This window comes from Streptomyces sp. NPDC033229 (genome assembly GCF_055576875.1).
The window spans coordinates 115,343-220,421 of record NZ_JBVIQR010000001.1 but is presented as its reverse complement, the minus strand read 5'-3'; the positions used below and the strand labels follow the sequence as shown (position 1 = coordinate 220,421).

The window sequence follows — 105,079 nt, the reverse complement described above, 5'->3', positions numbered from 1 at the left end:
CACCACGCGCTGCGTTTTTGCTTTCCCTCACCCCCAACCTCCCCCTCTTCCTATTTTGGAGAACGCGCCCGCAGGGCGCCCGCCGCCGCAGGCGGCAAGACGGCCCGCAGGCGGCAAGACAGCCCGCCGTCGGCAGGACACACCGCAGCCGAAGACCGGCCGGAGGGGCCCTACGCCCGGCCGGCCGTCTTCTGGGTCTTGCGGGAGACCGAGTCGATCACGACGGCGGCCAGCAGCACCGCGCCGGTGATCATGTACTGGACGGCGGAGGCGATGCCCAGCAGTGCCATGCCGGAGGCGATCGACTGGATCACCAGCACACCGAGCAGCGCCGACCAGGTCTTGCCCCGGCCGCCGAAGAGGCTGGTGCCACCGATGACGGCCGCCGCGATGGCGTTCATCAGCAGGCTGCCGGCGCCGGAGGACTGGTTCGCCGCGTTGATCTGGGAGGCGAGGAACATCCCGCCCAGCGCCGCCATCGTGCCCGAGAGCGCGAAGACCGAGATCCGGATCGCGGAGACGTTGATGCCCGCGCGACGGGCCGCCTCCACGCTGCCACCCAGGGCGAAGACCTTCCGCCCGTACGGGGTGCGGCGCAGCACGAAGTCGAGCGCGACGACGACCCCGAGGAAGATCACCACGGCCAGCGGCAGGCCCTTGTACTCGTTGAACAGCCAGGCCACCACGTAGGCGGGCACCGCGATGGCGGCGGTCCGCAGCACGATCTCACTGAGCGGACGGCTGGGGACGCCCGCCGCCTCGCGTCGCCGCGCGTCCAGGAAGGACAGCGTGAAGAACGCGACCACGCTCAGCGTCGCCAGCCCGTAGCCGGCGGCGACGTCGCTGAAGTAGTGGTTGGTCAGCCCCGCGACCAGCCCGGAGTCGTCCAGGTTGATGGTGCCGTTGGAGCCGAGCACCTCGAGCATCAGCCCGTTCCAGCCGAGCAGACCGGCCAGTGTCACCACGAACGCGGGCACGCCGATCCGGGCGAAGAAGAACCCGTGCAGCGCCCCGACGAGGGTGCCCGAGAGGAGCGCGAGGACCAGTGCGAGCCACTCGGGCATGCCGTTGTTGACGTTGAGGACGGCGAAGACCGCGGCGGCCAGTCCGCTCACCGAACCCACCGACAGGTCGATCTCGCCCAGGATCAGCACGAAGACGATGCCGACCGCGATCAGGCCGGTGCCGGCGGCGGTGACGAAGAGGTTGGAGAGGTTCTCCGCGCCGAGGAAGGCCGAGTCCTGGAGCTGGAAGACGAGGCCGATGATGATCAGGCCGACCACCACGGGCAGCGAGCCCAGCTCGCCGCTGCGCATCTTGCGGCGGAACTCGCTCCAGTAGCCCGCGAAGCCCTCCTCGCGGACCAGCAGTCGCGGGTCCACGGCGGTCACGGCGCCCTCGGCGGCCGGCGGCGCGTCCTGGGGACGCGTGTCCTCGGGAGTGTTCCCCGCGCCGTCGGACTTGGACAGGTTCGTACTCACTTCTCGCCCTCCGCGGTGCGCGCCTTGCGGCGGGTCACGGCGTTGTCCGTGGCGCCGGTGATGGCGGAGATGATCTCTTCCTGCGAGGTGGCCCGCACATCGAAGGTGCCGTTGTTGCGGCCGAGGCGGAGTACCGCGACCCGGTCGGCCACGGCCTTGACGTCGGCCATGTTGTGGCTGATGAGGATGACCCCGAGGCCGCGCTCGCGCAGCCGCTCGACCAGGTCGAGGACCTGCGCGGTCTGCTCGACGCCCAGCGCGGCCGTGGGCTCGTCGAGGATGACGACCTTGGGCTCGCCGAGCAGCGAGCGGGCGATGGCGACGGTCTGCCGCTGCCCGCCGGAGAGCGAGGCGATGGGGATCCGGACACTGGGGATCCGGATGGAGAGGGTGGAGAGCAGCTCACGGGCGCGGCGCTCCATCTCGACCTCGTCCAGCACCCCGGCGCGCACGATCTCGCGGCCGAGGAAGAGATTGCCGACGACATCGAGGTTGTCGCAGAGCGCGAGGTCCTGGTAGACGGTCGCGATGCCCAGCTCCTGGGCGGCGTGCGGCCGGTCGACGGTGACGGGCCTGCCCTCCCATTCGATGACGCCTTCGTCGGCGGGGCCGACTCCGGCGATCGTCTTGACGAGGGTGGACTTGCCGGCGCCGTTGTCGCCGACCAGGGCGACCACCTCACCGGGATGGATCTCGAGCTCTACGTCGGTGAGCGCCTGGACGGCACCGAACCGCTTGGAGATCCCGCGCAACGCCAGCACGGGCGTAGCGGACACGTGCATCATCTCCTTCGCCGTGGCCGGCGGGAGTGGGGACAAGGGGAGAGAAAGAGCGGAAAGGGGGCTGTGCTTACTTCAGTCCGGCCGCGTCGCACTGCGCCTTGTACTTGGCGGTGCAGATCTCGTCCAGGTTGAAGAAGCCCTCCTTGCCGACGTACTTCCCGATGTCGCCCTTGGTCAGTGCGAAGGGGGTGACGATGATCGAGGGGATCTTCTTCTCGGTGCCGCTGTCGACGGTGGACTTGGCGATCGAGTCGAGCTTCTTGCCCTGCGCCAGGGCGACGGCCATTTCGGCGGCGGCGTCGGCCTCGGGCTTGTACGGCTTGTAGACGCTCATGAACTGCTCGTCGGCGAGAATCCGCTGAATGGCGGAAAGCTCGGCGTCCTGGCCGGTGACGGGCGGGAGCTTGTCGAATCCGGCGCTCTTCAGTGCGGTGATGATGCCGCCGGCCATGCCGTCGTTGGCGGAGTAAACACCGACGATCTTGTCCTTGCCGAGCGAGGAGATGGCGCCCTTCATGTTCTCGTTGGCGTTCTCCGGCTTCCACTCCTTGGTGTCGTACTCCTTGCCGACCTTGACCTTGCCGTCGAGGACGGAGTGGGCGCCGTCCTTGTACATCTTGGCGTTCGGGTCGGTGACGGAGCCGTTCATCATGACGATCTCGCCCTTGTCGGCGTCGTCGCCCAGCTCCTTGAGCAGGGACTCACCCTGGATCTTGCCGACGCGCTCGTTGTCGACGGAGGTGTACGCCTTGATCGGGCCCTCGGCCAGGCGGTCGTACGCGACGACGGGGATGCCCTTGTCGTTCGCCTTCTTCACCGAAACCGCTATCGACTTCGCGTCCACCGCGTCGACGATCAGCGCGTCGACCTTCTTGGTGATCATCGTGTCGACCTGCTGCTGCTGGACGGAGGCGTCTTGCTTGGCGTTCTCGTAGAGAACCTTGGTGTCCGGGCCCGCCAATTCCTTGATCTTCTTCTCGATCAGCGGGTGGTCGAACCGCTCGTAGCGCGCGGTCTGGTTCTCCGGCAGCAGGAGGCCGATGGTGAGCGGCCCCTTCTTGTCCTTCTTCTCACCGCTGCCATTGCCCGATTCCTTGGCGCTGCCACAGGCGGCGAGTCCGGCGGCCATGGAAACAGCGGCCACGGTGACGGCGGCACGACGCAGATGCGTGTTCACTGAAGAAACCTCCCTGACGAGGCCGCTTCGTTGCGGCCGAGGTGGCTGGAAGTCAACTCGGCCACCAAGGCACCGTCAAGAAGTAAATCCTTAACGAGATGGCAACGATGCCATTCGTTATCTGCGTGAACTCAAGAACCGTCCCGGGGAAACGGTGACGACCGTCAGGCGGGCGCGGGCGCGTCCGTCGGGACGCTCTCGTCCAACAGCGTCGAATCGCCCATTTCGTTCAGCACGAGCGCGATGGCGCCCAGCACCTCGGCCCGGCCGCCCAGCGCACCCGGCACGACCTCCAACTGCCGTGCGGCGCTGGGGATCGCGTACCGGGAGACAGATTCGCGGATCGGCCCGAGGATCAGCTCACCCGACTCCGCGAGGTCGCCGCCGAGCACCACTCGGCGGGGATTGAGCAGATTGCACAGGTTCGCCACACCGCTGCCGATATGCCGGCCGACGTCCGCGATCACCCGTCGGCAGCCCGGGTCGCCCTCCCGCGCGAGCTGCACCATCCGCGCAACAGTCAGATCGGTGCCGTGGGCCGAATGGAGCAACGGCAGGACATAGCGGGCGGCGGTGAACGTTTCCAGACAGCCGCGGTTGCCGCACCGGCAGACCGGCCCGGACTCGTCCAGGGTGATGTGTCCGATTTCGCCCGCCGTGCCCCCGGGGCCCCGGTAGATCTGCCCATTGATCACCAGGCCCGCGCCGACACCGCTGGCGACCTTGATGTACGCGAGGTCCGCCGCCCCGCGGCCGGAGCCCCAGACCAGCTCGCCGAGCGCACCGAGGTTGGCGTCGTTGTCGACGTACACGGGCACCCCGAGCCGGGCGGCGAGGTCGTCGCGCGGGTTGGTGCCCGCCCAGCCCGGCAGGATCGCCGTCGAGCCCAGCACCCCGGACTCCACATCGATCGGGCCCGGCACCCCGAGACCCACTCCGACGATCTTCTCCGGGCTGATTCCCGCCGCCGCGATCAGCCTCTTGACCAGCGCTTCCGCCCGGTCGAGGCCCTGGGCGGCGGAGGCGTCCACGTCCAGCGGCTCGGCCTCCTCGGCCAGTACCCGATGGGCGAGGTTCCCGATGGCGACATGCAGATGGGTGTGCCCGAAGTCGACGCCGACGACAATGCCGGCGTCCCCGGACAGCGACACGCTGCGGGCCCGGCGCCCGCCGGAGGACGTGGGGGTGACATCGACGGTCCCGCCGTCCTTCAGCTCCCGGACGATATTGGAGACCGTGGCGGCCGACAGCCCTGTGGACCGGGCGATCTCCGCCTGGGTGAGCGAGCCCGCCATGCGCACCGCGCGCACGACCCGCTCCAGGTTGGCCCGGTGCAGTGACGACTGCGACCCCGGAGTCTCCACGCCCATTCACTCCCGCCTCGCGGGCCCGGCACGACCGCCGCGCCCTCGGCCGGACCACAGCAGTGGAGCCCGGCTCTTCGTACAACATGTGAACCCTAAGCTGAGCCGCCTGGGTGAGATCCCGTCAAGGCCTTGACTCCACTTGAGCCCACATCGAGCCCACATCGTACGGATCCGCGGGGGCGGCGGGGCCCCGCGGGCCCGGCCCATCGGGCCCGCGACACGGCGCCCGGACCCCTCCCGCCGCGGCGGTGCCCGCTGCCCGGCCCCCGTCTTCGATCACCCGGAGCGATCGTGTGAAGCCCGTCACGGACGGTCTGTGCGACGGCGCCCGGGGCCCCGCCGCCCCTCAGGGCCGGGAGCGGGCCCGCCCCGGCCGGAGCGACCGGCACCCCGCCGACCTCCACATAGTCACCCCATAGGCTTTGAGTAGCCCGGGTAGCCCGAATGGGCGAATCCGGTTCCCTCGGGGTCCAATCCGACTGATCTTGGCTTGTCCGCACTCAAGCGCTTCTGCGGCATGTTCGCCCGACATAACCTCCGCTCGCCTGTCTTGGCGCAGCTCCGCGACGGGGTTCAACTGTCGGATAGTTGGGGCCTTCTGCGGCATTGGCGACGCACGCCAACCGATGCGATGCACGCGCAGCCACCGTCCAAGCCATAGAACGAACGGAGCCCAGCACATGTGCGAGGACCCCCAACTGGCCACCGCCGACTGGTGGTACACACTCCGGATCCCGGCGCAGCCCTGGATGATCAGCCTCATCCGCAGCTCGCTCCAGCTCGCACTGCAACGGCACGGGCGGCTCGACCTCGCCGACACCGCCTGCCTGCTGGCGACGGAGCTGGTCACCAACGGCGTGGTGCACGCCAACTCCCCGGTGACCGTCGACCTCAGCTGCCGCTCCCGGACCCTGCGGGTCGATGTGCACGACAGCAGCCCCGAGGCGCCCGCCCGGCGCAGCGCCGGCTGCGACGACGAGTCGGGGCGGGGCTTGACCCTCATCGACGCCTGCGCCACGGCCTGGGGCGTCTACCCGGCGGCCCATGGCCGGGGCAAGGCGGTCTGGTTCACCCTGTGCTGAACAAAGACCGGAGACGACCTGGTGGGGCCGCCTCCGGCGTGCGTGCGGCTGCCGCCGTCGCCCCGGCGGCCACGACCGCTACTTGAGCGCGCCCGCCGTCAGTCCGGCCTGGACCTGGCGCTGGAAGACGATGTACGCGGCGAGGACCGGGAGCATGGCGATCACCAGGCCCGCGAAGAGCCCCGACCAGTCGCCCTTGTAGCCCTGGCTGACGGCGAGGGCGACCAGCCCCTGGGGAAGGAGCTTCTTGTCCTCGTCGCCGACGTTCAGCACGGTGGGCAGCAGGTACTGGTTCCACTGGCCGAGGAAGTTGAAGATGCCGACGCTGATCAGGCCCGGCTTGGCCATGGGAAGCATCACCTGGAAGAAGGTCCGGGTGTGCGAGGCCCCGTCGATCATCGCCGCCTCGGCCACCGAACTGGGCAGCGTTTTGAAGAACCCGCTGAGGAAAAAGATCGTGAACGGCAGCGAGTAGGCGATGTAGACGAGGATCAGCCCGGGGTAGGTGTTGAGCAGCTGCATGTTCTTCATGACGAAGAACAGCGGCACCAGCGCCAGGATGATGGGGAAGCTCATCCCGCCCACGAACAGGAAGTAGACGAAGCGGTTGCCGGGGAATGCGAAGCGGGCCAGCACATAGGCCGCCATGGAGCCCAGCAGCATCGTGCCGAAGAGCGAACCGGCCACGACGATCACCGAGTTGAGGAAGTACTGACTCATGTGCGCCTGGGACCAGGCGCGGCCCCAGGCGTCGAAGTGCAGGCTCGTCGGCAGCGCCCACGGCGAGGTGAAGATCTCCTTGTCGGTCTTGAAGGCGCTCATCACCGCCCACAGCAGCGGCAGGGTGACCATCAGGGCCCACAGGGCCAGGACGCCGTGCGAGAAGACGTTGAGGACCCTGCCCTCGCTGCCGAGCCGCCCGCCCGGCGAGTCGATCGCCGGCCCGCCGCGCTGCGCCGGCAGGCCGGGCGCGGGGTCCGCCGTGGTGACTTCCGGGACGTCGGGGAGGTCCGAGGGCTCGGCTTGCGCGGTCACGGTGCTACTCCCGGTTCGGCGGTGGGGCGGGGGGTCGGCTTCGGCCGCGTGGCCGTCGAGAGGGCCATCAGTACTCCAGCCGCTCGCGCCGGCCGAGCTTCATGACGATGCCCGCGAAGATCATGGTGACGATGAGCAGCGCCACGCCGAGCGTGGTGGCGTATCCCGCCTGTCCGTCGCGGAACGCCTTCGTATAGAGGTAGTAGGCCAGGACCTCGGTGGAATAGTCCGGGCCGCCCGGCCCGACGGTCATGATCTGGATGACCGCGAAGGCGTCGAGCGCCATGATGCCCATGTAGACCCAGCCGGTCTGGACCGTGTCCCACAACAGCGGCAGGGTGATCCGGAAGAACGTCTGGACGCGGTTGGCGCCGTCCAGCAGCGCCGCCTCGTAGAAGTCCTTCGGGATGGAGCTCATGCCCGCCGAGAACAGGACGACGTAGAAGCCGACGTTGCACCAGACCATGACCGCCATGACGCACCACAGCGCGAGCTGTGGGTCGCCGAGCCAGTCCGGCTGTACGGAGTCCAGGCCGATGGCCTGGAGGAAGGAATTGAGCGCGCCGCTGTTGGGGTTGTACGCGAACTGGAACAACAGTGCGACGATCGCGATCGAGAGCACCTGCGGGAAGAAGTAGACGACCTTGTAGACGCTCGAACCGCGGACCCCGGCGATCGCCGCGTTCTTCCTGCGCCGGCCGCCGACATTGAGCATGAACGCGAAGAACAGCCCGAGCCCGAGCGTCACCAGCGGGAGCACCAGCAGCAGCAGGACGTTGTGCCCCACGGATTTCCAGAAGACCTCGTCGTCCCAGAGGCGCTGGTAGTTCTGGAAGCCGACCATCTTGAAGTCGGGACTGAGTCCCGTCCAGTCCGTGAAGGAGTAGTAGATGGCCTGGACGAACGGCGAGATGACGAAGACACCGTAGATCGCCAGCGGCAGGGCCAGGAATCCGGCGATGAAGCGGTACTTACCGTGCTGCATGACTTTCGACCCCGATCTCTTCGCGCGGGTGCCGCCGCTGGTGACGCGAGCTCACTTGTGCCGGTACTTCTTGACGGAGGCGTCCTTGGCGGTGTCGTCGGCGAACCGCTGGATCTTGGCGATCGCCTCGTCGGGGGTGGCCCGGCCGGCCATCAGTTCGCCGATCGCCGCCACGCCGATCTTCTCCTTCTGGAGGGCGACGTACCAGTCCTGGATACGCGGGTTGACGACGTTCTGGCCGGCCTTGGTGAGCGCCTCCTGCGAGGACGCCAGACCGGACGGCAGGGCCAGACCCTCGGTGCCGCCGTTGAGGGAGGTGAGCGAGGAGACCTGCTTGATGAAGTTCTGCGAGGACTTCTTGCTCAGCATGATGCGGAGCAGTTCCATGCCGCCGCGCGGGTTCTTCGCGTTCTTCGGCACGATGAAGGGCTCGCCGCCGGAGGCCCAGATGGTCCCGAAGGGCAGCTTGTCGCTCTTGTCGAGGCTGGAGGGGGCGCCGACGGCCATCCGGAAGTCCTTCGGGGTGGTCTTCTTCGACTCGTTCTCCACCCAGGAGCCGTTCGGGAGGAACAGCGCCTTGCCCTCGTTCCAGGCGGTCTGCGACTCGATATGGGTCAGACCCGGGGTGCCCTTGAGGATGTAGCCCTTCTTGTACAGCTCGTAGTACGCCTCGAAGGCGGACTTGACGGCCGGGTCCTTCCAGGCGTTCGGCTCCAGGTTGTCGATCTTGTCGAGCACCTCCTTGCCGCCGATCTTGGCGATGAAGGGGTAGAGGCTGAACGGCAGGTAGTACGGGTGCTTGCCCGCGTACGTCCAGCCGGCGATGCCCTTCTTCTTCGCCTTCTCGCAGACCGCGAGCATCTCGTCCCAGGTCTCGGGGTACTGCGCGTCGAGCTTGCCCAGATTGGTCTTCGAATACCAGACGCCGTAGACCGTGTAGGCGTAATAGAGGATCCAGGTCTCCTGGCCGTCGAACTGGCCCATCTCCACGACGCCCGGGCGCAGCGTGTCGCGGACCTTCTTCTTGGGGTCGTCGACGGAGGGTGCGTCGAGGAGGGCATTGAGGTCGGTGAGCTGCTTCTTTCCGACGAGGGTGCCCATGTCCATCTGCTCGGCGCCGGAATTGTCGATGAGGTCCGGCGGGGTGCCGCCGTTGAAGCGCGGCTGGAGCGTGGACTGGATCTTCTGGGTGGCGGAGTGGCTCACCTTGCTGCCCGGGAATGCCTTGCCGTATTCGGCCTCGGCGTCCTTCGCGTACTGCTGGCCGAAGCCGCCGTCGAAGATGACGACGTCGAGCGGCGCGCCCTCATTGATGGCGAGCGGGTTCGTGGCGCTCTTCTCGCCCTTGTCGACCTGGTTGGAGTCGCCGCTGTCGCCGCCGCTCGCGCAGGCGCTCAGCACGCTCATCGACGGCACCGCGATCAGACCGATGGCCGCCGCTCGTTTGATCAGATCGCGACGGCCGAATTCCGAGGTGGATCCCATGCTCAAGTCCTCGCCTTCTCCAGGACTCAGGCGGTGTACCGGTCTTCCCCTTGCGAACTCGCCATCGACGAAGGGCCCGACACCGCGGGTCAGTTGAAGCTTGGTGTGTGCTGGGTGTGCGTCCGGGATCGGTGATGTTCCCACGGCTTGGTCGTCCGCCGCTGCCTCCCGGGTCCGCCGCGGCGCCGAACCGTCGCCTCGGACGCCGACAGGTATAGTCCACTCCCCATCAACTGGGCAAGATCGAAAGCAGCTTTGACGACCAGTCTTTCCCGAGTTGAGACCTCGCCGACATACGCCGACACCAACCTCAAAAGCCTTGACACCACTGGTGTCTCACGCCCTACTTAACTCTGCGCGACTCGAGCGACAACGTTGTCAGTTTCGTCGAGAGGCATGAGATGCGACAGAGATTCAGACACCGATGGCGTAGCTGTGCCCGTCCCACCGCCCTCCTCGTGGCCACCGTACTGCTGACGACCGCTCAGGGCACCCAAGGGTGGGCCGAAAGCGCTTCCGCCGTTCGGGGCAAGGCTCCTGACGACGAGTTCGCTTCCTCCTTCGAAAAGGGTGAACCGCAGCCCGATTGGCGCAATACCGTCGAGACCGGCCCGGGTGGCCGGAAGAGGTCCGCCGGGGTGGACGGCAACGACACCACCGGGATCCCCGGCAATGCCACCGACAAGGTGACCGGCGTCCGGGCCAGCGGCGAGAACGCCGAGGCGGGAGAGGTCAAGGAGAACGTCGTCGACGGCGAGAGCGCCACCAAATGGCTCACCTTCGACAGGGCCGCCTGGCTGGAATTCACGCTGTCCGAACCGGTCAAGGCCGTCCGCTACGCGCTGACCTCCGCCAATGACGCGCCCGGCCGGGACCCCCGGGACTGGACGCTCAAGGGCTCCGACGACGGATCGCACTGGACCGTCCTGGACGCCCGCGAGGGCCAGAGTTTCGAAAAGCGCTTCCAGACCCGGGAGTTCTCCCTCAACGGCACCGTCTCCTACCGGCACTACCGGCTGGACATAGCCCACAACAACGGAGACGCGGTCACCCAACTGGCCGAGGTGCAGCTCGCGACGGCGGACACCGGCCCTCCGCCCGCCTCCGACATGCGCAGCCACACCGACCGCGGCCCGACGGGCTCTCCCACGGCGAAGGCCAACGTCGGCTTCACGGGCACCCAGGCCCTGCGCTACGGCGGCACCCACCAGGCGACCGGCCGCGGATATTCGTACAACAAGGTCTTCGACGTCCACACCAGGGTGACGCCGAGGACCCGCTTGGCGTACAAGGTCTTCCCCTCGATGCCCGAGGCGGATGCCCGCTATCCCGCCACCCATGTCTCGCTCGACCTCGCCTTCACCGACGGCACCTATCTCAGCGACCTCGGCGCCGTCGACCAGCACGGCGCGCGGCTGACGCCACGGGGGCAGGCCGATTCCAAGACGCTGTACGTCAACCAGTGGAACAACAAGACAGCGCTGATCGGCGCGGTCGCCGCGGGCAAGACCGTCGACCGGGTGCTCGTCGCCTACGACTCGCCGGTGGGGCCCGCCAAATTCCGCGGCTGGGTGGACGACATCTCGATCGCGCCCGCCCCGGCCGAGAAACCACAGGCCCATCTGGCGGACTACGCCGTCACCACGCGCGGCACCCATTCCAGCTCGAATTTCTCGCGGGGCAACACCTTTCCCGCCACCGCCGTACCCCATGGCTTCAATTTCTGGACCCCCGTGACCAACGCGGGCTCCATGACCTGGCTCTACCAGTACGCCGCCACCAACAACGCCGACAACCGCCCCACCATCCAGGCCTTCAGCGCCAGTCACGAGCCGAGCCCCTGGATGGGTGACCGGCAGACCTTCCAGGTGATGCCCTCCACCGCCGCCGGGATCCCCGACGCCTCCCGCACGGCCCGCGCCCTGCCCTTTCGGCACACCAACGAGACGGCCAGGCCGCACTACTACGGCGTCACCTTCGACAACGGCCTCAAGGCCGAGATCGCCCCCAGCGACCACGCGGCGATGATGCGGTTCACCTTTCCGGGGGAGAACGCCGGCGTCATCCTTGACAACGTCACCAACCAGGGCGGTCTGACGCTCGATCCCGAGCACGGAGTCATCACCGGCTATTCCGACGTCAGGAGCGGGCTGTCCACCGGCGCCGGACGGCTCTTCGTCTACGGCGTCTTCGACGCGCCCGTGACCGCGAGCGGCCGCCCTCGTGGCGGCGCGGGCGGCGACGTCACCGGATATCTGCGCTTCCGGCCGGGCAAGGACAAGGCCGTGACGCTGCGCCTGGCGACCTCCCTGATCGGCGTCGACCAGGCGAAGGCCAACCTCGAACAGGAGATCCCGGCCGGCTCCTCCTTCACCGGGGTCCGCGACCGCGCCCGCGCCGCATGGGAGGCGATCCTCGGCCGCGTGGAGGTCGAGGGCGCGAGCCACGACCAGCTCACCACGCTCTACTCCAATCTCTACCGGCTCTACCTGTATCCCAACTCCGGCTTCGAGAACACCGGTACCAGGGCCCGGCCGCGGCCCCGCTACGCCAGCCCCTTCTCCCCCGCGGCCGGCGAGAACACCCCGACCCGCACCGGCGCGAAGATCGTCGACGGCGAGGTGTACGTCAACAACGGCTTCTGGGACACCTACCGCACTACCTGGCCCGCCTACTCCCTGCTGACGCCCAAGAGCGCCGCGAAGCTGGCCGACGGGTTCGTCCAGCAGTACAAGGACGGCGGCTGGATCTCCCGCTGGTCCTCCCCCGGCTACGCCGACCTGATGACCGGCACCAGCTCGGACGTCGCCTTCGCCGACGCGTACGTCAAGGGCATCGGTCTCGACGCCGAGGCGGCGTACGAGGCCGCGCTCAAGAACGCGACCGTGGCGCCGCCCCACTCCGGTGTCGGCCGCAAGGGCATGAACACCTCCGTCTTCCTCGGCTACACGAGCACGAAGACCCACGAGGGTGTGTCCTGGGCACTGGAGGGCTACCTCAACGACTTCGGGCTCGCGAAGATGGGCGAGGCGCTCTATGCCAGGACCCACCGGGCCCGCTACAAGGAGGAGGCCGTCTACTTCCTGGGGCGCGCCCAGAACTACGTGAAGCTCTTCGATCCCGACGTCGGCTTCTTCCAGGGCAAGGACGACGGCGGGGCCTGGCGGCTGTCGCCCGACGCCTACGACCCGCGCGTCTGGGGCCACGACTACACCGAGACCAACGGCTGGAACTTCGCCTTCACCGCCCCGCAGGACACCAGGGGGCTGGCCGCCCTCTACGGCGGCCGGAGCGGCCTGGCGAAGAAGCTGGACGCCTACTTCACCACGCCCGAGACGGGGACAGCGGATTTCGCCGGCTCGTACGGCGGCATCATCCACGAGATGACCGAGGCCCGGGACGTCCGCATGGGCATGTACGGCCACAGCAACCAGGTCTCGCACCACATCGCCTACACCTACGACGCGGCGGGGCAGCCGTGGAAGACCCAGGCCAAGGTCCGCGAGGCCATGTCCCGGCTCTACCTCGGCAGTGAGATCGGCCAGGGGTATCCGGGCGACGAGGACAACGGCGAGATGTCGGCCTGGTACGTCTTCAGCGCGCTCGGCTTCTACCCCTTGGTGATGGGCGCCGGTGAGTACGCGGTCGGCTCACCGCTCTTCACCAAGGCCACGGTCCATCTGGAGAACGGCCGCGACCTGGTGGTGAAGGCCCCGGGCAACAGCGCCCGCGCCGTGTACGTCCAGGGCCTGCGGGTCGACGGCAAGGCGTGGAACTCCACCGCGCTCCCGCACTCCGTGCTCGCGGGCGGGGCGACGCTGGAATTCACGATGGGGCCGAAGCCCTCCGCATGGGGCAGCGGCAAGGACGCGGGACCGTCCTCCATCAGCCGTGACGACAAGGTGCCCACTCCCCCCGCCGATCTGACCACGTCGAGCGGTTCGGCGCTGACGGACGACACCTCCGCCACGGAGACGTCCTTCACCACCGCGCCCCTGCGGGTGCCCGAAGGGTCCCGGGTGACCTCCTACACGCTGACCTCGGCCGACCGGGCGAAGGCCCCGGACGGCTGGGTGCTCAAGGGGTCGGCGGACGGCGGAACGTGGACTGAGGTCGACCGGCGCACGGGCGAGTCCTTCGCCTGGGACCGGCAGACCCGGGTCTTCTCCGTCCGGGCCCCCGGACGGTACGGCCACTACCGCCTGGAGAGCGCGAACGGCGAGGTCAGGCTGGCCGAGGTGGAGCTGTTGGGGGTGCCGACAAAGTGATTGACAGGTAAAGAAAGTGTGAAACGATCGGTTTCGTCTGGTGGCGTGTCAAAAACAGACACGCCACCTTCTTTGTCTGATTGAGTCTGATTTCTTCTGGAGACCTACGTGGCCCACCTTCCCGGCCGTCACCGCGGGCGCGCCCTGAGCCGTCTCGCGACCGCGGCGATAGCCGCCGCTCTGGTCGGCACCACCGCCGGAACCGCCCTGGCCGACAGCTCCTCGGCCGCCGCGCCCGCGCAGCGCGCGGCGCGGCACGCTGCCGAGGACAGCGCCCAGCGCTGGGCCGAGGCCCGGAGCGCCGCCGAGGGCGCCCCCCAGGCGAACGCCAAGGCCGGCACCCCGGGCCTGGCGGCGCCGCGCGCGCTCCGCCCGAGCAGCCCCACCGCCGCCGCCCCCTTCATGGGGGTCTCCGCCGTCAACGACTCCGGGGAGGTCTACGCCTACTGGCCTGACGGCAAGGGCGGGCTGACCGCCCGCAAGCGCATGGCCGGCGACTGGCGGGGCATCGACACGGCCGCCCGTGTCGACCACGACGGTGACGGCATGCCCGACGGCGTGTACCTGCGCGGGGCCGACAGCAACATCTACTACGGCAGCGCCGGCGGCGGCGGCCGTCGCGTCGCGACCGACTGGGCACAGTACGACCAGCTGTTCACCCCCGGCAACCTCGGCGGGTCGAAGCAGTCGGACATCCTCGTCCGCGACCGCTCCGGCGTGCTGTGGCTCTACCTCGCCTCCGCCGACGGCTCGCTGTCGGGCCGCAAGAAGGTCGGTCCCGGCTGGGGCCAGTTCTCCCAGATCGCGGGCCGGGGCGACCTGACCGGTGACGGCAAGGCCGATGTCGTCGCCCGTGACAAGGATGGCGTGCTGTGGCTCTACAAGGGCACCGGCGACTACACCAAGCCGTTCGCCGCCCGCACGAAGATCGGTGCCGGCTGGAGCCAGTTCAGCAAGCTGCTCGGCACCGGTGACGTGGACCTCGACGGCCGCAGCGACCTGGTCGCCCGTGACGGCGACGGCGCCCTGTGGCTCTACAAGGGCACGGGCAACGCGTCCTCGCCCTTCAAGGCCCGTGTGAAGATCGGCAACTCGGGCTGGAACCAGTACCGCCTGATGTTCTGATCCGAAGGTGAGGGCCGCACTCCCGGACGGGGGTGCGGCCCTTCGCGTTTACTCAGATGCCCTTCGCGTTTGCTCACGCGGGAGCGCGGCGGCTCACCCGGCGCCGGATGACACGGCCGAGGGACCGTACCGGTCGCCCGAGCACCAGGGCCAGCCCGACGACGGGCAGCGTGAGCAACAGGACCTGGATACAGGCCGCGACCATGCCGAGGACCTGATTACCGGACGTACCGGCGTTCTCCACCAGGGAATTGACGACCCGCCAGTCGGACTGGAGCAGGCGGGGCATATTCATGAGCACGACGCCCAGCTGAAGAACGAGGGCCGGCACCAGGAACACGACCCATACCGCGACGACGATCTGCGGCCATCGCTTGAGGGCGCGGAGCCGGTCGTCCTGCGGTCGGCGGAGCACGACCCGCTTGAGAATGGGCGCGATGTACTTGAAGAGGTCGGGAATTCCGGTCAGGTCCGCGACGATGTAATAGCCGTCGAACCGCAGTGTGGGAATGAGCTGCTGAAACATTTCCAGGTGGACGGAGAGGATCGCCACCAGGAGAAGCGGAGAGCCCGTCGACGCGTACAGGGCGAGCAGGCCCAGGACGAAGAGGGCATTGAAGTAGACACCACCCAGGTCGGCCCGGATTCGGCCCGCGCGGCCCAGCCGATAGGAGTTGGTGATGTCGGTGTAGAAGGCGGGCCACACGACGTAGATGCCGCACCCCATGGCGCCGGGCCGCACACCCCCGTAACGGCACGCCGCGCCATGGCCCATTTCATGGAACACGCACGAGGCGATGGCCAGGAGGACGACGAGCAGCACACCGGCCGGGGAGGAGAGCACCGTCCGCAGCGCGGCACCGGTGTCCTGCGTCGACCACAGCCATACCTCGCCGGCCACGAACGCGGCGAGGGCGCCGACCACCAGCAGCGGGCGGAACAGCCAGGCGAAGAGGCCGGAGAGAAGCCAGGTGACACGCTCCGGCAGCACCGCCACCCGGAACCGGAACGAGAGGAACGGGTCGCTCTTGGGGGTGGGGGGAGGCGGTGAACCGTCGCTGTAGGTGGTGATACCGAGTGGAGCGAGCTTCTTGTCGATGAGGAAGGCGACGTGGTCCGCGGTGAACTGCCGCCCCGTCTGCCGGCTGAGTTCCTCGGCCACCGCCGCCGTCCGCTGCCGCGGCGGCAGGGCGCTCAACGCCCGGACGACCTGGTAGAGCAGAGTGGGGAGACGGACGACCTGTCCGTCGGGCCGGCAGACGAGGTGGGGCGGCTCGCGGTAGCCGGAGTCCTCGAACTCGCCGACCAGCTCCATGCCGGCCAGCAGCGCGGGTTCCGACAGTGCCATGGGCGCTCTCCGTGAAGTGACTGACGGCGAAGTGACTGACGGCGGACGGCCTGCGAAAGGGACGGGGAAGAGCCGGACGGCTCCGGCTCCTCCCCGAAGAAGTGCCCGACCGGCTAGCCGGTCAGTGGCTCGAGATCGCCGCGGGCATACAGGTCATGCTGGTCGTCGGGTTCGTGGACGGCAGGCCGAGCGAGCCGAGCAGGCCCGGCGTTCCCTGTCGGTCCACGGCCTGGCAGGACGACAGGGCCGTGGTGCCGTGGTCGCTCGGGGCGTGGGAGACCACACCGCCGCCCGACGACGTCGCGGAGCTGCTGCTGGAGGCGCCGGCACCGGCGCCCCCGCCGTCGCCCGGGTCCCCGAAGTTCAGAGGTGTGGCCACGATGCCCATCACGGTCCGCTCGGGCAGCACCTCGCCCGTGACGTTGTCGAGTTCCTCGAAGCTGATGGCGTTTTCCATTTCCGTACCCCTTCTCGTAAAGCGGCGGTCAGCGGCTGGTAATAGCCGCAGGAATACACGTGGTGCTGTAACCGGGGTTGCTGGAAGCCAGTCCCAGCGCGACGAGCAAGGGTGGGCTGTCGGCGTTCTGCCGGTACTGGCAGGCGTAGGCCACTGTGGTCCCGTGGTCCGTTTCCACCCGCGTCTGGAACACGGGCGGGTCGGCGCCCGAGGCGCCCGCCGGCAGCACAGTCGAAAGCGCGATCCGCCGGGGAAGCTCCTCACCGCAAAGCCGGTCGAGCTCCCCGTAGGTAACGGCGGATCCCATTGCTTTCCCTCCCTCTGGAACGACGGCTTCGCGTCGTTACGGCAGGGAGCCTAACCCGCATAGGAATGCGGTACACATCATCAATCCCCGGATCACCCGGACGTGTTGGGGTATGCCCCGTGCGAGTGGAGAGACGCCTTTTGGCACACGCGAAGGGCCGCACCCCGTACGAACGGGGTGCGGCCCTGTGAACGCCCTGTCGATACCGCTTACTTGCGGATCAGGGAGCGCAGCACGTACTGCATGATGCCGCCGTTGCGGTAGTAGTCCGCCTCGCCGGGGGTGTCGATGCGGACGACCGCGTCGAACTCGACACCGGTGTCGGTGGTGACCTTGACCGTGCGCGGCGTGGTGCCGTTGTTCAGCTCGGTCACACCGGTGAAGGTGAAGGTCTCCTCGCCCGTCAGGCCCAGGGACTCGGCCGAGGCGCCCTCGGGGAACTGCAGGGGCAGGACGCCCATGCCGATGAGGTTCGAGCGGTGGATGCGCTCGTAGGACTCGGCGATGACGGCCTTGACGCCGAGCAGCGCGGTGCCCTTGGCGGCCCAGTCGCGGGACGAGCCGGAGCCGTACTCCTTGCCGGCCAGGACGACCAGCGGGATGCCCTGGTCGATGTAGTTGCGCGAGGCATCGTAGATGAAGGAGACGGGGGCGTCTTCCTTCGTGAAGTCGCGGGTGAAGCCGCCCTCGGTGCCCGGCGCGATCTGGTTGCGCAGGCGGATGTTGGCGAACGTACCGCGGATCATGACCTCGTGGTTGCCGCGGCGCGAGCCGTAGCTGTTGAAGTCACGACGCTCGACACCGTGCTCGGTGAGGTACTTGCCGGCCGGGGTGTCGGCCTTGATGGCACCGGCCGGGGAGATGTGGTCGGTGGTGACCGAGTCGCCCAGCTTCGCCAGGACGCGGGCGCCGGCGATGTCGGAGACCGGGGTGGTCTCCATCGTCATGCCCTCGAAGTAGGGGGGCTTACGGACGTAGGTGGACTCGGTGTCCCACTCGAAGGTGTTGCCGGTCGGGATCGGCAGCGCCTGCCACTGGGCGTCGCCCGCGAAGACGTCCTGGTAGGACTTGTTGAACATGTCCTCGCCGATGGCGTTGGCCACGACGTCGTTGACCTCGGCCTCGGACGGCCAGATGTCCTTGAGGAAGACCGGGTTGCCGTCGGTGTCGGTGCCCAGGGCGTCCTTGGTGATGTCCACCTTCATGGAGCCGGCGAGGGCGTAGGCGACGACCAGCGGCGGGGACGCCAGGTAGTTCATCTTGACGTCGGGGTTGATCCGGCCCTCGAAGTTGCGGTTGCCGGAGAGCACCGAGGTGACGGCCAGGTCGTGCTCGTTGACGGCCTTGGAGACCTCCTCCGGCAGCGGGCCGGAGTTGCCGATGCAGGTGGTGCAGCCGTAGCCGACGAGGTTGAAGCCGACCTTGTCGAGGTAGGGGGTCAGGCCCGCCTTGTCGAAGTAGTCGGTGACGACCTTCGAGCCCGGGGCGAGGGTGGTCTTGACCCACGGCTTGCGGGTCAGGCCCTTCTCGACCGCCTTCTTGGCCACGAGCGCCGCGGCGACCATGACGTAGGGGTTCGAGGTGTTGGTGCAGGAGGTGATCGCGGCGACGGTGACGGCGCCGTGGTCGATCTCGTAGGTCGAGCCGTCGGCGGCGGTGACCTGGACCGGCTTCGACGGGGCGCCGTTCGGCGTGTTGGCCGGGGCGTCGGAGGCCGGGAAGGACTCCTTGCCCGCCTCGTCGACGTCGTCGACGTAGTTACGGACGTCCTGCGCGAACTGCGCGGCGGCGTTCGCCAGGACGATGCGGTCCTGCGGGCGCTTCGGGCCGGCAATGGAGGGGACGACCGTGGAGAGGTCCAGCTCGAGCTTCTCGGAGAAGTCCGGCTCGGCGGCCGGGTCCAGCCAGAGGCCCTGCTCCTTGGCGTACGCCTCGACGAGCGCGACCTGCTGCTCCGAGCGGCCGGTGAGCTTGAGGTACTTCAGCGTCTCGCCGTCGATCGGGAACATCGCGGCGGTGGAGCCGAACTCCGGCGACATGTTGCCGATGGTGGCGCGGTTGGCGAGGCTCGTCGCCGCCACACCCTCGCCGTAGAACTCGACGAACTTGCCGACGACGCCGTGCTTGCGCAGCATCTCGGTGATCGTGAGGACGAGGTCGGTGGCGGTGGTGCCGGCGGGGAGCTCACCGGTCAGCTTGAAGCCGACGACGCGCGGGATGAGCATGGAGACCGGCTGGCCCAGCATCGCGGCCTCGGCCTCGATGCCGCCGACGCCCCAGCCCAGCACGCCGAGGCCGTTGACCATGGTGGTGTGCGAGTCGGTGCCGACGAGGGTGTCGGGGTACGCCTGGCCGTTGCGGACCATGACGGTACGGGCCAGGTGCTCGATGTTCACCTGGTGGACGATGCCGGTGCCCGGGGGGACGACCTTGAAGTCGTCGAACGCGGTCTGGCCCCAGCGCAGGAACTGGTAGCGCTCCTTGTTGCGGCCGTACTCCAGCTCGACGTTCTGGCCGAAGGCGTCCTTCGTGCCGAACTTGTCGGCGATGACCGAGTGGTCGATGACCAGCTCGGCCGGGGAGAGCGGGTTGACCTTCGCCGGGTCGCCGCCGAGCTCCTTGACGGCCTCACGCATGGTGGCGAGGTCGACGACGCAGGGCACGCCGGTGAAGTCCTGCATGATCACGCGGGCCGGCGTGAACTGGATCTCCTGGCTGGGCTGGGCCTGCGAGTCCCAGTTGCCCAGCGCCCGGATGTGGTCGGCGGTGATGTTCGCGCCGTCCTCCGTGCGGAGCAGGTTCTCCAGCAGGACCTTCAGGCTGTAGGGCAGACGGGCGGAGCCCTCGACCTTGTCCAGCTTGAAGATCTCGTACGACTCGTCGCCCACCTGCAGCGTGCTGCGGGCGTCGAAGCTGTTCGCCGACACGACAGTCTCCTTCATGCATGAATTCGCGCGTACCACGGCCATCCTGCCGTCACAGCTCCACGCCGATCCGTTAAGGTGAACCTAAGTTAGGTATGCCTTACTGGCGCGGCAGCGGTACGCCTCTCGGCAGATATCTCGATGTCGAGATAACTCTAGTACATCGCTGCGGCACGGTCATGCCCTGATAGGCCGTGCGTGGCTGCCACGGGCAGTGATCTCACGAACATCAGAGGTCGTTCCCCTGTTCGAGTGAACGGCGTGCGGGCAGGTCCGCGACCCCTTCGACCTGGAGCTGGACACCTCGGAGCTCTGATCGCGGTCAGCGCCCCGCGAGCCCCGTCCTGACCAAGGACAGGACCTCCTCGTCGGAGAGCCCGAGGGTGCGGGCCTCGGCGATCAGGTGGCGGACGCCCTCGACGAGGCGGGCGCGGCCCGGGGAGGTGTCGCCGCCGGTGACCACCGCGCCGCGGCCGCGGCGCAGCTCGATGAGGTCCTCCTCGCGCAGGCGCTGGTAGCCCCGGAGCACGGTGTGGACGTTGACGCCGAGGGAGTCGGCGAGCGCGCGGGCGGCGGGGAGGCGTTCGCCGGGACGGACGGCGCCGTCGGCGATGGCTCCGCGCACGGCGGCGGCGATCTGGTCGCCGAGCGGCAGCGGGGAGGCGGGGTCGAGTCGGATCAGCACGTCAGCCCCCGTGGTGCGCGCGGTCGCGGGCGACCAGCGCGTTGAGCAGTGCGGCGGCCGTGGCCGCGTCGTCGACGGTGATCACGAACTCGCTTCCGGTGGTCAGCCGGGCCACGATCGCGTCGCCGGAGCGCAGCACGAGCCCGCTGCGGCCCGGGTGGACGCGGTAGCCCCAACCCCCCATGTCCTTCCAGGCGTTGATGTCCCGGCTGCTCGCCTCCTCGATACGGGCGAGCGGGACCCGCAGCCGGGGCCACGACAGCCAGGGCGCGGTGGCGGTCAGCCCGTGCCGGTCGACCGTGACGCGCGCGCCGGCCATGACAGACAGCAGAGCGCCGGGGATGAGCAGGGTGAGGGCCGAACCCCAGTCCGCGATGAGCGCGATCAGCACGCCCAGTGCGAGGAGTGCTGGTCCGCAGGCGAAGAGGGCGCGGGAACCGACGGTCCGCGTCCATGTCACGCTCTCCCCCTCACGGAGGTCGAGCCGGGGCGCGGCACCCGGGCCGTCGGCCGCATCGGACGCGACCGGAGCACTGCGGCCCGCCAGGAGCAGGCCGAGACCGGCGGCGACGGCGGCGACGGCCAGGGCCGCGCCGAGCTGCCAAGGGCCGAGCCGGGCATCCTCGGCGGAGCCGGCCCGCGCGTTCGCGACAACGAGATCGGTGAGCAAAAAGCCGCTGAACCCCGCGACCCCGTAGGCGATGGCGACGAGCACCCTCCCGTCCACCCGTCTGCCGCCCTCCGCCCAGGTCAACAGGACGAAGACGACGGCCGGCAGGAGCAGCAGGCCGAGGGCCGCGTAGGGAAAGACGTCGAGCGCGGTGAAGCCGTCGGCACGGCCCGCGCCGGCGAAGTGGGTGGCCATGGGATCGGGCAGATGGTCCCGTCGGCTGAGGAAGACCGTGAGGAACGTGGTGGCGCCGAGCAGATAGGGCGACGCCACGACGAACGGGCGGCGCCGGATCGCCGCAGGACGTACGGGCGCGTTCAGGGTCATGCGCACGCCCCCCTTTCAGTTGTTTGCATAGTAATAGAACAATGATCAATGGGGAAGGGATCTCATATCTGAGATACCGTCTGTCTCATGACAGACGCCTACCTCGCCCGCATCGGCAAGCTCATCCGTGACGCCCGTCAGCACCGGGGCTGGACGCAGTCGCAGCTCGCCGATGCCCTCGGGACCAGCCAGAGCGCGGTGAACCGCATCGAGCGGGGAAATCAGAACATCAGCCTTGATATGATCGCCCGCATCGGTGAGGCGCTGGACAGCGAGATCGTCTCCCTCGGCTACGCCGGTCCCATGCATCTGCGGGTCGTCGGCGGACGCCGGCTCTCCGGTGCCATCGACGTCAAGACCAGCAAGAACGCCTGTGTGGCCCTGCTGTGCGCGACCCTCCTCAACGCCGGCCGTACGACGCTGCGCCGCGTCGCCCGCATCGAGGAGGTCTACCGGATCCTCGAGGTGCTCGGCAGCATCGGCGTCAAGGCCCGCTGGATCAACGACGGCAACGACCTCGAGATCGTGCCGCCCGCCGAGCTGGACCTGGCCACGATGGACACCGAGGCCGCCCGCCGCACCCGTAGCGTGATCATGTTCCTCGGTCCGCTGCTGCACCGCATGGACCACTTCAAGATCCCCTACGCCGGCGGCTGTGACCTCGGCACCCGTACCGTCCAGCCGCACATGACGGCTCTGCGCCACTTCGGCCTGGAGATCACGGCCACGGACGGCACGTACCACGCGCAGGTCGACCGTTCGGTCGCACCCACCCGGGCGATCGTGCTGACCGAGCGGGGCGACACCGTCACCGAGAACGCCCTGCTGGCCGCCGCCCGCCACGAGGGCGTCACCGTCATCCGCAACGCCAGCTCCAACTACATGGTCCAGGACCTCTGCTTCTTCCTGGAGGAGCTCGGCGTGCGCGTCGAGGGCATCGGCACCACGACCCTCACCGTCCACGGCGTGGCCACCATCGACCGCGACGTCGACTACGCCCCCTCCGAGGACCCGGTCGAGGCGATGAGCCTGCTCGCCGCCGCCGTCGTGACGGAGTCGGAGCTCACGATCCGCCGCGTGCCGATCGAGTTCCTCGAGATCGAACTGGCCGTCCTGGAGGAGATGGGCCTCGACCACGAGCGCAGCCCGGAGTACCCGGCGGACAACGGCCGCACCCGGCTACTGGACCTGACGGTGCGCCCCTCCAAGCTGCGGGCACCGATCGACAAGATCCACCCGATGCCGTTCCCGGGCCTGAACATCGACAACGTCCCCTTCTTCGCGGCCATCGCCGCCACCGCCCAGGGCCAGAGCCTCATCCACGACTGGGTCTACGACAACCGCGCCATCTACCTCACCGACCTCAACCGCCTCGGCGCCGACGTCAAGCTCCTCGACCCGCACCGCGTCCTCGTCGAGGGCCCGACCCGCTGGCGCTCGGCCGAGATGATGTGCCCGCCGGCCCTGCGGCCCGCCGTGGTCGTCCTGCTGGCCATGATGGCCGCGGAAGGCACGTCGGTGCTGCGCAACGTCTATGTGATCAACCGGGGTTACGAGGACCTGGCGGAGCGGCTCAACTCGATCGGCGCGCAGATCGAGATCTTCCGCGACATCTGATCCCGCGGGTCACACTGATCCCACGGACCCAAATGTCGGTGGAGAGGTGGCCCTCGTGGCGGTGAACAAGGCCGAGCTGGTGGTGGCGCTCAAGGAAGGGCGGCTGGCGTACGAGCTGGGCGAGCAGGTGGCCGACTGTCCGTATCCGCCGGGCGATCCGCGGCGGGCGGCATGGCTGCGCGGCTGGGCCGCCGCCCGCGACGACCAGGAGGGTGGCGCGGGCGCGGGCTGAGCGCGCAGCGGTCCGGCGCGGGTCACGGCAGGACCGCGACCCCGTCCAGTTCGACCAGGGCCTCCTCGTCCCAGAGCCGGGTCGTGCCGATCACAGCCATGGCCGGATAGTCACGACTGGCCAGTCGGCGCCAGATCGCGCCCAGGTCGCGGGCGTGCGCGCGGTAGTCGCCGACGTCCGTGGCGTAGACGGTGACGCGCGCCAGGTGGTGCGGCTCGCCTCCGGCAGCGCGCAGGGCGGCGAGGAGGTTGGCCAGGGCCCGCTCGAATTGTTCCGGCAGGCCCTGACCGACGACCCTGCCGGCGCCGTCGAGGGCGGTCTGTCCGGCGAGGAAGACCAGTCGGCCGCCGGTGGCGGTGACGGCGTGGGAGAAGCCGGAGGGCGGGGAGAGTTCGGCGGGGTTGACACGTTCGAGGTCGCTCATCGGCCCGGCTCCCGGGTGCCCGTGGGTACGGTGGCGCCCTCCGCGGCCGCCCGGTACAGCTCCTTCGCGATGATCGTGCGCTGCACCTCCGTCGCGCCCTCGTAGATGCGCGGCGCCCGGACCTCGCGGTAGAGGTGTTCGAGGAGGTGGCCGCGTTCCAGGGCGCGGGCGCCGTGGATCTGCACGGCGGCGTCCACGACGTACTGCGCGGTCTCGGTGGCGAACAACTTGGCCATCGCCGAGCGGCCCGCCGTGCCGGGTTCCCCCGCGTCGTACGCCGCCGCGGCCGCGTGGACGAGCAGGGCGGCGGCCTCGGTGCGGGTCGCCATCTCGGCGAGCTGGTGGGAGACGGCCTGGAGGTTCTTCAACGGTCCACCGAACGCGTGGCGTCCGGCCGCGTGGGCCAGGGCGGCGCGGAGCGCGGACCTCGCCATGCCGACGGCGAAGGCGCCGACGCTCGGGCGGAAGAGGTCCAGGGTGCGCATGGCGACCCGGAAGCCGCCGCCGACCTCACCGATGACGTCGTCGGGACCGACGGGGACGGCGTCGAAGGTGAGGGTGCCGATGGGGTGCGGGCTGACCATGGCGAGCGGGCGGCCGCCGAGGCCGGGGCGGTCAGCGGGCACGAGGAAAGCGGTGACGCCACGGGCGCCGGGGGCCGGGCCGGTGCGGGCGAAGACGGTGTAGAGGTCGGCCTCGGGGGCGTTGGAGATCCAGCACTTCTCCCCCGTGAGCCGCCAGGCGGGCCCCGCGCGCTCCGCGCGCAGTTCGAGCGCCGCCGCGTCGGAACCCGCGCCGGGCTCACTGAGCGCGAACGCGGCGATCGCGTGCCCCGCCACCACCTCCGGCAGCCAGCGCGCCCGCTGCTCGGCCGTCCCCGCGTCCACGATCGGGTACGTGCCGAGGCCCTGGAGGGCGAGGGCCGTCTCGGCCTCCGTGGACTCCAGGGCGAGGGACTCGCGCAGCAGGCACAGGTCCATGGCCCGTACGGATCCGTCGGCGGGCAACAGCCGGGCCAGCAGGCCCAGTTCGCCGAGGGCCGCGACGAGGGGCCGGTTGACGCGGCCGGGCTCGCCCTTGTCCGCCAGGGGGCGCAGCCGTCCCGCGGCGAGCGCGCGCAGTTCGGCGCACCAATCACGCTGCCCCTCATCCAGTGCGAACGGTGTCGACACCGGGCACCCTCCTCTGTCGGTGATTATCGCGCTCTGTTGACTGCCGTCACCAAGTCGCTACGCTGGCAGCGGATCCGCATGGCTGGCAAGTCCCCCGTTCACCTCCATTTTTCCTCGGCGCTAGGGGGCGCAACCCGCGATGGAGCTCATGCCGTCGGCCCATGTCGACACCTTCCCGCGCGACCACTTACCACCCCGCGGACAGTGGCCGGACCTCCGCTTCGATCTGGCGGGGGCGCGTGGGCCGCGCTACCCCGACCGCCTCAACTGCGGTGTCGAGCTGCTGGACGCGACGGTGGCGCGGCTGGGCGCGGACCGGCCCGCCGTGCGGGACGGCGAGGGCGGCGTCTGGTCGTACGGCGAGCTGAACGCCCGGGTGAACCGGATCGCCCGCACGCTCACCGAGGACCTCGGGGTGGTCCCCGGCAACCGGGTCCTGTTACGGGGACCCACCACGCCCTGGCTGGCGGCCTGCTGGCTCGCGGTGATGAAGGCGGGGGCGGTGGCGGTGACGGTGCTGGCCGCGCAGCGCCCGCACGAACTCGCGACGATCTGCGAACTCGCGCGGGTGCGGCACGCGCTGTGCGACGCCCGGTCGCTCGACGACCTGGTCGCGGCCGGGGCCCCGGCCCTGGCGATCACACCCTTCGGCGGGGGCGACGGGGACGACCTGCTGCGGCTCGCGGCCAAAAAATCCATAGCGTACGCACCTGTCGAGACCTCCGCGGACGACGTCGCGCTCATCGCCTTCACCTCCGGTACGACCGGACGCCCCAAGGGCTGCATCCATTTCCACCGTGACGTGCTGGTCATGGCCGACACCTTCTCCGCGCAGGTCCTGCGGCCACGACCCGACGACGTCTTCGCGGGCAGCCCGCCGCTGGGCTTCACCTTCGGACTCGGCGGGCTGCTCGTCTTCCCGCTGCGCGCCGGGGCGCAGACCCTGCTCGCCGACTGGGGCGGCCCCCGGCGGCTGCTCGCCGACATCGAACGGCACCGTGTCTCGGTGCTGTTCACCGCGCCGACCGCCTACCGCGCGATGCTGGGCGAGCTCGGCGCGTACGACATCTCCTCGCTGCGCCGGTGCGTCTCCGCGGGCGAGCACCTGCCTGCCGCCCTCTGGTACGACTGGCAGCGCGCGACGGGGCTGCGCGTCATCAACGGCATAGGCGCCACCGAGATGCTTCACATCTTCATCTCCGCGGCCGACGAGGCGGCCCGGCCCGGTACGACCGGGCTGCCGGTGCCCGGTTACGAGGCGCGGGTGGTGGGCGCCGACGGCCGTCCGCTGCCGGACGGCGAACCGGGGCTGCTGGCCGTGCGCGGCCCGACCGGCTGCCGCTATCTGACGGACGAGCGTCAACGCGGCTACGTGCAGAACGGCTGGAATCTCACCGGGGACACCTACCTCCGGGACGAGGACGGCTACTTCCACTATGTGGCCCGCGCCGACGACATGATCATTTCGGCGGGGTACAACATCGCGGGCCCCGAGGTCGAGGAAGCGCTGTTACGCCATCCCGACGTCCTCGAAGCGGCCGTCGTCGGGCGGCCGGACAGCCGGCGCGGCGAGGTGGTCGTCGCGCACGTGGTGCTGCGAGCGGGGGTGCCGCGTACCGAGGAGACCGTCGCGGAGCTGCGGGAGTTCACCAAAAAGGAGATCGTTCCCTACAAGTGCCCTCGCGAGATCGAGTTCCTGGACGCCCTTCCCCGCACGCCCACCGGCAAACTCCAGCGCTTCAGGCTGCGCGCGGGCGCTTTACAGTTTCCCCGTGACTGACCAGCCGACTGACCAGCCGACAGACCCGCAGCCGTCCCACACCCCCCGGTCCCTCATCGTCACCTTCTACGGCGCGTACGGGCGCGGCAGTGCCGACGACCCGGCCGGTCCGGTACCGATCGCGGCCCTCATCCGGCTGCTCGGCGCCGTGGGTGTGGACTCCCCGTCGGTGCGGTCCGCCGTCTCCCGGCTCAAGCGCCGCGGACTGCTCGTCGCGGGCCGCACGGCGAACGGGGCGGCGGGCTACGGGCTGTCGGACGACGCCCGGGAGCTGCTGCGCGACGGCGACCGGCGGATCTACGGCCGCTCGCCGGCGCGGGCCGGGGAGGGGTGGTTGTTGGCCGTCTTCTCGGTTCCCGAGGAGGAGCGGCACAAGCGGCACCTGTTGCGCTCCCGGCTGACCAGACTGGGGTTCGGCACGGCGGCGCCCGGGGTGTGGATCGCCCCGGCGCACGTCCACGAGGAGACACGGCACACCCTGGAGCGGCTCGGACTGGACGCCTACGTCGACCTGTTCAAGGGCGGCCACCTCGGCTTCGACCCGACCCCCGAGGCGGTGGCCCGGTGGTGGGACCTGGACGCGCTGGCCACACAGCACCGCGCGTTCCTGGACGCGCACGAGCCCGTGCTGCGGCGCTGGGCGCGCCGGCGGACGCTGCCGCCGGAGGAGGCCTACCGCGACTACCTGTTCGCGCTGGACTCCTGGCGGCGGCTGCCGTACGCCGACCCGGGGCTGCCGGCCTCGCTGCTGCCGGACCGGTGGCCGGGCGGGCGGGCGGCCCGGGTGTTCGGCGCCCTGCACGCGCGGCTGCGGGACGCGGGCGAGCGGTTCGTCGCACCGGTCCTGGTATAGCCGGGCCGGTACCGGCGTGAGCGGTCAGGCGGTGCGTCCCGTCGGTGGTTTGCGGCTGCCCGCCCGGTACGGCTGCGGCCAGGGCGCGCCGGGACCGGTGTAGCCCTGGTCGGCCGCGGCGTGCAGGGTCCAGTTCGGGTCGTAGAGGTGCGGGCGGGCGAGGGCGCAGAGGTCCGCACGGCCCGCCAGGATCAGCGAATTGACGTCGTCCCAGGAGGAGATGGCGCCGACCGCGACGACGGGGACGCCCACCTCGTGGCGGATCCGGTCGGCGAAGGGCGTCTGGTACGAGCGGCCGTAGGCGGGCTTCTCGTCGGGGACGACCTGGCCGGTGGAGACGTCGATGGCGTCGGCGCCGTGGTCGGCGAAGGCTCGGGCGACGGCGACCGCGTCGTCGGCGGTGGTGCCGCCCGCGGCCCAGTCGGTCGCGGAGATGCGGACGGTCATGGGCCGCTCGGCGGGCCAGACGGCCCGTACGGCGTCGAAGACCTCCAGGGGGTAGCGCAGTCGGCCCTCGAGGTCACCGCCGTAGGCGTCGTCGCGCCGGTTGGTGAGGGGGGAAAGGAAGCCGGACAGCAGATAGCCGTGCGCGCAGTGCAGTTCGAGGAGGTCGAAACCCGCTCGGGCGGCGGACTCGGCAGAGCGCACGAACTGCTCGCGGACCTCGGCGAGTTCCGGTCCGGTGAGGGCCTTGGGGGTCTGGTTGACGCCGGGCCGGTAGGGCAGCGGGGACGCGGCGACGAGGGGCCAGTTGCCGTCGGGGAGCGGCTGGTCGATGCCCTCCCACATGAGCCGGGTGGAGCCCTTGCGGCCGGAGTGGCCGAGCTGGACGCCGATGGCGGTGCCGGGGGCCCGGGTGTGGACGAAGTCGGTGACGCGGCGCCAGGCGTCCTCGTGTTCCGGCGCGTACAGGCCCGTGCAGCCCGGGGTGATCCGGCCCTGCGGGCTGACGCAGACCATCTCGGTCATGACGAGCCCGGCGCCGCCGAGGGCCCGGGCGCCGAGGTGGACGAGGTGGAAGTCGTCCGGAGTGCCGTCGACGGCGGAGTACATGTCCATCGGGGAGACGACGACGCGGTTGCGCAGGGTCAGTTCGCGTAGCCGGAAAGGGGTGAACATCGGCGGTGTCGCGGGGGGTATGCCCGCCTCGCGCTCGACGGCGGCGACGAAGTCCGCGTCCCGCAGGCGGAGGTTTTCGTGGGTGACGCGGCGGCTGCGGGTGAGGAGGTTGAAGGCGAACCGGCGGGGCGGCTGGTCGACATGGACGGCGAGGTTCTCGAACCACTCCAGGCTGGCGCGGGCCGCGCGCTGGGTGGACGCCACCACCGGGCCCCGCTCGGCCTCGTAGGCGGCCAGGGCCTCGGCGACCGTGGGCCGGTCCGCCAGATGGGCAGTGAGGGCGAGGGCGTCCTCGACGGCGAGCTTGGTGCCGGAGCCGATGGAGAAGTGGGCGGTGTGGGCGGCGTCGCCGAGCAGCACGGTGTTCCCGTGGGACCAGCGTTCGTTGACGACGGTACGGAAGGCGGTCCAGGCGGAGTGGTTCGAGCGCAGGGTGCGCCCGCCGAGGAAGTCGGCGAAGTATTTGCCGCACTGCTCGATGGAGGCGTCCTCGTCACAGTGGTCGAGGCCGGCGCGCCGCCACACCTCTTCGCGCATCTCGACGATGACGGTGCTCGCATGGGGCGAAAAGGGGTAGCCGTGCAGCTGCATCAAACCGTGTTCGGTCTCGGCCAGCTCGAAGCGGAAGGCGTCCAGGGCGAAATCGGCGGCGAGCCAGATGTAGCGGCAGCGGTGCGTGGTGAGGGTGGGGCGGAAGGCATCGCGCTGGGCCTCGCGGGTACGGCTGTGCACCCCGTCGGCGGCGACGACGAGGTCGTGGGAGCGGGCCAGCTCGGCGGCGGGCGGCGCCTCGGCGGAGAAGTGCAGGGTCACGCCGAGGGCGCGGCAGCGCTCGTGGAGGATCTCCAGGAGCCGTCGGCGGCCGAGGGCGGCGAAGCCGTGACCGCCGGAGGTCAGCACGCGGCCGCGGTGGACGACGTCTATGTCGTCCCAGCGGACGTACTCCGCGCTCAGGGCGCGGTGGACGACGGGGTCGGCGCTCTCGATGCCGCCGAGGGTCTCGTCGGAGAGGACGACACCGAAACCGAAGGTGTCGTCGGGGGCGTTGCGCTCCCAGAGGGTGACCCGGTGCCCGGGGTCCTGACGTTTCAAGAGCGCGGCGGTGTAGAGACCGCCGGGCCCACCACCGATGACCGCGACCTTCATCGTCACCGCCCCTGCCATTTGGGGGGCCGCTTCTCGGTGAACGCGGCGTGGAATTCGGCGTAGTCGGCGCCGTTCATCAGCAGCGCCTGGGTCGCGGCGTCCAGCTCGATGGCGGCGGCGAGCGGCATGTCGAGTTCCGCGGTGAGCAGGGCCTTGGTCTGGGCGTGGGCGAGGGCGGGGCCGTCGGCGAGGCGCCGGGCGAGCGCCTGCGCCGCGGCGGCCGCCTCGCCCTCGTCGGCCAACTGGCTGATGAGGCCGATGCGTTCGGCCTCGGGGGCACGGACGGTCTCGCCGAGCATCAGCAGCCGGGTGGCGTGGCCGAGGCCGACGACGCGGGGCAGCAGATAGGCGGCGCCCATGTCGCCGCCGGAGAGGCCGACCTTGGTGAAGAGGAAGGCGAAGCGGGCGGTCGGGTCGGCGACACGGAAGTCGGCGGCGAGCGCGAGGACGGCACCGGCGCCCGCCGCGACCCCGTGGACGGCGGCGACCACCGGGAAGGGGCACTCGCGCAGGGCCCGCACGACCTGGCCGGTCATGCGATTGAAGTCGAGTAACTGGCCGGTGTCCATGGCCAGGGTGGCGCCGATGATCTCGTCGACGTCACCGCCGGAACAGAAGCCGCGGCCCTCACCGCCGAGCACGAGGGCCCGTACGGAACCGTCGCGGGCCAGCTCGGGCAGGAGGTCGCGGAGGTCGGCGTAGGCGCCGAAGGTCAGGGCGTTGAGCTTGTCGGGCCGGGCGAGGGTGACGGTCGCGACGCCCGCGTCGAGAGTCAGGCGCAGGTGCCGCCATTCCTCGGTGCGGTGCGCGGAGCCGGTGAACGGACTCATGGAGCACGGCCTCCTTCAGCCGGTGGCTGGTGCGTGCCTGCCCGGCGAAGTTATCACCGGTGCGTGACCGTCGTCACGAGTGCGCGATAAGCATGGGCCGGGAGACGGCAAGGGCCGACGGCGGGGACGGCAAGGGCCCGGCACCCCCGTGAGCGGGGTGCCGGGCCCTTGCCGGTGGCGGGGCGAGGCCGGGTGGCGGATCACCTGAGCGGGCGCTACGGGCCCGCGCGGCGGTGACCTCAGGCGCCGGACGGGCCGTCATCGGCTGAGCCCGGCCACATCAAGCCCGCTGGGGGCACCTCCCAGCGGAAGCCGGGGGAGATTGAACGCATCCGCAGGGCGCCCGCCGCCACAGGCGGGCACAGGTTCAGCAGCCGAAGACCGCCGGCCAGGCCCTAGTCGCCCAGGGTCGCGACCAGCACCGCCTTGATCGTGTGCATCCTGTTCTCGGCCTCGTCGAAGACGACGGAGTGGACCGACTCGAAGACCTCGTCGGTCACCTCCAGCGAGGTCAGCCCGTGGCGCTCGTGGATCTCCCGGGCGACCGAGGTGCCGAGGTCGTGGAAGGCGGGCAGGCAGTGCAGGAACTTCACCGCCGGATTGCCGGTCGCGCGCAGCACGTCCATGGTGACCGCGTACGGGGCGAGCAGCGCGATCCGGGCGTCCCACACCTCTTTGGGCTCCCCCATCGACACCCACACGTCGGTGGCGACGAAGTCGGCACCTCGCACGCCTTCGGCGACGTCCGCCGTCAGCGTGATGCGGGCGCCGCTCGCCTCGGCGAGGCGCCGCGCCTCGGCGATGACCTCCGGCGCCGGCCAGAGCTCCTCGGGGGCCACGATGCGTACGTCCATGCCGAGGAGGGCGCCGGTGACCAGGTAGGAGTTGCCCATGTTGTACCGGGCGTCGCCGAGGTAGGCGAAGGCGACGTGCTCCAGCGACTTGGCGGTGTGCTCGCTCATGGTGAGCACGTCGGCGAGCATCTGGGTGGGGTGCCACTCGTCGGTCAGGCCGTTGAAGACCGGCACCCCGGCGTGCGCGGCCAACTCCTCGACGATTTCCTGGCCGTGGCCGCGGTACTCGATACCGTCGAACATCCGGCCGAGCACCCGTGCGGTGTCCTTGACGGACTCCTTGTGTCCGACCTGGGAGCCCGCGGGGTCCAGATAGGTCGTCCGGGCACCCTGGTCCGCGGCGGCCACCTCGAAGGCGCAGCGGGTGCGGGTCGAGGTCTTCTCGAAGACGAGCGCGATGTTCCGGCCCCGCAGCCGCGGCTCCTCGGTGCCCGCGAGCTTGGCCGCCTTGAGTTCCGCGGCCAGCTCGATCAGGCCGTGGAACTCCTCCGCGGTGAAGTCCGTCTCCTTGAGGAAGTGCCGGCCCTTGAGGTCTGTCGCCATGGGGTGGGCTCCTAGTCACGACTACAGGGGAAAATCGGAACTATATACGATCCATCGCATCACTATGCATGGTGTCCTACTGTGTGATGGACCACGCGTGAGGGCCACGGGCTCCTCAGGGCCACGCGCCTCCTCAGCGCGAGGACACCGCGTCCCGCTCGACCGGGCAGCTCATACAGCGCGGGCCGCCCCTGCCCCGGCCCAGCTCGCTGCCCGGGATCGTGATGACCTCCACTCCATGTTTGCGCAGAAACGTATTGGTCGTCGCGTTGCGCTCGTACGCGACCACCACTCCCGGCTCGATCGCCAGCACATTGCAGCCGTCGTCCCACTGCTCGCGCTCCGCCGCGTGCACGTCCTGGGTCGCGGTGAGCACCCGGATGTCGTCGAGCCCGAGGGCGGCGGCGATCGCGCGGTGCATGTGCTCCGGCGGGTGGTCGGTGACCTTCAGCTCGTTCTCGTTCACCCCGGGTTCGATCGTGTACGAGCGGAGCATGCCCAGCCCCGCGTACTGCGTGAAGGTGTCGCCGTCGACCATCGTCATCACGGTGTCCAGATGCATGAAAGCCCGCGTCTTGGGCATGTCCAGCGCCACGATCGTGCGGGCCGACCCGGCCGCGAAGAGACCGCGGGCCAGCATCTCCACGGCCTGCGGGGTGGTCCGCTCACTCATGCCGATCAGCACCGCGCCCTCCCCGATGACGAGGACGTCGCCGCCCTCTATCGTCGACGGGTAGGCCGCCTGGCCCTCGGACCAGAGGTGGAAGCCGCCCCGGGCGAAGAGCGGGTGGTGACGGTAGACGGCCTCGTAGTGCACGGTCTCGTGCCAACGGGCGGGCCAGCGCATGGCGTTGATGCACACCCCGTCGTACACCCAGGCCGAGGTGTCGCGGGTGAAGAGGTGATTGGGCAGCGGATTGATCAGGAAGTCGTCGAGGTCCATGGCGTGGAAGCGCACGGAGACCGGCTCCGCGTGCCGCTCCAGGAACTCGCGCTTGGTCATGCCGCCGACGAGCGACGAGGTCAGCTCGGCGGCGGTCATCGCCTCGAACGCGGCTCTCAGATGGTCGGTGGCGAGCGGCCCGTACTCCTTCTCGTCGAAGACCCGGTCCAGCACGAGCGAACGCGCCGCCGGCACCACCAGGCTCTCCTGCAACAGGTCCTGGAAGAGATGCACCTCCACCCCGCGGTCGCGCAGCACGTCGGCGAAGCCGTCGTGCTCGGCGCGAGCGCGACGCACCCAGAGCACGTCGTCGAAGAGGAGGGCGTCCTTATTGGACGGGGTGAGCCGCTTCAGCTCCAGGTCGGGGCGGTGCACGATGACGCGGCGCAGCCGCCCGGCCTCGGAATCGACATGGAATCCCATCTCTCCATCCTGGCCCCATCGCACCGTGATCACTCGGCACCCGGGGCGCGGAAGCTGTCGTGGCGGGTGGTACGGGTCTGCGTCCTCCGCAGCACCGCCGCGCGGCGGAGTCCTCGAACGACCGGACGGGCTGTGCGGCTGAGCTCAGCCGAATCAAGCCCGTCCGGCGCTTGAGGACGCGCCCGCAGGGCGCCCGCCGCCGCAGGGCGGGCACAGCCGGGGGGGCCGCCGGACGCGGCCTACAGCCGGGGGTCCACCGGCTCGGACTCCAGGGCGAGGACGGCGAAGACCGCCTCGTGGACGCGCCACAGCGGCTCCCCGGCCGCGAGCCGGTCCAGCGCCTCCAGGCCGAGTGCGTACTCCCGCAGGGCGAGCGAGCGCTTGTGGCCGAGGTGGCGTACGCGCAGCCGGGCGAGGTTGTCCGGGCGGGTGTACTCCGGGCCGTAGATGATCCGCAGGTACTCCCGGCCGCGGCACTTGATTCCCGGCTGCACGAGCCGGCCGTCGGCACCCCGCAGCAGCGCGCCGAGGGGCTTGACGACCATCCCCTCGCCACCGGCGGCGGTCAGCTCCAGCCACCAGCGCACGCCCGCGGCGACGGACTCCTCGTCCTCGGTGTCGACGACCAGCCGGCCGGTGGGGGCGAGCAGGCGGTTCAGATAGGTGCCGTCTCCCTCGGCGGGCGAGGCTTCCAGGGAGGCCTCGGCCTCGATCAGGCGGTCGATCAGCGCGAGCTGCTCGTCGTGCGGGAGCGCGGCGAGGCTGCGCCCCCGGGCGGCCAGGATCTGGAACGGGGCCAGGCGGATGCCGTCCAGACCGTCCGTGCCCCCGGAGCCGGAACCGGCCTCGGCCCGTCCCGGACGTCCGGGCGTCGGCTCCTCGCTCTCACCCGGCCAGCCGCGTGTGGTGTCACCGACCGGCCAGCAGTAACGCCCGTAGGCCTCGGTGAACGCCTCGGCGTTCTCGGCCCGCTCGCGCTGACGGCCGAGCAGATCCGCGACGTCCACACCACGGGCCGCGGCGGACTCCAGGGCGGTGAGCACGCCGGGGAAGACCGTACGGGCGGCCGCGCCGACGGCCGCGTACTGGTTGCGCAGCAGGCCCGCGGCCTTGAGCGACCAGGGCATCAGCTCGGCGTCCAGCAGCAGCCAGTCCGTGTCGAGCTCCGCCCACAAGCCCGCCGCGTCGACGCAGCGGCGCAGCCGGCCGAGGACGCGCTCGGTCATCTCCGGGTCGTCGAAGAACGGCCGTCCGGTGCGCGTGTACAACGCCCCGGAGGCGCCTCCGGGGGCACCTTCGGGGACTTCGGGGGCGCCGAACCGCTCGCGGGCCACGTCCGCGTCACGGCAGACGAGGACCACGGCGCGCGAGCCCATGTGCTTCTCCTCGCAGACGACCTGGCGCACACCGTCGGCGCGGTAGGCGGCGAAGGCCTCCGCGGGGTGCTCCAGATAGCCCTCCTCCTTGGACGTCGCGCAGGGCGCCATGGTCGGCGGGAGGTAGGTGAGCAGCCGGGGGTCGATCGCGAAGCGGCTCATGACCTCCAGGGCCGCCGCCGCGTTCTCCTCCTTCACGGCGATGCGGCCCATGTGGCGGGTCTCCACGGACCGGCGGCCCGTGACGTCGGCGAGGTCGAGCGGGCGCCCGTCGGCGCCGCCCGGCGCCTCGCTCGCGAGCGGCTTCGTCGGCTCGTACCAGACGCGCTCGGCGGGCACGTCGACCAGCTCGCGCTCGGGCCAGCGCAGGGCGGTCATCCGGCCGCCGAAGACGGCGCCCGTGTCGAGGCAGATGGTGTTGTTGAGCCAGGTGGCCGAAGGGGTCGGGGTGTGGCCGTAGACCACGGCGGCACGGCCGCGGTAGTCCTCGGCCCAGGGGTAGCGCACGGGCAGGCCGAACTCGTCGGTCTCGCCGGTCGTGTCGCCGTACAGGGCGTGCGAGCGGACCCGGCCGGAGGTGCGACCGTGGTACTTCTCGGGCAGCCCGGCGTGGCAGACGACGAGCGCACCACCGTCGAGGACGTAGTGGCTGACGAGGGACTCGATGAACTCCCGCACCCGGGCGCGGAAGTCCGGGTCGGCGGCGTCCTCACGCTCCAGCTGCTCGATCGTCTCGGCGAGGCCGTGGGAGTGCTGGACCTTGCGGCCGCTCAGGTAACGGCCGAGCTTGTTCTCGTGGTTGCCGGGGACGCACAGGGCGTGCCCGGCGGCGACCATGCCCATGACGAGGCGCAGCACACCGGGGCTGTCGGGTCCGCGGTCGACCAGGTCGCCGACGAAGACGGCGGTGCGCCCGTCGGGATGCGCGGCGTCCACCGGGCGGCCGGCGTCGTCGCGGGTCAGTGCGTAGCCCAGCTCGATGAGCAGGGTCTCCAGCTCGGACCGGCAGCCGTGGATGTCGCCGACGATGTCGAACGGGCCGGTGACGTGCCGCAGGTCGTTGAAGCGGCGCTCGCGGACGATCTCGGCGGCGTCGGTCTCCGCGGCGCCCCGCAGGACGTGCACCTTGCGGAACCCCTCGCGCTCCAGATGGCGCAGGGAGCGGCGCAGCTCGCGCTGGTGACGCTGGATGACGCGGCGCGGCAGCCCGGCCCGGTCGGGGCGGGCGGCGTTGCGCTCGGCGCAGATCTGCTCGGGGATGTCGAGGACGATCGCGACGGGCAGCACGTCGTACTGGCGGGCCAGGGCCACGAGCTGCTTGCGGGCCTCGGGCTGGACGTTCGTCGCGTCGACGACGGTGAGCCGTCCGGCGGCGAGCCGCTTGCCCGCGATGTAGTGCAGGACGTCGAAGGCGTCACCGCTGGCGCTCTGGTCGTTCTCGTCGTCGCTGACCAGGGCGCGGCAGAAGTCGGAGGAGACGACCTCGGTGGGCTTGAAGTGCCGGGCGGCGAAGGTGGACTTGCCGGATCCGGTGGCGCCGACGAGCACCACGAGGGACAGGTCGGGTACGGCGAGCGTGCGGTGGCCGGGGGTGGGGGCCGGGGTCGGTGTCGGGTTTGGAGTCGGGCCCGGGGCCGGGGTCGGGGTGGGGCCGTTCAGCGCGTTCATACCGCCTTCGCCTCCTTCGCGGTCTCGGTGTGTGGGGTGTTACGGGTCGGGGTGTCGCTCTTCAGCTTGTGGAAGACCGCCATCTGGGTGGGCGGCCCTACGTCCGGGTCGTCGGGGCCCACCGGGGCGAACTCCACTGCGTATCCGTGTCGTTCGGCGACCGTGCCCGCCCAGGCGCGGAACTCCTCACGGTTCCACTCGAAGCGGTGGTCCGCGTGCCGGACGTGTCCGGCGGGCAGGGATTCCCAGCGGACGTTGTATTCCACGTTGGGCGTGGTCACCACGACCGTCGCGGGCCGGGCAGCGCCGAACACGGCGTACTCCAGGGCGGGCAGCCGGGGCAGGTCGAGGTGCTCGATGACCTCGCTGAGCACAGCCGCGTCATACCCGGTGAGCCGACGGTCGGTGTAGGCGAGCGAACCCTGCAGCAGCCGCACCCGCGCCGACTGGCGCTCGGTCATGCGCTCCAGCCGCAGCCGTCGCGATGCCTCCTTGAGCGCGCGCATCGAGACGTCGACTCCGACGATCTCGGTGAACCGGGTGTCCTTGAGCAGCTCCCCCACCAGCTGGCCCTGCCCGCACCCGAGGTCGAGCACGCGCTCCGCACCGGCCGCGCGCAGGGCGCCGAGGATCGCCTCCCGTCGCCGCACGGCCAGCGGCACCGGCTTCTCCTCGGTGTCCGCCTCCTCGTCGACGGCGTTGTCGAGCTCTTCGGCCTCGGCATCGTCCGCCTCGGCGAGCCGGGCGAGGGCATCGCGGGTGAGCGACCAGCGGCGGGCGAGATAGCGGCTCGTGATGAGCCGCTGCTCGGGGTGGCTCTCCAACCAGCCGGCACCGGCGCGCAGCAGCTTCTCCACCTCGTCGGGCGACACCCAGTAGTGCTTGGCGTCGTCCAGCACCGGCAGCAACACGTACAGATGCCGCAGCGCGTCCGCGAGCGGCAGCTCACCCTCCAGCACCAGCTGTACGTAGCGCGAGTCGCCCCACTCGGGGAACCGTGCGTCCAGCTCCACCGGCCGGGCCGTGACCGCCCAGCCCAGCGGCTCGAAGAGCCGCCCCACCAGCCCGGCGCCGCCCCGGGCGGGCAGCACGGGCACCTCGATGCGCAGGGGCATCGGCGTGCCCGGCAGCTCCGGCCGGGCGGTGCACTGCCCCTTGAGGGCGCTGGAGAAGACGGCGGCGAGCGCCACCGCCAGCAGCGAGGACGCCGCGTACGGCCGGTCGTTGACGTACTGCGCCAGCGCCGAGTCGGGGGCACCGCCGCGGCCTTGGCCCTTGCTCCTGCGCACCAGAGCCACGGGGTCGATCTCCAGCAGCAGCGCCGCCGTGCAGCGCTCCGCCGTCGCCTCGGGGTAGAGGACGTGCGCGGTGCCGTGGGAGGTCGAGAACCGCTGCGCCCGGTCAGGGTGTTTGTGCAGCAGAAACCCGAGATCGGTCGCGGGAGCCCCGGCCGTGCCGGTGGTACTTATCGTCAGGAACACGCGACCGAGTATCGCCGGACGCGTCCGGCGACTGCTATCCGTTTTCGGGACGGTGAGTTTCGGGGCGGTGAGCTTCGGGGTGGCGAGGCACCTCCCTGTCGTCCCCCGTCTCGAGGAGACGGGCCAACCCCGCGATCCGGTCCGGGCCGACCCGGCAGCAGCCACCGATGAGCCGCGCCCCAGCCGCCTGCCACGCCCCCACTCGTTCGGGGTCGAAGGTGGAACGTCCCCGCCAGTCCCGTGCCCGCGCATCCCACTCCTCCCCACTGTTCGGATAGACCACCACCGGCTTCCCGGTGGTCCGCGCCGCGATCTCCACGGCCCGGTCGACATCACGCGGCTCACAGCAGTTGACGCCCACGGCGATGACCTGGTCGTCGTCCGCGGCGAGCGCGAACGCCTCGGCGAGCGACTGCCCCGCCCGGGTCCGCTCCCCCACGACGGTGTACGACAGCCATACGGGCACCCCGCACCCCCGCACCGCCGCCAGCAGCGCCCGCGCCTCGTCTGTGTCCGGCACGGTCTCCAGCGCGAGCACGTCCGGCCCGGCCGCCACCAGGGCCTCGATCCGGGGCCGGTGGAAGCGCTCCAGCTCGCCGACGCTCAGCCCGTACCGCCCGCGGTACTCGCTGCCGTCCGCGAGCATCGCCCCGTACGGGCCCACGGACGCGGCGACCCACACCTCTTGCCCGGCCCGCGCGCCCTCCCCAGCCCCCGTGGCCCGCCGCGCGAGCTCCACGCTCCGCCGCAGCAGGGCCGCGGCCTCCTCCGGCCCCAGGCCACGCCGGGCGAACCCCTCGAACGTGGCCTGGTAGCTGGAGGTGATCAGCACCCGCGCGCCCGCCCGTACGTATGCCGCGTGCGCCTGCTCGATCTGCCCCGGATCGGCGGCGAGCAGCCGCGCCGACCACAGCTCGTCGGACAGGTCACAGCCCTGCGCCGCCAGTTGGTTGGACAAGCCGCCGTCCAGGACGAGCGGTCCACGCGCGAGCGCGGTGGCGAGCGGCGTGCTGGGGGCGGGGGCGGTGGCGGCTGTCACCGGCTGCTCCTCGGGTGCGGTGGGCGGCGGCTGGCCGGCGGGCGACAGCCGGCGCGGGGCGACGGGCGGGGGTCAGCCCAACTGGGGCTGTACCTGTGAGGAAATCAGCTCCAGCTGGTCGAGGTCGTCGAGGTCCAGAATCTGGAAGTAGATCCGGGACGAACCGATCGCCGCGTACCGGCCGATCTTGTCGACCACCTCGGCCGGCGAGCCCGCCAGCCCGTTCGCCTTGAGCTCGGCCACTTCCCGGCCGATGACCGCCGCCCGGCGCGCCACCTCGGCGTCGTCCTTGCCGACGCAGGCCACCAGGGCGTTGGAGTAGACCAGCTCCTCCCCCTTGCGGCCGATCACCTCGGCGGCCGCCCGCACCCGGCCGAACTGCCGCTCGCTGTCCTCGATGGAGGCGAAGGGGATGTTGAACTCGTCGGCGTACTTCGCGGCGAGCCTCGGCGTACGCGTCGCGCCGTGACCACCGATCAGCACCGGCACCTTGGTCTGGGCGGGCTTGGGCAGTGCCGGGGAGTCGGCGAGCTGGTAGTAGGAGCCGTCGAACGTGAACGTCTTGCCCTGCTCCGTCTCCCAGAGCCCCGTGATGATCTCCAGCTGCTCCTCAAGCCGCCCGAACTTCTCCTTCGGGAACGGGATGCCGTACGCCCGGTGCTCCTCCTCGAACCAGCCCGCGCCCAGCCCCAACTCGACCCGGCCGCCCGACATCTGGTCGACCTGCGCCACCTGGATGGCGAGCACCCCGGGCAGTCGGAAGGTGCCGGCGGTCATCAGCGTGCCGAGCCGGATCCGGCTGGTCTCACGGGCGAGGCCCGCGAGGGTGATCCAGGCGTCGGTCGGCCCGGGCAGCCCGTCGGCGGAGCCCATGGCCAGATAGTGGTCGGAACGGAAGAAGGCGTCGAAGCCGAGGTCCTCGGTGGCCTTGGCGACGGTGAGCAAGGTCTCATAGCTCGCCCCTTGCTGGGGCTCGGTGAAGATGCGCAGATCCATGCCTCCATCCTGCACTCCCGGGCCCGCGTCAACCGCCCGCCACCTCCTTCGCCCCACCCTCCCCAGTCGGGTGAAATTCCGTCACGCCCGCCGGGCGGCGCGGCACCCGCCAGTGTCCCGGCGCGCCCGGTGATCGTTGGCTCGGGCGGAGCCGGACCGCCCGGCCCGCGCACCGGTGTTCGTCGCCGGAGGCGACGATCGCGACACCGCCCGCCCGCACCGGGTGGGCCGGGGCCCAGGAGGCCGCGATGACCCAGGAAACCGTGCCCGAAGAGGCGCCACCACCACAGGCCGCTCCACAGCCGCAGGGTCCACCCAAAGGCCTGCTGCAGCAGATGGAGGAGCTGATGGCGGCGCTGACCGCCGATCTGTCGCAGCTCGACGCCGAACTCCAGTCCTCCGGCGAGCGCCCGTCGTCCGATTGACGGCGGTCGCTGAGCCCGCAAGGGCCGTTGCGGTCGCCGCGTGAGCGGCAAGCAGCGGCCGATGCGTCCGGCACCCCGGCCGCTGACACGGTCGGCCGACCGGCCGACGCTCCGGCCGACGACCGTGGCGCCCGTCCCGTCCATTGACCGCAGGGAGCCGTAGGCGGACCGCCGGGAGCCGTGGCCACCGACGTCGTCGCGCCTTCCGCGAGTGTTGACGTTGCGCGTCATGCCGCTCCTCCTCGCTCCCTCAGCGCGAGCCGCCTTTGCAGACCGCGCACCCGGTCACTCGTCTCGTCGGCGGCGTCTATCGCCTCGATGCACTGCCAGTACAGGCCGTCCTCCTCGGAGGCGCAGGCGACGCCGACCAGCGCTATGCCCACCTCGCCGAGGAGTCCGCCCAGCGCCGTCAACACCATCCAGGGGTCGCGCACTTCCGACAGCTGCGCCGCCCGTAAGACTCCCTCGCGCGCCGAGCCCTGGTGCAGCGCACCGTAGGCCCGGCCTCCCGCCTCGCTCAGACCGCCGGCCGCCGCACGGGCCTCGAAGGGGCCGTGCACCGCGAGATGACCACCGATCGCTTCCGCCAGTGCCTGTGTCTGCCATGCCTCGATGACGATGTCCTGCACCGCCCTGGCCTGCGCCAGGGCGAGCCGGGTGGCTCTGATGAGTCGCATTGCCTCCATGCCCGGTCCCCCACTTTCCCGCCTGCCCGCTCCTCACTACCCAGAGTGATGACTAACCGCCGGAAAAGCCAGGGGAATTCAGAAATCTGTGGATACCAGATGCGCTGTGGATATCTCAATCACTCCGGAGAGTGACGAGAGCCCTTGTCGGACCGCGATCCCGCCGCCGAACCCCCCACCGGGAACCGGCTCTCATTGCGGTCGATCTTCGCGGAGAGCGCCGCCAGCGGGTCGATCCCGAGGACCTCGCAGAACTGCAACAGATAGGCCAGGACGTCGGCGACCTCGTCCTCCACCCGACCCGCCGTCTCGGGGGCGTCCATCACCCGCGCCGACTGCTCCGGCGTCAGCCACTGGAAGATCTCGACCAGTTCGGACGCCTCGACGCTGAGCGCGGCGGCGAGGTTCTTGGGCGTGTGGAAGGGCTGCCAGTCGCGCGCCGCGGCGAACGCGGCCAGCCTCTGCTGCAAGGTCTTGAGATCTTCGGTCACGTCCCCAGGTCTACCACCGTCGCTCCCGCCGCCCGCGCCGCCTCCTCCGCCACTGCCCCGCGCACCGTGCCCACCAGCCGGATGTGCCCCCGCTCGCACATGCGCGCTGCCAGTCCCACCAGTTCCCGGGCCTGCCGCTCGTCCAGGCACCGGTCGAGCCCGTCCGCCAGCACGGTCAGCGTCTGCAGCGCCGGCAGCACCTCGGCCGCCTGGTCGACGGCCAGCACCCCGGGCCCGGTCAACAGGACGAGGCAATGGGCCAGGTAGCGCAGTTCCCCGTCCGCCAGCCGCTCCAAGGGCGTCGTCGCACCCGCCTTCCGGGCCAGCACGGCCCGTAAGAAGCCGCCGTCCAATTCCTCGACCGTCAGCCCTTCGACCGGCCCCCGACACCCCGCGCCGGCCGCGGTGACCAGCAGTCCGTGCCGGATGGCGCACTCATGACGGGTGCGCCCCAGGACCGCCGCGACGTTGTCGCAGGCACCCCGCAGCATCCCGTCGCGGGCGGCGGCCGGCATGCGCATCAGCTCCGGCCGGGGGTCGCAGGGGAAGACGGAGCGCAACGCGACCACCACCTGCTCGGCTGCGTCGAGGACCATCCGCTGCCCCGCCGCCTTGCCCGCGACCCGCAGGGGCAGCAGCGAGGTGCCGAGCCGGTCGTCGGGCAGGGGCGCACGGGTGACGGGCACCGCGCCCGCGGTGTGCCAGACGGCCTCGACCGTCCGCAGCCCCGGGTCACGCAGCGCGGTGGACAGCAGAGTCTCCCCGAAACCGGTCAGCCGCTCACCGACGACCCGCAGCACGGGCTCGGCCTGCACGGCCACATCCAGCCGCACCGGCCCCGCCGGGCCCGTGACCGTACAGCCGATCCGGAAGCCGCGCCGCCCTTGCGCGTCGGGCCGGGCCTGCTGGGGCACACACGCGGAAGGTCCACCGGCCACGGGGGCGAGGGCCTCTTCGAGCGTGTCGCCGCCCGCGAGCCGCGCGAGGACTTCGTATCCCTGGAGGGCATTGGATTTGCCGCTGCCGCTTCCTCCTCTGAAGAGGGTCAGCGGTCCGAGCGGGAAGACGGCGTTGCGATGCGACTTGAAAGCGGACAGCCGCAGTTCGGTCACTGCGGGTCGCTGAGGAAGCCGAGAAGCCTGCTGAGGAACTTGAGGGGGTTGAGAAACTTGCTGTGGGAGCTGAGAAGCCTGTGGAAGCTGAGAAGGGGGGCCGGCGGCCGGTCGGGCACAGCTTGCGTCCATGCCCGGACCGTATGCGGCTACCGGTCAGCCAAACCGTTTCATCTGATCACTTTTCCTACGATCGGGGTATCCCGATGCCACCTCGGTCCCCTCGGGGGCCAACAGGAAGACATTGGTGTCGACACGGTGCATACCGCTGCCCAGACCGAAGACGACACCGCTGGAGAAGTCGAGAATCCGCTTGGCGACATCGGAGTCGGCGCTGGTGAGATCCAGCAGCACCGGGACCCGCGCGATCAGATACTCGGCGACCTCACGCGCGTCCGCGAAGATCTGGACACGCAGAACGACGAGCTGACGCCGATTCGGCTCCGGCTCCTCCTCGGGCAGCGCCCGATGATTGGGCCAGGACGGCCATGCGTGATGACCGCGCAACGGAACGACCTCGGCCAGGCCCTCCCACTGCTCGTCTGTGGCCTCGGACCTGTTCACCGGACCACCCCTCCGGGGAACGTGCTGGCTATGTACATCCCACAATCCTAGGGACAATCGCGAGCCACTACGCCGAATGACACGCACCGGTCCCGCCTTCGGCGACGAATCGGGACATGGCGCGGATCACGTGATGACAGACGGGGGCGGGGCTGGTCGGTGGACGCCGCCCGCGTCGCTCCGCTGTCGGCCCACATTGGGCTCCCCCGTTCCAGAGGCTGATCGCTGAGAGTATGGGCGGGTGAGTGTTCATGCATTGGGACGCTGGGCGCCGGATCGTCCCGAGGATGTGGCCGCGGTGTTCGCAAGGGCGGGCTTCCCGTGGTGGATCGCCGGCGGATACGCGATCGAGCTCGCGGTCGGCCGTGACCTGCGCCCGCACGGCGACATCGACGTCCTCGTCCTCCGCCGCGACCAGGCCCGCGTACGTGATCTCCTGGCCGACTGGGACCTGTACGTGGCGGACCCTCCTGGCCAGGGGAAGCTGCGACCGTGGCGCCCCACGGAAACCCTTCGGCCGCCGCTCCACGACATCTGGTGCCGCCGTGCGGCGGAGGCTCCCTGGTCCATGCAGCTCATGTTGGACGAGGCCGAGGGCACCCAGTGGGTCTCACGGCGCAGTCCGGAGATCCGGCTCCCTGTCGGCAGGCTCGGTCGCATGAGCGATACGGGTGTCCCGTACCTCACACCGGAGGTCCAGAGGAGTCCCGGGGCAAGGACGAGACCGATTTCGACGCGGCACTGCCGCTGCTGGACGAGTCAGCACGAGCCTGGTTGGCCGACGCGATCAAGGTGATCGCGCCTACCCACCCCTGGCTCCGCCGGCTCCTGCCGGTCAGCCGAACGTGAGCCCTGGGCCTCATGCACTGCGGCCTGTTCGGGGAGCGATCTTCACTGCCGGGAACTGCTATGAGAGTGCTCCTTCGGCCACGCGCCGCCGAACGAGAAGGAAACGCACGTCCTGAACGACGGCGGCGGTAACCGCTGCCTCGGCCTCGCTGCACCGAAATCCTCTTCTACGCGTCATCGACACCGCATCGCGCTGAGGTGTCTCAGCCCTTGGCAAGCAAATCCCTGGCCGCGTAGTAGGCGTGCAGCGCGGCCTCGCTGCCGGATCCCAGGGCGGTCATGATCCGTTGGAAGCGGGCCGACCGGAGGTCGCCGGCCACGATGATGCGGGGGTGTTGGTCGGCCGCCGGGCAATATCCGTCCGCACTGCGGATCAGGTCACCGGACGGGGCGGTGGGCGCGCTACCGATGCTGAGGTAGGCGGCCTCGACCGTGACCGCGTGCCGTGCGCCGTCCAAGCCCACCGCTTCCGCTGTCACCGTGGTCCCTTCACCAGGACTCAACGTCAGGTGCTTGACAGGCAGAAGTGTGACGCGGGGGTCCTCGCGGACCTCCTCGATCTTGTACTCGTCGGCCGCCGGGTACGCCACGAGCAGACGGGTGTCGGTGGTCGGGTTGGCACGCAGGAAGGTGCCGATGGGGCGGTCGCCGCCGAGGACCAGGAGTGTGTGGCCCTCGACGTCGTCCGCCTCGGCCTGCCAGAACGGGGCCAGGGTGAGGCCGTCGGGGGCGGTGATCCAGGCGACGTCGCGGGGCTGGAGGGGGCCGACGCCGGTGGCAACGATGGCGTAGGGAGCGGTGAGACGCGTGCCGGAGTCGAGGGTGGCGGTGACGTAGTCATCGACGGCGCGGAGTTCGGTTACGTGCCGTCCCAGTTCGAGGCGGCACAGCTCCGTGCTCTTCAGTTCCGTGGCGATGGAGTCGGCGAGCTCGGAGCCACTGGCGTAACCGCCGAGGACGTTATTCAGGGCCGGGATGCGGTAGAGGTTGCGGCAGAGCACGTCCGGCTCGATCAGGATCGAGCGCATGCCGACGCTGGCGGCCATGCGGGCGGCGGCGCAGCCGGCCGGGCCACCACCGATGATGAGCAGGTCTGTGTCGAGGTTGGCGAGCGAACCGGTGCAGGACGGCGTGTCGGCCATTGGGCTATTCCAGCACTGCGGCCCCGGCGTACGCAGTGAGTTGTCCCACCACGTCTTCCCTGGTGACGAGTTGGCCGGTTCCGATCAGACGGCGGGCGACAAGGAGGCCGGCGTCGTGGACGTCCGGGCCGGCGTCACTGGCGCAGCTGTCGGTGACGATCCAGGGAGCGTAGCCATGTTCGAAGGCGTCGGCTGCGGACTTCAGAACGCAGCTTTCGGTAGCGATTCCACAGAAGACGAGGCTGGTCCAGCCGGCCTGGCTGATCAGGTCGGTGGCCTCGGGAGTGAAGAGCGTGTACCCCGTCTTGTCAACGACCGCGTGTGCCCGAGCGGCGGCTCCGGTGAGCTCGGTGACGATGTCGGTTTCGGGCGGTTCCTGCAGCCGGTGCCACTGGAAGAAGCGCTCGTAGGGACTGTCCGGGTAGTTGAAATAGCGGGTGAAGATCACGGGCCGACCGGCGGCGGACCACTGGGCAACCAGGTCAGCGACCGCAGGCACGGCGTGGCAACTGTGGTGGTTGACGAAGCCGTCCTGCATGTCGATCACGACCAGCGCGGCGCTGCCGATATCCATCCTTACCTCTCCTGCCCCGTGTTCTCAGCCGACGCTCTCACGTAGAGCGTCCTGTGCGGCGCGCAGCCGTTCGACCAGTCCGCTCGTCTTCATGATGGCCTCCCGCATCAGGACGTGTTGCGCGGTTTCCTGAGCTCGGGCCGTCGTGAGCCGGGAGTAGGCGGCGCGCAGGAAGCGCCAGCCGTACTGCTCGGGCATGGAGGGGTCCTGACCGTTCTCGATCATCTGCTGGACGTGCCGGGTGAAGCACCACAGGGCCTGGACGGTCAGTTCGCAGGTGACCAGCTCATCGATGGTGAGGCTGCGCTCGCGGGAGTGGGGGGCGTAGGCGACGCCGGACCAGCCGGCGTAACCCGTGGAGACTCCACGTACGCCGAAAGACACGATGTCGGGATGGTCGAAGCCGGTGGCGAGGAACGACTCCTCGACCGAGCCGTCCAGGGGAGCGGGTCCACCTGGGGCACCGCGGTCGACCAGGACCGAGGGCGTGGACAGCAGGCGTAGGGCTGTGTCGTAGGCGCTTCCGGCCCAGGGGCCGGAAGCGAGCCAGTACAGGGAAAGCACGTACTCGGGGTTGGGGACCCTGCAGTGGTCCTCGTCCAAGAGGTCGCGGAGCTTCTCTCGTGCCCAAGGCAGGTCGGAAGCGTACGAGCGATAGCGCCAGACGGCGAGTTCGGTGAGCGCGGCGGGCTCATGTGGTTGGACGAGGTGGAAGACGGCTACCCCGCACGCGAATACGTGCAAGACGCAGTTTCGAGCTTCAGGGTGATCCACTCGGGCCGAGGAGGACTCCAGCCATGGGTGGTCCACGCTCAGTGTCATGTGTGCGCGGAGCTGGCGGGTGCGCTCGACGCCGACGAAGACCGGCAGGAACTTGTGGGAGTCGACTTCGATCCGGCCTGTGACGGGCTGAACAGCGCCGTTCGTCCCCAGGGCCGCCGCGAACCGTGCCTTCGCGCCGTCCGACGCCCGACCGAGTGCCGTGTCAAGGACGGCCTGGGATTCGACACGCGGCTGGTAATCCGCTCCCCCGCCTTCCCAGTTCGACACGGTCCGGTCACTGACACCCAGGTACGCGGCGAAATCCCGCAGGCTCATGCGCAGGGCGTCGCGTAACAGCCGGGCTTCCCGGCCGGACCATCGCTGCACTGTGACCACCGTCGTACCCCCTGTCCGCCGTCCGGTGAAACGCCGAAACCGTCAGCGTAGCCAGACATGTTCAGCAGTGGTGCGGCATTGCTGCAGCGCTCCTACCTCACGCCCTGCCACCAACCTCCGCCATGCTGAGTCCACCGAGCCGGGGCACGCCGACCGCCACCAGGCGGCCCTCCGCCCGTTCTCTCCTGTACCACGACCAGAAGGAGCAAACGGCATGACCGACGTCGTCAAGCGCAACGCCCGCGCCATCCTCCTCGACGGCGACGAGCTGGTGCTGATCAAGCGCACCAAGCCGGGGAGGGAGCCGTACTGGGTGTCGGTCGGTGGAGGGGTCGAGGAGGACGACGCAACCATCCAGGCGGCCCTGCGCCGCGAGGTGTTCGAGGAGCTGGGCGGCAAGCTGGAGCGCGCCGAGCTCGTTCACCTGATCACCGACGAAATGGAAGGCGGCGTCGGCGTGCAGCACATCTTCGCCGCACGCCTGGAGTCCATGGACCTGGCCGCGCGTACGGGTACGGAGTTCACCAAGCCGGAGCGGGGCGGGTACGAGGTGGTTCGGGTGCCGTTCACCGCCGAGGCCGTCCGTGAGCTGAACCTGATGCCGCCGGAGCTTGCCGAGTTCATCGCTACGAACACGGACGCGATCGTCTCCGTCCTCGACACCCAGATCCACGAGGCGTGAGCAATGACGCGGGCCCCAGACTTCGTCAGCCTCAACGGCCCCGACAACGTGGGCAAGACGACCCACCTGGTGCGGCTGGCCGAGCGGTGGAATGGCCTCCAGCCGCTGGGCGCGGTCCACGAGCACGACCCCGAGCCGTGGGCGCGGGTGGCGGCCGGCGACTACGCCCGGTGGTGGTTCGAGACGTCCACGACCGTCGAGCTGACCGAGCTGCTGCTTGCCGGTCACACCAAGCGAGCCGCCGCCCGCGAGTCCGGGCGTACGGGCCTGCTGTCCGCCAGGACCTCTCCCCCGCCGACTGGAAGACGGCCCGTGCCGAACTCCCCGATTCCCTCACCCTGCCCACCGTCGACCCGCGAGCCGTCCGCGGCCTGAAGTTCTCGGTGGCTCTCCCTCCCCGCATCGCCACCACCACCCTCGCCGAACGCCTTGCCGACCTCGACGGCGCCCTCGCCGTGGCCCGCGAGCCCGTACGGGTGGAACGGAGCTCCTGAACAACCCGGCACGCGGCCGGCCGGCCCTCAGCAACAACCACGGCCCCAGGACGGGGCGTCGTTCTTCATCGGTGCAGGAGGTTCCGATGGGCCGTGGACCGCTGGCTGACGAGCTGGTCGACGCCCTCGAACAGCTCACCCGCCGGTGGCGACCCCAGCCGGGTCGTGAACAAGCGGTCCTTCCTCTCAGCGGTCACTCATCCGCAGGCCGCGCTCAGGGAGCTCTGTGCCTACTCTCGCGGCGGAGGACCGCGGACGGTGACATAGCCGGGCGCACGAACCCGGCCGCATCGCCCCCTATGCAGTTCCGGCGGCGTGAGCCCGAGTCCCCGTAGAACTTTGGTTGGCGAAGCCCAAATCCCCTCCGTTCATAGCAGGCTGTCGCTGTCTCGCACCGTTCGCAGCAGAGCCGAGCCGCGTGGGCTATCGGTGCCGCCACAGAGCGTGAAGTTTCAGCACATCCATGGCCCATCTCTGCTGCAGCTCATCGTCAGATTCCGAAACTTCGCGTTCCAGAGAGAAGGCGACATGGCGGTCGAGCGGGTGCATCACATGGTCACCCACCACGATGAGCGCCGCGAGCAGTGGCTCGTCGGCAGGGGCGTCTTCGTCGACCCGTACCAGCAACTCTCCTTGGCCTTCGGGGGACAGCCATGGCAGCGCGTCGCCGAGCCGGTGCCGGATCGTGGACCAGGTGATGGTCACTCCCCAGCCATCGCGGTCTGGGCGAGGAACCCCCTGATCAGAGCACCCAGTTCACCAATCTGTTCACTGGTCAGCCGAGCAGGCTCGAGCGAAGGTCCCGCCTCCGGCTGAAGCTTCGAGCGGACAAGACTCTCTTGGTCCAGGCTTTGAACAGCAGGCTTGGAGGCATCACCTGTCGTGGGGTGCTGTGCGCAGCGTGACAACGTGCCTGCTCGCTACGCCATGCCTCTTCAAGTCGCTGCCTCGTCTCAGGCACCTCGAATCCGATGGCCCGCCTGATCCAAGGAAGAGGATCCCTCGGAGCGCAGGGGCTGGGTGCGCGACCCTCAACGGGCACCAACTGGCGAGACCAGGATCTCTTCCTCTCCGAACGCCTGCCGCTCGACTGCGGGCGCGATCTCGTCGGATCGGAGTTGGACTGTCAGTGGGACTCATAGACTTGGAACCGTGATGACATCGGATCATGTGTGGAATATTTTTAGGCATAAAAGTGTGTATGCTCAGGGGAGTTGACATCGCCAGGGCTGGAGGTGGACGTGAGCGACCAGGGAACCCTGGTGGCGGACCCCGCCATGCTGACGTTGGCACGTGACTCGCGTGGCTGGACGCAGTCCGACCTCGCTGGCGAGTTGTCACGCCTGGAGGGCACCCGCATCACTCAGGGGTACGTGAGCCGCGCTGAAGCCGGCCGCATTCCCGTCAAGGACGGGCGTGTCCAACTGTTCGCCGATGCGCTTCGGTACACCGCCGACATGCTGTGCCGCACTTTTGGTACGGCCGGGGCAGGCGTCGGGCTGGTCCATCACCGGAAGCGCGCCTCCATGGGTACGCCCGCCCTGCGTCGAGTCCATGCAACGTTGGCGATCACCCGCCTCCAGGTGGAATCCCTTACTCAAGCGGCAGACTTCCGTCGCCCTAGCCAGTTTCGGCGCATCGAGGTCAACGACTTCGACACCCCTGCGGACGCGGCAGAGACGGTACGCGAGGAATGGAGAGTTTCGGCAGGGCCCATCGAAGACGTGGTCGCCCTACTCGAAGGCGCTGGCGCACTGGTCGTAGTCCGCGACCTCTACACAACCGAACTCGACGCAGTAAGCCAGTGGCCGGCGGGCAAGGCTCCGCTGATCCTTCTCAACTCCAGTGCTCCCGCAGACCGTTCCCGATTCAGCCTCGCGCACGAGCTGGGTCACCTGGTGATGCACGGCGAGCCCGGCGAGGGGCGCGTGCAGGAAGATCAAGCCAATCGGTTCGCTGCCGAATTCCTCATGCCTCACGACGCCGTCCTGCCCGATCTTAAGCCAGGTATCGACGTATCCCGCCTACTGGACCTCAAGGCGAGGTGGGGGGTGTCGATGGCGGCGCTCATCAGACGAGCCATGGATCTGGGGGTTGTCAGCGAATGGCAATACCGCACGCTCATGGTCGAATTGTCCGCCCTGGGGTATCGCACCAACGAACCGACCACCATCCGGCGCGAAACCCCGCGCCAGCTCGCTCAAGCCGTCATCCGGCTTGCAGAGCAGCTCCACCTCAGCCCGACTGAGACCGCCCACCTAGCGGGCCTGGGTCGCGAGGAGTTCCACGAGATCTACCTGTGCACTTCATCTCCGTCCGGACACAGGGATGTGCCGGCCCCTTCTGCGAGGTGATTTATGAGCAACTCCCCCTCCCCGAGGCGGCAGCCGCCCGCCTTGAAGACACTCGACCACACCGTTGCCGCCGTACCTCTTCTGCGGGGGCGGGTACTGCTCCATGAAAACGCCCTCAACCTTCCGCAGACCCGCCACGCCCTTGATGACGACCTCAGCGGCGTGGTGATGACCGGCGCCAAAGCCGACGAGAGGGCCTTCCAGCTTCGCAGCACGACGGGCTACGAGGGCACCCTTCTGATCGACAGCGCCCCCTACACGGCCTACGTCGCGACGGCAGATGAGCCGTTCATGGTGCCCACCGACGAGCTGTTCACCTCCGTGGACACCTCGCTGGCCTTTCAGAAGGCCCGAGGGGCGAGCGCGGCACTGACCCCGACCGGCTACATTCCGCCGACGGACTCCAAGGCGCTCAAAGCAGTGATGCGCGAGGCCAATCAGATCGAACGCGCCGACACCGTCGTGGCGCTCCCGATCGACGTGACGTGGCTGAACCGCGAAAACATCGGTCAGCTCATCGCGGTCTGCACGAAGATCCGGCACCCGAAGGCCATCATCCTCTTCCGCCAGTTCGACCCCCTAGCGCAGGCCAAGGACATCCCTGCCAATCTGCGCAGCCTGTTCGCTGAGGTCGAGCACATGGCACTCCTGCGGACTGATCTCGCAGCGCTCGACGCCATGGCACATGGCGCTTTCTGCGCAGGCATCGGCGTTCAGAGTTCACTCCGCCACGCGATCCCGCCCGGTGAGAAGGCGCAAGTCACCAAGTCGGGAGGTCCCATATACCCGAACTTGCTGATGCCGGAGCTCATGTGTTTCAAGGGCGCCGCGTCCCTCTCCAGGCTGTACAGCAACGTCAATCCCGCGACCTGCTCCTGCGAGGAGTGCAACGGGCGCGGCCTCGATCGATTCTACCTTCCTGACGGTGAAACCCGACGCGAGGCCGACAACCATACTGTGCTCACGTGGAGCGATTGGGTCACCGAAATGGCCGGTTACCGACCCGGCGCTCCGCGCAAAACGTGGTGGCGCGACAAATGTGCGGCCGCCATCGATCGCTACGCGTTGGAGAACCAGCGCATCGGCCTGGGTGCTAGCCCCAGGTCCGGTTTCCAAGTGCCCTCACCGCTCAAAGCGTGGGCATCACTCCCGGTCGCCCAATAGCGAGTCGCGGGCGACGCACTCAGGGCAGCTGGCAGTGAACGTCTTCTAGGAACTTCCAACCGGCGACGGTATGGCGTCTGCGCACGAAGGGGCGCGGTGGCACCACCACTTCCACCATGTCTCCCTGGACCGTGAGCAGCCCGATGCCGTAGAAGTCGGCGCGCATCGCTGCCTCATCCTTGCGCCGCAATGCCCCGTCCACCACCACCACGCGGGAGCAAAATGGAGTAAAGCGCTCGGCCTTCTCCATGGCCGACTCCCAGCTACGGCCAGGCACGAAAGCCATGTCGATGGAGACAGGCTGCGTCGCCCGGCGAGTAACCGACCCGCCTCTGCGGATCGCTGCGCCCTTCGGCAAGGACCTCAGGACCCGCCGCTCCCGCTCGCTCAAGGAGCTGGCAGGAACCGGCTCACCGAGGGGAAGCGCCATGAGGAGATTCAGCACATCAGGGCGCGTCAGCGGCGGCATCCCATCTGCTGCCCGTCGCTCGCGCTCTCGCACGTCATACCGGTAGGCCACAACGGCTTCCGCGCCGAAGGCTTCAACGGGCGCGAGCTTCGCCTCGCGGGGCACGAGGTCGCAGGGAGCCACCAAACCCGCGACGACATCCATCGGCTCTCGCGCCACGACCGACATGGACCAACCCGCTCTCGTTTCGAACTGACACCCTCGCTTGCAGTGCGTCTGCACGCCCATGCTTACCCTCCGGTACCCGTCACCGGAAGCACGAGCGACCACATCTACATGCCCCGCTTGCCGGTCCCCCTCTTGGCCGTGACCTGAGCGGGATCAATGGGCCTAACTAGGCTTTCCCTGCCCTGGACACGGGGCGCCTCAGAACAGATGCCCAGGCTAGTACGGACGCTCGTTCGCCCGAAGGCCACCTCCGCGGATGAGCGAAGAACGGCCAGCGGCCGTCGCGCACTGACCGGCAGACGGCCAACGAACCGGCTCCCTTCGACGGAAGAGGGCCAAGACCGTGACGGAACAGCTCCTGGAAGAGCTCGTTGAAGCCGGCGGTCGAATTGGCAAACGTGAAGCCAGTGGCCGAGACCGAGAAACGGCCGATCCGTGTCGTCTCGGCGCGCTGGTCGGGAAGGACCCCCGAGACGAACGACTGGAACTCGCGGATGCAGCGAAGCACTCCTGGGTCAGGATTCCTCGGTATGACCACTCCTCGCTGAACGCCTGAGGATCTGCGTCAGCGGCAGTCTGCGACACAGGGCTGGAGTGGGCCGCCCCGGCCGCACGCCCCCTTGAGGGCCAGCTCGCCGAAATCGTGCAGGAAGTCGGCCTCCGCGGGCAGGCAGCCGAAGGCAAGCATCTGGCGGACCTTGAGGAGGCACACCAGAAGCGCCTGCGACGGGAAGCCGTGAAACGTCAGGCCACGACCGAGTACGCAGAGGCATACACAACCGCCTCCTTGAAGCACAGAACGCAGCGTGGAGGCGCACAGCGGGGCTTGTCCAGTACGTCGACGCCCTTCGACTCCACGCAGTGAGTCTGCCGCTCGGGCTGGCCAAGGACGAAGCCGAGGCGTGGAGCGCCTGGGCCGAGGGCCACGTACAACGCCTGAATCCACTCAACGGTTCACCGCTGATACCAGAAATCCCCGACCCCCGGGCCGGGGATCTCGAGCCAATTATGCATCGGTTGAGTGTCTACACTGCCCGGCTGCCAGCCGCGACGCCACACCTGGCAGCGCACCCGCCGCCGCAACCAGCGACGGAGGAACGGACCGATTTTCTTTTAAGTCTCTGCCGAGCCAGACCGCACAAACCGAGCTCAGCACCCGGCATGACCTGCACCATCACCGCCCTGGCGCCACGGCAGGAAGAGCCCTGAATGAGCGTCACAGGCGTCACCTCAGCGTCGAAACAACGCCTGTAGCCCACTTCAGGCCCGCCGGAAGACCCAGCTCAGACCTCCTTCGCCACCGGCTTCAGGATCGCCACGCACTCCACGTGGTGCGTCATCGGGAAGAAGTCGAACGCCCGGAGCTTGACCGGCTTGTAGCCCTCTTCCGCGAAGTACGCCAGGTCGCGGGCCAGGGCTGCCGGGTCGCAGGCCACGTACGCGATCCGGCGCGCCCCCAGCGACGCCAGGTGGCGGACCGTCTGCTTGCCGGCGCCGGCGCGAGGCGGGTCGAGGACGATGATGTCGGCCTCCTCGATGCGGGTGCGCGGCAGGACCTGCTCGACCTTGCCCTGCTCGATGCGGACCCGCTCCAGGTCCTTGAGGTTGTGGCGGGCGTCCTCCACCGCGCGCTTGCCGGACTCGATGCCGAGCACCGCGCCCTTGTCGCCGATGCGCTCGGCGAGCGCGCCCGCGAAGAGGCCGACGCCGCAGTAGAGGTCGAGGGCCATGTCGCCCTTGCGGGGCATCAGGCCCTGCATGACGGCCTTCACCAGCATGTCCGCCGCCTGCGGGTGGACCTGCCAGAAGCCGCCCTCGCCGACGCGGTAGGTGCGGCCGTCGGCGCGCTCGCGGACGAAGGCGCGGCCGTGCACCGGGTGGACCTGCTTGTCCTTCTCCCCGATGCGCAGCACCGACACCGGCTTGTCCAGCTCGACGATCGGGAGGCGGCCGCCCGGCTTCGGGGTGAGGATCACCTGGCGGTCGCCGGAGCCGGAGGCGGCGATGGCCTCGACGGAGGCCATCTGCGGCCACTCGCGCTTCTCGACGCCCAGCTCCGAGACGCCCGGGGCCGCGATCAGGCAGCGGTCGATGATCTCGACGTCGTGCGAGCGGTGCTTGCGCAGTCCGGCGTGGCCCTCGGCGTCGACCGCGTACTGCACGCGGGTGCGCCAGGCGGGGACCTCGCCGGCCGGGAGCTTGTCGCCGTCGGCCGGGACGACGGTGCCGTCCCAGCCCGCCTCCTCCGGCGTCAGCCCGGCGAGGCGCATCAGCTGCTCGGCGATGACCTCGCCCTTGAGGCGGCGCTGGGCGCCGGGCTTGGCGTGCTGCCAGTCGCAGCCGCCGCACTTGCCGGGGCCCGAGAAGGGGCAGGGGGCCTCGACGCGGTCCTTCGAGGCCTCCAGGACCTGTACCGCGTCCGCGCGCAGGAAGCGGGACGTCGACTCGCCCTCGGTGATGCGGGCGACGACCCGCTCGCCGGGGAGCGCGTGCCGGACGAACAGGACCCGGCCCGCGTCCGTGCGGGCGACGCAGTGGCCGCCGTGGGCGACGGGGCCGACCTCGACCTCGTACTCGTGGCCGACCAGCGATGCTTCGGTCTCGTGCTGCATGGCGGGTCGACTCCAGAGAACTCAAAGGGGGTGAGGGGGACAGCCTTCGAGTCTACGTCCCACCTCACCCCCTCGACGACCGCGCTACTTCTTCGTGGCGGCCTTTTCCCGCTTGGGCTGCGTGACCGGGCCGCGGCGCACCGCACCCGGGGCGTTCCACTCGGCGCGCTTGCGGGCCCGCTTCTTGGCGGCCTCGGAGGAGTCGAGCTGCCAGGGCACCGAGGTGACCATCACGCCGGGCGTGAAGAGCAGCCGGCCCTTCAGGCGCAGCGCGCTCTGGTTGTGCAGCAGGTGCTCGTACCAGTGGCCGACCACGTATTCGGGGATGTAGACGCTGACCACGTCGCGCGGGCTCTCCTTCCGCAGCCGCTTGACGTAGTCGATGATCGGCCGGGTGATCTCGCGGTAGGGCGAGTCGAGGACCTTCAGCGGGACGTCGAGGCCGCGGCGCGACCATTCCTCGTGCAGCGCCTTGGTCTCGGCGGCGTCGACGCTGATGGTCAGGGCCTCGAGGGTGTCGGAGCGCATGAGCTTGGCGTAGGCCAGGGCCCGCAGCGTCGGCTTGTGGATCTTGGAAACCAGGACGATGGAGTGCACCCGGGAGGGACGCACGACCTCTTCGCCGGGCTCGTCCTCGACGGCGATCTCCTCGGCGACCCGGTCGTAGTGCTTCCTGATCGCGGTCATGGTGGCGTAGAAGATCACCATGCCGAGCAGGGCGACCCACGCGCCGTGGGTGAACTTCGTCAGCAGCACCACGACGAGGACCAGGCCGGTGAAGAAGGCGCCGAAGGTGTTGATCGCGCGGGAGCGGACCATGCGGCGGCGCTCGGCCGGGTCGGTCTCGGTGGCCAGGTGGCGGTTCCAGTGCCGGACCATGCCGATCTGGCTGAGGGTGAAGGAGACGAAGACGCCGACGATGTAGAGCTGGATGAGACGGGTGGAGTCGGCCCCGTAGATGATGACGAGTATCGCGGCGGCACCGGAGAGCAGCACGATGCCGTTGGAGAACGCGAGGCGGTCGCCGCGGGTGTGCAGCTGGCGCGGCAGGTAGCGGTCCTGGGCGAGGATCGAGCCGAGGAGCGGGAAGCCGTTGTAGGCGGTGTTCGCGGCCAGGAAGAGCACGAGGGCGGTGGCGGCGGCGAGCACGATGAAGAGGAACGAGCCGTTGCCGAAGACCGCCTCGGCGACCTGCGAGATCACCGGGTTCTGGGTGTAGCCGTCGCCGACCGGCTTGCCGTCCTTGAGCAGGTCGGTGGCCGGGTGCTCGGCCATCCGCACCTTGGTGACCATGGCCAGCGCGATGATGCCGCAGAACATGGTGACGGCGAGGCCGCCCATGAGCGCGAGCGTCGTCGCGGCGTTCTTGCTCTTGGGCTTGCGGAACGCGGGCACGCCGTTGCTGATGGCCTCGACGCCGGTGAGGGCGGCGCAGCCGGAGGAGAAGGCGCGCAGCAGCAGGAAGACGAGGGCGAAGCCCGCGAGTCCCTGGTGTTCGGCGTGGATGGTGTAGTCGGCGGTGGGGGCCTTCATGCTGTCGCCCATGAACAGGCCGCGGACGGCGCCCCAGGCGATCATCAGGAAGACACCGCCGACGAAGACGTACGTCGGGATGGCGAAGAGCTTGCCGGACTCCTTGACGCCGCGCAGGTTCATCAGCGTGAGCAGCACGATGACGCCGACGGCGCAGGCCGTCTTGTGCTCGATGACGAAGGGGATGGCGGAGCCGAGGTTCTCGATGCCGGAGGAGATCGAGACCGCGACGGTCAGGACGTAGTCGACGAGCAGGGCGCTGGCGACGGTCAGTCCGGCCTTGGGGCCCAGGTTGGTGTTGGCGACCTCGTAGTCACCGCCGCCGCTGGGGTAGGCGTGCACGTTCTGGCGGTACGAGGCGACCACCGTGAACATCAGCACCACGACCGCGACCGCGATCCATGGACTGAAGTGGTAGGCCGACACGCCTGCCACGGAGAGGACGAGCAGCACTTCGCCCGGCGCGTACGCCACCGAGGACAGCGGGTCGGAGGCGAAGACGGGGAGGGCGATGCGCTTGGGGAGGAGTGTCTCCCCCAGCTTGTTGCTGTGCAGCGCCCGGCCGATAAGGATCCGTTTGGGCAGGTCGGTCAGTTTGGACACGCAGAGGATCGTATGCGCTCGCTCGGGAGCGCGCCCACCCGCCACCCGCCGGGAAGGACGAATGTGGCGTGTGTCGCGTGCGTTCCCGGCGGGCGGAGGGTGCGGGTGGGTCCTAGTGACGGCCCAGTCGGGCGGGCAGGGCGCGGTGGCCGTTGGAGATGAAGGACTCCACGGGGCTCAGCTCACCGGGGGCGGCGGCGAGGGTCAGCTCGGGGAAGCGCGCGAAGAGGGCGGGCAGCGCGACGGCGGCCTCCAGCCGGGCGAGGGGGGCGCCCAGGCAGTGGTGGACGCCGTGGCCGAAGGCCAGGTGGTCCTTGTCGGCGCGGGTGAGGTCGAAGTCGTCGGCCCCCGCCCCGTACATCTGCGGGTCCCGGCCGGCCGCGGCGTAGGCGGCGATGATCGCGTCGCCCTTGCGCAGGGTGACCCCGCCGTCCAGCTCGATGTCCTCGACGGCGTAGCGCAGCGGCAGATTGGCGACCGGGGCCTGGAGCCGCAGTGTCTCTTCGATCACATCGTCCCAGCCGGCCTTGCCGGTGCGGATGAGCTCCAGCTGCTCGGGGTGGGTGAGCAGCGCGTGGATGGCGTTGTCGAGGAGGTTCACGGTGGTCTCGTGACCGGCGCCGATCATCAGCAGCAGGGTGTCGACCAGTTCCTGCTCGCTCAGCCGGCTGCCACCGGGGCCGTCCTCCTCGCGGGCGGAGATCAGGACGCTGGTCATGTCGTCGCCGGGCTTCTCGCGCTTGGCCGCGACGATCCGGCCGAGCAGCGCGTACAGCTCGGTGTAGTTGGCCGTGACCTCCTCCGGGTCGGCGGAGGTGTGGAAGAGCGAGTCGACGCAGCGGCGCAGCCCCTCGCGGGTCTCCGTGTCGTTGACGGCATCGACACCGAAGAGCTCGCAGATCACCTGGATCGGGATCGGGTAGGCGTAGCCCTCACGCAGGTCGACGATCTCGTCCGGGCCGTGGGCCGCGAGCGTGTCGAGGAGATCGGTGGTCATCTCCTCGATGCGGGGGCGCAGGGCGGCGGTGCGGCGGGCGGTGAACGCCTTGGAGACGAGGATCCGCAGCCGTTTGTGGTCGCTGCCGTAGGCGGTGAACATGTTCTGCACCGCGACCCAGGTGTACAGCGGCCAGTCCGGGGAGATCTCGCCGTTGATCCAGGTCGGCCAGTGCTGGCGCGGGTCCTTCGAGACGCGCGGGTCGGTGAGGAGTTCCTTGAGCAGCGGCCGCGTGGTCACTGCCCACGCCACCACGCCACCAGGGAGCTCCACGGGGGTCGCCGGGCCGAGGGCGCGGAGACGGGCGGCCTCGCCGTGGATGTCGCGGCCGGCGGGGTCGATGCGGACGGGGCAGGTCTGCTGGTCCATCGTCGGTCTCCTGCGGGTTCGGGGGACGGGTGGCCGTGCGCCCGGTCGGGGTCCGGTACCAGCAGCGGCGCGGGCGCCGCCGTGGGCACGGGGACCGGGGGGAAGCGCACGGGCAGGGCGGTGAGGGCCCGGTGGAACGGGCCGGGTCGCCAGACGAGCCGGTCGACGGGTACGGCCAGCTCCAGGTCGGGCAGCCGGTCGAGGAGCTTCTCGACGGCGACGGCGGCGATGAGCCGGGCGGAGTCCTTGGCGGGGCAGGTGTGCGGGCCGGCGCTCCAGGCGAGGTGGGCGCGGTTGCCGGTGCGCTGGTCGGACAGCAGCGCGGGATCGGTGTTGGCGGCGGCGAAGCTCACCACGACCGGCTCGCCCCGGTTCAGCGGGACACCCCCGAAGTCCACGTCGTGGACGGGATAGTGGACGGCGTAGTTGGCCATCGGCGGGTCGAGCCAGAGCACCTCGTCGAGGGCGTCCTCGACGGGCATGCTGCCGCCGGCGAGGTCTCCCGCGAAGCGGTCGTCGGAGAGCAGCAGCCGCAGCGCGTTGGCGATCAGGTTCTGCTGGGGTTCGGTGCCGGCGCCGATGAGGACGACGAGCTGGTGGATCATCTCCTCGTCGGTGAGGGCGACCGGGTGGGCGAGCAGCCAGGAGATGACGTCCGCGCCGGGCCGGGCCCGCTTGAGGGAGACGAGTCGCACCAGGGTCTCGGTGATGAGGTCGTTGGCGCGCTCGGCGTCCACGCCGTCGAAGATCCCGGAGAAGCCCTCGACGAGGCGGTCGCCGAGCTCGGGCGGGCAGCCGAAGAGCTGCTGGAAGACCAGCAGGGGCAGCACCTTGGCGTAGCCGCCGAGCAGATCGGTCTCGCCGAGCGGCGCGAACCGGTCGATGAGGGTGTCGGCGCTGCGCTCGACGTAGCCGCGCAGGGCGTTGGGGTCGATCCGGCCGAGGCTGTCGGTGACCGCCTGGCGCAGCCTGCGGTGGGCGTCGCCGTCGGAGAACAGGCAGTTGGGCCGGTAGGCCATCATCGGCACGACGGGGTTGTCCGGGGCCACCCGGCCCTCGGCGAGGGCGCGCCAGCGGCGGGCGTCCTTGGCGAAGGTCTCGGGGGTGCGGAGCACTTCGAGGGCGGCCCGGTAGTCCGTGACGAGGGTGGCGGTGGCGCCTGGCGCGAGTTCCACGGGCGCGGCCGGGCCCAGGGTGCGCAGCCGGGCGTAGACGGCGTGCGGGTCGGCGGCGAAGTCGGGCCCGTACAGCGGCTGGGGGCGCGGGGGCGGCGCCGGGGCGCGGTGCGCGGGGCAGCCCGGCGGCGGGGGGCCGGCGTCGGGGTGGTGGGTCACACATGCTCCTGGGCGGTGCTGGACAGGCGGCTCTGCCGGGTCTGGAGGTATTCCACGAGGGTGATCAGGGCCCGGGTGGAGGAGATCCGGTCGCGTGCGTCGCAGGTGATGAGCGGGGTCTCGGGGAGCAGATCGAGGGCTTCGCGGATCTCCTCCTCGGGGTGGGTGGGGGCGCCGTCGAAGTGGTTGACGGCGACGGCGTACGGCAGGCCGTGTTCCTCCAGCAGTCCCATGACGTCGAAGGACTGCTCCAGGCGCCGGGTGTCGGCGAGGACCAGGGCGCCGAGCGCGCCGCGAGTCATGTCCTGCCAGAGCCGGGTGAAGCGCTGCTGGCCGGGGGCGCCGAAGAGATAGAGGACGAGGCTGTCGCTGAGGGTGAGCCGGCCGAAGTCCATGGCCACCGTGGTGGTGGTCTTGCCCCGGATGCCGGCCAGGTCGTCGACGAGGGCGCCGGCCTGCGTCATGGTCTCCTCGGTGCGCAGCGGCCGGATTTCCGACAGCGAGCCGACGAAGGTGGTCTTGCCCACCGCGAAGTGCCCCACGACGAGCAGCTTCGCGGCGGTCCGCACCGACTGACGAAGATAGACGGCCCCCTCATGAGCGGTGTCAGAGGCGAGCGCGGAGTCCATCGAGTACCTCCTGCAAGATCTGGGCCTCGGGCAGTTGGGCCGAGGGGATGGGGGCCCGGGTACTGAGGTGGCCGCTGTCCACGAGATCGCCGAGCAGCACCTTGGTGACGCTGACGGGCAGCATCAGATGGCCGGCGATCTCGGCGACCGACAGGGCGCCGCCGAGGCAGAGTTCCATGAGCGCGCGCTTTTCGGGGCTGAGCCCGCCGATCGGCAGGTCGCCGTGCGCCATGACCAGCGTGACCAGGTCGAAGGTGTTGCGGGTCGGGTGGGCACGCCCGTCGGTGACGACGTACGGGCGTACTAACCCTTTGTCGCGCCTCGGCGCCGGCGGGGTCATGCCGGGGTGCCCGGGCCCTGCCAGACACCCTGCCGGGGCGGGCTGGTCAGTTCCTTGCCGAGCCGGTCCACGAGCTTCTGCATGCGGTAGGTGACGGCTTCCATGTCGACGTGCTCGGAGGCCGAGACGGCGAGGTAGGCGCCGGGGCCGGCGGCTATGAGGAAGACGTAGCCGTGGGCGAACTCGACGAGCGTCTGCCGCCAGGGGGTCTCCTGGTGGGCCTGGTGGGTGCAGAACTCGCCGGTGGAGCGGCTGATCGACTGCAGCCCGGAGAGGGCGGCGGCCTGTCGCTCCGCCTCGTCGCGGCCGATGCCCTGGGAGTGGGCGCGCAGCATGCCGTCGGCGGAGAGCAGGATCGCGTGCCGGGTCTCCGGCATCTTGACGACCTCGTCGAGCATCCAGCCGAGCTCGTTGTTCATGTGGTCGTTCACGCGGGGGGTTTCCCTTCGTCGTCGGGGGTGGGGGCGCCGTGATCGGCGGGGCCGGTGTGGCCGGTATAGCCGTAGTCGCCGGTGTAGCCGGTATCACCCGTGGGGCCGGGGTAGCCGGGTTCGCCGGGGTAGCCGTCGGCCACGGGGGACTCGCAGGCGTCCCGGCCGGAGCGGGTGCCGCGGGCGAACGCGCCCATGATCCGGGCGGTCTGTTCCGCGGTGCGCTCGCTGGGGCTCTCGGCGGGCGGCGGCGCGGCCGGCCGGGGGGCGGGGGGCTGCCGGCGGCGGCGCTTGGGCAGTCCTCCGGCCGTCGAGCCAGTCACCGCGGGGGCGTCGTCGGCGGGCCGGTCCGGGTGTCCGGCGGGGAACTCCTCGGGCACGGGGGGACGTTCCGGCGAGCGTACGGGCGGCTGCTGCGACCTGGGCGCCCCGGCTCCGCCGCGACCGCTGTCGGTCGTGGCCGGGTGCCGGAGCGGGGTGGTGCCGGGCCCGTCGATCTCGAGGTGGGTCAGCAGGGCGCTGGGCAGGAACACCACGGCCCGTACACCGCCGTACGGCGAGCGGGTGTCGACGGAGACGCTGAAGCCGTAGCGCGCGGCGAGCACGCCGATGACCGGGAAGCCGAACTGCGGGGGGTCGCCCAGCCGGGAGACGTCCACGACCCGCTGCCCGGAGAGCAGCGCGACCGCGTGCTGCACCTCCTGGCCGTCCATGCCCACGCCCGCGTCGTCGATGACGACGACGGCGCCGTTGTGCACGGGCTGGAGGCTGACCTCGACGGTGGTGTTGGGCTGCGAGTGGCGCGCGGCGTTGTCGAGGAGTTCGGCGACGGCGAGCACCACGGGCTCCACCACCCGGCTGACGACGGCGATGTCGGCCTGGCTGTGCACCCGCACCCGGCGGTAGTCGCGGATGCGGGAGGTGGCGCCCCGTACGACATCGGTCAGCTGGGAGGCGACGCGCTGCCGGCCGGGCCAGGAGCCGCACAGGACGGCGATGGCCTGGGCGCGGCGGCCGAACTGGGAGTTGGCGTGGTCGATCTCCAACAGGTCGCGCAATACGTCGGGATTGTCGTGCCGGTCCTGCATGTCGGAGATGGCCAGCTGCTGTTCGTGCGCGAGCCCCTGGAGGGCGCGCATGGAGGCCTTGAGGGCGGCCTTCGCGGACTGGTCCGCGCGGGCCTGCGCCTTGTCGACGGCCTGGGTGAACAGCTCCAGGGCCGCCTGCAGACTCTGCGCGAACGAGGTGCCGGCGAGCCGTTCGTCGAGCGGGCCGGGCAGCGGCACGGGCTGGTTCATGGTCTCCGCCACAGCGGGCAGCCGGACCCCGACCAGATGCCGTACCTCCTCGTCACGCGCCTGCAGGCTCTCTTCCAGTTGGGCGACGCGCCTGCGCACTCCGGCGGTGATCCCGCGCTGGCGGACCAGCAGGATCAGGACGGCGGTCAACGCGACGGCCAGGCACCAGATCACCGCCTCCGGTATGTGATGTGACATCAATTCCTCGTGGGCGATGGACGTAAGGGGCATGTGGTCGGCCGGACAGGTCGGCGTCCTGACGTCCCGTCCGGAAGCGGAATACGCCGATCATCCTAACCACGCCGGTGACCGTGTGTCCGAACTTCATCACGAAATACGAACAGGCATCCGCCTCTTGTCCGTCCTCCTACGGGTGTTCACGAGGTGGACGTGCGGTAATGGGCGCGGTGACGGCAGGGCCGAGAGCCGCGCGGGGCGGGAATTGAGCCACGCCGCGGCAGGGGAAGGCTCTTTCCTGACGGCCCGGCCGCGCGTGTCGTGCGTCGCTCTCTCTCAGCGCGTCGCCCTCAGACCGCCACCCTCAGACCGCCGCCCTCAGACCGTCGCGCCGGTGAGATCCGTATCGGCGGGGGCGGTGCGTCGCGGCGCGGAGGGCAGGTGGGCGAGGGGCGCACGGGCTACGGGCGCGTGGGCGACGGGCGGCAGGGCGAGGACCGCGCGGGCGATGGCGTCGGAGTCGCCGAGGGTCATCGAGTCCACTCCCGGCCGGATGCCGGCGGCGGTGACCCAGTGCACGGACTCGGTCGGGACGCCGTAGGCGAAGCGGCGCGGGTGGGCGTGTCCCCGGCCGTCGATGACGCGGTACGGGCGCTCGGTGACGGCCATTCCGCCGGTCTCGTAGCGGGCGCCGGTGGCCGCGTCGACGCGGAAGGTGGTGATCTGGCCGGTGCCGGCCAGGTGCCGCAGCAACGGGTCAGCGGTGCGGCGCAGATCGGGCTCGGGCAGCCGGGCCTCGATGAGCACGCCGGAGCGGATCGCCTCGCCGGGGACGATGTCGGACTCGGCGACGAAGGCGGGGCCGCCGGGGTCCGCGGCGTCGATCCGTACACGGGTGCCCGGCCCGGTGACCTCCAGGACGCCCGCCTCGATGAGGGCGATCATCTCCTCGATGCGGGAGGCGGGCGGGCCGATGGAGAGGAAAGCGTTGAGCGGGGTGTACCAGCCGTCCAGGTCGTCGCGGTGCGAGTCGCCGTCCAGGCCGCCGTGGTCGACGGCGAGCCTGATCTCGTTGCGCAGGTCGCGCAGGACGTCCAGGGCCGCCTTGAGCGGGCCGCTGACATTGCCGGCGCGGGCGGCGGTCACGTCCTCGGCGAGATGGCCGAGCAGCCAGTGGCGGAACTCGGCACGGGAGGCGAACGCGCGGTCCCCGCACGGCCTGGAAAGCCGTTCCCAGTCCCAACGGTCGTCGTCGGCGATACCGAAGGATTCCAGCAGCGCGGCGGGGTCCGCGGCGGGCGGCAGGGCCAGATAGCGGTCGACGAACGTCTCCCGGTCGGCTCCGCGGCCCTGGGCACCCAGCAGCGTGCCGTAGTAGACGCTCTCGACCTCGCGGGCGATCAGCGGCCACAGGTCCCTGCCGAAGCGCACCGGGGCCCCGCGCCGGGCGCGCTCCCGCAGACCGGCGATGTGCTCGGCGGTGAGCAGCCTGGGTAAGTGGCGGCCGGTGGCTCCCTTCTCGTTCCGCCCGCGTGCGTGGTAGGGCACGCCGCGGCGGGAGAAGGCGTACAGGCGCGGTTCGTCGCCCGAGGGCCGGTAGACCAGGCGACGGCCCTCGCGGCTGAAGGTGCCACCGCGGCCCGCGGTGAACAGCGCCATGTGGTCGAAGAAGTTCAGCCCGAGTCCGCGCAGCAGGACGGGCTCACCGGCCGCGACCACACTCAGGTCGAGGTCGGCGGGGTTGGCGGGGGCGACGTACCGCAGCCGGTGGCTCCGGGCCAGGGCCGCCGTCCGCGCCTCGCGGGGCGCGAGGTGCGCGGGGACGTGGCCGAGCGCCAGGACGACCGCGTCCAGCCGGCTCAGCCGGGTGCCGTCCTCCAGCCGGAGGCCCTGCGGGCCGCCCGGGGCGCCGTCGGTATCGGAGTCGGAGTCGGCGTCGGTCAGGGCGACCGCGCGCGAGCGGTGGACCACGACGGTGACGTGGCCGGGGGCGCGGGCCACGACGCGCTGGAACCCGGCGCGGAGGTAGCGGCCGTAGAAAGCGCGGGTGGGGTAGGAATCCGGGCCGAGGTCACGGGCTTCCGCGAGGGTCTCGTCGTCGTGGTGTTGGCAGACGTGGTCGTAGCAGACGTGGTCGTAGCAGTCGTGGTCGTGGCGGCTGTCGTGGTCGTCGCAGCCGTGGTCGCGGGTCCGGCCCATGACCAGCAGACCGCGTGCCCACGCGTACAGACTCGGGCCGTGCTCGATGGGGCCCGCTATTCGGGTGCTGTCGTCCGTGTAGAGGGTGATCTGCGAGGCGACGGTGTTCATCAGCAGGTGGCGGGGCTGATCGGTGCGCCAGACGGCGCCGGCGCCGGGCTCCGCGGGGTCGACGACGTGCACGGTGACAGCGGAGTGGGACGGCGCGGCGCGCTCGTTCGCGCACAGCCGCTCCAGCACGGAGAGCCCTCGCGGCCCGGCACCGACCACGCAGATCTCGACACGACTGCTCCTCATGCGGGCACTCCTGTTCTGGGAAGCGTTCTGGGACGAGCCCGGGGACGGCTCCCGGGGCGGGAGCCCGTTTCGGCGCGCGCGGCATGGCGATGGGGCCGCGCGGCTGGGCGAGAGCCTGGCGCGGCTGCCGGGCGGAAGGGCGACAGCTTCCGTTCGCGGCACAATCTGATTGGTTCCGATTGGCGAGGCGCCAACAAATGACCGGATCCGTCGATTTCCAGCCGACTATGCCCGCGGCGTGACACTGCCCAGGCACGCCCCGAGGTGGAATCCCGCCTACCGTTCGTGTCCGCCACTCCTGTGCGAGCGCACCGGCCGGGGGTTGCGCACGGAGCCAGTCGGCAGAGCGGCGCTCGACCCGCGGGGTCTTGCGGATACGGTGGTGTCATGCGTCGGCATGGCCGAAAGTGCCGGTCGGCGCGGCACGTGGAGACCGCGAGCTGTGGTCTCGTGGGCCCCGTGAGCTGAACGTGAACAAAAAGGGAAGATGTGAGCAGGGTGTTGGTGCAGGTCAACGCGGTAGTCCGGAGCACGGGGGCGTCGTCGTGCACATCGTGATCATGGGTTGTGGGCGAGTGGGTTCGGCCCTCGCCCAGACCCTTGAGCAGCAGGGACACACGGTCGCCGTGGTCGACCAGGACCCGACGGCGTTCCGGCGTCTGGGCTCCGGGTTCAGCGGTCGGCGGGTGACCGGCGTCGGCTTCGACCAGGACACCCTGCGGGAGGCGGGCATCGAGGAGGCCGGCGCCTTCGCCGCGGTGAGCAGCGGCGACAACTCCAACATCATCGCGGCCCGGGTGGCCCGCGAGATGTTCGGCGTCGAGAACGTGGCGGCCCGGATCTACGACCCGCGCCGCGCCGAGGTCTACCAGCGGCTCGGCATCCCGACCGTGGCCACCGTGCGGTGGACGGCGGACCAGATGCTCCGTCGGCTCCTGCCGTCCGGGGCGGAGCCGCTGTGGCGCGATCCCACCGGCGGCGTCCAGCTCGCCGAGGTCCCGGCCTCGGAGGCCTGGGTCGGCCACCGGATCAGCAAGCTGCAGGAGGAGACGGGCGTACGGGTGGCGTTCCTCACCCGGATGGGCGAGGCCATGCTGCCGACGTCCTCGACGGTCCTGCAGGAAGGCGACCTGGTGCACGTGATGATGCGTGCCGACGAGGTCGAGAAGGTCGAAGCGGCGTTCTCCGCCGGTCCCGAGGAGGCGGCGCACTGATGAGGGTTGCTATTGCCGGAGCCGGTGCGGTCGGCCGGTCCATCGCGGGTGAGCTGCTGGAGAACGGGCACGAGGTGCTGCTCATCGACAAGGCGCCCTCGGCCATCTCGGTGGAGCGGGTGCCGCTGGCGGAGTGGCTGCTGGCCGACGCCTGCGAGATCACCTCGCTCGACGAGGCGGCGCTCCAGCGCTGCAACGTCGTGATCGCGGCGACCGGTGACGACAAGGTCAACCTCGTCGTCTCGCTGCTCGCCAAGACCGAGTACGGGGTCCCCCGGGTCGTGGCCCGGGTGAACAACCCGAAGAACGAGTGGCTCTTCAACGAGTCCTGGGGCGTGGACGTCGCCGTCTCCACCCCGCGTCTGATGTCGGCGCTGGTCGAGGAAGCCGTGAGCGTCGGCGACCTGGTGCGGCTGCTGCGTTTCAGCCAGGGCGACGCCAACCTGGTGGAGCTGACGCTGCCGCCGGAGGCGGCGCTGGCCGGCACCCGGGTCGGGGACGTGGACTGGCCGGAGGACACCGCGCTGGTCACCATCATCCGCGGCACCCGCGTGCTCACCCCGAACAAGGAGGACGTGCTGGAGGCGGGCGACGAGCTGCTCTTCGTCGCGGCCCCCGCGCGGGAGGAGCAGTTGGAGGACCTGCTGTCGGTGCGCCGCGAGGACGTCACCGGCTGAGCGGGACCGCTGCCGTACGTGCATGACGAAGGGCCCCGGGAGCGATTCCCGGGGCCCTTCGTCATGCAGCTCGTCATGCAGCGGTGGTGAATCGGTGGGGGCGGTGCGGCTCAGCGTGGCGGTGAGGAGTCGTGGGACCGCTCGCCGGTGCCGGTCACGATCCCCCCGAGGGGACCGTCGGTGTGCGCGCCGACGACGGCGCCCCCGGGGCCCTGGGCCTTCGCGGCTTTCGCCGCCCGCTCGGCGGCCTCCTCCGCCTCCATCTCCGCGAACACGTCGATCGGCGGCGGAGCCTTGGAGAGGAAGATCCAGGTCAGATACACCGAGAGCAGCATCGGGGGAATGCCGAGGGCCATCCTGACCCAGCCCAGCTGGGTGGCGTCACCCCACCAGTACAGCGGGAAGAGCACCGCCGACTTGAGGAGCAGGATCAGGCCCCAGGCCCAGCTGGCCTTGATGTAGGCGACCTTGCGGCCGGGGTTGCGGGTGCGCCAGGAGAGGTTTTCCTTGAACACCGGGCCGAGGATCAGGCCGATCAGCGGATATCCGGCGATGGCCGAGATGATGTAGCCCAGGGACAGCCCGAAGGTGTAGATCATGCCGGGCAGATGGAAGTTCTTGGCGTCGCCGGACATCATCGCGAAGACCGCGCCGACGGCAACCCCGAACACCCCGCTGAAGGCGTGCTTGAGGGTGTCCTTGCGCAGCAGCCGCACGGCCACGAGCAGCACGGACAGGCCGAGTGCGGCGATCGCCGCGAGATGGATGTCCCGCTTGACCGTGTAGAGCGCGACGAAGACCAGGCCGGGCAGGGTGGTCTCCACCATGCCCCGCACACCGCCGAACGCCTCGAAAAGGGCGGCTTCGGTCGCCGACCGTGCGTCGGCGGCCTCTCTCTGCTGGTCGTTCGGCTTGTCGAGAGACGTCACCCGCTACTCCTGTCCGAGCGGTCGGAGTTCATATTTGGGATTGAACAGCACGCGCCGGCCGCGGCTCATGGAGATCCGGCCGGAGGCGATCAGCTTACGGCCGGGCTCTATGCCGACGATGGAGCGGCGTCCCAGCCACACCACGTCGAGCGCGGCCGAGCCGTCGAACAGCTCGGCCTCCAGCGCGGGCACTCCGGCGCGCGGCCGGAGCGTGACCGTGCGCAGCGTGCCGGTGACCTTCACTATCTGTCGGTCGCCGCAGTCGCATATCTTCGTGCAGCCCACGGCTTCCGCGTCCTGTTGCAGCTCTGCGGAGTGCAGCTCCTCCTGGGAGGTGGACAGCCGGTCCAGCATCCGGCGGAAACGGCCGGTCGGCTTCTCGGAACGGGGTACGGCGCTCATGAAACCAGCGTACCGGGCGCCCTCCGGGCGGGATCACGTCCGGACGAGCCCTGCCCCGGTGGACCTTCTTGTCCTCAATCGCCGGACGGGCTGCGGTCACACCTCGAACCGGTACCCCATCCCCGGCTCCGTGATGAAGTGCTTGGGATGCGACGGATCCAGCTCCAGCTTGCGCCGTAGCTGCGCCATGTACACCCGCAGGTAATTGGTCTCGGTGCCGTAGGAGGGCCCCCATACCTCCTGGAGCAGTTGCTTCTGGCTGACAAGACGGCCCGTATTGCGTACGAGCACCTCCAGGAGGTGCCACTCGGTCGGGGTGAGGCGTACGTCCCGCCCGCCGCGGTTGACCTTCTTCGCGGCGAGGTCGACGGTGAAGACCTCCGTCTCGACGATCGCGTCGTCCCCGGCGGCCGCCGCGCCGGTGGGCTCCGCGCGCCGCACGGCGGCCCGCAGCCGGGCCAGCAGCTCGTCCATGCCGAAGGGCTTGGTGACGTAGTCGTCGGCGCCCGCGTCGAGCGCCTCCACCTTCTCGTCCGAGGTCTGGCGGGCGGACAGCACCAGGATCGGCACCCGGGTCCAGCCGCGCAGCCCCTTGATCACCTCGACCCCGTCCATGTCGGGCAGGCCGAGGTCGAGGATGACCACGTCGGGGTGGCGGGCGGCGGCGAGCTGAAGGGCGGTGGCACCGTCGGGCGCGGCGTCGACCTCGTACTTCCGCGCCTTGAGGTTGATCACGAGCGCGCGGACGATCTGCGGCTCGTCATCGACCACGAGCACCCGGTTCATGCGGAACCACCTCTGCTGTTCGTGCGGGCCCCGCCACGGGGCCCGGGGTATCGGCTGGTCGTCCGGGGGTGGTCCCCCGGTGCGGGGCGGCGGCCTGCGGCCGGCTCCGCGCAGTGGTCACGGCGGTGCCGGCGTGGGCCGGCCGCCGGGTTCATGAGGTGGCCTGGGCCGGGAGGTCCGGGCGTACGGGCGGGCGGCCGGCGGCGGCCCGCAGGGTGAGGACCATGGTCATGCCACCGCCGGGGGTGTCCTCCGCGGCGAGCGTGCCGCCCATGGCCTCGGCGAAGCCCCGGGCGACCGCGAGGCCGAGACCGACGCCCGCGCCGCGCGGCGCGTCCCCGTACCGCTGGAAGGGCTCGAAGATCCGGTCCTTCGCGCTGTCGGGCACGCCGGGGCCGCGGTCGGCGACGCGTACCTCCACACGACCGCCGAGGGCGCTCGCGGCGACGAGGACGCCTCTGCCGTCGGGGCTGTATTTCACGGCGTTCTCGACGATGTTCGCGACGCTGCGCTCCAGCAGCCCGGGGTCGACGGCGACCATCGGGAGCGTCTCGGGGATGTCCAGGGTGACGCTGCCCTCGGGGACGCCGCCGAGCGCCATGGGGACCACCTCATCGAGGTCGATCTCTCTGATCAGCGGGGTGACGGTGCCGGTCTGGAGGCGGGACATGTCGAGGAGGTTGCCGACCAGGTGGTCGAGGCGGTCGGCGCCGTCCTCGATGCCGGCCAGCAGCTCGGCCTCGTCCTCCTCCGACCAGGCGACGTCGTCGGAGCGCAGCGAGGTGACGGCCGCCTTGATCCCGGCGAGCGGGGTCCGCAGATCGTGGCTGACGGCGGCCAGCAGGGCGGTGCGGATGCGGTTGCCCTCGGCCAGCTGCTGGGCCCGCTCGGCCTCGCCGACGAGCCGCTGGCGGTCGAGGAAGACCGCGGCCTGGGCGGCGAAGGCGGCCAGTACCCGGCGGTCCTCGGCGGGCAGCACCCGGCCGGCGAGTGCGAGCGCCATGTTGTCGCCGACGGGCATGTCCACGTCCGCGTCCTCGGGGCGCAGCAGCGGCTTGCCGGTGCTGGTGACGACGCTGCTCGCACAGGTCCAGGGGTCCACTTCGCTGGCCCGCTCCAGCAGGGCGACGGATTCCATGGCGAAGGTTTCCCGGACCCGCTCCAGGAGCGCCTCCAGGCTGGTGTCGCCGCGCAGGACGCTGCCCGCGAGGAAGGAGAGGATCTCGGATTCGGCGCGCAGCCGGGAGGCCTGGTGGGTGCGGCGGGCGGCCACGTCCACGACGGAGGCCACGGAGACCGCGACGAAGGCGAAGATCGCCATGGCGACGATGTTCTTCGGGTCGGTGATGGTGAGCCGGTGCACCGGCTGGACGAAGAAGTAGTTCAGCAGCAGGGAGCCGAAGGCGGCCGAGGCGAGGGCGGGCAGCAGGCCGCCGAGCAGTGCGGCCGCCACCGTCATGCACAGGTACAGCAGCATGTCGTTGGCGAGGCCGAGGTCCGGGCCGAAGTTCGTCAGGACCAGGCTGAGCAGGACGGGCCCGGCCAGGCCGACGAGCCAGCCGGCCAGGATGCGGCCCCGGCCGAGGCGGGCGCCGCGGGCGACGGGCAGGCCCCGGCCCTTGGCGACCTCCTCGTGGGTGACGATGTGGACGTCGAGGTCGGGCCCGGAGTCCCGGGCGACGGTCTGGCCGACGCCGGGGCCGAAGATGTACTGCCAGTTCTTGCGGCGGCTGGAGCCGAGGACGATCTGGGTGGCGTTGACGCCGCGCGCGAACTCCAGCAGTGAAGCGGGCACGTCGTCCCCGATCACATGGTGGAAGGTGCCGCCGAGGTCCTCGACCAGCGTCCGCTGGACGGCCAGCTCCTTGGGCGAGGCCGAGGTCAGGCCGTCGCTGCGGGCGATGTAGACGGCGAGGATCTCGCTGCCGGAGCCCTTGGCGGCCATCCGTGAGGCACGGCGGATGAGGGTGCGGCCCTCGGGGCCGCCGGTGAGGCCGACGACGATCCGCTCGCGGGCCGACCAGATGGTCGAGACGCTGTGGTCGGTGCGGTACTGCCGCAGGTACTCGTCGACGCGGTCGGCGGTCCACAGCAGGGCGAGCTCGCGCAACGCGGTCAGGTTGCCGGGCCGGAAGTAGTTGGAGAGGGCGGCGTCGACCTTGTCCGGCTTGTAGATGTTGCCGTGCGCCATGCGGCGCCGCAGCGCCTGCGGCGACATGTCGACCAGCTCTATCTGGTCGGCGCGCCGTACGACCTCGTCGGGCACGGTCTCGCGCTGCCGCACGCCTGTTATCGACTCCACGACGTCGCCCAGCGATTCGAGGTGCTGGATGTTGACGGTGGAGACGACGTCGATGCCGGCTTGCAGCAGCTCCTCGACGTCCTGCCAGCGCTTGGTGTTGCGGGAACCGGGGACGTTGGTGTGGGCCAGTTCGTCCACGAGGGCGACGGCCGGCCGACGGGCGAGGAGCGCGTCCACGTCCATTTCGGTGAAGACGGAGTCTCGGTAGGTGAGCTCACGGCGGGGCACCTCCTCCAGGCCGTGCAGCATGACCTCGGTCCGGGGGCGTCCGTGGTGCTCCACGAAGCCCACGACGGCGTCGGTACCGCGCTCGACCCGGCGGTGGGCCTCGGAGAGCATCGCGTACGTCTTGCCGACGCCCGGTGCCGCGCCGAGGTAGATACGAAGCTTGCCGCGTCCCATGGGCCCCATTGTCTTTCAGGATGCGCGGCGGTGTTCGGCCGGTTTCTCCGAGTCGTGTGCTGCACGGCCGCGCAGGGTCGACCTTACGGCCAGAGATTTGGACAAATGGGGCGCGGGGTGCTCTCACATCAGGTATTGACGCAGTTCTGACGCCCTCCTCCCGTGACTTCGGCCGCCTGGCGCTCGCCCCTGTGCCGCTCGGCGGGGCGAGGCATGATCGGGCACGGTCCGTCCGGGGGTGAGGGGATCGTGCCTAAATGACATGCAATCCGCTTCGCGGGGCGCGCACAATGACGCGGATCGGTTCCTGACAACCCTCTGACGCCCTTGAGGACAATCCGAATGACCGATGTACGCACCGCGCACACCTCCGACCTGACCGACGCCGAATTGATGGCGATCCGCGCCCTGTTGGACGACGCCTTCGAGGGCGACTTCTCCGACGACGACTGGGACCACACCGTGGGCGGTGTGCACGCCCTCGTCCTGGACGCCGGCGAGCTGATCGGCCACGGCTCGCTGGTGCAGCGCCGCATGCTGCACGGGGGCCGCGCGCTGCGCACCGGCTACGTGGAGGGCGTCGCGGTCCGCGCGGACCGCCGCCGCCAGGGCCACGGCGCGGCGGTGATGGACGAGCTGGAGCGGGTCCTGCGCGGCGCGTACGAGCTGGGCGCCCTCAGCGCCTCGGACGACGCCGTGCCCTTCTACACCGCCCGCGGCTGGCAGATATGGCGCGGCCCGTCCGCCGTCATGTCCCCCACCGGCATCACACGCACCGAGGAGGACGACGGCGGCATCTACGTCCTGCCGGTCACCGCGAAGATCGACCCGGACACCGGGCTGACCTGCGACTGGCGTCCCGGCGACGTGTGGTGACGCGGCCCGTCGGGCCGCATGCGGGGCAGCCCTGAGCCGCTGCGCGGCGGCTCACCCGACCCCCGCGCGGGGACGCGGGCCGCGGCCCAGGAGGTCGGCCAGGCCCTGGCGGGTGGCGGCCAGGACGACGCGGTCCTCGGGGCGCAGGACGCGGTCGGGCGGGGGGTCCCACAGCGGGGCGGGGTGGGGGTCCGTGGGGTTGGGGGCCAGGGCGAGTACCTGCCAGGCTCCCGGTTCGACCGCCTCGGCCGCGGTGCGGCCGCGCAGCGCGCTGTGGGCTCCGACCTCCAGGACGGCGATGAGGATCACCTTGCGCTCCACGGGGACCGCACCCTGGATCTGACGTCCCATCATCGCCATGGCGAAGGCGGGCGCGACCAGGTAGGAGACGCTGCGGCTGCGGGTCCACGCCCGGGGGTGGGAGTCGCGCAGGGTGCGGTAGACGGCTTTGGCGAACCGGTCCTCGTACAGCCGCATGACGGCGCGGACGTCGGGCCTGACCGAGCGGGCGTACAGGACCGCTTCCAGGTTGGTGACGTCGCTGCTGGTCAGCGCCATCAGCGTGCGGCTCTGGCCGATTTTGGCGGCCTCCAGCACGCCCTCCTCCGTGACGTCGCCGATGACGGTGGGCACGCGCAGCGAGCGGGCGAGCGCGACACCGCGGGCCTGTGGGTCGCGTTCCACGCAGACCACCGGGATATCCAGCTCGCGCAGCCGGGCCAGCACCCGGGTGCCGATCTTTCCGAGGCCGAGCAGCACCACATGGCCGGCCAGGCCGCGCGGCGGGCGGCGCAGCGCGGAGGCGGAGCGGAAGGTGCCGAGTCCCTCCAGGGCGGCGGCCACCAGCAGGGGAAGGAGCAGCAGGCCGGTGAGCCCGGAGAGGAGTTGGAGGATCTGGCGGCCGAGGGGCTCGCCGACGGCCGGGTCGTTGATGGCGAAGAGGTCGAGGAGCGAGAGGTACGCGGCGTGTGGCGGGTCCTCGTCGGAGACCAGCCAGGAGGCGACGGCCAGTCCGCAGACGGCGGCCGCCAGGCAGATCAGCGCCCAGCGCAGCCGGCGTGAGAAGAAGGACCCGAGCGGCAGGCCGCGGGACGTGAGGCGGGTGGGCGGCTGCGGCGGGGGTGCGTAGCGGACGGTTTCCAGGACGATCCGGCCGCGCCCGGCGGCGGATCGTTCCTCCTCCGCGCCGGGCAGCATGACGGGCCCCGCGTCGGAGCCCGGGGCGGGGAGCAGGGCGAGGGTGCGGGTGCCCGGTGGCGTGCTCGCGCCGGGGCGCAGGGGCGGTCTCTCGACGGCTCGCAGGAACAGCCCGCCCGCTTCGACGACCTTGCTGTGCCCGGAGACGGCCACGGCGACCAGGGCGGGGGCCGCGGTGTCGGCGTCCGACAGGACCGTGGTGGTGGCCTCGGCCGGGGTGCCCCCGAGGTCGCCCGTCCCCACCTGGGCGGCCTGGTCGAGGAGTTCCTCCAGGTACTGGCCGAGACGGCGGTTGTAGAGCCGGATGACCAGACGCAGCCGGGGATTGACGCGACGGGCCCGCAGGGCCGCGTGGATGTTGGTCTCGTCGTCGTCATAGACGAGGGCGAGGGCGGCGGCCCGGTCGACCCCGGCCTCGGCGAGCGCCTCGTCGTCGGGCTCGGCGGCCTCCACGATCCGTACGAGAGCGCCGGGTGCGCCGAGCGGACCCGTGGCTCCGGCAGTGCCGTTGACGCCGGAGGCGCGGCCGACGGCACCGGTCACCCGCCCGAGGAGCGTGGCGGCCCGGCCCGCCGCGGCGGCCGGCCGCGGACGGCCGTCGCGGGCGGGCGGCAGGACGACGGTGACGCGCTCGCCGTAGACGCCGGAGAGTTCGGCCGCGAGCCGGTGGACGAGTCCGTCGTCACCGCAGACCACCATGTGCGGTGCGGCGGGGTCGGCTTGGGGCTGGAGCGGGAGAGAGGCCACGTCCCCAGAGTGCCCTGGCGTGATCGAACGTACAGCGGAATCGGCGAGGTGTGACGATCATTCGGGACGGTCGGCGACCGGGCTCCCCCGCCCACCGGAAGCGCCTCGACGCTGGGATGAACTCCAGGTGAACCCCAGGTAGCCGGGCGCCAGCGGAACGTCAGCCAAACGTTAGCGGCGGACCTCAGAGTCATACATGCCTGCAGGTCAGGCGCAGATTGCCAGCGAACCGGGCGTCTGCAGCACCATCACGCTCAAGGGAATTCCCATCCATACGTTCCACCACCGCACCACCGTGCTCGCCGCCGGGACCGCCGCCGTCCCCGGCCCGGCCCTCACCCCTTCGGCGCGGGCCGCTCCGGGGCGATGCCCGTCGGCCCGGCGGTCGACGCTCCGCCCGGGCCCCCTCGTCGGCGCGGTCCGCACCTCGCGCGCACCGCTCTCGTACTGACGCGAACTCGCCCTGGCGGCGAACAGCACCTCGGCCCCGGTGACCACCGCGGGCGCCGTCGACGACCTCCCCCGAACGTCGACGTCCTCCCCCGAACGTCGATGCCCCGCTGTGAACGTCGATGACTTCCCCCGGACATCGACGCCCCCTGAACGTCGATGACCTCCCCCGAGCGTCGATGACCTCCCTTGATCGATGACCTCCCCTGAACGAAACGAAAGTTGGGCAATGGACGCGAAAGCCCTCCTGTTGCTGGTCCGTGTGGGCTGCTTGCGCGAACAGGCACTGGCCTCCTGGACCGCCCGGACGGATATCGGGCTGGCCGTGGCGGAAAGTGCCACCGCGGCCTATCTGAGACTGGCGGAACAACAGATTCCGCTCTCCCCGGAGCGCCCCGCCGAGGAGATGTACGAAGCCTGCCGGGCCGCCCTCGTGGCGGCGCCGGGTGAGAAGGGTGTGATCGGGTTCCTCGACTCCACCCTGCCGCTCGTGGCCCGGCTCGCCGAGGAGTTCGGCCTGCCGGGGTGCTCGCCGAGCACCCTGCGGAACCTCACGGACAAGACCTGGGCGCGGGAGCGCTTCGCGGAGTGCGGGGTGCCGGGCCCGCGCTTCCGGGTGCTCGACGCGGCCGTCACCGACCCGGCGGACCGGCGGGCGGCAGTCGACGGTCTGACGTTCCCCCTCATCGTCAAGCCCGCCGACTCCTCGGCCGGGCGCGGCGTGGTCCGGGCCGGGGACGCGGCGGAACTCGACGCGGCCTGGGAGGCGGCGGCGCCGTTCACCAAGTCCGGCAGCCTCCTCGCCGAGGAAGAACTGATCGGCGCGGAGATCAGCGTCGAGACGGTCACCGTGGGCGGCCGCACGGTCGTCGTGGCCTGCACCGAGAAGCTGAGCACCCGGGGGGAGTCGTTCGTCGAGCTCGGCCAGGCCGTGCCGGCCCGGCTCTGCGGAGCGTCGAACGCCGAGGTCTCCCAGACCGCGGCGGCCGCGCTGAAGGCCGTCGGCTACGACCACGGCATCGCGCACACCGAGATGATCCTGACCGCCGACGGCCCCCGGATCATCGAGGTCAACCCCCGGCCCGCCGGGGACTGCATTCCGGACCTCATCCGGCTCGCCGGCGGGGTGGACGTCTACGGCATCGCCGCGGACCTCGCCCTGGGACGGGAGGTCGACACCGACGCCCTCGCCCGGAGCACCTTCACCTCGGGCGCGGCGATCCGCTTCCTGACCGGTGAGCCCGGCGTGGTCCGGCGCGTCGACGGGGTCGCCGAGGCGTCCGCCCGGCTCGACCCCGCGCGCGAGCGGCTGGTGCTGCTGACCCGGCCCGGCGACGTCGTCGAACCGGTCACCACCAATCTGCACCGTCTCGGCTATGTCATCGCCGTGGGAGACGACACGGCGACCGCCGTCGAGCGTGCCGAGCGCATCGCCGCGATGGTCTCGGTCGTCACCTCCCCGGCTGCCCCCGGCGAACCCCCCGCCCGCCGTCTGCCCAGTTCGGAGTGCTGGACCTGATGGCAGACGACCTCTCGACAAGGACTTCCATGCGATCCCCTGATTCCTACTGGCTGGACACCGGACCGGGCTGGACCGGAAGCAACGCGGCACTGCCTCGGCGCACCGGCGTCTGTGTGCTCGGTGCCGGTGTGATGGGCTCGACGCTCGCCTACTGGCTGGCCCGGGCCGGGCTGCGGCCCCTGGTGCTGGAGCGCAATCCCGGCCCGGCCATGGGCTCCTCGGGCCGTAACGCCGGACGGCTGATCCAGGGCGGCAACGCCCAGCACGCCCTCGCCATCGAGAAGTTCGGTCATGCCGAGGCGCTGGCCATCTACCGGGCCACCCTCGTCAACCGGGACCTGGTGCGCGAGGTGGCCGCGCGGGAGGGGCTGGAGGCGACCCGCTTCCCCACCACCAAGCTCGACCTCGCCGTCCGCGAGGACGAGGCCGACGAACTGAAGCGGACCGCCGAGGCCCTGCGGGCGGACGGCATCGCCGCCGACTGGCTGGACCTCCCGGCGGCGCGCCGGGTGTTCGGCACCGACCTGCCGGACACCGTCCTGGGCGGCCTGTACCGACCGGACCAGGACGCGGTCCACTCCGTGGCCTACGTACGGGGCATGGCGGACGCGGCGGCGCGGGGCGGCGCGGAGTTCGCGTGCGGCATCACCGTGACGTCCGTGGAGGCGGTGTACGGCGGCGGGTGGGTCGTCACCACCGACGCCGGTCAGGTGATCGCGGACCAGGTGGTCGTCGCGCTCAACGCCTGGACGCCCCGGCTGCTGCCGGAGCTCGCGACGGTCATCACGCCGGTGCGCGGCCAGCTGGTCCAGACCGCCCCCGTGCCCTTCCGCATTCCGCAGTGGGGGCTCGACCGGGGCCTCGTGTACGGCGGGCAGGCCCCGGACGGCTCGCTGCTCATCGGTGGTCTGCGCAACACGGTCCCGGGCCGGGACGAGGGCATCGATCTGCCGGCGGACGACAACACTCCGGCGTTCTCGCCCGAGTTGGCCGGCCGACTGGCCGAGGCCCTTCCCGCGCTGCTGCCGGAGGCCACCGGCGTGCCGGTGGTCCGGGCGTGGAGCGGCGTCATGGCGTTCACCCCGGACCGCTGCCCGCTGGTCGGCGCCTGGCCGGGCACCGAGGGCCTGTGGGTGATGGCGGCGTTCAACGGCCACGGCATGCCGTACTCGCAGGTCATGCCGGAACAACTGGCGGAACGGATCCGCGGCGGTCAGGGGAACGGGATACCCTCCGCGTTCGATCCTGCCCGTTTTCTCTGAGCAGGAGCGACCATGTCACAGTCATCAACGCTTTCCCCGGCCCCCGCGGCCGGGAACCGGAGCACCATCGGCCGCGGTGGCGCTCCCCTCCTGGTGATCGGCGCAGGCCCCAAGGCCATCGCCCTCGCCGTGAAGTCGAGTGTGCTGCGCGCCGTCGGCTTCGACGTCCCCGAGGTCGTCGCCGTCGAGCGGGACCGCACGGCCGCCAACTGGCTGGCGGGGCGCGGCTGGACCAACGGCAAGCAGCGGCTCGGCACCCTCCCCGAGAAGGACCTCGGCTTTCCGTACGACTGCACCGCCTGGGGAGAGCCCCGGGATCCGGTCACCGGTGAGATCGCCCGCCGGATGGCCGGCTTCAGCTGGGCCAGTCATCTGCTCGACCAGGGGCTGTACGCGCGCTGGATCGATCGCAGCCGACCCCAGCCGAGCCACCGGGAGTGGGCCGACTACCTGCAGTGGGCGGCCGAACGGGCCGGCCTGCGCACGGTCACCGGGGAGGTCCGCGCCGCCGAACTGGAGGACGGCGGCTGGACGCTGACCGTCGACGACGGGACGGCACCCCACTCGGTGCACGGTTGCGGCCTCCTGGTCTCCGGGCCGGGCCCGGCCGCGGGCGTGCTGCCGGCCGACGGGGCCCGGGTGCTGGACACCGCGGGCTTCTGGCGGCTCGCCGTGGAGGGCTTCCCGGAATGGGCCCGGACCGTGGTCGTGGTGGGGGCGGGTGAGACCGCGGGCACGATCGTGCGGGAACTCGCCCTCGGCCAGGACCGCAAGGTCACCGTCGTCGCTCCCCGGGCCACGCTCTACAGCCGGGGCGAGAGCCCCTTCGAGAACCGCTACTACAGCGACCCCACCGGCTGGGCCGGCCTGTCCGAGGCGGACCGGCAGGAGTTCATCCGCCGCACCGACCGCGCGGTCTTCTCACAGGAGATTCAGAGCGATCTCGCGCTGACCACCAACGTCTCCTGGGAGCCGGGCCGTGTCGTCGGTACGCAGCCCGCCGACGACCAGGTGGCCGTGGAGATCGCCTACGGCGGGCAGCACCGGACGCACCGGGCCGACCTGGTCGTCGACGCGACCGGTGGTGACCCGCTGTGGTTCACCCGGCTGCTCGGCCCCCGGGCCGAGGACGCGCTGTGGGCCGCGCTCGGCGGGGCCGTGACCCGCGAACGCGTCGAGCGGTCCATCGACGCCTCCCTCGCGGTGGCCGGTCTGCCCGCGCCGCTGCACCTGCCGAACCTGGCCGCCCTGGCGCAAGGCCCGGGCTTCCCCAACTTGAGCTCTCTCGGCCTGCTCTCCGACCGGGTGCTGGCCCTGTACGCCCCGGGCGTGCACACCGACGACACCGCGGTGGCCGAGGACCGGCCCGACCACCGCACGGCCGAGCGGGTCACCGCGTCCGGCCTGAACCACATGGACACCTGGGGAGCCGTACAGCGATGACCGCATCCACACCGAAGACCGTCTCTTCGAAAACCGCGTCTTCACCGAACACCCGCCTCGTCCAGGACGTCGACTTCGTCCAGTTGCTCTTCACCGACATCGCCGGGCGCCTCAAGACCCTGGAGATCCCCGCCGCCCGCTGGGCCGAGGTACGCGACGGCGGCTGGACCCTCGACGGGTCCGTGCTGCTGGGCTACGGCGACCCGGAACACAGCGACCTGCGCCTGGTTCCCGACCCGTCGACGTATGTGCGGCGGCCGTGGACCACGGTGTCCGGGCGCGCCGTCGGCATGGTCTTCTGCGATGTCCTGGACACCGCCGGCCGGCCGTTCGCCGCGGACCCCCGCGCGGTGCTGCGGCAGGCGGTCCGGGCGTCGGAGGCCCGCGGGCAGCGTCCCGTCTTCGGCGTCGAGGCCGAGTTCTACCTGCTGCGGCCCGGCACCCCCGGCAGTGCGGGCGAGCCGGCCGACGGTGCCGGCTACTGGGACGTGAGCGTCGACGAGGAGGCGGACGAGGTCTGCCGGGACATCGCCGAGGCCCTGGCGGCGATGGACTTCACCGTCGACGGGCACCATCACGAGGTGTGCGCGGGCCAGCGTGAGCTCGTCTTCCGCCACGGTGACGCGCTGACCACCGCGGACCGGCTGCTGCTGCTCAAGCACACGGCGCGGGTCATGGCCCGCCGACGCGGTATGTCCGCCGTCTTCATGCCCAAGCCGCTCGCCCACCTCTACGGCAATGCCCTGCACGTCCATGTCTCCCTGGAGGGCACCGAGGCCCCGTCCGGGGCCCTGTTCCACGACGGCACGGACGCGGACGGCATGTCCGCTCTCTTCCGCGACTCGCTCGCCGGCGTACTGGACCACGCACCCGCGCTGACGGCGCTGGGCAACCCGACCGTCAACTCCTACAAGCGGCTCGTGCCCGCCTCCGGCACTCCGGTGCACCGCAGTTGGGCCCGGCACAACCGATCCACGGCCTTCAAGGTCGTCGGGGACAACGCGGTGCCCCGCTCCGTCCGGCTGGAGATGCGCAGCCCCGACCCGGCGGCCAACCCCCACCTGCTCTTCGCGGGCGTACTCGCCGCGTTCGCCGACGGCCAGGACCGGGCTCTGAAGCTGCCCGAGGCGTGCGAGGAGCCGGCCGACCTGCTGACGCCGGACACCCTCGCCACGCGCGGCATCCTTCCGCTGCCCACGGACCTCCCGGCCGCGCTGCGGGCCCTGGAGGAGGACGGCACCATACGCGGGGCCCTGGGTGAGCTCGCCGCCGATGCCCTCGTCCGCAACTCCGCGGCCGACTGGGCGTCATGGCACCGTCTCGTGACCCCCTGGGAGATCGAGCGGTACGCCGAGACCGTCTGACCGCGACCCGCTCCCGCACATCCGACATCGAGGAACCCTCCATGCACATCACCGCCCTGACGACCGAAGGCCCGACGGCCGTTCCCTCCCCCGGCCACCGGTGGACCGCGTTGTTCTTCATCACCGAGCCGGGAATCGGTGAGGTCCTTCCCGAGCTGGCCGGTTGCACGACCGGCCTGTGCTCGGTACGCGACGACGCCGCCCGCCTCGCGCGGGCCGATGTCCGGGTGCTGGGCGTCAGCGCACACGCCCCGGGACACCTGGCCGCGTTCGCGGAAGAGCGCGAACTGGGGTATCCGCTCGTGGGCGACGGCGAGCTGACGCTCGGCCGGGCACTCGGCGTCCCCGAGGTGACGGCCGGCGACCGCACGCTCTTCGCCCGCGCCGCGGTGATCCTCGACCGTGCGGGCACCGTACGGGCCGTGCTGCACCCGGTGCCCGAGCCCGGGCGCCACGCGGAACTCGTCCTGGAGAAGCTCGCGGAGCTCGAAGCCGACGAGAGTGACCGTGCCTGACGCGAACACGGTACGGGGCGGCCGGATCCGCGCGCTGCTGCCCGCCCCCGGGGCGCCCCGCGCACTGGCCCTCTCCACCCTGGTCGGCCAGACCGGCAGCGGCCTCTTCCTGCCGGTCAGCGCGCTGTTCTTCACCCGCTCGGTGGGGCTCGCCCCCACCGAGGTGGGGATGGGGCTCGCGGTCGCCGGTCTGATCGGGCTGGCCGCCGCCGTACCGATCGGGCGGATCGCGGACCGCTTCGGGCCGAGGGGCACCTACGCCGTCACGCTGCTCGGCCAGGCGGCGGCCACCGCCTCGTTCGCCCTGGTGCACTCCCTGTGGGCGTTCGTGCTGGTCAGTACGGTCGCTGCGCTCGCGCAGCGAGGAGGCAACGCCGCCCGGGGTGCCGTCATCGGCAACGTGGGCGCGGGCGAGGAGCGGGTCAGGCTGCGCGCCGTGCTCAAGTCGGTGACCAACATCGGCCTGAGCCTCGGCACCGCGCTCGCCGCCCTCGCCCTGGCCGCCGATTCACGCGCGGCCTACCTCACGGTGGTCTTCGTCAACGCCGCGAGCTATGTCTGCGCCGCGCTGCCCCTGCTGCGCGTTCCACCGGCCGCGGCGGCTTCGGACGAGGGCGCCGGTGGCGGACCGTCCGCCCCGCCGCGCCGCGCGGTGCTGCGCGACCGGCCGTACACCCTGGTCACCGTGTTGTGCGGGATCACCAGCATTCACTACGACGTGCTGTCCCTCGCTCTGCCGCTGTGGATCGCCGGCCACAGCAGCGCCCCGCAGTGGAGCATCTCCGCCGTCATCATGGCCAACACCGTCCTGGTCGTCCTCCTCCAGGTCCCCTTCTCGCGGGGCACGGGGGTGGTGCCCACCGCGGCCGCCGCGGTGCGCCGTTCCGGCTGGGTGCTGTGGGCCGGCTGGGCGGTGATCGCCTGCACCGCCTTCACCGACTCCGCACCGGTGTCCGTCCTGCTGCTCGTCGCGGGCATGGTGCTGCACACCGCCGGCGAGCTGTGGCAGTCGGCGGGCAGTTACGGGCTCAGTTACGAACTCGCCCCGGCGGGCTCGCACGGTGAGTACCAGGGCTTCTTCTCGCTCGGCCGGGGAGCCACCGCGGCGCTGGCCCCCATGGTGGTCACCACCGTGTGCCTGGCCGACGGCCCCGACTGGCGGCCCGTCTCCGGATGGCTGCTGCTCGGTCTCGTCGTCGCGGCGGCGTCCGCCGCCGTGCCCCCGGCCGCCCGTCGGGCGGAACGCGCCGCCGCCGCCCCGGGCCTCATCCCCACACCTCTACCCGTACGGGAGTCAGCATGACCGCCTTCTCGTCCGCACCCGCGGTACCTGTGCCGGCCGGAGCGCACCAGCGGGGCCCGTCGGTCCTGGTCCTCGGTGGTGGCACCCGGCTGCCGAAGGCCCTACGGGGTCACGGCATGCACGTCGTCTACGGCGGTACGCCCGACGAGTTCACCCCCGCGCACCGCGACGCCTGCGACGAGGCGTGGCTCCTCGACGGCCCGGAGGACGACTGGGTCGGCAGGGCGGTGGCTCTGCACCAGGTGGTCCCGCTGCACCGCGTGGTCACCGTGCGGGAGCGGTTCCTGACGGCCGCCGCCCGGATCAATGACGCTCTCGGCCTCGGCGGGAATCCGCTGGACACCGTACGGGCCCTCAAGGACAAGTCGCTGATGCGGCTGCGCGCCGAGTCCCTCATGGAGCAGGGCGCCGTACGGGCGCGGTTGATGCACACGCCCGGCGACGTGGACGCGTTCGTGGCCCGGGTCGGCCTGCCCGTCGTCCTCAAACCGCGTGACGGCTCCGGGAGCGAGGACATCGCGATCGTGCGCGATGAGGACGCCGTCCGCTCCGCGCGACAGCGGGTCCACGCCCTGCCGGGGGTCCTGCTCGCCGAGGAGTTCCTGGACGGCCCGGAGTTCAGCGTCGAGACGTTCACCTACGAGGGGCGTCACCAAGTCCTCGCCCTCACCGAGAAGTTCACCGCTGCGGGCGCTGTCGAGATCGGCCACGTCATCCCCGCGCGGATCGGCGCGGACGATCGCACCGCGCTCGAGGAGGCGACCCGCCGGTTCCTCGACGGGATGGGTTTCGTCGAAGGGCCCGCCCACACCGAGCTGATCCTCACGGCGAACGGACCCCGCGTCGTGGAGTCGCACAACCGGCCCGGTGGCGACGGCATCGTGGACCTCGTCCGCCATGTCCGCGGCGTCGACATCCGGGATCTCCTGGCGGCCCGGATCGCCGGTGCCGAGCCTCCCGCCCCGGCGGCGGACCCGGCGGGCGCCGCCGCGACCTGGTTCCTGACGGCCACCCCCGGAGTCGCCACCGAGGTCTCCGGCTGGGAAGCGGCCGCGGCCCGGCCGGGAGTCGTGTCCGTGTCCCCCGGCACCCGGGCCGGGGACACCGTGTCCCCCTTGCGCGGATCCGGTGATCGGTGCGGCTCGGTGACCGCGGTGGCCGCGACGCCCGACGAGGCCCTGAAGCGGGCCCGCGACGCGCTCGCGCTCGTCACCCTGCGCACCACCCCCTCCGCCCAGCCCAGCACCGAGAGCCGAGAAGGCCGATGACCCCTGCCGCCCTCCCCGCCCCCGCCGTCCGCAACTCCCTGACCGAGCGGTATCTCGCCTCGCCCGCCGGTGCGGGCGCGGTGTGGCCGAAGTCGCCGGACCAGGCCCGGCTCAAGGCCGTGCACGGAGCGCTGGAGGACCGCTTCCTGACCCGCCCGGCCTTTCTGGAGGCCGCGGAGGCGGATCTCCTGGAGAGCGACCTGAACGGCGTGCTGGACCTGCTGTTCTCCTTGCCGGACCGGCTCTTCGACGGCGACGCGCACGCCTTCGCCGCCGCGGTGGGGCTGCGCCCCGAACAGGCGCGGATCGCCCTGCGGCCCCCCGTCCCGGAGCCCGCCAGGATCGGCCGCGCGGACCTCTACCACGACACCACGGGCTTCCGGCTGCTGGAGTTCAACATCAGCAGCGCGCTCGGCGGTTTCGACACCCCCGAACTCAACCGGCTGCTGCTGGGGGACGAGAGGCTGGCCGACTTCGCGGCGACGGAGGACCTGACCTTCCCCGACGCCGTCGGCGCGCTCGCCGATCTCCTGCACGCGACGGCGAAGGACGCCGGATCCGGTGCGGGGACCCCCACGGTCGCACTCATGGACTGGTGGCCCGGGTACCGCAAGACGGAACCCAAGATCCGCGCCCTGGCCGCGCTGCTGGAGCGGTACGGCATCGAGGCCGTCCCCTGTCACACGGGCCAAGTACGGGAGACCGGCGGCCGGATCACGGCCGACGGTCGCCCCGTCGACGTCGTCCACCGCTATTTCACGCTCGGCGAGCTGACCGCCGACGCCGCCTCCCTCGCCCGGGCCGAGGAACTCCTCGACGCCTTCGCGCGGTGCGGTACCCCGGTGGTGTCCCCGCTGCGCACCTCCATGCACGGCAACAAGCGGGCGCTGGCCATGCTGTGGGAGGAGCGCTGCCGGGACACCTACGACCGGTCCGAACGGGCCCTGGTCGAGCGGTTCCTGCCCTGGACGCAGGAACTGCGGCAGGGCCCCGCCTCGGTCCGCGGCGAGGAGGTGGACCTGCTCGCGTACTGCGCGCGACGCCGCGAGGACCTCGTGCTGAAGCCCTCGCACGGTCTCGGCGGTGTCGGCACCGTGCTCGGCCGGAGCGTCGGCGACCAGGAGTGGGCGACGGCCCTGTCCCGGGCGGCGGAAGGCCAATACGTCGTACAGGAACTGGTCACCCCGAGCCCCGAGGAGTTCCCCGACCGGAGCGCGGCCGGCCACTCCCCCTGGGCCCTCAACTGGGGTGCCTTCCTCATCGGCCGGCAGTACGCGGGCGCCTTCCTGCGGGGTCTGCCCACCGACCGGGCCGACGTGATCTCCTACGACAACAAGGCCTACGCCGGCTGCGTCTTCCAGGCCCCCCGCCCGGACCGGCGGACCGCGCCCTGACCGAGGCCGCGCCGACGCGTGAGGGGCCGACAGCGAAAGCTGCCGGCCCCTCACGACGTTTCCCCGCCGTCCTACGCTGTGGCGAGCTTCCGCAGCGCGATATTGAGCTTGAGCACGTTGACGCGCTCGTTGCCCATGAACCCCAGGACGCGGCCGTCCGTGTGGTCCTCCACGAGCTTGCGGACCGCGGCCGCCGACAGGCCGTTGGCCTTGGCGACGCGCTCGGCCTGGAGGCGGGCGTACTCCGGGGAGATGTCCGGGTCGAGACCGGAGGCGGAGGCGGTGAGGGCGTCCACGGGGACCGAGGACGGGGAGACGCCGTTGAAAGCCGCGACGTCCGCGCGGCGCTGCTCGACGCCGGTCAGCAGGACCTTGCTGTCGGCGGCGAGGTTGGAGGCGCCGGACACCAGGATCTTGTACTGGGTGTTCTCGGTGTTGGCGCCGGCCGCGGAGGCGCGCGGCTGGAAGAACTTGGGATCGGGCAGCGGGTTTCCGTCCTTGTCCTTCTTGTCGAGGTCGTAGCGCTGGCCGAGCCGTTCGGAGCCGACGGACCTGCCGTCGGCCGTCACCTCGGAACCGTTGGCCTTGTCGTGGAAGACGGCCTGGGCGACACCGGTGACGACCAGCGGGTAGATCACGCCGCAGACCAGCGTGAGGACGAGCAGGGCCCGCAGCCCCGCCCCCACCACGCGGAACGTACTGCTTACGGAGTTGTTCATGACGTCACCCGATGCCAGGGATGAGGGAGATGAGCAGGTCGATGATCTTGATGCCGATGAAGGGCGCGATCAGCCCGCCCAGCCCGTAGACGGTGAGGTTGCGCCGGAGCATGCTGTCCGCGCTCATCGGCCGGTAGCGCACGCCCTTGAGGGCGAGCGGCACCAGCGCCACGATGACCAGCGCGTTGAAGACGACCGCCGAGAGGATCGCGGACTCGGGCGAGGCCAGGCCCATGATGTTGAGCTTGTCCAGACCCGGGTAGACCACCGCGAACATCGCCGGGATGATCGCGAAGTACTTCGCGACGTCGTTGGCGATCGAGAAGGTGGTGAGCGCCCCGCGGGTGATCAGGAGCTGCTTGCCGATCTCGACGATCTCGATGAGCTTGGTCGGGTTGGAGTCCAGGTCCACCATGTTCCCGGCCTCCTTGGCGGCCGAGGTGCCGGTGTTCATGGCCACGCCCACGTCCGCCTGGGCCAGCGCCGGGGCGTCGTTGGTGCCGTCGCCCGTCATCGCGACGAGCTTGCCGCCGGCCTGCTCGCGCTTGATGAGGGCCATCTTGTCCTCGGGGGTGGCCTCGGCGAGGAAGTCGTCCACGCCCGCCTCCTCGGCGATGGCCTTGGCCGTCAGCGGGTTGTCACCCGTGATCATGACGGTCTTGATGCCCATGCGGCGCAGCTCGTCGAACCGCTCCCGCATGCCCTCCTTGACGACGTCCTTGAGGTGGATGACACCGAGGACGCGGGCGCTCCTGTCGTCCTCGATCGCGACCAGCAGCGGCGTGCCGCCCGCCTGGGAGATCTCCTCGGTGAGCTTCCGGGTGTCCTCGGCGACCCGGCCGCCGCGCTCCTCGACCCAGGCGACGACCGAACCGGTCGCGCCCTTGCGGACCTTCCTGGCCACCCCGTCCTGGACGACGTCCACGCCCGACATCCGGGTCTGGGCCGTGAACGGCACCCACTCGGCGCCGACGAGCTCGCCCTCGTGCCGCTCGCGCAGGCCGTACTTCTCCTTGGCGAGGACGACGATCGAGCGGCCTTCCGGTGTCTCGTCGGCGAGCGACGAGAGCTGGGCGGAATCGGCCACCTCGGCGGCCGTGGTGCCCTTGACCGGGACGAACTCGGCGGCCTGGCGGTTGCCGTAGGTGATGGTGCCGGTCTTGTCGAGCAGCAGCGTGGAGATGTCACCGGCCGCCTCGACCGCGCGCCCGGACATCGCCAGCACATTGCGCTGGACGAGCCGGTCCATGCCCGCGATGCCGATCGCGGAGAGCAGCGCGCCGATGGTGGTGGGGATCAGGCAGACCACCAGGGCGGCGAGCACGATCATCGACTGCTCGGCGCCCGCGTAGATCGCGAAGGGCTGGAGGGTGACGACGGCGAGCAGGAAGACGATGGTGAGCGAGGCGAGCAGGATGTTGAGCGCGATCTCGTTCGGCGTCTTCTGCCGGGCGGCGCCCTCGACCAGATTGATCATCCGGTCGATGAAGGTCTCGCCCGGCTTCGTCATGATCTTGACGACGATGCGGTCGGACAGCACCTTCGTACCGCCGGTGACCGCGGACCGGTCGCCGCCGGACTCGCGGATGACCGGGGCCGACTCGCCCGTGATGGCGGACTCGTCGACGCTCGCGACGCCCTCGACGACGTCACCGTCGCCGGGGATGATGTCGCCGGCCTCGCAGACGACGAGGTCGCCCACGCGCAGCTCGGTGCCGGGCACCGACTCCTCGACGCCGCCGCTGAGGCGGCGGGCGACCGTGTCGGTCTTGGCCTTGCGCAGGGTGTCGGCCTGGGCCTTGCCACGGCCCTCGGCGACGGCCTCGGCGAGGTTGGCGAACAGGACGGTCAGCCACAGCCAGACGGTGATCGCCCAGCCGAACCAGTCACCGGGGTCCTTGATCGCCAGCACGGTGGTGACCACCGAGCCGATGAGGACCACGAACATGACGGGCGACTTGACCATCACCCGCGGGTCGAGCTTGCGGAACGCGTCGGGCAGCGACTTGACCAGCTGCGCCGGGTCGAAGAGGCCACCGGAGACGCGTCCGTGCTCCTCGGAACCCGATGTGCTCGCCTCGGTCTCCTCGGGGGCGGTACGTACAGGGGTGGTCGTGCTCATGAGAGTCCCTCCGCCATCGGGCCAAGGGCCAGTGCCGGGAAGTAGGTCAAGCCGGTGATGATGAGGATCGCGCCGACGAGCAGCCCGGCGAAGAGCGGCTTCTCGGTGCGCAGGGTGCCCGCGGTCTCGGGCACCGGCTTCTGCTCGGCGAGCGAGCCCGCGAGCGCCAGGACGAACACCATCGGCAGGAAGCGGCCGAGCAGCATGGCGAGGCCGATCGTGGTGTTGTACCAGGGGGTGTTGGCGTTGAGGCCGCCGAACGCGGAGCCGTTGTTGTTGGCGCCGGAGGTGAAGGCGTAGAGGACCTCGGAGAAGCCGTGCGCCCCGCTGCCGTCCACCGAGTTGGCCGCGGTGTTCAGCATGGACGCGGGCGGCTCGGACAGCGCCATGGACAGGGCGGTGAAGCCGAGCACGAGCGTCGGGGTGATGAGGATGTAGCACGCGGCGAGCTTGATCTCACGGGTGCCGATCTTCTTGCCGAGGTACTCCGGCGTACGGCCGACCATCAGGCCGGCGATGAACACCGCGATGATCGCCATGACGAGCATGCCGTAGAGGCCGGAGCCGACGCCGCCGGGCGCGATCTCGCCGAGCATCATGCCGAGCAGCGTGAGGCCGCCGCCGAAGCCGGTGAACGAGGAGTGGAAGGAGTCCACCGCGCCGGTCGAGGTCAGGGTGGTGGCGACTCCGAAGATCGCGGAGGCGCCGACGCCGAAGCGCTGCTCCTTGCCCTCCATCGCACCGCCGGCCGCTTCGAGCGCGGCACCGTGGCCCGCGAACTCGGTCCACATCATCAGGGCGGTGAAGCCGAGCCAGATGACCCCCATCGTGGCGAGGATCGCATAGCCCTGCTTCACATTGCCGACGAGCCTGCCGAAGGTCCGGGTCAGGGCGAACGGGATGACCAGGATCAGGAAGATCTCGAAGAGGTTGGTGAAGGCGTTCGGGTTCTCGAACGGGTGGGAGGAGTTGGCGTTGAAGTAACCGCCGCCGTTGGTGCCCAGCTCCTTGATGACCTCCTGCGAGGCCACGGCTCCGCCGTTGACCTGCTGGGTGCCGCCGGTGAGCTGACCGACCTCGTGGATGCCCGCGAAGTTCTGGATCGCGCCGCACGCGACGAGCACCAGCGCGCCGACCACGGAGATCGGTATCAGGATGCGGACGGTGCCGCGCACCAGGTCGGCCCAGAAGTTGCCCAGCTCGCCGGTGCGGGACCTGGCGAAGCCCCGGACGAGCGCGATGGCGACGGCGATGCCGACGGCGGCGGAGACGAAGTTCTGCACGGCCAGGCCGAGCGTCTGCACGGCGTGGCCCATGGCCTGCTCGCCGGAGTACGACTGCCAGTTGGTGTTGGCGACGAACGAGGCGGCGGTGTTGAACGCCTGGTCCGGGCTGATCGCGGTGAAGCCGAGCGAGACCGGGTCCGGCAGGACGCCCTGAATCCGCTGGAGCAGATAAAGGAAGAGCACACCGACGAAGGAGAAGGCCAGAACGCCGCGGAGATAGGCGGGCCAGCGCATTTCGGCGTGCGGGTCGGCGCCGATCGAGCGGTAGATCCACTTCTCGACGCGCAGATGCTTCTCGGAGCTGTAGACACGGGCCATGTAATCGCCCAGCGGGCGATAGACCAGTGCCAGCGCCGCGACGAGGGCGGTGAGCTGGAGGACTCCGGAGAGAACAGGGCTCATATCTCCCGCTGCGGTAGCAGCAATAGGCACGGTCAGAACCTCTCCGGGAAAACGAGGGCGAGGATCAGGTAGCCCAGCAGGGCGACGGCCACGACCAGACCGACGACGTTCTCGATGGTCACAGCTTCGTCACCCCCTTGGCGACGAGAGCCACCAGCGCGAAGACCGCGATCGTGGTGACGACGAAGGCCACGTCGGCCATCGTGTGCTCCTAGAGGGTTCGGATATGAACGGACCTCTAGAGGAAACCTCTCCGATCGACCCGTAAGCGGTCCGTTGACGCCTCCCTTACGGCCATTAGCGCGCCCTTGACGAGATTCATACGCCCACCGCGTGGACCTGCGAAAACGACGCTGGGCCGCAACCCCCAAAAGGGGTTGCGGCCCAGCGGAACGACTCGATCCAGCCGCTTGACGCGCGTTTTCTCAGCGGATCTCGGAGATTTCCGGGCCCCGCTGGAGGCGGTCCACGCCGCCCGCGAACCGCGAGCCCTCCGGCTCCTCCTGCTGCAGGCCCTCGGCCACCATCTGCGCGTCGTCCGGCAGATTCAGCACGATGGGGTCGCGGGGCGCCATCGGGGAGTCGCCGCGGACGACGACGGTGTCCAGGAAGATCTGCTCCAGCAGTCCGGCGGTCTGCGGCTGCACGGCACCCTGGCCGGAGATCACACCGCGCAGGAACCAGCGCGGTCCGTCACAGCCGACGAAGCGCACCAGCTGCACGCCGTTGGTCCCGTCCGGCAGCGTCACCGGCACCTGGGCCCGCAGCTCCCAGCCGAGCGGCCCCTGGACCTCGTCCACGACACCGCCCTGCTGGGTGATGCCGCTCGCGATCTCGTCCCGTACCTCGTGCCAGATGCCCTCGCGCTTGGGGGCGGCGAAGGCCTGCAACTGCACGGCGCTGTCGCGCAGCACCACGGTCGCGGCGACGATCGCGTCACCGGCGACCTCGACCCGCAGCTCCATGCCCTCGACCCCGGGCACGAACAGTCCGCCCAGGTCCACCCGGCCCTCGCCGGGCTCCCGGACCTCCGCGATGTCCCACGGCCCGTCGGGGCGCGGCTCCGGCTCCAGCCGGACCCGGGTCTCGGCCGCGGTGTCCTGTGCGGACTCGTCGGCGAGGGAGTCCTCAGCCGACTCCTCGGAGGTCACACCGTCGACCTGATCGACGGCGTCCTCGCTCTGCTTGCGGCGACGACCGAACACGTCACTGTCCTTCCCGGTCGCGGGCGACCGAAGCGAATCCATTCCCCACGGCAGCGTGGCCACCGGTGGACCCGAAGCCCCCTTCGGCCCGCGCCGAGCCGGGAAGCTCCGCCACCTCGTGGAAGCGGACCTTCTCGACCTGCTGGACAACCAATTGGGCGATGCGGTCGAACCGCTCGAACCGCACGCTCTCGCGCGGGTCCAGATTGACCACAATCACCTTGATCTCTCCACGGTACCCGGCATCGATGGTCCCCGGGGCATTGACCATGGAGACCCCGCACCGGGCAGCGAGTCCCGAACGCGGGTGCACGAAGGCGGCGTACCCGTCCGGCAGCGCGATGGAAACCCCGGTGGGGAGCACCATCCGCTCGCCGGGGGCCAGCACCGCGGCCTCGGTGGTGACGAGATCACAGCCGGCGTCGCCGGGGTGGCCGTACGCGGGAATCGGCACCTCCGGATCCACTCGGCGGATCAGCACGTCAAGGGGACTGCGCATCACGGGTTCACCTCGAAAGCTCGCGCGACCTTCACCTGGTCGGGGTCGGCCAGAGCGGCCTTGATCTCGGCCGGGCGGCCGTTCTCGATGAAGTGGTCGATCTTGACCTCGACGAACATCGCGTCCGCGCGGACCGCGACGGGCCCCTCGGGGCCCCCGATCCGGCCGGTGGCCGTGCAGTAGATCTTGCGACCGTGCACCGCGAGCACCTCGGCGTCCAGATACAGCACCGTGCCCACGGGGACGGGACGGACGAAGTCCGTCTCCAGGCGGCCGGTCACCGCGATCACCCGCAGCAGCCAGCCCAGCCCGCCCAGCGTCTCGTCCAGCGCCGTGGCCAGCACCCCGCCGTGCGCGAGACCGGGCGCGCCCTGGTGGGCCTCCTTGACCCGGAACTCGGCCGTGACCCGCACGCCCTCGCCGGCCCGCGTCTCGAGGTGCAGGCCGTGCGGCACCGAGGGGCCGCAGCCGAAGCAGTACTCGTAGTGCGACCCGATGGTCTCTCCGGGCGCGGGGGCATCGGGGTGCCGCACCGGCGGCCCGGCGTCGTCCGGGGGCGTCAGCGCTGTCGTTCTTCCACTCACAGGGGCTGACCTTACCCGCGCAGGGGGCACCCGGTCCCGGCCGTGCCAAGCTTGGGCTTATGCAGCCTTACGAAGAACGCCTGACCGCGCCCCGTTCCTGGTGGTTCATCGCGGTTCTCGTCGGGGTCGCCATGGCGCTGATCCTGCTGCCGCTGGGCAAGCTGCCGCTGCTGTGCGGCCTGGTGGGCGGCGGCGCGCTGGCCGCCGTCGCGGTCAGCTCCTACGGGTCCGCGCGGATCCGGGTGGTCGGCGGCGCCCTGATCGCGGGCGACGCGCGGATCCCCGTCGAGGCACTGGGGGTGCCTCAGGTGCTGGACGCGGAGGAGGCCCGCGCCTGGCGGACGCACAAGGCCGACACCCGCGCCTTCATGCTGCTGCGGGGATACGTCCGCACCGCGGTGCGGATCGAGGTCGTCGACCCGGCCGACCCCACCCCGTACGTCTATCTCTCCACCCGCTCCCCCGAGCGCCTGGCCGCCGCCCTCACCGCCGTACGGGCATGAGGGCCCCGCCGGGCCGGCGGGACGGTCCCACGACCGCCCAGCAAGGGCCCCAGGGGCCCGGCTGGCGGGCGAAGGACGGCTCGACGGCCCGAGAAGGGTCACTCCGCCCCCGACTGCTCCTGGGCGGGCGGCAGGCCGGTTCGGCCGGCGTCGGGCAGCGCGCCCCAGGGCACCTGCTTGGTCCGCAGGTCCTTGCGCACCTTTTCGGCGAGCCTCTTGGTGTCGCGGCGGTTCATCGCCGCGCCGACGGCCGCACCGATCATGAAAGGCGTGAGGTTCGGCAGATTGCGGAACGAGCGCTTGAGGACCTGCTGGCGCAGCTCGCGCCTCAGCTGGCCGCCGAGGGCGGCATTGAGGGTCATGGGGGAGGTCACGTCGATGCCGCGCTCCTCGGCCCAGGCGGCCAGATAGGCCGTCGCCCGCTGCCGCGCGGTCCCCGGTGCCCGGAGCCCGTAGACCTCGTGGAGCTCGGCGATGAGCTTGAACTCCACGGCGGCGACGCCGACGATCTCGGTCGCCAGCTCGGCGGGCATGGCGGGCGGCACCGGCAGCATCGCCGCCGCGCCGACGCCGGCGCCCACGGTGGAGGTGCCGTTCGCGGCACCGGCCACCAGCTTGTCGGCGAGCTGCTCCGGGCCGAGGCCCGGGAACTGCTCGCGCAGGGTCGCGAGGTCGCGCACCGGGATGCGCGGGGCGTTCGCGATGATCCGTTCGGCGACGGCGGTCAGACCCGCCCTCGCCCCCCGGCCGCCCTTTTTGGCCCCACGGCCGACCGCGGCCGCGAGCGAGGCCGTGCGGCCCCGCTCCACGCTCGCGTCGACCGCTTCACCGGCCGCACCGGATTCGCCCGATGCGGCCGCATCCTGCCGCGCGACGCCCTCGGCCGGCCCGTTGGTCAATTCGGGCTGCCGGGAGCGTCGCCTCCGGAACGGGGTCGAGCCTGCCATGGCAGACCCGGTCCTCAGTCGCAGTCGCGGCAGATCGGCTGGCCGTCCTTCTCGCGGGCCAGCTGACTGCGGTGGTGCACGAGGAAGCAGCTCATGCACGTGAACTCGTCGGCCTGCCGGGGCAGGACCCGGACGGACAGTTCCTCATTGGAAAGGTCCGCGCCGGGCAGTTCCATGCCCTCGGCGGACTCGAACTCGTCGACGTCGACCGTCGACGCGGACTTGTCGTTCCGCCGGGACTTGAGTTCCTCGATGCTGTCCTCGTTGACGTCATCGTCGGTCTTGCGTGGGGTGTCGTAGTCCGTTGCCATGTCGCTCTCCCCCTCTGGGTGTCTGCGGTGTCTCCAGCGCACGTAACGCGTGAGAGGCCGGACTTGTGCCCGACCTGAGGCGGAGATTTTGCCTCACATCAAGGTCTGTTACTCAATCGACACCCAACCGCACACCTGAAGAGGTGATGGGGATGGATGGCGAACGGGACCGTACACGGTCCGGACGACGCATGCGGATGCGCCATCACCTGTACTTCCCGTGATCAGGACCCCCGGAAACCCCCATTTTTCCGGCGTTCCGGCAGCCTGATCGATCACGGAGAGTAGATGGCCGGAAGTTTGCGCATGTGATCGATCACACATACCCACAGCGATGGCCGGAACGTGAAAATTCCGCCCAAAGCGAACCTTCGGCCGCCCTATTCTCGCAGAGTTCTCAGGTCGGCAGGACAACTCTCATGATCAACCCGCCTCCCTCTCTGGGTTCGGCCGTGATCCGCCCGCCGTGCGCCCGGGCCACCGAGCGCACGATCGACAGACCGAGCCCCACACCCTTGTCGCTGCCCGTGCGCTCGGTGCGGAGCCGTCGGAACGGCTCGAAGATGTTGTCCAGCTCGTACGCCGGCACGACCGGCCCGGTGTTCTCCACGACCAGCAGCGCCTGGCCCGGCAGGGACCGCGTGGTGACCTCGACCCAGCCGTCGGGAGTGTTGTAGCGCACGGCGTTCTGGACGAGGTTCAGCGCGATCCGCTCCAGGAGCACGCCGTTGCCCTGCACGACCGCCGGCTCCCGGGTCCCCCGCACTTCCACGCCCTTGGCCTGTGCCTCGGCACGGGCCTGGTCGAGGGCCTGGGAGGCCACCTCGGCGAGATCCACGGGCTTGCGGTCCACGATCTCGTTGTCACTGCGGGCGAGCAGCAGGAGGCCCTCCACGAGCTGCTCGCTGCGCTCGTTGGTGGCGAGCAGGGTCTTGCCGAGCTGCTGCAGCTCGGGCGAGGCGCCGGGGTCGGAGAGATGGACCTCCAGCAGCGTCCGGTTGATCGCCAGCGGGGTGCGCAGCTCGTGCGAGGCGTTGGCCACGAACCGCTGCTGCGCGGTGAAGGCCCGCTCCAGCCGGTCCAGCATCTCGTCGAAGGTGTCCGAGAGCTCCTTCAACTCGTCGTCCGGCCCACCCAGTTCGATGCGCCGGGACAGGTCCGTCCCCGCGACGCGGCGGGCGGTGCGGGTCATCTTGCCGAGCGGCGAGAGAACCCGGCCGGCCATGGCGTAGCCGAAGGCGAAGGCGATGACGGCAAGGCCGAGGAGGGCGAGCAGGGAGCGGCGCAGGAGGCCTTCCAGGGCCCCCTGGCGCTGGTGGCTCATGCAGGTGCTGAGGATGTCGTTGGCCTGGCCGGGGGTGAGGCCGGGGGCCTTGAGAGCGGGGCAGGCGTCGCCTGTGACCTTCACCTGGCTGCCGTTGACCAGCTCGATCAGCGGCTCACTGCCGGTGCTCAGCGCGTTGGCGGCCAGCAAATAGATGATCGTCAGCAGCAGGACGCCGGCCATCAGGAACATCCCGCCGTAGAGCAGGGTGAGCCTTATCCGGATGGTCGGGCGCAGCCAGGGGAACGGCCGGACGACCGGCTGGCGGGGGTCCCAGGTGGGCTTCGGCGGCGTGGGAGGCGCCGCCGGTCGTGCGGGGGTGGCAGGAGTGGGCATACGGCGTCAGATCCGGTATCCGGAGCCGGGTACGGTGACGATGACGGCGGGCTCGCCGAGCTTGCGGCGGAGCGTCATGACCGTGACGCGGACAACATTGGTGAACGGGTCGGTGTTCTCGTCCCAGGCCTTCTCGAGGAGCTGCTCGGCCGAGACCACCGCGCCCTCGCTGCGCATGAGCACCTCCAGCACCGCGAACTCCTTCGGCGCCAGCTGCACCTCCCGGCCCTCGCGGAAGACCTCGCGGCGGTTGGGGTCCAGCTTGATGCCGGCGCGCTCCAGGACGGGCGGCAGGGCCACGGTGGTGCGGCGGCCCAGCGCCCGGACGCGGGCGGTCAGCTCGCTGAAGGCGAAGGGCTTGGGCAGATAGTCGTCCGCGCCGATCTCCAGGCCCTCCACGCGGTCGCTGACGTCGCCGGAGGCGGTGAGCATCAGGACGCGGGTGGGCATGCCGAGCTCGACGACCTTGCGACAGACGTCGTCGCCGTGGACGAGCGGGAGGTCCCGGTCGAGCACGATGACGTCGTAGTCGTTGACGGCGATGCGCTCCAGAGCGGCGGCTCCGTCGTACACGACGTCGACGGCCATGGCCTCCCGGCGCAGTCCGGTGGCGACGGCATCTGCGAGCAGCTGCTCGTCCTCGACGACGAGTACGCGCACGGCGCTGGTCCTTTCCTTGGGCCCTGTGGGCAGGTGTGAGTCCCCTGACGGGTGCGTCCATCCTGCCTCGAACGTCGATAAACCGGCCGTAAGGGGGGCCCGGACGGCCGGAACGCCGGGGATTCCGGATTCCTTGAAGTTCACAGGTTTCCGCTCGGATTGCGGTGGGGAAGACGTCTGCACACCCGCGATCACGCTTTGTGGCGCCACGTCACGACCGGCCGCCACCCGCAGGGACACCGCACGTGATCGTTTCGCCGTCGGCACACCCCCGTGCCATCGACCCACGACGAGAGGGCGCCGCACCATGGACGCGTTCACCGCTGGCATCCTGCAGCGCATAGAGAACACCCGGACCGACCTCGACCAGGCCCGCCGGACCGGCGACGAGTTCCTCGCCGAGGTCGAGCAGGCCGAGCTGGACGACCTGCACCGCCTGGCCGCCGAGCACGGCGTCGAGGTCACCGCCGCGTGAGCCCTTCGGGCTGATCCCCACGGCCGAGCGCCCCGCTGCCAGGTCCGGCGGCGGGGCGCTCGTCGTATCCAGCGGATCTTTGCCTCGCAGCCGCCCTTGCAACCGCCTGCGGCGGCGAGCGCCCTGCGGACACAGCGCAGCCAGCCCGTCCGGCGCTTGAGGACACCGCCGCGCAGCGGTGGTGCGCCCCATGGACCCGCCCGGAGGGCTAATCGTGCCAGGCGCCCAGCTCTTCCAGGCGGGCCTGGAGGGGCTCGAAGAGGCCCTGGGGGGCCGCCACGGCCAGTTCCGTGGAGACCGGGTCGCCGGGGCGGCCGCCCGTCAGCGCGCCCGCCTCGCGGGCTATGAGCGCTCCCGCCGCGTAGTCCCAGGGGTTGAGCCCGCGCTCGTAGTACCCGTCCAGCCGGCCGCAGGCCACGTCGCACAGGTCGATCGCCGCCGAGCCCCCGCGCCGGATGTCCCGGACCTCCGGCAGGAGGGACCGCAGCACCTCCGCCTGGGCGGCCCGGCGGGCCGTGAGGTAGCCGAAGCCGGTGCCGATCAGTGCCTGATCGGACGCCGGCGCGGGGCGCACCCGCAGACGGCGGTCACCGGCGAAAGCCCCCTCGCCGAGCACCGCCCGGTACGTCTCGCCACGCATCGGGGCGGCGACGACGCCCACCGCCGCCTCACCGTCGATCTCGGCGGCGATGGACACGGCCCACGACGGCAGGCCGTACAGATAGTTGACCGTGCCGTCGAGCGGGTCGATGACCCAGCGCACCCCGCTGGTGCCCTCGCTGCTGGCTCCCTCCTCGCCCAGCACCCCGTCGTGCGGGCGCCGGTCCGCGAGGAAGCCGGTGATCAGCTTCTCGGAGGCGATGTCCATCTCGGTGACGACGTCGATGGAGCTGGTCTTGGTCGCGGCCACCCCGAGATCGGCCGGGCGGCCGTCGCGCAGCAGCGCGGCGGCGCGCTCCGCGGCCTCCAGGGCCACGGCCAGGAGTTCGGCTTTCAGGGGGGCGTGGGACACGTCGTTCACGGTGCTCCTCGGTGCGTCTTTCCGCTGTGTGCGGGACCTACGCGGACGGGACTGCTGATTGCGGCCAGGGCCTGTCCGGCGGATCTTCGTGGATCAGCGAGCGGCGCTGGGGACACCTCCCAGCCCTCGTACCGGTCGCGCTCGGGGCGACTTTCGACGACGCAGCGAGCGCGCGTGCCGGGCGTCGGGCGCCCACGAAGGTCCACCGGCCAGGCCCTGGGGTGTGTCCGCGAAGTCGCGGCGTACGCCCGAAGGGCGTGGCCCGCGGCATTGGGGGCACACCCCAGCGGTAGCTGGGGGAGCGTCGCGGGCCAGGCGCGAATTTGCGGACACACCCTAGGCATGGGGGCTGTCGGCGCCCGCGGCGGCGGGGCGCGGGGCGCGGGCCGGGCAGCAGCCGACGGGGCACAGGTCGTGGCTCGGGCCGAGGGCGCCCAGCGCGCAGCGCTCGGGAGAGCGGCCGCGCTCGGTGGCCGCGCGCTCCAGCACCAGGTCACGGACGGCGGCCGCGAAGCGCGGGTCGGCTCCCACGGTGGCGGCACGCGCGACCGGCAGCCCGAGGTCGGCGGCCTTGGCGGTGGCCTCGGTGTCGAGGTCGTACTTGACCTCCATGTGGTCCGACACGAAGCCGATCGGGATCATGACGACGCCGGGGGCGCCGGCGCCGTGGGCGCTCTCCAGGTGGTCGCAGATGTCGGGCTCGAGCCAGGGGATGTGCGGGGCGCCGCTGCGGGACTGGTAGACGAGCTGCCAGGGGTGACGGACGCCGGTCTCCTCGGTGACCGCCTCGGCGATCAGCCGGGCCACGTCGAGGTGCTGGGCGACGTACGCGCCGCCGTCGCCGTGCCCGGCCACCGGGCCGGAGGTGTCGGCGGCGGCGGTCGGGATGGAATGCGTGGTGAAGGCGAGGTGCGCCCGCTCCCGTACGCCCTCGGGCAGCTCGGCGAGCGCCGCCAGCGTCGCGTCGACCATGGGGCGGACGAAGCCGGGGTGGTTGAAGTAGTGGCGCAGCTTGTCGACACGCGGCGGCGTCAGGCCCTCCGCCTCCAGGGCGGCGAGGGCGTCCGCGAGGTTCTCGCGGTACTGCCGGCAGCCGGAGTAGGAGGCGTACGCGCTGGTGGCCAGCGTCAGGACGCGGCGGTGGCCGTCCTCGGTCAGGCGGCGCAGGGTGTCGGTCAGATACGGCGCCCAGTTGCGGTTGCCCCAGTAGACCGGCAGGTCCAGGCCGTGGTCGGCGAAGTCCTTGCGCAGCGCGTCGAGCAGCTCACGGTTCTGGGCGTTGATCGGGCTGACGCCGTCGAAGAGGAAGTAGTGCTGCCCGACCTCCTTGAGCCGCTCGCGGGGGATGCCCCGGCCGCGGGTCACGTTCTCCAGGAACGGCACGACATCGTCCGGGCCCTCGGGTCCGCCGAAGGACAGCAGCAACAGGGCGTCGTACGGGGAACACGGGGCGGCAGCGCTCTGATCCGACATGCGTCCGATCCTGCCACCCGGCACTGACAGGCAGGAAATGGCCGTGCGTCGCACTGTTGTACATCGTAAGCTGTATCGGCCACTTACATCCCTTACGCCCAGCGCGCCCCTCCCCCCGTCGCCCCCTGGCCGTCATCTCTCGCGGAGTCACCCTTGCCCAGTCCCTACCGCGCGATATTCGCCGCCCCCGGCGCCAAGGGCTTCTCCACCGCCGGCTTCTTCGGCCGCATGCCGCTGTCGATGATGGGCATCGGCATCGTCACGATGGTTTCCCAGCTCACCGGCCGTTACGGGCTGGCGGGCGCACTCTCGGCGACCCTCGCGCTGTCGGCCGCTGTGCTCGGCCCGCAGATATCCCGGCTCGTCGACCGGCACGGACAGCGCCGGGTGCTGCGCCCGGCGACGCTGGTGTCGCTCGCCGCGGTCGCGGGGCTGCTGATCAGCGCGCAGCAGGGGTGGCCGGACTGGACGCTGTTCCTCTTCTCGGCGTGTGGTGGCTGCGTGCCGAGCGTGGGCTCGATGGTGCGGGCCCGGTGGGCGGCGATATACCGGGGCTCGCCGCGGGAACTGCACACCGCCTACTCCTTCGAGTCCGTCGTCGACGAGGCGTGCTTCGTCTTCGGGCCGATCCTCTCGATCGGCCTGTCCACGGCGTGGTTCCCGGAGGCGGGCCCGCTGCTGGCCGGCTGCTTCCTGGCCGTCGGGGTCTTCTGGCTGACCTCGCTGCGAGCCACCGAGCCCGAGCCGCACCCCCGCGACCACCATGGCGACGGCTCCGCGCTGCGCTCGCGGGGACTGCAGGTGCTGGTGGCCACCTTCGTCGCCACGGGCGCCATCTTCGGCGCGGTGGACGTGGTGACAGTGGCGTTCGCCGAGGAGGAGGGCCACAAGGCCGCGGCGAGCATGGTGCTCGCGGTGTACGCGCTGGGCTCCTGCCTGGCGGGCGCGGTCTTCGGCCTGCTGCACCTGAAGGGCGACCCGGCCCGTCGCTGGCTGCTGGGCGTGTGTGCGATGGCCGTGAGTATGATCCCCCTCCAACTGGTCGGGAACCTGCCGTTCTTGGCCGTGGCGCTCTTTGTCGCGGGCCTGTCCATCGCGCCGACGATGGTCACCACGATGGCCCTCGTCGAACAGCATGTACCGCGCGCGAAGCTGACCGAGGGCATGACCTGGACGAGCACCGGGCTCGCGGTCGGGGTGGCGCTCGGGTCGTCGGCCGCCGGCTGGGTGGTCGACGCCGCGGGCGCCGGGGCGGGGTACACGGTGGCCGGCGTGTCGGGGGTGCTCGCGGCGGCGGTCGCGTTCCTCGGGTACCGCCGGCTCCGGCCGGCGCCGCAGCGGGTGGGGGCAACCACGCCGCAGGCAAGGGGAGGGTCTGTCGCGGATGACGGAGCGGACGACGGGAACGAGCAGCAGCGCGTGGCGTAACTGGGCGGGGAACGTCACCGTCCGGCCGGAACGGACCGCGGCCCCGGCCTCCGCCGAGGAGCTGGCCGCCCTGGTCGCCGAGGCGGCCGCCGAGGGCCTGCGGGTGAAGGCGGTCGGTACCGGTCACTCCTTCACGGCCGCCGCGGCCACGGACGGGCTGCTGATCCGCCCCGAGCGGCTCACCGGCGTCCAGGCGATCGACCGCGTCGCGGGGACCGTGACGGTCGCCGCGGGCACGCCCCTCAGACGGCTGAACGAGACGCTGTCCGCTCACGGCCTGTCGCTGGCCAACATGGGCGACATCATGGAGCAGACGGTCTCCGGGGCGGTCAGCACCGGCACCCACGGCACCGGTCGCGACTCGGCCTCGCTGGCCGCCCAGGTCACCGGCCTGGAGCTGGTGACGGCCGACGGCTCACGGCTCACCTGCTCCGCGAGCGAGAACGCGGACGTCTTCGCCGCGGCCCGGCTGGGACTCGGCGCCCTGGGGGTGATCACCGCGATCACCTTCGCGGTGGAGCCGGAGTTCCTGCTCCGGGCACGTGAGGAACCGATGCCCTTCGACCGGGTGACGGCCGAGTTCGATCAGCTGGTCGCCGAGAACGAGCACTTCGAGTTCTATTGGTTCCCGCACACCGACAGCTGCACCACCAAGCGCAACAACCGCAGCGCGGGCCCCGCGGCACCGCCCGGTCGCGTCGCCGGCTGGGTCGAGGACGAGCTGCTGGCCAACGGCCTGTTCCAGGCCGTCTGCACGCTGGGGCGGGCCGTCCCGGCCGCCGTCCCCGGCATCGCCAAGGTCGCCGGCCGCGCTCTCTCCGCCCGTACGTACACCGATGTCGCCTACAAGGTCTTCACCAGCCCGCGCCGGGTCCGCTTCCTGGAGATGGAGTACGCGCTGCCGCGCGAGGCCGCCGTGGCGGCGCTGCGCGAGTTACGGGCGATGATCGAGCGCACGGGGCTGCGGATCGCTTTCCCGGTGGAGGTGCGGACCGCCCCGGCCGACGATGTGCCGCTGTCCACCGCCTACGGGCGGGACACCGCCTATCTGGCCGTGCACATGTACCGGGGCACCCCGCACCGGGCCTACTTCACCGCCGCCGAACAGATCATGACGGCCCACGGCGGCCGGCCGCACTGGGGAAAGCTGCACAGCCGCGACGCCGCGTATCTGGCCGGGGTCTATCCGCGGTTCGCGGAGTTCGGCGCGCTGCGGGACCGGCTGGACCCGCAGCGCGTCTTCGGCAACGACTATCTGCGGCGGGTCCTAGGAGCCTGAGCCCGCCCCGGCCGCGGCGTTCTGCTGCCCCTGGGGCTGCTGCGACGGTGGCGGCGACTGGCCGCCGCCGGTGCCCGCGCCACCGTTGGTGGTGTCGCCCTTGCCGTCGTCGCTCTTGCCGCTGTCCGGCGTCTTGCTGGGCTCGGTCGGCGGGGTCGGCTTCGGGGTCGGGGAGGAGCCGCCGGAGGACGGCGAGGTCCGCGGGTCCGGCGACGAGTGGTCCGTACCGCCGCCCTGCCGCGAGGGGTCGGGAGACGGGGACGAGCCGCCGGTGCCGCTCTCCTGGCCGCCGCCCTGCGAGTGGCCCGGGCCGGGCGTGTGCGAGGGCCCCTGGTCGTGCTTCTTCTCCGACTTCTGCGGCTGGAAGATCTGGCCGACCGTGGTCCCGCCGCCGCCGTCGGCACTCGAGCCCTGGACCAGCTCGACGGCGGTCACCGTCCCCATGGCCAGGACGAAGACGGCACCGGCGGCCAGCAGCGGCCGCTTCCAGCCGCGCAGTCGGGTGCCGTGGGTGGTGCCGTCACTGAACGTGTCGTTGAAAGCGCCAATGAAAGAGTCGCCGTAAGAGCCGCCGTAAGAGCCGCTGTGCGTGTCGGCATGCTGATCGTTGTGCGGTTCGGAGCCCGCGCCGGAGTGCGCCCCCGCGTACGCCCCGGCTTCCGCCGAGGGGCCCGTCTGGTGCAGCGCCTGGGTCGCGTCGATCTCCGGCAGCATCTGGGTCGCCTCGGCCTGCCGGAGCAGCCGCGTACGGTCCGGCTCCGGCATCACCGGCCGGCCCTCGCCGGCCGCCGGCATGACGGTCGTCGCGTCGGCATCGCGCCCGGACCAGCCGTTTCGCCCTTCGCCGTCCGCTCGGTCGGTCGCGTTCCTGATGGCCCGGTCCGCGTCCCGCACAGGGACCTGGCGCAGCCTCGGCTTCGCCGCCTGGACCGTCACCTTGGTGATCTTCTCGCCGGTCCGCTTGAACAAGTGCTGGAAGATCGTGCCACCGGTGGTGGCGATCACGCTGACGACACCGGCACCGATAATCGTCCCGTATACACCGAGCTTGCCCGCGAGCAGCGCGGCGGCACACGCCGCCAGAGCGCTGCCGGCTACCTGCGCGACGCTCAGCTCCAGACGCTTGTTCTTCGGTTTTGCCTCGCTTTCGCCTTTGTCGTCCATCTCCAGCCTCTGTGTAGCCCTTTCATTCCTTCTGACAGACAGGACAGACTTCCGAGCGTAACGAACAGTTCCGATTCGGGCGATTGTGTGAACCTCACCACCTATGGGGCAGCCGTACACACGAAGGGGCGCACTCAACTCCCTTGCCGGGGGTGAACTTCGATGGCGCGCCGATCCACCCCCAGTGGCCCGAATGGAGTACTGTGGCGAGCCCTGGCCCCGGTTATCCCGTCCGGCTGCCCGGACCCAACGGGAGGGGCCCAGGCGGCACTCGCCCCGTCAACTCGGCAATGTTGTGGCAGGCTGCACCCGGGCAGGCCACACTCGACTAGCGGAAGCAGCGACGCACGTGACGTCGGCAGGCACCACCCGGGAGGTCCCCATGCCCGAACTGCGTGTCGTGGCCGTCTCCAACGACGGCACACGGCTGGTGCTCAAGGCTGCGGACAGCACGGAGTACACGCTTCCCATCGACGAGCGCCTGCGCGCCGCGGTGCGCAACGACCGTGCCCGTCTGGGACAGATCGAGATCGAGGTGGAGAGCCATCTCCGCCCGCGAGACATCCAGGCCCGTATACGTGCGGGCGCCTCCGCCGAGGAGGTGGCGCAGCTCGCCGGCATCCCGGTCGAGCGGGTCCGGCGCTTCGAGGGCCCCGTACTGGCCGAGCGCGCTTTCATGGCCGAGCGGGCCCGCAAGACACCCGTACGCCGCCCCGGCGAGAACACCGGCCCGCAGCTCGGTGAGGCCGTGGCGGAGCGGATGACCCTGCGCGGGGCCGAGAAGGACACCGCGCAGTGGGACTCCTGGCGCCGCGACGACGGTACCTGGGAGGTCCTCCTCGTCTATCGCGTGGCCGGTGAGCCGCGCGCCGCGAGCTGGACGTACGACCCGCCCCGGCGGATCGTTCAGGCGATGGACGACGAGGCACGGGCCCTCATCGGCGAGACCGATGACACGCCCGAGCCGAGCTTCCCGTTCGTCCCGCGCATCGCCCGGCTGCCCCGCGACAGACCGCTGGACCGGTCCTTGGACCGGCAGCAGCAGGCTCCCCCGCCGTCGGACGCGGACGCCGTCTCCCCGGCCGAGGAGACCGTCAAGGAGCGGGACACCCTGACGAGCCTGCTCGAAGCGGTGCCCAGCTTCCGTGGCGACATGGTGGTGCCCGAGGCGCCGTCGGTGGCTCCCGCGGTCCCGGCCGAGGGGCCGCCGGAAGAGGCGGAGGCCGCCGAGCCACCCGCACCGGCGGCGAGCGCCGGTGCCGCGTACGCGGACGTGCTGATGCCGCGGTCGGTGGCCGGCCACCGGGACCGGCTGACGGGCACGACGGACCGTCAGGCGGAGGCGGACGGCGTCCGGCCGGGCCGCCGGGCGGCGGTACCCAGCTGGGACGAGATCGTCTTCGGCACCCGCCGCAAGAAACAGGAGTGAGCCGACCGCGGTGAGCCGCCGTCATCCCCCCGCTCCGGTGGGGGGATGACGGCGGCTCACACATTTCGCTCACCCACATGGCCGCCGCCCGATCGGCTCGTTTCCCCGACGGGATCCGTGATCCACTTTCGCGAGCGTCCGGGCCTATTTTCAGCCAACGGCGAGCGGGGCGGTCAGCCCGGCTGAGGACCCGTCGCCACGGGGCGGTTGCCGTCCGCCGTCCACTCGCTCCAGGAGCCGACGTAGAGCGCCGCCGGGATCCCGGCGACCGCCAGGGCGAGCACCTGCTGCGCCGCCGACACACCCGAGCCGCAGTAGACGCCCACCTCCGTGTCCGCCGTGGCGCCCAGCCCCGCGAACCGCCGGATGAGCACCTCCGCAGGGTGGAAGCGGCCGTCCTCGGCCGCGTTCTCGCTCGTCGGCGCGGACACCGCGCCGGGGATGTGGCCGGCGATCCGGTCGATCGGCTCGACCTCGCCCCGGTACCGCTCCCCCGCCCGCGCGTCCAGCAACAGGCCCCGCCGGGCCAGCGCCGCCGCGCCGTCCGCGTCGAGAAGGATCGGCCGCGCACCGGGCTCGGGGACGAAGTCGCCCTCCGTCACCGCCGGGATCTCCTTGGTCAGCGCATCGCCCCGGCCCGCCCAGGCGGCGAGCCCGCCGTCGAGCACCCGTACGGCCGGGTGTCCCGTCCAGCGCAGCAGCCACCA

Annotated in this window: 91 protein-coding genes and 1 pseudogene (1 of these 92 only partly in view); 30 read left to right on the top strand and 62 right to left on the bottom strand. The window is 70.9% G+C overall.

All coding sequences use genetic code 11. The features are described from left to right. Nucleotides 1–170 precede the first annotated feature (170 nt). The 4 genes from ACZ53N_RS00915 to ACZ53N_RS00900 all read right to left on the bottom strand — a co-directional run bounded on the left by ACZ53N_RS00915 (nt 171) and on the right by ACZ53N_RS00900 (nt 4,804). Complete coding sequence (locus ACZ53N_RS00915; RefSeq protein ID WP_469138846.1) at nt 171–1,481, bottom strand: sugar ABC transporter permease; 1,311 nt, start codon at nt 1,479–1,481, stop codon at nt 171–173. After that, nucleotides 1,478–2,266 (bottom strand): ATP-binding cassette domain-containing protein, encoded by a 789-nt coding sequence (locus ACZ53N_RS00910; protein ID WP_466899081.1) that lies wholly within the window; start codon nt 2,264–2,266, stop codon nt 1,478–1,480. Before ACZ53N_RS00910 ends, ACZ53N_RS00915 begins: the two co-directional genes overlap by 4 nt. Before the next feature lie 64 nt (nt 2,267–2,330). Next, the gene (locus ACZ53N_RS00905) at nt 2,331–3,440 is read right to left on the bottom strand and encodes a substrate-binding domain-containing protein (RefSeq protein ID WP_469138845.1); all 1,110 of its coding nucleotides are present in this window, start codon (nt 3,438–3,440) and stop codon (nt 2,331–2,333) included. Nucleotides 3,441–3,604: 164 nt separating this feature from the next. After that, nucleotides 3,605–4,804, bottom strand: coding sequence for an ROK family transcriptional regulator (locus tag ACZ53N_RS00900; protein ID WP_469138844.1), 1,200 nt, complete (start codon nt 4,802–4,804; stop codon nt 3,605–3,607). 683 nt (nt 4,805–5,487) lie between these two features. Between ACZ53N_RS00900 and ACZ53N_RS00895 the strand changes: the two genes are divergently transcribed. Beyond that, nucleotides 5,488–5,889, top strand: coding sequence for an ATP-binding protein (locus tag ACZ53N_RS00895; RefSeq protein ID WP_130881718.1), 402 nt, complete (start codon nt 5,488–5,490; stop codon nt 5,887–5,889). A gap of 78 nt (nt 5,890–5,967) precedes the next feature. Here the strand turns inward: ACZ53N_RS00895 and ACZ53N_RS00890 are convergent, their stop codons facing one another. The 3 genes from ACZ53N_RS00890 to ngcE form a co-directional block, all read right to left on the bottom strand. Beyond that, a complete protein-coding gene (locus ACZ53N_RS00890) occupies nt 5,968–6,852 on the bottom strand; it encodes a carbohydrate ABC transporter permease (protein ID WP_469139028.1) in 885 nt (294 codons plus the stop codon). A gap of 139 nt (nt 6,853–6,991) precedes the next feature. After that, nucleotides 6,992–7,909, bottom strand: coding sequence for a carbohydrate ABC transporter permease (locus tag ACZ53N_RS00885; protein WP_469138843.1), 918 nt, complete (start codon nt 7,907–7,909; stop codon nt 6,992–6,994). A gap of 51 nt (nt 7,910–7,960) precedes the next feature. Continuing rightward, nucleotides 7,961–9,394 (bottom strand): N-acetylglucosamine/diacetylchitobiose ABC transporter substrate-binding protein, encoded by a 1,434-nt coding sequence (gene ngcE / locus ACZ53N_RS00880; RefSeq protein ID WP_469138842.1) that lies wholly within the window; start codon nt 9,392–9,394, stop codon nt 7,961–7,963. Between the two features lie 401 nt (nt 9,395–9,795). Between ngcE and ACZ53N_RS00875 the strand changes: the two genes are divergently transcribed. Then, a complete protein-coding gene (locus ACZ53N_RS00875; RefSeq protein ID WP_469138841.1) occupies nt 9,796–13,662 on the top strand; it encodes a GH92 family glycosyl hydrolase in 3,867 nt (1,288 codons plus the stop codon). Nucleotides 13,663–13,770: 108 nt separating this feature from the next. Then, entirely contained in the window at nt 13,771–14,787 is a 1,017-nt protein-coding gene (locus tag ACZ53N_RS00870) for an FG-GAP repeat domain-containing protein (RefSeq protein ID WP_469138840.1), read from the top strand. A gap of 73 nt (nt 14,788–14,860) precedes the next feature. Here the strand turns inward: ACZ53N_RS00870 and ACZ53N_RS00865 are convergent, their stop codons facing one another. From ACZ53N_RS00865 to ACZ53N_RS00840, 6 genes are all read right to left on the bottom strand, one after another. After that, nucleotides 14,861–16,135 (bottom strand): zinc metalloprotease, encoded by a 1,275-nt coding sequence (locus ACZ53N_RS00865; protein WP_469138839.1) that lies wholly within the window; start codon nt 16,133–16,135, stop codon nt 14,861–14,863. Nucleotides 16,136–16,256: 121 nt separating this feature from the next. Beyond that, entirely contained in the window at nt 16,257–16,592 is a 336-nt protein-coding gene (locus tag ACZ53N_RS00860; RefSeq protein ID WP_469138838.1) for a hypothetical protein, read from the bottom strand. 28 nt (nt 16,593–16,620) lie between these two features. Further along, entirely contained in the window at nt 16,621–16,899 is a 279-nt protein-coding gene (locus tag ACZ53N_RS00855) for a hypothetical protein (protein ID WP_469138837.1), read from the bottom strand. Nucleotides 16,900–17,108: 209 nt separating this feature from the next. After that, nucleotides 17,109–19,826: an aconitate hydratase AcnA gene (gene acnA / locus ACZ53N_RS00850; protein WP_469138836.1), complete on the bottom strand. Its 2,718-nt coding sequence runs from the start codon at nt 19,824–19,826 to the stop codon at nt 17,109–17,111. A gap of 319 nt (nt 19,827–20,145) precedes the next feature. Beyond that, entirely contained in the window at nt 20,146–20,508 is a 363-nt protein-coding gene (locus ACZ53N_RS00845; RefSeq protein ID WP_130881728.1) for a GntR family transcriptional regulator, read from the bottom strand. A 1-nt stretch (nt 20,509) separates the two neighbouring features. Further along, on the bottom strand, nt 20,510–21,505 hold the full coding sequence (locus ACZ53N_RS00840) for a hypothetical protein (RefSeq protein ID WP_469138835.1): 996 nt from the start codon (nt 21,503–21,505) through the stop codon (nt 20,510–20,512). An 87-nt stretch (nt 21,506–21,592) separates the two neighbouring features. Here ACZ53N_RS00840 and ACZ53N_RS00835 point away from each other — a divergent pair, with 87 nt between their 5' ends. Both ACZ53N_RS00835 and ACZ53N_RS00830 read left to right on the top strand, forming a co-directional pair. Beyond that, nucleotides 21,593–23,122, top strand: a complete 1,530-nt coding sequence (locus tag ACZ53N_RS00835) for a helix-turn-helix domain-containing protein (protein WP_362208989.1) — start codon at nt 21,593–21,595, stop codon at nt 23,120–23,122. Between the two features lie 55 nt (nt 23,123–23,177). Continuing rightward, nucleotides 23,178–23,354, top strand: a complete 177-nt coding sequence (locus tag ACZ53N_RS00830; RefSeq protein ID WP_469138834.1) for an Rmf/CrpP fold protein — start codon at nt 23,178–23,180, stop codon at nt 23,352–23,354. 22 nt (nt 23,355–23,376) lie between these two features. Here the strand turns inward: ACZ53N_RS00830 and ACZ53N_RS00825 are convergent, their stop codons facing one another. Together ACZ53N_RS00825 and ACZ53N_RS00820 are read right to left on the bottom strand one after the other, a co-directional pair. Then, nucleotides 23,377–23,778 (bottom strand): RidA family protein, encoded by a 402-nt coding sequence (locus ACZ53N_RS00825; protein WP_469138833.1) that lies wholly within the window; start codon nt 23,776–23,778, stop codon nt 23,377–23,379. Then, nucleotides 23,775–24,950, bottom strand: a complete 1,176-nt coding sequence (locus ACZ53N_RS00820; RefSeq protein WP_469138832.1) for an acyl-CoA dehydrogenase family protein — start codon at nt 24,948–24,950, stop codon at nt 23,775–23,777. The genes ACZ53N_RS00825 and ACZ53N_RS00820 overlap by 4 nt, the downstream gene beginning before the upstream one ends. Nucleotides 24,951–25,089: 139 nt before the next feature. Between ACZ53N_RS00820 and ACZ53N_RS00815 the strand changes: the two genes are divergently transcribed. Both ACZ53N_RS00815 and ACZ53N_RS00810 read left to right on the top strand, forming a co-directional pair. Beyond that, nucleotides 25,090–26,730, top strand: a complete 1,641-nt coding sequence (locus ACZ53N_RS00815) for an AMP-binding protein (RefSeq protein ID WP_469138831.1) — start codon at nt 25,090–25,092, stop codon at nt 26,728–26,730. Further along, nucleotides 26,723–27,583 (top strand): PaaX family transcriptional regulator, encoded by an 861-nt coding sequence (locus ACZ53N_RS00810; protein ID WP_469138830.1) that lies wholly within the window; start codon nt 26,723–26,725, stop codon nt 27,581–27,583. Before ACZ53N_RS00815 ends, ACZ53N_RS00810 begins: the two co-directional genes overlap by 8 nt. Nucleotides 27,584–27,607: 24 nt before the next feature. On the opposite strand, the gene ACZ53N_RS00805 is transcribed toward ACZ53N_RS00810, so the two are convergent. From ACZ53N_RS00805 to ACZ53N_RS00770, 8 genes are all read right to left on the bottom strand, one after another. Continuing rightward, nucleotides 27,608–29,848, bottom strand: a complete 2,241-nt coding sequence (locus ACZ53N_RS00805) for a bifunctional salicylyl-CoA 5-hydroxylase/oxidoreductase (protein ID WP_469139027.1) — start codon at nt 29,846–29,848, stop codon at nt 27,608–27,610. A gap of 2 nt (nt 29,849–29,850) precedes the next feature. Next, entirely contained in the window at nt 29,851–30,678 is an 828-nt protein-coding gene (locus ACZ53N_RS00800; protein ID WP_469138829.1) for an enoyl-CoA hydratase family protein, read from the bottom strand. 395 nt (nt 30,679–31,073) lie between these two features. Continuing rightward, nucleotides 31,074–32,075 (bottom strand): ornithine carbamoyltransferase, encoded by a 1,002-nt coding sequence (argF, locus tag ACZ53N_RS00795; protein ID WP_469138828.1) that lies wholly within the window; start codon nt 32,073–32,075, stop codon nt 31,074–31,076. Nucleotides 32,076–32,208: 133 nt separating this feature from the next. Further along, on the bottom strand, nt 32,209–33,441 hold the full coding sequence (locus tag ACZ53N_RS00790; RefSeq protein WP_469138827.1) for an arginine deiminase: 1,233 nt from the start codon (nt 33,439–33,441) through the stop codon (nt 32,209–32,211). 239 nt (nt 33,442–33,680) lie between these two features. After that, complete coding sequence (locus tag ACZ53N_RS00785; protein WP_469138826.1) at nt 33,681–36,485, bottom strand: polynucleotide kinase-phosphatase; 2,805 nt, start codon at nt 36,483–36,485, stop codon at nt 33,681–33,683. After that, nucleotides 36,482–37,966: a 3' terminal RNA ribose 2'-O-methyltransferase Hen1 gene (locus ACZ53N_RS00780; RefSeq protein WP_469138825.1), complete on the bottom strand. Its 1,485-nt coding sequence runs from the start codon at nt 37,964–37,966 to the stop codon at nt 36,482–36,484. Before ACZ53N_RS00780 ends, ACZ53N_RS00785 begins: the two co-directional genes overlap by 4 nt. Nucleotides 37,967–38,000: 34 nt before the next feature. Continuing rightward, nucleotides 38,001–39,005: a homocysteine S-methyltransferase gene (gene mmuM, locus ACZ53N_RS00775; RefSeq protein WP_469138824.1), complete on the bottom strand. Its 1,005-nt coding sequence runs from the start codon at nt 39,003–39,005 to the stop codon at nt 38,001–38,003. 72 nt (nt 39,006–39,077) lie between these two features. Beyond that, entirely contained in the window at nt 39,078–40,001 is a 924-nt protein-coding gene (locus ACZ53N_RS00770) for an LLM class F420-dependent oxidoreductase (protein ID WP_365369438.1), read from the bottom strand. A 248-nt stretch (nt 40,002–40,249) separates the two neighbouring features. Here ACZ53N_RS00770 and ACZ53N_RS00765 point away from each other — a divergent pair, with 248 nt between their 5' ends. Next, the gene (locus ACZ53N_RS00765) at nt 40,250–40,426 is read left to right on the top strand and encodes a hypothetical protein (RefSeq protein ID WP_365209368.1); all 177 of its coding nucleotides are present in this window, start codon (nt 40,250–40,252) and stop codon (nt 40,424–40,426) included. Between the two features lie 227 nt (nt 40,427–40,653). Here ACZ53N_RS00765 and ACZ53N_RS00760 read toward each other — a convergent pair whose 3' ends face one another. The 4 genes from ACZ53N_RS00760 to ACZ53N_RS00745 form a co-directional block, all read right to left on the bottom strand. Next, entirely contained in the window at nt 40,654–41,103 is a 450-nt protein-coding gene (locus tag ACZ53N_RS00760) for a DUF6099 family protein (RefSeq protein ID WP_469138823.1), read from the bottom strand. Between the two features lie 128 nt (nt 41,104–41,231). Next, nucleotides 41,232–41,603, bottom strand: coding sequence for a nucleotide pyrophosphohydrolase (locus tag ACZ53N_RS00755; protein ID WP_469138822.1), 372 nt, complete (start codon nt 41,601–41,603; stop codon nt 41,232–41,234). Beyond that, entirely contained in the window at nt 41,600–42,847 is a 1,248-nt protein-coding gene (locus ACZ53N_RS00750; protein WP_469138821.1) for an AAA family ATPase, read from the bottom strand. The genes ACZ53N_RS00755 and ACZ53N_RS00750 overlap by 4 nt, the downstream gene beginning before the upstream one ends. Nucleotides 42,848–42,871: 24 nt before the next feature. After that, nucleotides 42,872–43,279: a cell division protein SepF gene (locus tag ACZ53N_RS00745; RefSeq protein ID WP_130881744.1), complete on the bottom strand. Its 408-nt coding sequence runs from the start codon at nt 43,277–43,279 to the stop codon at nt 42,872–42,874. Nucleotides 43,280–43,577: 298 nt separating this feature from the next. On the opposite strand from ACZ53N_RS00745, the pseudogene ACZ53N_RS00740 reads away from it, so the two are divergent. Beyond that, nucleotides 43,578–44,128: pseudogene (locus ACZ53N_RS00740) on the top strand (nucleotidyltransferase domain-containing protein). Between the two features lie 203 nt (nt 44,129–44,331). On the opposite strand, the gene ACZ53N_RS00735 reads toward ACZ53N_RS00740, so the two are convergent. From ACZ53N_RS00735 to ACZ53N_RS00725, 3 genes are read right to left on the bottom strand one after another with little or no spacing between them, the layout of a single operon-like run. Further along, entirely contained in the window at nt 44,332–45,270 is a 939-nt protein-coding gene (locus ACZ53N_RS00735) for an FAD-dependent oxidoreductase (RefSeq protein WP_469138820.1), read from the bottom strand. A 4-nt stretch (nt 45,271–45,274) separates the two neighbouring features. Then, entirely contained in the window at nt 45,275–45,844 is a 570-nt protein-coding gene (locus tag ACZ53N_RS00730) for a cysteine hydrolase family protein (RefSeq protein ID WP_469138819.1), read from the bottom strand. Between the two features lie 24 nt (nt 45,845–45,868). Continuing rightward, entirely contained in the window at nt 45,869–46,942 is a 1,074-nt protein-coding gene (locus ACZ53N_RS00725; RefSeq protein WP_469139026.1) for a helix-turn-helix domain-containing protein, read from the bottom strand. 274 nt (nt 46,943–47,216) lie between these two features. Here ACZ53N_RS00725 and ACZ53N_RS00720 point away from each other — a divergent pair, with 274 nt between their 5' ends. Together ACZ53N_RS00720 and ACZ53N_RS00715 are read left to right on the top strand one after the other, a co-directional pair. Next, the gene (locus ACZ53N_RS00720) at nt 47,217–47,684 is read left to right on the top strand and encodes an NUDIX hydrolase (protein WP_469138818.1); all 468 of its coding nucleotides are present in this window, start codon (nt 47,217–47,219) and stop codon (nt 47,682–47,684) included. A 3-nt stretch (nt 47,685–47,687) separates the two neighbouring features. Beyond that, entirely contained in the window at nt 47,688–48,059 is a 372-nt protein-coding gene (locus ACZ53N_RS00715) for a hypothetical protein (protein ID WP_469138817.1), read from the top strand. Nucleotides 48,060–48,601: 542 nt separating this feature from the next. Here the strand turns inward: ACZ53N_RS00715 and ACZ53N_RS00710 are convergent. Then, nucleotides 48,602–48,883 carry a hypothetical protein gene (locus ACZ53N_RS00710; RefSeq protein WP_469138816.1) on the bottom strand — a complete coding sequence of 94 codons (282 nt, stop codon included), beginning with the start codon at nt 48,881–48,883 and terminating at the stop codon, nt 48,602–48,604. Between the two features lie 536 nt (nt 48,884–49,419). Between ACZ53N_RS00710 and ACZ53N_RS00705 the strand changes: the two genes are divergently transcribed. Both ACZ53N_RS00705 and ACZ53N_RS00700 read left to right on the top strand, forming a co-directional pair. Then, nucleotides 49,420–50,532 carry an ImmA/IrrE family metallo-endopeptidase gene (locus ACZ53N_RS00705; protein ID WP_469138815.1) on the top strand — a complete coding sequence of 371 codons (1,113 nt, stop codon included), beginning with the start codon at nt 49,420–49,422 and terminating at the stop codon, nt 50,530–50,532. Nucleotides 50,533–50,574: 42 nt separating this feature from the next. Then, nucleotides 50,575–51,696 carry a hypothetical protein gene (locus ACZ53N_RS00700; protein WP_469138814.1) on the top strand — a complete coding sequence of 374 codons (1,122 nt, stop codon included), beginning with the start codon at nt 50,575–50,577 and terminating at the stop codon, nt 51,694–51,696. 19 nt (nt 51,697–51,715) lie between these two features. Here the strand turns inward: ACZ53N_RS00700 and ACZ53N_RS00695 are convergent, their stop codons facing one another. From ACZ53N_RS00695 to ACZ53N_RS00645, 11 genes are all read right to left on the bottom strand, one after another. Continuing rightward, nucleotides 51,716–52,333 (bottom strand): hypothetical protein, encoded by a 618-nt coding sequence (locus ACZ53N_RS00695; protein WP_469138813.1) that lies wholly within the window; start codon nt 52,331–52,333, stop codon nt 51,716–51,718. A gap of 565 nt (nt 52,334–52,898) precedes the next feature. After that, nucleotides 52,899–53,045 (bottom strand): hypothetical protein, encoded by a 147-nt coding sequence (locus ACZ53N_RS00690; protein WP_469138812.1) that lies wholly within the window; start codon nt 53,043–53,045, stop codon nt 52,899–52,901. A 571-nt stretch (nt 53,046–53,616) separates the two neighbouring features. After that, nucleotides 53,617–54,945, bottom strand: a complete 1,329-nt coding sequence (locus ACZ53N_RS00685) for a class I SAM-dependent RNA methyltransferase (RefSeq protein WP_469138811.1) — start codon at nt 54,943–54,945, stop codon at nt 53,617–53,619. 84 nt (nt 54,946–55,029) lie between these two features. Next, on the bottom strand, nt 55,030–57,081 hold the full coding sequence (locus tag ACZ53N_RS00680) for an APC family permease (protein ID WP_469138810.1): 2,052 nt from the start codon (nt 57,079–57,081) through the stop codon (nt 55,030–55,032). 112 nt (nt 57,082–57,193) lie between these two features. Continuing rightward, nucleotides 57,194–58,333 carry a cytochrome P450 family protein gene (locus ACZ53N_RS00675; RefSeq protein ID WP_469139025.1) on the bottom strand — a complete coding sequence of 380 codons (1,140 nt, stop codon included), beginning with the start codon at nt 58,331–58,333 and terminating at the stop codon, nt 57,194–57,196. Beyond that, entirely contained in the window at nt 58,315–59,781 is a 1,467-nt protein-coding gene (locus ACZ53N_RS00670) for a cytochrome P450 (RefSeq protein ID WP_469138809.1), read from the bottom strand. The genes ACZ53N_RS00675 and ACZ53N_RS00670 overlap by 19 nt, the downstream gene beginning before the upstream one ends. Continuing rightward, entirely contained in the window at nt 59,778–60,410 is a 633-nt protein-coding gene (locus tag ACZ53N_RS00665) for a GTP-binding protein (protein WP_469138808.1), read from the bottom strand. The genes ACZ53N_RS00670 and ACZ53N_RS00665 overlap by 4 nt, the downstream gene beginning before the upstream one ends. Beyond that, nucleotides 60,388–60,750 carry a DUF742 domain-containing protein gene (locus tag ACZ53N_RS00660; RefSeq protein ID WP_130881749.1) on the bottom strand — a complete coding sequence of 121 codons (363 nt, stop codon included), beginning with the start codon at nt 60,748–60,750 and terminating at the stop codon, nt 60,388–60,390. The genes ACZ53N_RS00665 and ACZ53N_RS00660 overlap by 23 nt, the downstream gene beginning before the upstream one ends. After that, nucleotides 60,747–61,169, bottom strand: a complete 423-nt coding sequence (locus tag ACZ53N_RS00655) for a roadblock/LC7 domain-containing protein (RefSeq protein WP_469139024.1) — start codon at nt 61,167–61,169, stop codon at nt 60,747–60,749. Before ACZ53N_RS00655 ends, ACZ53N_RS00660 begins: the two co-directional genes overlap by 4 nt. An 8-nt stretch (nt 61,170–61,177) precedes the next feature. Further along, nucleotides 61,178–62,677 (bottom strand): ATP-binding protein, encoded by a 1,500-nt coding sequence (locus tag ACZ53N_RS00650; RefSeq protein WP_469138807.1) that lies wholly within the window; start codon nt 62,675–62,677, stop codon nt 61,178–61,180. Nucleotides 62,678–63,034: 357 nt separating this feature from the next. Beyond that, complete coding sequence (locus tag ACZ53N_RS00645) at nt 63,035–65,152, bottom strand: FAD/NAD(P)-binding protein (protein ID WP_469138806.1); 2,118 nt, start codon at nt 65,150–65,152, stop codon at nt 63,035–63,037. Between the two features lie 545 nt (nt 65,153–65,697). On the opposite strand from ACZ53N_RS00645, the gene ACZ53N_RS00640 reads away from it, so the two are divergent. Together ACZ53N_RS00640 and ACZ53N_RS00635 are read left to right on the top strand one after the other, a co-directional pair. After that, entirely contained in the window at nt 65,698–66,366 is a 669-nt protein-coding gene (locus ACZ53N_RS00640) for a potassium channel family protein (protein ID WP_469138805.1), read from the top strand. Continuing rightward, nucleotides 66,366–67,043, top strand: coding sequence for a potassium channel family protein (locus ACZ53N_RS00635; RefSeq protein WP_356453746.1), 678 nt, complete (start codon nt 66,366–66,368; stop codon nt 67,041–67,043). Before ACZ53N_RS00640 ends, ACZ53N_RS00635 begins: the two co-directional genes overlap by 1 nt. 110 nt (nt 67,044–67,153) lie before the next feature. Here the strand turns inward: ACZ53N_RS00635 and ACZ53N_RS00630 are convergent, their stop codons facing one another. The 4 genes from ACZ53N_RS00630 to ACZ53N_RS00615 form a co-directional block, all read right to left on the bottom strand. Then, the gene (locus ACZ53N_RS00630) at nt 67,154–67,972 is read right to left on the bottom strand and encodes a DUF3159 domain-containing protein (protein WP_469138804.1); all 819 of its coding nucleotides are present in this window, start codon (nt 67,970–67,972) and stop codon (nt 67,154–67,156) included. 3 nt (nt 67,973–67,975) lie between these two features. Further along, nucleotides 67,976–68,374, bottom strand: a complete 399-nt coding sequence (locus ACZ53N_RS00625) for an OB-fold nucleic acid binding domain-containing protein (RefSeq protein WP_165451691.1) — start codon at nt 68,372–68,374, stop codon at nt 67,976–67,978. Between the two features lie 96 nt (nt 68,375–68,470). Beyond that, nucleotides 68,471–69,160 carry a response regulator gene (locus ACZ53N_RS00620; RefSeq protein WP_130881757.1) on the bottom strand — a complete coding sequence of 230 codons (690 nt, stop codon included), beginning with the start codon at nt 69,158–69,160 and terminating at the stop codon, nt 68,471–68,473. 151 nt (nt 69,161–69,311) lie between these two features. Then, on the bottom strand, nt 69,312–71,864 hold the full coding sequence (locus ACZ53N_RS00615) for a DUF4118 domain-containing protein (RefSeq protein WP_469138803.1): 2,553 nt from the start codon (nt 71,862–71,864) through the stop codon (nt 69,312–69,314). A 342-nt stretch (nt 71,865–72,206) separates the two neighbouring features. Between ACZ53N_RS00615 and ACZ53N_RS00610 the strand changes: the two genes are divergently transcribed. Beyond that, on the top strand, nt 72,207–72,740 hold the full coding sequence (locus ACZ53N_RS00610; protein WP_469138802.1) for a GNAT family N-acetyltransferase: 534 nt from the start codon (nt 72,207–72,209) through the stop codon (nt 72,738–72,740). A 51-nt stretch (nt 72,741–72,791) separates the two neighbouring features. On the opposite strand, the gene ACZ53N_RS00605 is transcribed toward ACZ53N_RS00610, so the two are convergent. Further along, entirely contained in the window at nt 72,792–74,636 is a 1,845-nt protein-coding gene (locus ACZ53N_RS00605; RefSeq protein ID WP_469139023.1) for an NAD-binding protein, read from the bottom strand. A 244-nt stretch (nt 74,637–74,880) separates the two neighbouring features. Here ACZ53N_RS00605 and ACZ53N_RS00600 point away from each other — a divergent pair, with 244 nt between their 5' ends. The 9 genes from ACZ53N_RS00600 (at nt 74,881) to ACZ53N_RS00560 (ending at nt 85,205) form a co-directional block, all read left to right on the top strand. Continuing rightward, the gene (locus ACZ53N_RS00600) at nt 74,881–75,135 is read left to right on the top strand and encodes a hypothetical protein (RefSeq protein WP_469138801.1); all 255 of its coding nucleotides are present in this window, start codon (nt 74,881–74,883) and stop codon (nt 75,133–75,135) included. Between the two features lie 228 nt (nt 75,136–75,363). Continuing rightward, nucleotides 75,364–76,653, top strand: a complete 1,290-nt coding sequence (locus tag ACZ53N_RS00595) for an ATP-grasp domain-containing protein (RefSeq protein ID WP_469138800.1) — start codon at nt 75,364–75,366, stop codon at nt 76,651–76,653. A gap of 29 nt (nt 76,654–76,682) precedes the next feature. Further along, on the top strand, nt 76,683–77,918 hold the full coding sequence (locus ACZ53N_RS00590; RefSeq protein ID WP_469138799.1) for an NAD(P)/FAD-dependent oxidoreductase: 1,236 nt from the start codon (nt 76,683–76,685) through the stop codon (nt 77,916–77,918). 12 nt (nt 77,919–77,930) lie between these two features. Beyond that, on the top strand, nt 77,931–79,361 hold the full coding sequence (locus tag ACZ53N_RS00585) for a SidA/IucD/PvdA family monooxygenase (RefSeq protein ID WP_469138798.1): 1,431 nt from the start codon (nt 77,931–77,933) through the stop codon (nt 79,359–79,361). Further along, nucleotides 79,358–80,725, top strand: coding sequence for a glutamine synthetase family protein (locus ACZ53N_RS00580; RefSeq protein WP_469138797.1), 1,368 nt, complete (start codon nt 79,358–79,360; stop codon nt 80,723–80,725). The genes ACZ53N_RS00585 and ACZ53N_RS00580 overlap by 4 nt, the downstream gene beginning before the upstream one ends. Nucleotides 80,726–80,766: 41 nt before the next feature. Continuing rightward, entirely contained in the window at nt 80,767–81,240 is a 474-nt protein-coding gene (locus ACZ53N_RS00575; protein WP_469138796.1) for a redoxin domain-containing protein, read from the top strand. Continuing rightward, nucleotides 81,233–82,543, top strand: a complete 1,311-nt coding sequence (locus tag ACZ53N_RS00570) for an MFS transporter (RefSeq protein ID WP_469138795.1) — start codon at nt 81,233–81,235, stop codon at nt 82,541–82,543. The genes ACZ53N_RS00575 and ACZ53N_RS00570 overlap by 8 nt, the downstream gene beginning before the upstream one ends. Then, the gene (locus tag ACZ53N_RS00565; protein ID WP_469138794.1) at nt 82,540–83,811 is read left to right on the top strand and encodes an ATP-grasp domain-containing protein; all 1,272 of its coding nucleotides are present in this window, start codon (nt 82,540–82,542) and stop codon (nt 83,809–83,811) included. Before ACZ53N_RS00570 ends, ACZ53N_RS00565 begins: the two co-directional genes overlap by 4 nt. Then, entirely contained in the window at nt 83,808–85,205 is a 1,398-nt protein-coding gene (locus tag ACZ53N_RS00560) for a hypothetical protein (protein ID WP_469138793.1), read from the top strand. The genes ACZ53N_RS00565 and ACZ53N_RS00560 overlap by 4 nt, the downstream gene beginning before the upstream one ends. 71 nt (nt 85,206–85,276) lie before the next feature. Here ACZ53N_RS00560 and kdpC read toward each other — a convergent pair whose 3' ends face one another. The 7 genes from kdpC to ACZ53N_RS00525 all read right to left on the bottom strand — a co-directional run bounded on the left by kdpC (nt 85,277) and on the right by ACZ53N_RS00525 (nt 92,022). Continuing rightward, complete coding sequence (gene kdpC / locus ACZ53N_RS00555; protein WP_469138792.1) at nt 85,277–85,924, bottom strand: K(+)-transporting ATPase subunit C; 648 nt, start codon at nt 85,922–85,924, stop codon at nt 85,277–85,279. Between the two features lie 4 nt (nt 85,925–85,928). Beyond that, entirely contained in the window at nt 85,929–88,046 is a 2,118-nt protein-coding gene (gene kdpB / locus ACZ53N_RS00550) for a potassium-transporting ATPase subunit KdpB (RefSeq protein ID WP_469138791.1), read from the bottom strand. Next, nucleotides 88,043–89,734, bottom strand: coding sequence for a potassium-transporting ATPase subunit KdpA (gene kdpA / locus ACZ53N_RS00545; RefSeq protein WP_469138790.1), 1,692 nt, complete (start codon nt 89,732–89,734; stop codon nt 88,043–88,045). Before kdpA ends, kdpB begins: the two co-directional genes overlap by 4 nt. A 32-nt stretch (nt 89,735–89,766) precedes the next feature. Then, nucleotides 89,767–89,856 carry a K(+)-transporting ATPase subunit F gene (gene kdpF / locus ACZ53N_RS00540; RefSeq protein ID WP_130881776.1) on the bottom strand — a complete coding sequence of 30 codons (90 nt, stop codon included), beginning with the start codon at nt 89,854–89,856 and terminating at the stop codon, nt 89,767–89,769. A gap of 303 nt (nt 89,857–90,159) precedes the next feature. Then, nucleotides 90,160–90,939 (bottom strand): DUF3710 domain-containing protein, encoded by a 780-nt coding sequence (locus ACZ53N_RS00535; protein WP_469138789.1) that lies wholly within the window; start codon nt 90,937–90,939, stop codon nt 90,160–90,162. A gap of 1 nt (nt 90,940) precedes the next feature. Next, nucleotides 90,941–91,438 carry a dUTP diphosphatase gene (dut, locus tag ACZ53N_RS00530; protein WP_184738529.1) on the bottom strand — a complete coding sequence of 166 codons (498 nt, stop codon included), beginning with the start codon at nt 91,436–91,438 and terminating at the stop codon, nt 90,941–90,943. After that, nucleotides 91,438–92,022 (bottom strand): PaaI family thioesterase, encoded by a 585-nt coding sequence (locus tag ACZ53N_RS00525; RefSeq protein ID WP_469138788.1) that lies wholly within the window; start codon nt 92,020–92,022, stop codon nt 91,438–91,440. Before ACZ53N_RS00525 ends, dut begins: the two co-directional genes overlap by 1 nt. A 59-nt stretch (nt 92,023–92,081) precedes the next feature. On the opposite strand from ACZ53N_RS00525, the gene ACZ53N_RS00520 reads away from it, so the two are divergent. After that, on the top strand, nt 92,082–92,525 hold the full coding sequence (locus tag ACZ53N_RS00520) for a DUF3093 domain-containing protein (RefSeq protein WP_469138787.1): 444 nt from the start codon (nt 92,082–92,084) through the stop codon (nt 92,523–92,525). 98 nt (nt 92,526–92,623) lie between these two features. Here ACZ53N_RS00520 and ACZ53N_RS00515 read toward each other — a convergent pair whose 3' ends face one another. From ACZ53N_RS00515 to ACZ53N_RS00500, 4 genes are all read right to left on the bottom strand, one after another. Next, a complete protein-coding gene (locus ACZ53N_RS00515; protein WP_469138786.1) occupies nt 92,624–93,472 on the bottom strand; it encodes a hypothetical protein in 849 nt (282 codons plus the stop codon). 14 nt (nt 93,473–93,486) lie between these two features. Further along, complete coding sequence (locus ACZ53N_RS00510; RefSeq protein ID WP_130881781.1) at nt 93,487–93,783, bottom strand: DUF4193 domain-containing protein; 297 nt, start codon at nt 93,781–93,783, stop codon at nt 93,487–93,489. A 397-nt stretch (nt 93,784–94,180) separates the two neighbouring features. Continuing rightward, nucleotides 94,181–95,443 carry a sensor histidine kinase gene (locus ACZ53N_RS00505; protein ID WP_469138785.1) on the bottom strand — a complete coding sequence of 421 codons (1,263 nt, stop codon included), beginning with the start codon at nt 95,441–95,443 and terminating at the stop codon, nt 94,181–94,183. Nucleotides 95,444–95,449: 6 nt separating this feature from the next. Continuing rightward, on the bottom strand, nt 95,450–96,103 hold the full coding sequence (locus ACZ53N_RS00500) for a response regulator transcription factor (protein ID WP_130881783.1): 654 nt from the start codon (nt 96,101–96,103) through the stop codon (nt 95,450–95,452). A gap of 307 nt (nt 96,104–96,410) precedes the next feature. On the opposite strand from ACZ53N_RS00500, the gene ACZ53N_RS00495 reads away from it, so the two are divergent. Then, nucleotides 96,411–96,578 carry a hypothetical protein gene (locus tag ACZ53N_RS00495; RefSeq protein WP_165451696.1) on the top strand — a complete coding sequence of 56 codons (168 nt, stop codon included), beginning with the start codon at nt 96,411–96,413 and terminating at the stop codon, nt 96,576–96,578. 208 nt (nt 96,579–96,786) lie between these two features. Here ACZ53N_RS00495 and ACZ53N_RS00490 read toward each other — a convergent pair whose 3' ends face one another. Beyond that, nucleotides 96,787–97,599, bottom strand: a complete 813-nt coding sequence (locus ACZ53N_RS00490; protein ID WP_469138784.1) for an inositol monophosphatase family protein — start codon at nt 97,597–97,599, stop codon at nt 96,787–96,789. Between the two features lie 336 nt (nt 97,600–97,935). Further along, a complete protein-coding gene (locus tag ACZ53N_RS00485) occupies nt 97,936–99,072 on the bottom strand; it encodes a ferrochelatase (RefSeq protein ID WP_469138783.1) in 1,137 nt (378 codons plus the stop codon). A 153-nt stretch (nt 99,073–99,225) separates the two neighbouring features. Between ACZ53N_RS00485 and ACZ53N_RS00480 the strand changes: the two genes are divergently transcribed. Both ACZ53N_RS00480 and ACZ53N_RS00475 read left to right on the top strand, forming a co-directional pair. Next, entirely contained in the window at nt 99,226–100,500 is a 1,275-nt protein-coding gene (locus tag ACZ53N_RS00480; RefSeq protein WP_469138782.1) for an MFS transporter, read from the top strand. Continuing rightward, nucleotides 100,457–101,779 carry a D-arabinono-1,4-lactone oxidase gene (locus tag ACZ53N_RS00475; protein WP_469138781.1) on the top strand — a complete coding sequence of 441 codons (1,323 nt, stop codon included), beginning with the start codon at nt 100,457–100,459 and terminating at the stop codon, nt 101,777–101,779. The genes ACZ53N_RS00480 and ACZ53N_RS00475 overlap by 44 nt, the downstream gene beginning before the upstream one ends. Here ACZ53N_RS00475 and ACZ53N_RS00470 read toward each other — a convergent pair. Next, complete coding sequence (locus tag ACZ53N_RS00470) at nt 101,768–102,943, bottom strand: hypothetical protein (protein ID WP_469138780.1); 1,176 nt, start codon at nt 102,941–102,943, stop codon at nt 101,768–101,770. The two genes, ACZ53N_RS00475 and ACZ53N_RS00470, sit on opposite strands and share 12 nt — an antisense overlap. A 349-nt stretch (nt 102,944–103,292) precedes the next feature. On the opposite strand from ACZ53N_RS00470, the gene sepH reads away from it, so the two are divergent. Next, nucleotides 103,293–104,372: a septation protein SepH gene (sepH, locus tag ACZ53N_RS00465; RefSeq protein ID WP_469138779.1), complete on the top strand. Its 1,080-nt coding sequence runs from the start codon at nt 103,293–103,295 to the stop codon at nt 104,370–104,372. A 173-nt stretch (nt 104,373–104,545) separates the two neighbouring features. On the opposite strand, the gene ACZ53N_RS00460 is transcribed toward sepH, so the two are convergent. Next, nucleotides 104,546–105,079, bottom strand: partial view of a sulfurtransferase gene (locus tag ACZ53N_RS00460; RefSeq protein WP_469138778.1) — the 3' portion only. Its footprint extends 306 nt past the window's final position; only the last 534 of its 840 coding nucleotides appear in the window; the start codon falls outside the window, past its right edge — the gene reads right to left on this strand; its stop codon occupies nt 104,546–104,548.

What these genes read in the sequence shown, in the direction of transcription:
- kdpB (WP_469138791.1), bottom strand. Translation starts at nt 88,046, where the DNA reads ATGAGCACGACCACCCCTGTACGTACCGCCCCCGAGGAGACCGAGGCG.
- ACZ53N_RS00485 (WP_469138783.1), bottom strand. Translation starts at nt 99,072, where the DNA reads ATGTCGGATCAGAGCGCTGCCGCCCCGTGTTCCCCGTACGACGCCCTG.
- ACZ53N_RS00805 (WP_469139027.1), bottom strand. Translation starts at nt 29,848, where the DNA reads ATGAAGGTCGCGGTCATCGGTGGTGGGCCCGGCGGTCTCTACACCGCC.
- ACZ53N_RS00860 (WP_469138838.1), bottom strand. Translation starts at nt 16,592, where the DNA reads ATGGAAAACGCCATCAGCTTCGAGGAACTCGACAACGTCACGGGCGAG.
- ACZ53N_RS00800 (WP_469138829.1), bottom strand. Translation starts at nt 30,678, where the DNA reads ATGAGTCCGTTCACCGGCTCCGCGCACCGCACCGAGGAATGGCGGCAC.
- ACZ53N_RS00725 (WP_469139026.1), bottom strand. Translation starts at nt 46,942, where the DNA reads ATGAGCCTGCGGGATTTCGCCGCGTACCTGGGTGTCAGTGACCGGACC.
- ACZ53N_RS00715 (WP_469138817.1), top strand. Translation starts at nt 47,688, where the DNA reads ATGACGCGGGCCCCAGACTTCGTCAGCCTCAACGGCCCCGACAACGTG.
- ACZ53N_RS00865 (WP_469138839.1), bottom strand. Translation starts at nt 16,135, where the DNA reads ATGGCACTGTCGGAACCCGCGCTGCTGGCCGGCATGGAGCTGGTCGGC.
- ACZ53N_RS00875 (WP_469138841.1), top strand. Translation starts at nt 9,796, where the DNA reads ATGCGACAGAGATTCAGACACCGATGGCGTAGCTGTGCCCGTCCCACC.
- ACZ53N_RS00825 (WP_469138833.1), bottom strand. Translation starts at nt 23,778, where the DNA reads ATGAGCGACCTCGAACGTGTCAACCCCGCCGAACTCTCCCCGCCCTCC.
- ACZ53N_RS00605 (WP_469139023.1), bottom strand. Translation starts at nt 74,636, where the DNA reads ATGGTGGTCTGCGGTGACGACGGACTCGTCCACCGGCTCGCGGCCGAA.
- ACZ53N_RS00785 (WP_469138826.1), bottom strand. Translation starts at nt 36,485, where the DNA reads ATGAACGCGCTGAACGGCCCCACCCCGACCCCGGCCCCGGGCCCGACT.
- ACZ53N_RS00750 (WP_469138821.1), bottom strand. Translation starts at nt 42,847, where the DNA reads ATGGACGCAAGCTGTGCCCGACCGGCCGCCGGCCCCCCTTCTCAGCTT.
- ACZ53N_RS00855 (WP_469138837.1), bottom strand. Translation starts at nt 16,899, where the DNA reads ATGGGATCCGCCGTTACCTACGGGGAGCTCGACCGGCTTTGCGGTGAG.
- ngcE (WP_469138842.1), bottom strand. Translation starts at nt 9,394, where the DNA reads ATGGGATCCACCTCGGAATTCGGCCGTCGCGATCTGATCAAACGAGCG.
- argF (WP_469138828.1), bottom strand. Translation starts at nt 32,075, where the DNA reads ATGGCGACAGACCTCAAGGGCCGGCACTTCCTCAAGGAGACGGACTTC.
- ACZ53N_RS00565 (WP_469138794.1), top strand. Translation starts at nt 82,540, where the DNA reads ATGACCGCCTTCTCGTCCGCACCCGCGGTACCTGTGCCGGCCGGAGCG.
- ACZ53N_RS00910 (WP_466899081.1), bottom strand. Translation starts at nt 2,266, where the DNA reads ATGATGCACGTGTCCGCTACGCCCGTGCTGGCGTTGCGCGGGATCTCC.
- ACZ53N_RS00720 (WP_469138818.1), top strand. Translation starts at nt 47,217, where the DNA reads ATGACCGACGTCGTCAAGCGCAACGCCCGCGCCATCCTCCTCGACGGC.
- ACZ53N_RS00610 (WP_469138802.1), top strand. Translation starts at nt 72,207, where the DNA reads ATGACCGATGTACGCACCGCGCACACCTCCGACCTGACCGACGCCGAA.
- ACZ53N_RS00885 (WP_469138843.1), bottom strand. Translation starts at nt 7,909, where the DNA reads ATGCAGCACGGTAAGTACCGCTTCATCGCCGGATTCCTGGCCCTGCCG.
- ACZ53N_RS00515 (WP_469138786.1), bottom strand. Translation starts at nt 93,472, where the DNA reads ATGGCAGGCTCGACCCCGTTCCGGAGGCGACGCTCCCGGCAGCCCGAA.
- ACZ53N_RS00650 (WP_469138807.1), bottom strand. Translation starts at nt 62,677, where the DNA reads ATGTCACATCACATACCGGAGGCGGTGATCTGGTGCCTGGCCGTCGCG.
- ACZ53N_RS00735 (WP_469138820.1), bottom strand. Translation starts at nt 45,270, where the DNA reads ATGGCCGACACGCCGTCCTGCACCGGTTCGCTCGCCAACCTCGACACA.
- ACZ53N_RS00495 (WP_165451696.1), top strand. Translation starts at nt 96,411, where the DNA reads ATGGACGCGTTCACCGCTGGCATCCTGCAGCGCATAGAGAACACCCGG.
- ACZ53N_RS00520 (WP_469138787.1), top strand. Translation starts at nt 92,082, where the DNA reads ATGCAGCCTTACGAAGAACGCCTGACCGCGCCCCGTTCCTGGTGGTTC.
- ACZ53N_RS00645 (WP_469138806.1), bottom strand. Translation starts at nt 65,152, where the DNA reads ATGAGGAGCAGTCGTGTCGAGATCTGCGTGGTCGGTGCCGGGCCGCGA.
- ACZ53N_RS00505 (WP_469138785.1), bottom strand. Translation starts at nt 95,443, where the DNA reads ATGCCCACTCCTGCCACCCCCGCACGACCGGCGGCGCCTCCCACGCCG.
- ACZ53N_RS00730 (WP_469138819.1), bottom strand. Translation starts at nt 45,844, where the DNA reads ATGGATATCGGCAGCGCCGCGCTGGTCGTGATCGACATGCAGGACGGC.
- kdpC (WP_469138792.1), bottom strand. Translation starts at nt 85,924, where the DNA reads ATGAACAACTCCGTAAGCAGTACGTTCCGCGTGGTGGGGGCGGGGCTG.
- ACZ53N_RS00815 (WP_469138831.1), top strand. Translation starts at nt 25,090, where the DNA reads ATGGAGCTCATGCCGTCGGCCCATGTCGACACCTTCCCGCGCGACCAC.
- kdpA (WP_469138790.1), bottom strand. Translation starts at nt 89,734, where the DNA reads ATGAGCCCTGTTCTCTCCGGAGTCCTCCAGCTCACCGCCCTCGTCGCG.
- dut (WP_184738529.1), bottom strand. Translation starts at nt 91,438, where the DNA reads ATGCGCAGTCCCCTTGACGTGCTGATCCGCCGAGTGGATCCGGAGGTG.
- ACZ53N_RS00695 (WP_469138813.1), bottom strand. Translation starts at nt 52,333, where the DNA reads ATGTCGGTCGTGGCGCGAGAGCCGATGGATGTCGTCGCGGGTTTGGTG.
- ACZ53N_RS00660 (WP_130881749.1), bottom strand. Translation starts at nt 60,750, where the DNA reads ATGACCCCGCCGGCGCCGAGGCGCGACAAAGGGTTAGTACGCCCGTAC.
- ACZ53N_RS00600 (WP_469138801.1), top strand. Translation starts at nt 74,881, where the DNA reads ATGCCTGCAGGTCAGGCGCAGATTGCCAGCGAACCGGGCGTCTGCAGC.
- ACZ53N_RS00585 (WP_469138798.1), top strand. Translation starts at nt 77,931, where the DNA reads ATGTCACAGTCATCAACGCTTTCCCCGGCCCCCGCGGCCGGGAACCGG.
- ACZ53N_RS00835 (WP_362208989.1), top strand. Translation starts at nt 21,593, where the DNA reads ATGACAGACGCCTACCTCGCCCGCATCGGCAAGCTCATCCGTGACGCC.
- ACZ53N_RS00470 (WP_469138780.1), bottom strand. Translation starts at nt 102,943, where the DNA reads ATGGACGACAAAGGCGAAAGCGAGGCAAAACCGAAGAACAAGCGTCTG.
- ACZ53N_RS00615 (WP_469138803.1), bottom strand. Translation starts at nt 71,864, where the DNA reads ATGGGACGCGGCAAGCTTCGTATCTACCTCGGCGCGGCACCGGGCGTC.
- ACZ53N_RS00840 (WP_469138835.1), bottom strand. Translation starts at nt 21,505, where the DNA reads ATGACCCTGAACGCGCCCGTACGTCCTGCGGCGATCCGGCGCCGCCCG.
- ACZ53N_RS00590 (WP_469138799.1), top strand. Translation starts at nt 76,683, where the DNA reads ATGCGATCCCCTGATTCCTACTGGCTGGACACCGGACCGGGCTGGACC.
- ACZ53N_RS00895 (WP_130881718.1), top strand. Translation starts at nt 5,488, where the DNA reads ATGTGCGAGGACCCCCAACTGGCCACCGCCGACTGGTGGTACACACTC.
- ACZ53N_RS00580 (WP_469138797.1), top strand. Translation starts at nt 79,358, where the DNA reads ATGACCGCATCCACACCGAAGACCGTCTCTTCGAAAACCGCGTCTTCA.
- ACZ53N_RS00665 (WP_469138808.1), bottom strand. Translation starts at nt 60,410, where the DNA reads ATGGACTCCGCGCTCGCCTCTGACACCGCTCATGAGGGGGCCGTCTAT.
- ACZ53N_RS00655 (WP_469139024.1), bottom strand. Translation starts at nt 61,169, where the DNA reads ATGAACAACGAGCTCGGCTGGATGCTCGACGAGGTCGTCAAGATGCCG.
- ACZ53N_RS00575 (WP_469138796.1), top strand. Translation starts at nt 80,767, where the DNA reads ATGCACATCACCGCCCTGACGACCGAAGGCCCGACGGCCGTTCCCTCC.
- ACZ53N_RS00790 (WP_469138827.1), bottom strand. Translation starts at nt 33,441, where the DNA reads ATGGGATTCCATGTCGATTCCGAGGCCGGGCGGCTGCGCCGCGTCATC.
- ACZ53N_RS00760 (WP_469138823.1), bottom strand. Translation starts at nt 41,103, where the DNA reads ATGCGACTCATCAGAGCCACCCGGCTCGCCCTGGCGCAGGCCAGGGCG.
- ACZ53N_RS00685 (WP_469138811.1), bottom strand. Translation starts at nt 54,945, where the DNA reads ATGCAGCACGAGACCGAAGCATCGCTGGTCGGCCACGAGTACGAGGTC.
- ACZ53N_RS00620 (WP_130881757.1), bottom strand. Translation starts at nt 69,160, where the DNA reads ATGAACCGGGTGCTCGTGGTCGATGACGAGCCGCAGATCGTCCGCGCG.
- ACZ53N_RS00765 (WP_365209368.1), top strand. Translation starts at nt 40,250, where the DNA reads ATGACCCAGGAAACCGTGCCCGAAGAGGCGCCACCACCACAGGCCGCT.
- ACZ53N_RS00635 (WP_356453746.1), top strand. Translation starts at nt 66,366, where the DNA reads ATGAGGGTTGCTATTGCCGGAGCCGGTGCGGTCGGCCGGTCCATCGCG.
- ACZ53N_RS00770 (WP_365369438.1), bottom strand. Translation starts at nt 40,001, where the DNA reads ATGGATCTGCGCATCTTCACCGAGCCCCAGCAAGGGGCGAGCTATGAG.
- ACZ53N_RS00625 (WP_165451691.1), bottom strand. Translation starts at nt 68,374, where the DNA reads ATGAGCGCCGTACCCCGTTCCGAGAAGCCGACCGGCCGTTTCCGCCGG.
- ACZ53N_RS00595 (WP_469138800.1), top strand. Translation starts at nt 75,364, where the DNA reads ATGGACGCGAAAGCCCTCCTGTTGCTGGTCCGTGTGGGCTGCTTGCGC.
- ACZ53N_RS00560 (WP_469138793.1), top strand. Translation starts at nt 83,808, where the DNA reads ATGACCCCTGCCGCCCTCCCCGCCCCCGCCGTCCGCAACTCCCTGACC.
- ACZ53N_RS00475 (WP_469138781.1), top strand. Translation starts at nt 100,457, where the DNA reads ATGACGGAGCGGACGACGGGAACGAGCAGCAGCGCGTGGCGTAACTGG.
- ACZ53N_RS00510 (WP_130881781.1), bottom strand. Translation starts at nt 93,783, where the DNA reads ATGGCAACGGACTACGACACCCCACGCAAGACCGACGATGACGTCAAC.